General features: G+C 72.0%; 105 protein-coding genes and 2 pseudogenes (1 of these 107 cut by a window edge). 57 read left to right on the top strand and 50 right to left on the bottom strand.

Translation table 11 applies throughout. The annotated features are described in order from the left end of the window. The 3 genes in view from HJC40_RS33690 to HJC40_RS33680 are tightly spaced (at most 29 nt apart) and all read left to right on the top strand, a layout consistent with a single transcriptional unit that may run on beyond the window. Positions 1 to 235, top strand: partial view of a nitrate/nitrite transporter gene (locus HJC40_RS33690; RefSeq protein WP_250007428.1) — the end only. The gene continues 1115 nt to the left of window position 1, outside the view; the window shows 235 of its 1350 coding nt (coding positions 1116–1350); its start codon lies beyond the left edge, outside the window; its stop codon occupies positions 233 to 235. A 29-nt stretch (positions 236 to 264) separates the two neighbouring features. Beyond that, on the top strand, positions 265 to 1065 hold the full coding sequence (locus tag HJC40_RS33685) for a hypothetical protein (RefSeq protein ID WP_250007427.1): 801 nt from the start codon (positions 265 to 267) through the stop codon (positions 1063 to 1065). A 3-nt stretch (positions 1066 to 1068) separates the two neighbouring features. Beyond that, positions 1069 to 1566: a DinB family protein gene (locus HJC40_RS33680; RefSeq protein WP_250007426.1), complete on the top strand. Its 498-nt coding sequence runs from the start codon at positions 1069 to 1071 to the stop codon at positions 1564 to 1566. Positions 1567 to 1609: 43 nt separating this feature from the next. Here the strand turns inward: HJC40_RS33680 and HJC40_RS33675 are convergent, their stop codons facing one another. From HJC40_RS33675 to HJC40_RS33665, 3 genes are read right to left on the bottom strand one after another with little or no spacing between them, the layout of a single operon-like run. Next, on the bottom strand, positions 1610 to 3079 hold the full coding sequence (locus HJC40_RS33675; RefSeq protein WP_250007425.1) for an ATP-binding protein: 1470 nt from the start codon (positions 3077 to 3079) through the stop codon (positions 1610 to 1612). 3 nt (positions 3080 to 3082) lie between these two features. Then, positions 3083 to 4741: an FAD-dependent oxidoreductase gene (locus HJC40_RS33670; RefSeq protein WP_250007424.1), complete on the bottom strand. Its 1659-nt coding sequence runs from the start codon at positions 4739 to 4741 to the stop codon at positions 3083 to 3085. 10 nt (positions 4742 to 4751) lie between these two features. Further along, positions 4752 to 5915 (bottom strand): NAD(+)/NADH kinase, encoded by a 1164-nt coding sequence (locus HJC40_RS33665; RefSeq protein ID WP_250007422.1) that lies wholly within the window; start codon positions 5913 to 5915, stop codon positions 4752 to 4754. A gap of 273 nt (positions 5916 to 6188) precedes the next feature. Between HJC40_RS33665 and HJC40_RS33660 the strand changes: the two genes are divergently transcribed. The 3 genes from HJC40_RS33660 to HJC40_RS33650 all read left to right on the top strand — a co-directional run bounded on the left by HJC40_RS33660 (position 6189) and on the right by HJC40_RS33650 (position 8741). Next, entirely contained in the window at positions 6189 to 7697 is a 1509-nt protein-coding gene (locus HJC40_RS33660) for a ricin-type beta-trefoil lectin domain protein (protein WP_250007421.1), read from the top strand. 110 nt (positions 7698 to 7807) lie between these two features. Then, positions 7808 to 8251 carry a hypothetical protein gene (locus HJC40_RS33655; RefSeq protein ID WP_250007420.1) on the top strand — a complete coding sequence of 148 codons (444 nt, stop codon included), beginning with the start codon at positions 7808 to 7810 and terminating at the stop codon, positions 8249 to 8251. A 64-nt stretch (positions 8252 to 8315) separates the two neighbouring features. Beyond that, entirely contained in the window at positions 8316 to 8741 is a 426-nt protein-coding gene (locus HJC40_RS33650; protein WP_250007419.1) for a hypothetical protein, read from the top strand. Between the two features lie 62 nt (positions 8742 to 8803). Here HJC40_RS33650 and HJC40_RS33645 read toward each other — a convergent pair whose 3' ends face one another. Next, on the bottom strand, positions 8804 to 9586 hold the full coding sequence (locus HJC40_RS33645) for an isocitrate lyase/phosphoenolpyruvate mutase family protein (RefSeq protein ID WP_250007417.1): 783 nt from the start codon (positions 9584 to 9586) through the stop codon (positions 8804 to 8806). Between the two features lie 17 nt (positions 9587 to 9603). On the opposite strand from HJC40_RS33645, the gene HJC40_RS33640 reads away from it, so the two are divergent. The 4 genes from HJC40_RS33640 (at position 9604) to HJC40_RS33625 (ending at position 11724) form a co-directional block, all read left to right on the top strand. Next, a complete protein-coding gene (locus tag HJC40_RS33640) occupies positions 9604 to 9978 on the top strand; it encodes a helix-turn-helix transcriptional regulator (protein ID WP_250007416.1) in 375 nt (124 codons plus the stop codon). Further along, a complete protein-coding gene (locus HJC40_RS33635; protein ID WP_250007415.1) occupies positions 9975 to 10457 on the top strand; it encodes an SRPBCC family protein in 483 nt (160 codons plus the stop codon). The genes HJC40_RS33640 and HJC40_RS33635 overlap by 4 nt, the downstream gene beginning before the upstream one ends. A gap of 74 nt (positions 10458 to 10531) precedes the next feature. Beyond that, positions 10532 to 10783, top strand: a complete 252-nt coding sequence (locus HJC40_RS33630; protein WP_250007414.1) for a hypothetical protein — start codon at positions 10532 to 10534, stop codon at positions 10781 to 10783. A 35-nt stretch (positions 10784 to 10818) separates the two neighbouring features. Beyond that, a complete protein-coding gene (locus HJC40_RS33625) occupies positions 10819 to 11724 on the top strand; it encodes a sulfotransferase domain-containing protein (protein WP_250007412.1) in 906 nt (301 codons plus the stop codon). A 31-nt stretch (positions 11725 to 11755) separates the two neighbouring features. Here the strand turns inward: HJC40_RS33625 and HJC40_RS45680 are convergent, their stop codons facing one another. Next, positions 11756 to 11887: a hypothetical protein gene (locus tag HJC40_RS45680; protein ID WP_284044079.1), complete on the bottom strand. Its 132-nt coding sequence runs from the start codon at positions 11885 to 11887 to the stop codon at positions 11756 to 11758. Between HJC40_RS45680 and HJC40_RS33620 the strand changes: the two genes are divergently transcribed. Then, a complete protein-coding gene (locus HJC40_RS33620) occupies positions 11886 to 12053 on the top strand; it encodes a hypothetical protein (protein ID WP_250007411.1) in 168 nt (55 codons plus the stop codon). The genes HJC40_RS45680 and HJC40_RS33620 overlap by 2 nt on opposite strands. 26 nt (positions 12054 to 12079) lie before the next feature. On the opposite strand, the gene HJC40_RS33615 is transcribed toward HJC40_RS33620, so the two are convergent. Next, on the bottom strand, positions 12080 to 14530 hold the full coding sequence (locus tag HJC40_RS33615) for an excinuclease ABC subunit UvrA (RefSeq protein ID WP_250007410.1): 2451 nt from the start codon (positions 14528 to 14530) through the stop codon (positions 12080 to 12082). Between the two features lie 189 nt (positions 14531 to 14719). On the opposite strand from HJC40_RS33615, the gene HJC40_RS33610 reads away from it, so the two are divergent. Next, entirely contained in the window at positions 14720 to 16363 is a 1644-nt protein-coding gene (locus HJC40_RS33610; protein ID WP_250007409.1) for a beta-1,3-glucanase family protein, read from the top strand. Positions 16364 to 16577: 214 nt separating this feature from the next. Next, positions 16578 to 17186, top strand: coding sequence for a hypothetical protein (locus tag HJC40_RS33605; protein ID WP_250007408.1), 609 nt, complete (start codon positions 16578 to 16580; stop codon positions 17184 to 17186). On the opposite strand, the gene HJC40_RS33600 is transcribed toward HJC40_RS33605, so the two are convergent. Genes HJC40_RS33600 through HJC40_RS33590 form a run of 3 tightly spaced genes read right to left on the bottom strand, consistent with a single transcriptional unit; the run spans position 17173 to position 23388 of the window. Further along, entirely contained in the window at positions 17173 to 18960 is a 1788-nt protein-coding gene (locus HJC40_RS33600) for a S9 family peptidase (protein ID WP_250007406.1), read from the bottom strand. The genes HJC40_RS33605 and HJC40_RS33600 overlap by 14 nt on opposite strands. A gap of 20 nt (positions 18961 to 18980) precedes the next feature. After that, positions 18981 to 20753 carry an N-acetylglutaminylglutamine amidotransferase gene (locus HJC40_RS33595; protein ID WP_250007405.1) on the bottom strand — a complete coding sequence of 591 codons (1773 nt, stop codon included), beginning with the start codon at positions 20751 to 20753 and terminating at the stop codon, positions 18981 to 18983. A 58-nt stretch (positions 20754 to 20811) separates the two neighbouring features. Then, positions 20812 to 23388 carry a carboxylate--amine ligase/circularly permuted type 2 ATP-grasp protein gene (locus HJC40_RS33590; RefSeq protein WP_250007404.1) on the bottom strand — a complete coding sequence of 859 codons (2577 nt, stop codon included), beginning with the start codon at positions 23386 to 23388 and terminating at the stop codon, positions 20812 to 20814. Positions 23389 to 23570: 182 nt separating this feature from the next. On the opposite strand from HJC40_RS33590, the gene HJC40_RS33585 reads away from it, so the two are divergent. Continuing rightward, entirely contained in the window at positions 23571 to 24641 is a 1071-nt protein-coding gene (locus HJC40_RS33585) for an NAD-dependent epimerase/dehydratase family protein (protein WP_250007403.1), read from the top strand. A 166-nt stretch (positions 24642 to 24807) separates the two neighbouring features. Further along, positions 24808 to 26931: a bifunctional SulP family inorganic anion transporter/carbonic anhydrase gene (locus HJC40_RS33580; protein ID WP_250007402.1), complete on the top strand. Its 2124-nt coding sequence runs from the start codon at positions 24808 to 24810 to the stop codon at positions 26929 to 26931. Positions 26932 to 27014: 83 nt separating this feature from the next. On the opposite strand, the gene HJC40_RS33575 is transcribed toward HJC40_RS33580, so the two are convergent. Genes HJC40_RS33575 through HJC40_RS33565 form a run of 3 tightly spaced genes read right to left on the bottom strand, consistent with a single transcriptional unit; the run spans position 27015 to position 28972 of the window. Beyond that, positions 27015 to 27650, bottom strand: coding sequence for a maleylpyruvate isomerase family mycothiol-dependent enzyme (locus HJC40_RS33575; protein WP_250007400.1), 636 nt, complete (start codon positions 27648 to 27650; stop codon positions 27015 to 27017). Then, positions 27647 to 28102: a MarR family winged helix-turn-helix transcriptional regulator gene (locus HJC40_RS33570; RefSeq protein ID WP_250007399.1), complete on the bottom strand. Its 456-nt coding sequence runs from the start codon at positions 28100 to 28102 to the stop codon at positions 27647 to 27649. Before HJC40_RS33570 ends, HJC40_RS33575 begins: the two co-directional genes overlap by 4 nt. A 33-nt stretch (positions 28103 to 28135) precedes the next feature. Next, a complete protein-coding gene (locus HJC40_RS33565) occupies positions 28136 to 28972 on the bottom strand; it encodes an SDR family oxidoreductase (RefSeq protein WP_284044078.1) in 837 nt (278 codons plus the stop codon). Positions 28973 to 30365: 1393 nt separating this feature from the next. Here HJC40_RS33565 and HJC40_RS33560 point away from each other — a divergent pair. Continuing rightward, the gene (locus HJC40_RS33560; RefSeq protein ID WP_250007397.1) at positions 30366 to 30995 is read left to right on the top strand and encodes a hypothetical protein; all 630 of its coding nucleotides are present in this window, start codon (positions 30366 to 30368) and stop codon (positions 30993 to 30995) included. Positions 30996 to 31030: 35 nt separating this feature from the next. Here HJC40_RS33560 and HJC40_RS33555 read toward each other — a convergent pair whose 3' ends face one another. The 4 genes and pseudogenes from HJC40_RS33555 to HJC40_RS33540 all read right to left on the bottom strand — a co-directional run bounded on the left by HJC40_RS33555 (position 31031) and on the right by HJC40_RS33540 (position 34654). Continuing rightward, positions 31031 to 31675, bottom strand: a complete 645-nt coding sequence (locus HJC40_RS33555; RefSeq protein WP_250007395.1) for a response regulator transcription factor — start codon at positions 31673 to 31675, stop codon at positions 31031 to 31033. Then, positions 31666 to 32769 carry a sensor histidine kinase gene (locus HJC40_RS33550; RefSeq protein WP_250007394.1) on the bottom strand — a complete coding sequence of 368 codons (1104 nt, stop codon included), beginning with the start codon at positions 32767 to 32769 and terminating at the stop codon, positions 31666 to 31668. The genes HJC40_RS33555 and HJC40_RS33550 overlap by 10 nt, the downstream gene beginning before the upstream one ends. Positions 32770 to 32908: 139 nt before the next feature. After that, a pseudogene (locus HJC40_RS33545) lies at positions 32909 to 33523 on the bottom strand (DedA family protein); the annotation flags it as partial. A 219-nt stretch (positions 33524 to 33742) separates the two neighbouring features. Beyond that, on the bottom strand, positions 33743 to 34654 hold the full coding sequence (locus tag HJC40_RS33540; RefSeq protein ID WP_374273345.1) for an alpha/beta hydrolase family protein: 912 nt from the start codon (positions 34652 to 34654) through the stop codon (positions 33743 to 33745). Positions 34655 to 34917: 263 nt separating this feature from the next. Between HJC40_RS33540 and HJC40_RS33535 the strand changes: the two genes are divergently transcribed. Continuing rightward, positions 34918 to 35511 carry a QsdR family transcriptional regulator gene (locus tag HJC40_RS33535; protein ID WP_250007392.1) on the top strand — a complete coding sequence of 198 codons (594 nt, stop codon included), beginning with the start codon at positions 34918 to 34920 and terminating at the stop codon, positions 35509 to 35511. Here the strand turns inward: HJC40_RS33535 and HJC40_RS33530 are convergent. The 4 genes from HJC40_RS33530 to HJC40_RS33515 are packed head-to-tail and all read right to left on the bottom strand — an operon-like array spanning position 35491 to position 39013. Continuing rightward, positions 35491 to 36510 (bottom strand): amidohydrolase, encoded by a 1020-nt coding sequence (locus tag HJC40_RS33530; protein WP_250007390.1) that lies wholly within the window; start codon positions 36508 to 36510, stop codon positions 35491 to 35493. The two genes, HJC40_RS33535 and HJC40_RS33530, sit on opposite strands and share 21 nt — an antisense overlap. After that, positions 36507 to 37709 (bottom strand): kynureninase, encoded by a 1203-nt coding sequence (gene kynU, locus HJC40_RS33525; protein WP_250007389.1) that lies wholly within the window; start codon positions 37707 to 37709, stop codon positions 36507 to 36509. Before kynU ends, HJC40_RS33530 begins: the two co-directional genes overlap by 4 nt. Beyond that, positions 37706 to 38560 (bottom strand): tryptophan 2,3-dioxygenase family protein, encoded by an 855-nt coding sequence (locus HJC40_RS46345; RefSeq protein WP_250007388.1) that lies wholly within the window; start codon positions 38558 to 38560, stop codon positions 37706 to 37708. The genes kynU and HJC40_RS46345 overlap by 4 nt, the downstream gene beginning before the upstream one ends. A 45-nt stretch (positions 38561 to 38605) precedes the next feature. Then, positions 38606 to 39013 carry a YchJ family protein gene (locus HJC40_RS33515; RefSeq protein ID WP_250007387.1) on the bottom strand — a complete coding sequence of 136 codons (408 nt, stop codon included), beginning with the start codon at positions 39011 to 39013 and terminating at the stop codon, positions 38606 to 38608. Positions 39014 to 39292: 279 nt separating this feature from the next. Between HJC40_RS33515 and HJC40_RS33510 the strand changes: the two genes are divergently transcribed. From HJC40_RS33510 to HJC40_RS33475, 8 genes are all read left to right on the top strand, one after another. Then, positions 39293 to 40279 carry a LacI family DNA-binding transcriptional regulator gene (locus tag HJC40_RS33510; protein WP_250007385.1) on the top strand — a complete coding sequence of 329 codons (987 nt, stop codon included), beginning with the start codon at positions 39293 to 39295 and terminating at the stop codon, positions 40277 to 40279. A 220-nt stretch (positions 40280 to 40499) separates the two neighbouring features. Further along, a complete protein-coding gene (locus tag HJC40_RS33505; RefSeq protein WP_250007384.1) occupies positions 40500 to 41891 on the top strand; it encodes an ABC transporter substrate-binding protein in 1392 nt (463 codons plus the stop codon). 58 nt (positions 41892 to 41949) lie between these two features. Then, a complete protein-coding gene (locus HJC40_RS33500) occupies positions 41950 to 42897 on the top strand; it encodes a carbohydrate ABC transporter permease (protein ID WP_250007383.1) in 948 nt (315 codons plus the stop codon). A 4-nt stretch (positions 42898 to 42901) separates the two neighbouring features. After that, positions 42902 to 43786, top strand: a complete 885-nt coding sequence (locus HJC40_RS33495) for a carbohydrate ABC transporter permease (RefSeq protein WP_250007382.1) — start codon at positions 42902 to 42904, stop codon at positions 43784 to 43786. Between the two features lie 82 nt (positions 43787 to 43868). Beyond that, on the top strand, positions 43869 to 45455 hold the full coding sequence (locus tag HJC40_RS33490; RefSeq protein WP_250007380.1) for a glycoside hydrolase family 13 protein: 1587 nt from the start codon (positions 43869 to 43871) through the stop codon (positions 45453 to 45455). Positions 45456 to 45492: 37 nt separating this feature from the next. Continuing rightward, entirely contained in the window at positions 45493 to 48267 is a 2775-nt protein-coding gene (locus HJC40_RS33485) for a discoidin domain-containing protein (RefSeq protein WP_250007379.1), read from the top strand. Between the two features lie 60 nt (positions 48268 to 48327). Beyond that, positions 48328 to 51885, top strand: a complete 3558-nt coding sequence (locus HJC40_RS33480) for a discoidin domain-containing protein (protein ID WP_250007378.1) — start codon at positions 48328 to 48330, stop codon at positions 51883 to 51885. Positions 51886 to 51994: 109 nt separating this feature from the next. Then, positions 51995 to 52867 (top strand): alpha/beta fold hydrolase, encoded by an 873-nt coding sequence (locus HJC40_RS33475; protein ID WP_250007377.1) that lies wholly within the window; start codon positions 51995 to 51997, stop codon positions 52865 to 52867. Between the two features lie 116 nt (positions 52868 to 52983). Here the strand turns inward: HJC40_RS33475 and HJC40_RS33470 are convergent, their stop codons facing one another. Continuing rightward, positions 52984 to 54423, bottom strand: a complete 1440-nt coding sequence (locus HJC40_RS33470; protein ID WP_250007375.1) for an MFS transporter — start codon at positions 54421 to 54423, stop codon at positions 52984 to 52986. Between the two features lie 63 nt (positions 54424 to 54486). Here HJC40_RS33470 and HJC40_RS33465 point away from each other — a divergent pair, with 63 nt between their 5' ends. Beyond that, positions 54487 to 55047, top strand: a complete 561-nt coding sequence (locus tag HJC40_RS33465) for a helix-turn-helix domain-containing protein (RefSeq protein ID WP_308200977.1) — start codon at positions 54487 to 54489, stop codon at positions 55045 to 55047. A gap of 6 nt (positions 55048 to 55053) precedes the next feature. Here the strand turns inward: HJC40_RS33465 and HJC40_RS33460 are convergent, their stop codons facing one another. Together HJC40_RS33460 and HJC40_RS33455 are read right to left on the bottom strand one after the other, a co-directional pair. Next, positions 55054 to 56076: a Gfo/Idh/MocA family oxidoreductase gene (locus HJC40_RS33460; protein ID WP_250007374.1), complete on the bottom strand. Its 1023-nt coding sequence runs from the start codon at positions 56074 to 56076 to the stop codon at positions 55054 to 55056. Positions 56077 to 56174: 98 nt separating this feature from the next. Continuing rightward, positions 56175 to 56726: a Uma2 family endonuclease gene (locus HJC40_RS33455; RefSeq protein ID WP_250007373.1), complete on the bottom strand. Its 552-nt coding sequence runs from the start codon at positions 56724 to 56726 to the stop codon at positions 56175 to 56177. 121 nt (positions 56727 to 56847) lie between these two features. On the opposite strand from HJC40_RS33455, the gene HJC40_RS33450 reads away from it, so the two are divergent. Beyond that, a complete protein-coding gene (locus HJC40_RS33450) occupies positions 56848 to 57672 on the top strand; it encodes a methyltransferase domain-containing protein (RefSeq protein ID WP_250007371.1) in 825 nt (274 codons plus the stop codon). Positions 57673 to 57713: 41 nt separating this feature from the next. Here HJC40_RS33450 and HJC40_RS33445 read toward each other — a convergent pair whose 3' ends face one another. Beyond that, entirely contained in the window at positions 57714 to 58379 is a 666-nt protein-coding gene (locus HJC40_RS33445) for a hypothetical protein (protein ID WP_250007370.1), read from the bottom strand. 108 nt (positions 58380 to 58487) lie between these two features. On the opposite strand from HJC40_RS33445, the gene HJC40_RS33440 reads away from it, so the two are divergent. Both HJC40_RS33440 and HJC40_RS33435 read left to right on the top strand, forming a co-directional pair. Next, complete coding sequence (locus HJC40_RS33440; protein WP_250007369.1) at positions 58488 to 59591, top strand: sensor histidine kinase; 1104 nt, start codon at positions 58488 to 58490, stop codon at positions 59589 to 59591. Next, the gene (locus HJC40_RS33435) at positions 59579 to 60247 is read left to right on the top strand and encodes a response regulator transcription factor (RefSeq protein WP_308200974.1); all 669 of its coding nucleotides are present in this window, start codon (positions 59579 to 59581) and stop codon (positions 60245 to 60247) included. The genes HJC40_RS33440 and HJC40_RS33435 overlap by 13 nt, the downstream gene beginning before the upstream one ends. Here the strand turns inward: HJC40_RS33435 and HJC40_RS33430 are convergent. The 4 genes from HJC40_RS33430 to HJC40_RS33415 all read right to left on the bottom strand — a co-directional run bounded on the left by HJC40_RS33430 (position 60241) and on the right by HJC40_RS33415 (position 65123). Further along, a complete protein-coding gene (locus HJC40_RS33430) occupies positions 60241 to 61704 on the bottom strand; it encodes a glycoside hydrolase family 130 protein (RefSeq protein WP_250007368.1) in 1464 nt (487 codons plus the stop codon). The genes HJC40_RS33435 and HJC40_RS33430 overlap by 7 nt on opposite strands. Positions 61705 to 61727: 23 nt before the next feature. Continuing rightward, on the bottom strand, positions 61728 to 62819 hold the full coding sequence (locus HJC40_RS33425) for a glycosyltransferase (RefSeq protein WP_374273384.1): 1092 nt from the start codon (positions 62817 to 62819) through the stop codon (positions 61728 to 61730). Continuing rightward, the gene (locus tag HJC40_RS33420) at positions 62819 to 63967 is read right to left on the bottom strand and encodes a glycosyltransferase (protein ID WP_250007364.1); all 1149 of its coding nucleotides are present in this window, start codon (positions 63965 to 63967) and stop codon (positions 62819 to 62821) included. Before HJC40_RS33420 ends, HJC40_RS33425 begins: the two co-directional genes overlap by 1 nt. Positions 63968 to 64124: 157 nt before the next feature. Then, the gene (locus HJC40_RS33415; protein WP_250007362.1) at positions 64125 to 65123 is read right to left on the bottom strand and encodes a glycosyltransferase family 4 protein; all 999 of its coding nucleotides are present in this window, start codon (positions 65121 to 65123) and stop codon (positions 64125 to 64127) included. A gap of 82 nt (positions 65124 to 65205) precedes the next feature. Here HJC40_RS33415 and HJC40_RS33410 point away from each other — a divergent pair, with 82 nt between their 5' ends. Continuing rightward, complete coding sequence (locus HJC40_RS33410; protein ID WP_250007360.1) at positions 65206 to 66897, top strand: alpha-glucosidase; 1692 nt, start codon at positions 65206 to 65208, stop codon at positions 66895 to 66897. Positions 66898 to 67282: 385 nt separating this feature from the next. Here HJC40_RS33410 and HJC40_RS33405 read toward each other — a convergent pair whose 3' ends face one another. Next, positions 67283 to 67429 (bottom strand): hypothetical protein, encoded by a 147-nt coding sequence (locus HJC40_RS33405; protein ID WP_250007358.1) that lies wholly within the window; start codon positions 67427 to 67429, stop codon positions 67283 to 67285. Between the two features lie 57 nt (positions 67430 to 67486). Beyond that, entirely contained in the window at positions 67487 to 69037 is a 1551-nt protein-coding gene (locus HJC40_RS33400; protein WP_250007356.1) for a CocE/NonD family hydrolase, read from the bottom strand. A 56-nt stretch (positions 69038 to 69093) separates the two neighbouring features. Here HJC40_RS33400 and HJC40_RS33395 point away from each other — a divergent pair, with 56 nt between their 5' ends. After that, positions 69094 to 69738, top strand: a complete 645-nt coding sequence (locus HJC40_RS33395; protein WP_250007354.1) for a TetR/AcrR family transcriptional regulator — start codon at positions 69094 to 69096, stop codon at positions 69736 to 69738. Here the strand turns inward: HJC40_RS33395 and HJC40_RS33390 are convergent. The 3 genes from HJC40_RS33390 to HJC40_RS33380 all read right to left on the bottom strand — a co-directional run bounded on the left by HJC40_RS33390 (position 69728) and on the right by HJC40_RS33380 (position 73278). Further along, on the bottom strand, positions 69728 to 70093 hold the full coding sequence (locus tag HJC40_RS33390; RefSeq protein ID WP_250007352.1) for a VOC family protein: 366 nt from the start codon (positions 70091 to 70093) through the stop codon (positions 69728 to 69730). The genes HJC40_RS33395 and HJC40_RS33390 overlap by 11 nt on opposite strands. Positions 70094 to 70133: 40 nt before the next feature. Continuing rightward, a complete protein-coding gene (locus HJC40_RS33385; RefSeq protein WP_250007350.1) occupies positions 70134 to 72116 on the bottom strand; it encodes an N-acetylmuramoyl-L-alanine amidase in 1983 nt (660 codons plus the stop codon). Between the two features lie 256 nt (positions 72117 to 72372). After that, positions 72373 to 73278: an NADP-dependent oxidoreductase gene (locus HJC40_RS33380; RefSeq protein WP_250007348.1), complete on the bottom strand. Its 906-nt coding sequence runs from the start codon at positions 73276 to 73278 to the stop codon at positions 72373 to 72375. An 83-nt stretch (positions 73279 to 73361) separates the two neighbouring features. On the opposite strand from HJC40_RS33380, the gene HJC40_RS33375 reads away from it, so the two are divergent. The 4 genes from HJC40_RS33375 (at position 73362) to HJC40_RS33360 (ending at position 76424) form a co-directional block, all read left to right on the top strand. Continuing rightward, entirely contained in the window at positions 73362 to 74405 is a 1044-nt protein-coding gene (locus HJC40_RS33375; RefSeq protein WP_250007346.1) for a bifunctional 2-polyprenyl-6-hydroxyphenol methylase/3-demethylubiquinol 3-O-methyltransferase UbiG, read from the top strand. A gap of 140 nt (positions 74406 to 74545) precedes the next feature. Next, a complete protein-coding gene (locus HJC40_RS33370) occupies positions 74546 to 74887 on the top strand; it encodes a YciI family protein (RefSeq protein ID WP_250007344.1) in 342 nt (113 codons plus the stop codon). After that, on the top strand, positions 74884 to 76086 hold the full coding sequence (locus HJC40_RS33365) for an RNA polymerase sigma factor (protein ID WP_250007342.1): 1203 nt from the start codon (positions 74884 to 74886) through the stop codon (positions 76084 to 76086). The genes HJC40_RS33370 and HJC40_RS33365 overlap by 4 nt, the downstream gene beginning before the upstream one ends. 110 nt (positions 76087 to 76196) lie before the next feature. Beyond that, positions 76197 to 76424, top strand: coding sequence for a hypothetical protein (locus HJC40_RS33360; protein ID WP_250007340.1), 228 nt, complete (start codon positions 76197 to 76199; stop codon positions 76422 to 76424). 12 nt (positions 76425 to 76436) lie between these two features. Here HJC40_RS33360 and HJC40_RS33355 read toward each other — a convergent pair whose 3' ends face one another. The 6 genes from HJC40_RS33355 to HJC40_RS33330 form a co-directional block, all read right to left on the bottom strand. Then, positions 76437 to 77363, bottom strand: coding sequence for a sugar kinase (locus tag HJC40_RS33355; RefSeq protein ID WP_250007338.1), 927 nt, complete (start codon positions 77361 to 77363; stop codon positions 76437 to 76439). Next, positions 77360 to 78007, bottom strand: a complete 648-nt coding sequence (locus HJC40_RS33350; RefSeq protein WP_250007337.1) for a bifunctional 4-hydroxy-2-oxoglutarate aldolase/2-dehydro-3-deoxy-phosphogluconate aldolase — start codon at positions 78005 to 78007, stop codon at positions 77360 to 77362. The genes HJC40_RS33355 and HJC40_RS33350 overlap by 4 nt, the downstream gene beginning before the upstream one ends. Next, positions 78004 to 78609, bottom strand: coding sequence for a hypothetical protein (locus HJC40_RS33345; protein WP_250007336.1), 606 nt, complete (start codon positions 78607 to 78609; stop codon positions 78004 to 78006). Before HJC40_RS33345 ends, HJC40_RS33350 begins: the two co-directional genes overlap by 4 nt. Before the next feature lie 77 nt (positions 78610 to 78686). Beyond that, positions 78687 to 81374, bottom strand: coding sequence for a BTAD domain-containing putative transcriptional regulator (locus HJC40_RS33340; RefSeq protein ID WP_250007335.1), 2688 nt, complete (start codon positions 81372 to 81374; stop codon positions 78687 to 78689). Between the two features lie 68 nt (positions 81375 to 81442). Continuing rightward, on the bottom strand, positions 81443 to 82240 hold the full coding sequence (locus HJC40_RS33335; RefSeq protein WP_250007334.1) for a hypothetical protein: 798 nt from the start codon (positions 82238 to 82240) through the stop codon (positions 81443 to 81445). Positions 82241 to 82297: 57 nt separating this feature from the next. Beyond that, entirely contained in the window at positions 82298 to 83158 is an 861-nt protein-coding gene (locus HJC40_RS33330; RefSeq protein ID WP_250007333.1) for an LD-carboxypeptidase, read from the bottom strand. Between the two features lie 87 nt (positions 83159 to 83245). Between HJC40_RS33330 and HJC40_RS33325 the strand changes: the two genes are divergently transcribed. Next, a complete protein-coding gene (locus tag HJC40_RS33325; RefSeq protein ID WP_250007332.1) occupies positions 83246 to 83986 on the top strand; it encodes a dienelactone hydrolase family protein in 741 nt (246 codons plus the stop codon). On the opposite strand, the gene HJC40_RS33320 is transcribed toward HJC40_RS33325, so the two are convergent. After that, complete coding sequence (locus HJC40_RS33320; protein ID WP_250007331.1) at positions 83928 to 84572, bottom strand: peptide chain release factor-like protein; 645 nt, start codon at positions 84570 to 84572, stop codon at positions 83928 to 83930. The two genes, HJC40_RS33325 and HJC40_RS33320, sit on opposite strands and share 59 nt — an antisense overlap. Then, positions 84569 to 85642, bottom strand: a complete 1074-nt coding sequence (locus HJC40_RS33315; RefSeq protein ID WP_250007330.1) for an RNA ligase RtcB family protein — start codon at positions 85640 to 85642, stop codon at positions 84569 to 84571. Before HJC40_RS33315 ends, HJC40_RS33320 begins: the two co-directional genes overlap by 4 nt. Before the next feature lie 219 nt (positions 85643 to 85861). Here HJC40_RS33315 and HJC40_RS33310 point away from each other — a divergent pair, with 219 nt between their 5' ends. The 4 genes from HJC40_RS33310 to HJC40_RS33295 are packed head-to-tail and all read left to right on the top strand — an operon-like array spanning position 85862 to position 90218. Next, the gene (locus HJC40_RS33310; protein ID WP_250007329.1) at positions 85862 to 87928 is read left to right on the top strand and encodes a M14 family zinc carboxypeptidase; all 2067 of its coding nucleotides are present in this window, start codon (positions 85862 to 85864) and stop codon (positions 87926 to 87928) included. Positions 87929 to 87945: 17 nt separating this feature from the next. Next, on the top strand, positions 87946 to 88518 hold the full coding sequence (locus HJC40_RS33305) for a nucleotidyltransferase family protein (protein ID WP_308200973.1): 573 nt from the start codon (positions 87946 to 87948) through the stop codon (positions 88516 to 88518). Then, positions 88511 to 89608 (top strand): XdhC/CoxI family protein, encoded by a 1098-nt coding sequence (locus HJC40_RS33300; protein ID WP_250007327.1) that lies wholly within the window; start codon positions 88511 to 88513, stop codon positions 89606 to 89608. The genes HJC40_RS33305 and HJC40_RS33300 overlap by 8 nt, the downstream gene beginning before the upstream one ends. A gap of 40 nt (positions 89609 to 89648) precedes the next feature. Next, the gene (locus tag HJC40_RS33295; RefSeq protein ID WP_250007326.1) at positions 89649 to 90218 is read left to right on the top strand and encodes a DUF1349 domain-containing protein; all 570 of its coding nucleotides are present in this window, start codon (positions 89649 to 89651) and stop codon (positions 90216 to 90218) included. A gap of 8 nt (positions 90219 to 90226) precedes the next feature. On the opposite strand, the gene HJC40_RS33290 is transcribed toward HJC40_RS33295, so the two are convergent. From HJC40_RS33290 to HJC40_RS33280, 3 genes are read right to left on the bottom strand one after another with little or no spacing between them, the layout of a single operon-like run. Continuing rightward, positions 90227 to 90790 (bottom strand): dihydrofolate reductase family protein, encoded by a 564-nt coding sequence (locus tag HJC40_RS33290; RefSeq protein WP_250007324.1) that lies wholly within the window; start codon positions 90788 to 90790, stop codon positions 90227 to 90229. A 9-nt stretch (positions 90791 to 90799) separates the two neighbouring features. Continuing rightward, complete coding sequence (locus HJC40_RS33285) at positions 90800 to 91564, bottom strand: class I SAM-dependent methyltransferase (protein ID WP_250007322.1); 765 nt, start codon at positions 91562 to 91564, stop codon at positions 90800 to 90802. Next, positions 91561 to 92898: a hypothetical protein gene (locus HJC40_RS33280; RefSeq protein WP_250007321.1), complete on the bottom strand. Its 1338-nt coding sequence runs from the start codon at positions 92896 to 92898 to the stop codon at positions 91561 to 91563. Before HJC40_RS33280 ends, HJC40_RS33285 begins: the two co-directional genes overlap by 4 nt. A 114-nt stretch (positions 92899 to 93012) precedes the next feature. Between HJC40_RS33280 and HJC40_RS33275 the strand changes: the two genes are divergently transcribed. The 3 genes from HJC40_RS33275 to HJC40_RS33265 are packed head-to-tail and all read left to right on the top strand — an operon-like array spanning position 93013 to position 95704. Continuing rightward, positions 93013 to 93918 carry a hypothetical protein gene (locus tag HJC40_RS33275; protein ID WP_250007320.1) on the top strand — a complete coding sequence of 302 codons (906 nt, stop codon included), beginning with the start codon at positions 93013 to 93015 and terminating at the stop codon, positions 93916 to 93918. 5 nt (positions 93919 to 93923) lie between these two features. Next, on the top strand, positions 93924 to 95078 hold the full coding sequence (locus tag HJC40_RS33270; RefSeq protein ID WP_250007319.1) for a sensor histidine kinase: 1155 nt from the start codon (positions 93924 to 93926) through the stop codon (positions 95076 to 95078). Beyond that, positions 95075 to 95704, top strand: a complete 630-nt coding sequence (locus tag HJC40_RS33265; protein WP_250007318.1) for a response regulator transcription factor — start codon at positions 95075 to 95077, stop codon at positions 95702 to 95704. Before HJC40_RS33270 ends, HJC40_RS33265 begins: the two co-directional genes overlap by 4 nt. A 180-nt stretch (positions 95705 to 95884) precedes the next feature. On the opposite strand, the gene HJC40_RS33260 is transcribed toward HJC40_RS33265, so the two are convergent. Beyond that, positions 95885 to 96007, bottom strand: a complete 123-nt coding sequence (locus HJC40_RS33260; RefSeq protein ID WP_250007317.1) for a ribosomal protein bL36 — start codon at positions 96005 to 96007, stop codon at positions 95885 to 95887. Between the two features lie 129 nt (positions 96008 to 96136). Between HJC40_RS33260 and HJC40_RS33255 the strand changes: the two genes are divergently transcribed. Next, the gene (locus HJC40_RS33255) at positions 96137 to 97783 is read left to right on the top strand and encodes a S8 family serine peptidase (RefSeq protein ID WP_250007316.1); all 1647 of its coding nucleotides are present in this window, start codon (positions 96137 to 96139) and stop codon (positions 97781 to 97783) included. Here HJC40_RS33255 and HJC40_RS33250 read toward each other — a convergent pair. Both HJC40_RS33250 and HJC40_RS33245 read right to left on the bottom strand, forming a co-directional pair. Further along, a complete protein-coding gene (locus tag HJC40_RS33250) occupies positions 97776 to 98240 on the bottom strand; it encodes an NADPH-dependent FMN reductase (protein WP_250007314.1) in 465 nt (154 codons plus the stop codon). The two genes, HJC40_RS33255 and HJC40_RS33250, sit on opposite strands and share 8 nt — an antisense overlap. Before the next feature lie 12 nt (positions 98241 to 98252). Next, a complete protein-coding gene (locus HJC40_RS33245; protein ID WP_250007313.1) occupies positions 98253 to 98801 on the bottom strand; it encodes a flavin reductase family protein in 549 nt (182 codons plus the stop codon). 201 nt (positions 98802 to 99002) lie between these two features. Between HJC40_RS33245 and HJC40_RS33240 the strand changes: the two genes are divergently transcribed. The 7 genes from HJC40_RS33240 to HJC40_RS33215 all read left to right on the top strand — a co-directional run bounded on the left by HJC40_RS33240 (position 99003) and on the right by HJC40_RS33215 (position 104092). Next, positions 99003 to 99521: a winged helix-turn-helix domain-containing protein gene (locus HJC40_RS33240; protein WP_250007311.1), complete on the top strand. Its 519-nt coding sequence runs from the start codon at positions 99003 to 99005 to the stop codon at positions 99519 to 99521. Then, positions 99521 to 100801, top strand: a complete 1281-nt coding sequence (locus HJC40_RS33235; protein WP_250007309.1) for an FAD/NAD(P)-binding protein — start codon at positions 99521 to 99523, stop codon at positions 100799 to 100801. The genes HJC40_RS33240 and HJC40_RS33235 overlap by 1 nt, the downstream gene beginning before the upstream one ends. Before the next feature lie 160 nt (positions 100802 to 100961). Continuing rightward, complete coding sequence (locus HJC40_RS33230; RefSeq protein ID WP_250007308.1) at positions 100962 to 101993, top strand: S1 family peptidase; 1032 nt, start codon at positions 100962 to 100964, stop codon at positions 101991 to 101993. Beyond that, on the top strand, positions 101918 to 102427 hold the full coding sequence (locus HJC40_RS46725; RefSeq protein WP_374273381.1) for a sensor domain-containing protein: 510 nt from the start codon (positions 101918 to 101920) through the stop codon (positions 102425 to 102427). Before HJC40_RS33230 ends, HJC40_RS46725 begins: the two co-directional genes overlap by 76 nt. Then, positions 102424 to 103017, top strand: coding sequence for a hypothetical protein (locus HJC40_RS33225; RefSeq protein ID WP_250007306.1), 594 nt, complete (start codon positions 102424 to 102426; stop codon positions 103015 to 103017). Before HJC40_RS46725 ends, HJC40_RS33225 begins: the two co-directional genes overlap by 4 nt. After that, complete coding sequence (locus HJC40_RS33220) at positions 102987 to 103589, top strand: cytochrome P450 (RefSeq protein WP_250007304.1); 603 nt, start codon at positions 102987 to 102989, stop codon at positions 103587 to 103589. Before HJC40_RS33225 ends, HJC40_RS33220 begins: the two co-directional genes overlap by 31 nt. After that, a complete protein-coding gene (locus tag HJC40_RS33215) occupies positions 103589 to 104092 on the top strand; it encodes a DUF664 domain-containing protein (protein WP_250007302.1) in 504 nt (167 codons plus the stop codon). Before HJC40_RS33220 ends, HJC40_RS33215 begins: the two co-directional genes overlap by 1 nt. A 376-nt stretch (positions 104093 to 104468) precedes the next feature. Here the strand turns inward: HJC40_RS33215 and HJC40_RS33210 are convergent, their stop codons facing one another. Next, the gene (locus HJC40_RS33210; RefSeq protein ID WP_250007300.1) at positions 104469 to 105656 is read right to left on the bottom strand and encodes a methyl-accepting chemotaxis protein; all 1188 of its coding nucleotides are present in this window, start codon (positions 105654 to 105656) and stop codon (positions 104469 to 104471) included. A gap of 333 nt (positions 105657 to 105989) precedes the next feature. Here HJC40_RS33210 and HJC40_RS33205 point away from each other — a divergent pair, with 333 nt between their 5' ends. After that, positions 105990 to 106940: a serine hydrolase gene (locus HJC40_RS33205; protein ID WP_250007298.1), complete on the top strand. Its 951-nt coding sequence runs from the start codon at positions 105990 to 105992 to the stop codon at positions 106938 to 106940. Here HJC40_RS33205 and HJC40_RS33200 read toward each other — a convergent pair. Further along, positions 106915 to 107523 (bottom strand): VTT domain-containing protein, encoded by a 609-nt coding sequence (locus HJC40_RS33200; protein WP_250007296.1) that lies wholly within the window; start codon positions 107521 to 107523, stop codon positions 106915 to 106917. The genes HJC40_RS33205 and HJC40_RS33200 overlap by 26 nt on opposite strands. Then, a complete protein-coding gene (locus tag HJC40_RS33195; RefSeq protein ID WP_250007294.1) occupies positions 107520 to 108293 on the bottom strand; it encodes an MBL fold metallo-hydrolase in 774 nt (257 codons plus the stop codon). The genes HJC40_RS33200 and HJC40_RS33195 overlap by 4 nt, the downstream gene beginning before the upstream one ends. 59 nt (positions 108294 to 108352) lie before the next feature. Here HJC40_RS33195 and HJC40_RS33190 point away from each other — a divergent pair, with 59 nt between their 5' ends. The 5 genes and pseudogenes from HJC40_RS33190 to HJC40_RS33170 form a co-directional block, all read left to right on the top strand. Next, positions 108353 to 109318, top strand: coding sequence for a diacylglycerol kinase family protein (locus HJC40_RS33190; RefSeq protein ID WP_308200972.1), 966 nt, complete (start codon positions 108353 to 108355; stop codon positions 109316 to 109318). Between the two features lie 28 nt (positions 109319 to 109346). Next, on the top strand, positions 109347 to 110306 hold the full coding sequence (locus HJC40_RS33185; protein WP_250007290.1) for a YihY/virulence factor BrkB family protein: 960 nt from the start codon (positions 109347 to 109349) through the stop codon (positions 110304 to 110306). A 38-nt stretch (positions 110307 to 110344) separates the two neighbouring features. After that, positions 110345 to 111814 (top strand): phosphatase PAP2 family protein, encoded by a 1470-nt coding sequence (locus tag HJC40_RS33180; RefSeq protein ID WP_250007288.1) that lies wholly within the window; start codon positions 110345 to 110347, stop codon positions 111812 to 111814. A gap of 28 nt (positions 111815 to 111842) precedes the next feature. Then, positions 111843 to 112622: an endonuclease/exonuclease/phosphatase family protein gene (locus HJC40_RS33175; protein ID WP_250007286.1), complete on the top strand. Its 780-nt coding sequence runs from the start codon at positions 111843 to 111845 to the stop codon at positions 112620 to 112622. A gap of 223 nt (positions 112623 to 112845) precedes the next feature. Further along, positions 112846 to 113299 (top strand): annotated as a pseudogene (locus HJC40_RS33170) (IS607 family transposase); the annotation flags it as partial.

Genomic DNA, 113299 nt, shown 5'->3' with positions numbered 1-113299 from the left:
GCGCACCGGCGGTGCCGCTACCTATGACATCGCCGACTTCAAAGTGGCCATGTCGGTGCAATACGTCTTCCTCGTGATCGGCGTGGTCGGGATCCTGCGAACCCGCAGGCTGGCCCGGCAGCGCATGGCCGAGGAGGGCATCGTGGTCCGTCCACTCCGCGAGGTGTGGGCACAGCGGCGGGGTTTAGCGATCAGCCGTACGGAGAAGGCGAAGAGCTTCACCGGACAGAAGTAAGCACATCCGACGTAAGGGCAGAGGAGGACATGACCGAGCACGCACCGGCCAAACCCTGGTCCGGCATCGACATCACCAAGACCCTCGCGGGCACCCTCGCCGCGGTCTCCGCCGCGGTGATCGGCTCGTTTCTCGGCGTGGCCGGCACCCTGATCGGCGCCGCCGTGGCCAGCCTCATCGGCTCGGTCGGCACGGAGCTCTACCAGCGCTGGCTGCAGCGCGGGAGCCAGCGGATCAAGTCGACGTTCGTCACCGCGCCGGCCGCGGTCGGCACCCCGTCGGTGGAGGCCGCCCACGAGGTCCCGTCCGAGGAAACCGCGCCGGCGGCGCTGTCCGCACCGGTCAAGATGCACTGGGGCCGGATCGCCGCCGCGGCGGGCACGCTGTTCGTGCTCGCGATGGGTTCGCTCACCGCGTTCGAGTTGATCAGCGGGAAGAGCGTCCCGGCCGCCGTCGGCCACAAGACCAGCTCGAGCACGACGCTCGGCTCGGCCTTCAGCGGCGACAACGGCAGCCGCGACCGGCAGGAGGGCACGACCACGCCGTCGGAATCGCCGTCCACCGAGCCCGATGAGGGTTCCGAGAGCGCCGACCCGACCGCCACGCCGAGCACCGAGCCGACCGTGACGCCGACGACCTCGCCGACCCAGCCGGCCGAGCCGCAGCAGACCGATGGGGTCGACCCCGGCACGACGCCGACCGACGAGCCCACCGGCACCGGCGAGGACACCACTCAGCAGGACGGCACGACCGGTGACGGATCGGGCCAGGACGGGAGCCAGCTGAACGACCAGCAGATCCAGCCGGACGACCAGCAGGACGGGGAGTAGCGGGTGGACGCGAAAGACGTACTGACCGAAGCCTTCGGGCGTCTCCCCGAGCTGGTGAACACGGCCGTCCAGGGCCTCACGCCGGAGCAGCTGCGCTGGCAGCCGGCCGAGGGGGCCAACACCATCGGCTGGCTGGTCTGGCACCTGACCCGGGTGCAGGACGACCACGTCGCCGAGGTGATGGGCGCCGAGCAGATCTACGCGACCGGCGAGTGGGCGTCGCAGTTCGGGCTCAAGGACGCGACGGAGACCGGCTACGGCCACGACGCGTCCCAGGTCGCGGCGGTGGCCCCGCGCAGCGCGCAGGTGCTGACCGACTACTACCGGGCGGTCCACGACCGTACGGTGGGGTATCTGGCCGGTCTGACCGACCAGGACCTCGACCGGGTGGTGGACGACAACTGGGATCCGCCGGTCACCCTCGGGGCGCGGCTCGTCAGCGTCTACGACGACGACGCGCAGCACGCCGGACAGGCCGCTTACCTCCGCGGTCTGCTCTGAGTCGTACGCCGGCGGAGGCCCTCGGGTCTCCGCCGGCGGCCGTTCAGGCCGAGGACGGCTCGGTGAGCGGCAACCGCACCAGGAACCGCGTGTCACCCGGCTGGGACTCCAACCGGATGTCACCGCCGTGCCCGTTCACCACGATCCGGTACGAGATGTCGAGGCCCAGCCCCGTTCCCTCACCCACCGGCTTGGTCGTGAAGAAGGGCTCGAAGACCCGCTTCTTCAGCTGCTCGGGCACGCCCGGCCCGGTGTCCCCGATCGAGACGACGGCATGGTCGTCCTCGCGGTACGTCCGGACCGTCAGCGTGCCGACGCCGTTCATCGCCTGCACCGCGTTGTCGATCAGGTTGGTCCAGACCTGGTTGAGCTCGGCCGGGTGGGCCGGGATCTGCGGCAGCGACCGGTCGTAGTCCTTGACGACCTTGACCCCGTTGCCGATCTTGTGGGTGAGCATCACCAGCGTGCTGTCGACCCCGGTGTGCACGTCGATCCACTGGTGGGCCGCCCGGTCCATCTGCGAGTACTGCTTGGCCGCCGAGACCAGCGACGACACCCGCCCGGTGGCGTCCTCGATGTCGCTCATCAGCTGCTCGGTCTCGAGCGCGTAGCCGATCCAGTGGATCGCCTGGTCGAGCAGTTTCTGGGTGCCGACCCGCTCCTCGATCAGGGTGAGGCACTCGATGTCGATGCCGCCCTGGGCGAAGACCGGCGCGAGGTCCCAGCCGCTGGTGACGTTGCGCTCGTCCATCCAGTCGCCGAGCTCGTCCTCGCGGTCGGCCGTCTCCATCGCGGTCAGCGGCTTGGCCTTGGCCGCCCGCTCGATCACGTCCTCCTGCAGCTCGACCAGCGCCACCAGGCGTTCCGGGTCGACCTTGCCGGCGGCCAGCATGGCCAGCTTGTGACGCATGCCGGCGACCCGCTGCCGCAGCGCGCTGGTGGCCCGGCCGGCCGCGGCGGCGGGGTTGTTGAGCTCGTGCATGAGCCCGGCCGAGAGCGCGCCGAGGGCGGTGAGCCGCTGCCGCTCGCTGACCGCCGCCTGGGTGGTGCGCATGCCCAGGGTGAGACCTTCGAGCAGGTGGATCGCCATCGGGAACCACTCGCGCATCATGTGACCGAAGTCGGACGCGCTCATCACGAAGAAGTCGGAGTCGTCGAGCGCGCGCATGCTGGCCATGTACTTGCGCTCGACACCGTCGTCCCGCAGGTACGACTGGGTCGCGCCCATGTAGACGCCGCGCTGCTCGGTGCGGGTCGTCTCGACGTCGTCCTGACCGATCCGGCGGGTCAGCGCGATCGTGCCGCTGAGCAGCACGAAGAACTGATCGGCGGGGTCGCCCTCGCGGATCACGACGCCGCCGGCCGGCATGTGCATGGTGCAGCCGTGCTGCGAGAGCCAGGCCAGCTGGTCGTCGGTCAGCTTCTCGAACAGGAACAGGGTGCGCAGGGTGTCGGGCGTGAGCGCGCCGGGGTCGCAGGGAACGAGCCGGACCTCGTCGGTGATGTCAGCCATGGGTTACTGAGCCTCCAGGTAGCGGTGGACCAGCGTGACGGCCATCGCGCCCTCGCCGACCGCCGAAGCCACCCGTTTGACCGAGTTGGCCCGGACGTCGCCGGCGGCGAAAATGCCGGGAACACTGCACTCAAGGTAGAACGGATCCCGGTCCCGATCCCATCCCTTCGGACGGGTGCCATTTGAGAGCAGATCCGGCCCGGTGTAGACGAAGCCCTTCTCGTCCCGCGCGACCGACGTCCCGAGCCACTCGGTGCGGGGCTCGGCGCCGATGAAGACGAAGAGGTAACCGCACTCGACGGTCGTGCTCGCGCCCTCCTTGCTGTCACAGATCGTGATCGCCTGCAGGTGCCCGTCGCCTTGGGCGCCGATGACCTCGCAGCGGGTGCGCACCCGGATGTTCTCGATCTTGTTGAGCTGCTGGATCAGGTAGTACGACATCGACGCCTCGAGCGAGTCGCCGCGCACCAACAGGGTCACCGACCGGGCGTACCGGGAGAAGAACAACGCCGCCTGCCCGGCCGAGTTGGCGCCGCCGACGATGTAGACGTCGGTGCCCTCGCAGGAGGGCCCCTCGGTGGCGGCCGAGCCGTAGTAGACGCCCGAACCGGTCAGCTCGGCCACGCCGTCGGCGATCAGCGGCCGGTAGGAGACGCCGGTGGCCAGCACGATGGAGTGGGCCGAGATCTCGCCGCCGTCGGCGAACGTCAGCGTGCGGGCCGAGCCGTCCGGGCGCAGGCCGGTGACGTCGCGGGTGGTCAGCACCTCGGCCGAGAACTTGCCGGCCTGCCGGCGGGCGCGGTCGGTGAGCTGGGCGCCGGAGATGCCGTCGGGGAAGCCCAGGTAGTTCTCGATGCGGGAGCTCTGCCCGGCCTGCCCGCCGACCGCGCGCCGCTCGACCAGCAGCGTCCGCAGGCCCTCGGAGGCGCCGTAGACGGCCGCGCCCAGCCCGGCCGGACCGCCGCCCACGATGATCAGGTCGTAGAAGTCGCGGTCGGGCGCCGTGGAGAGCCCGACCGCCTCGGCCACCGCGGTGCTGCTGGGCTGGGCCATCGCCCGGCCGTCGGCCGTCACCACCAGCGGGACCGACTCGGGACCGACCCCGGCCGCCTCGAGCAACCGGCGGCCCTCGGGCTCGTCGGCGCCCAGCCACTTGTAGGGCACCAGGTTGCGGGCCAGGAAGTCCCGGATCTCGTAGGACGGCTCGCTCCACCGGTGACCGACGACCCGGATGTCCTCGGTCTCGCGGTCGCCCGTGGCCAGCCAGGCGTCGAGCAGCGCGTCGAGCACCGGGTAGAGCTTCTCCTCGGGCGGGTCCCAGGGCTTGAGCAGGTAGTGGTCGACGTCGACGACGTTGATCGCCTGGATGGCCGCGTCGGTGTCGGCGTACGCGGTCAGCAGCGCCCGCCGCGCGTTGGGGAACAGGTCCATCGCCTGCTCCAGGAACTCGATGCCGTTGACCTGTGGCATGCGGTAGTCGGCGAGGATGACGGCGACCCGGCCGCCGCGCAGCTTGAGCTCCTTGAGCGCGTCGAGCGCCTCGGAGGCCGACGAGGCGCGCAGGATGCGGTACTGGTCGCCGTAGCGGCGTCGCAGGTCGCGGGCGATCGCCCGGGAGACCGCGGGGTCGTCGTCGACGGTCAGGATCGCGGGGTGGCCCATGGCAGGTACCTCAGCTATCGGCAGGTGGGGTGACCAGCAGGTCGGTGAACTCGGGGTGGCGCTCCAGATATCCGATGACGAAGGGGCAGGTCGGCCGGACCGGGGTGGCCCGGCCGCGCGCGTCCTCGAGCGCGGCCGCGGCGAGCCGGCCGGCCAAACCCCGGCCGGAGAACCGCTGCTCGATCTCGGTGTGCATCAGCTCGATGCTGTCGCCGTGGCGGCGGTAGTGCAGCACACCCGCGACCTCGCCGCCGATCAGCAACTCGTAGCGCTGCTGCTCGAAGCTGTCGACCACCACGGCCTCGGACGCGTCGGCCACGCCGACCTGGGCGCTGCCCTCGACGCGCAGCTTGCGGCGGGCCCGCTCGTAGAAGCTCGTGCTGCCCAGGCGGATCACCTGGGCGGCCGACGGGATCGGTTCGATCGACAGCTTGTCGTCGGGCCCGGCGTACCCCTCGATGATGCCGTCCACCTCGATGGCCAGCCGGCCGCTGGTGGGCAGCACGTCGAGCCGGAGCTGCTCCTGCAGGGCCAGCATCAGCGGGCGGTTGAACGAGGAGTGCGCGGCCGAGGCGGTGACGATGAGGCCCTCGACGTTCGGTGAGACGATCGGGCCGCCGGCCGAGAAGCTGTACGCCGTCGAGCCGGTGGGGGTGGCGACGATGACCGCGTCGGCCGCGTAGTTCACGAAGTTCTTGCCCTCGACCGAGATGCCGATGGCGGCCAGACCGTCACCGGGCACGCGCACCATCGCGATGTCGTTGAACGCCGAGACCTCTTTGCCGTCGGGCAGCGTGGTGCGTACGGCCGTGCGGGCCTCGACGGTGAACCGGTGCTCGTCGATCGCCGACAGCGCGTCGGGCAGGTCGGGCAGGTCGACCTCGGCCAGGAAGCCCAGCCGGCCGACGTTGACGCCCAGCACCGGGGTCTTGCGCCCTTCGACCAGCCGCATGGTGCGCAGCATCGTGCCGTCGCCGCCCAGGCTGACCAGCAGGCCGGCCCGCTCGACCATCTCGTCGGGAGTCACCGCCACCGCGTCGCAGTCGATGCGATTGATCTCGTCGTGCAGTCCCAGCACGGTGACGTCGCGGCGCTCGGCCCACTTCACGATGGCGTCTATCGCCGACCCGCAGTCGCGCCTCGGGTGCAGCACCAGGCCGACGACCTTGACCATGCCCATCCTGCTGTTCCCGTCCCTCGTCCGCCGTCGCGCCCCGGCCCGGCTCGGCTCGCCCGGGCCGGCTCGGCACCCGGCTCGGCTCGGTGCCCCCGGCCCGGCTCAAGAACACAGCCTTGCACGTCCGGGCCCCGATCGGCGAGGGCAGGCGACGGAGCACACGTGGTTCGTTCGGGCAGGTTTCCTTCCTGTTTCTTGACAGCGTTGTCATACATAGACAACCTCCGATTAATCCCCGGTTCCCCCCGGCGCACTGAAAGGACCCCCGACATGCGCCTCCGCTGGTTGACGATCGCCGCAGCAGCGATCACCGTCGGCACCCTCAGTCCGATCCCCGCCCACGCCGCCACCCCCTCGATCGACATGGACCCCGGCATGCTCAGCGCCATGCGCCGGGACCTCGGGCTCGGCGACGATCAGATCGCCGCCCGGCTGCGCACCGAAGCCGCGGCGCCGGTCGTCGAGAAGCGCCTGAAGACCAAGCTCGGCGCCGCCTTCGCCGGGGCGTGGATCCCGCCCGGCGCGCGACGACTGACGGTCGCGGTCACCGACGCCTCGACCGCTTCCGCCGTACGGGCCGAGGGCGCCGAGCCTCGCGTCGTGGCCCGCAGCACCGCCGACCTGACCAAGTCGCGCACCGCGCTGGACAAGCACGCCACGTCGGCCCGGCCGTCGGTCGTCCGCGGCTGGTACGTCGACGTCCCGAACAACCGGGTCGTCGTGACGGCCGCCCCGGGCGCCGAACAGGCCGCGCGGGCCTTCGCCGCGGCCAGCGGGGCCGGCGCGGTGACCGTGGTCACCTCGGCCGAGCAACCCCGCCCGCTGTACGACCTCCGCGGCGGCGACCAGTACGTCATCAACGGGAACACGCTGTGCTCGGTCGGCTTTTCGGTGGCCGGCGGCTTCGTCACCGCGGGCCACTGCGGCGGCACCGGCAGCCCGACGCTCGGCTACAACAACGTCGCCCAGGGAACCTTCGCCGGGTCGTCGTTCCCGGGCAACGACTACGGCTGGGTGCGGACGAACGGCAACTGGGCCTCCCAGCCGTGGGTGAACAACTACGCCGGCGGCAACGTCACCGTCGCCGGGTCGCAGGACGCCGCGATCGGCAGCTCGATCTGCCGGTCGGGCCGCACCACGGGCTGGCGCTGCGGCACCCTGCTCGGTCGCAACGAGACCATCGTCTACGCCCAGGGCGCCGTCTCGGGCCTGTCCCGCAGCAACGCGTGCGCCGAGCCGGGCGACTCGGGCGGCTCGTGGATCTCGGGCAACCAGGCTCAGGGCGTCACCTCGGGCGGCAGCGGCAACTGCTCCGGCGGCGGCACGATGTGGTTCCAGCCGGTCAACGAGATCCTGTCGGTCTACGGGCTGTCGCTGACCACCAGCGGCGGCGGCTCCGCGTCGTCACTGATCAGCAACCTGAACGGCAAGTGCCTCGACGTGCCCAACGCCAACTTCGCGGACGGCGTACGGGTGCAGATGTGGACCTGTAACGGCACCGCGGCCCAGAGCTGGAACTTCGTGAACGGCAGCCTCCAGACGTCGAACAACAAGTGCCTCGACGTGGCCTGGGGCTCCACGGCCAACGGGGCCGCGCTCCAGATCGTCACCTGCAGCGGCCACCCGGCCCAGCAGTTCGTGCTCTCGGCGGCCGGCGACCTGGTCAACCCCCAGGCCAACAAGTGCGCCGACATCGACGCCTGGAACGCCAACGACGGCGCCCAACTGGTGCTGTGGGAGTGCACGGGCGGCGCCAACCAGAAGTGGCGCCGCGGGTAGCCATCCCTGACCGGCCTCTTCCTGGCCGGCGTGTCCCTGGCCGGCGTGGTGCCGTCGCGGCAACGGCACCACGCCTCAGGACCTCCCGCAGAACCACCACCCGGCCGACCTTGGGGGTAAGCGCGGCACTTGGTATCAGCGAAAGAGAGGTCATAGTCGTCAAGCCTTCCCAGTACTGGCGGCAGGAAATGCAGAAGGAGGCGGACGCCGTCGCGGCCGGTGCGATGGATCTTGGCGATGCGTCCTTCCTGGGCGTCTATTCCGAGAGTTTCCTGAGCTCCGTCGACCAGGCGCTGACCGCTTTCGAGTCCGATGTGCGGCAGCTGACGCCGACGTCGGGTCCTGAAGTCCTCGCTGCGGTCGAACGGGTTGTCGTGGCGCTCAACCGGGTGAACCAGGAGACGACGGGCGACAGCATCGACACCGACGAGCGGGAACAGCTCTGCCTATTCATCGACGAGGCGCTCACCGAACGTGGCGTCGCGATGGAGGAGCTGGCCGCCCGGCACGGCGTAAGTCGTTTCGCTGTCACGGACCGATGGCGCCGGTGGTGAGTCCCGGTGGACGCGCCGGTGGTCATCGTGGCCGCCGACCCGGCCGGGGTGGATGATGCGGCGCATGGGTAAGTCGGGCTGGGAGTACGTGACGCCGTACGACGAAGATCTGGCCGTTGTGCTGGGGCGGCTGCGTCAGGAGGTCTTCGAGCGGGGCCGTTACCACTGGCCCGCCGGGTTGGACCGCCCGGCCGATCTGGACCAGCTCGACGACGAATGGCCCGCGGCCGAGGGCACCCATTCCGTGCTGGACGTCGATTACGTGATCGATGCCGCCGACGAGGACAGTGGGGGCGCGCTTCGCCCCCTCGGCGACGCCGGGCTCGAGCGGTTCTTCGGAACGGTCCGGCCGAGCGTCGCCGACTTCGAACGGACCACGGACAGCCGGTTCAAGGGTGGCCTGCCCGCGGTCTGGTGCGGCTACGCCGCGACCCTGTTCGACGGCGGTCGCCCGAGCGCCGTGGGCATCTGGGGCTTCTCCGGCGATTGATGTGGGCGGGATTCTGCGGTGTCGCGATCAGCTCAGGACGTTCCTTCGTGGACGGACCGGCGTCACCCGAACACCTGCTTGATCTCGTCGGGGGTCAGGGCGGCCGTCCGGAACGTCGTGGTGCCGGCGTCCCGCAGCTCGCGGGCCGCGTCCCGCAGGGCCCCGTACGCGGCCCAGGCCAGCGAGCCGCCGGTGGACACCCGCCGCACGCCCAGCTGCGCCAGCTCGGCCACCGGTGGGGCGCCGGCGACCGCGAGCACGTTGACCGGGCACGTCACCGAGGCCACGAGCCGGCCGATGTCGTCGGGTGTGCGCAGGCCGGGCGCGTAGACCACGTCGGCGCCGGCGGCCCGGTAGGCGCGCAGCCGCTCGATCGTGTCGTCCAGATCGTCGTACCCGTAGAGGTGGTTCTCGGCCCGGGCGGTCAGCACCACGCCGTGCCGGGCGCAGGCCTCGGCCGCGGCGGCGACCCGCTCGATGCCCGCCTCCAGGGTCTCGATCCGCCCGGTCGCGGGGTCGTAGTCCTCGATCGAGATGCCGGCCGCGCCCGCTTCGGCCAGCTGATCGACGGTTTCGGCGATGCCTTCGGGGGTGTCCGCGAAGCAGCGCTCGGCGTCGACGTTCAGCGGGATCCGCACGGCGGCGGTGAGCGCGGCGACGTGGGCCACCAGCTCGTCCCGGGAGACCTGCTGGTCGGCCTGGCCGAGGCTCGCGGCCAGCCCGGACGACGTGGTGGCCAGCGCCTCGAAGCCGAGCGACTCCAGCAGCCGGGCCGAGCCGGCGTCCCACGGGTTCGGCAGCAGGAAGGTGCCGCTGTCGTGCAGCGCGCGGAAACGATCTCTCATGGCCAGAAGCGTAACTGATGAGTTACGCTTCCGGGGTGGACGAGGTGGCGGCGGCGATCGCCGACCCGGTACGCCGGGAGATCCTGACGATGCTGCGCGAGGGCCCGTTGCCCGCGCGCCGCATCGCCGCGCGGTTCCCGATCAGCCGCCCGGCCGTCAGCCGGCACCTGCGCGTGCTGCGCGAGTGCGGGCTCGTCCACGACACACTCACCGGCCGCGAGCGCCTCTACCGGCTCGACCCGTCCCCGCTGACATCGCTGAGCGACTGGATCGCCGGTCTCACGGCACCCGATGTGTGGAGCCGGCGACTGGACGCGCTCGAGACCGAGGTCTACCGCACTCGCCGGGACCGTCGTGTCCCGGCGTCCGACCGACAGGGGAAGACGGCATGACGAACGCACCGACCGGACGGCTCGAGGGCAGGGATCTGGTGCTGACCCGCACCTTCCCGGCCGGCATCGACGACGTCTGGGCCAGCGTCACCGAATCGGACCGCACCGCCCGGTGGTTCGGCCGGTGGACCGGCGAGGCCGGGCCCGGCCGCACTGTCAAGGTCCAGATGGCGTACGAGGAAGGAACCCCCTGGGTGGAGGCGCGGATCGACGCCTGTGAGCCCCCACGCCGCCTTGAGGTCTCCACTGTGGACGAGGTCGGCGCCTGGCATCTCGAACTGCGGCTGACCGCGGTCGAGGGCGGCACCGAGCTCCGGCTGGTGCATCACCTGGAGACCACCGAGGGCCTCGGCGAGGTCGGTCCCGGCTGGGAGTACTACCTCGACAACCTCGTCGCCGCCCGCGAGGACCGGCCGCTGCCCGACTTCAACGACTACTACCCGTCGATGAAGTCGCACTTCGAGGCGCTGGCCGTCTGAGGCCGGATCCGCGGTGGGGTGTCCTTCGTCGCTGAGGTGGTCGCTCACCGGTCATCGGCCCCTAGGATGCCGTCATGACCAGTGAGATCACAGCTGAGCAGCTCCGTCAGGAACTGAAGGACGTCGACGAGGAACTGGCCGAGATGCGCCGCCTGGCCGGCGACGTGAACGCCCGCCGCGGCGAGGACAGCGACAGCTCCATCGGCCTGCAGGAGCCGGAGGAGATCGCCACCGAGCTGACCGGCCTGGCCGAGACCGAGGCCGTCATCGACACGCTGGAGCAGCGCCGCGACTCCATCCAGGCAAAGCTCGACCACCTGAACTGACTCGGCCCGGCTCCCGACCGATCGGTGGACCGCCCGTGCCCGTGGTGTATCGCAGTGGCCTGACCGACAGCAGCAGGTGGGCGGCTGCCACGCTTCGGCCGGGCGACATCGTGATCTCCACGCCGTCCAAGTGCGGGACGACCTGGATGCAGATGATCTGCGCTCTGCTGATCTTTCAGAGCGTGGAACTGCCGGCTGCCCTGACCACACTGTCACCGTGGCTGGACATGCGCTTACGGCCCTTGCCCGAGGTCCTGGGTCTGCTGGAGGGCCAGAATCATCGGCGGTTCATCAAGACGCACACGCCACTTGACGGCCTGCCGCAGGTGGACGGCGTTCACTATGTGGTCGTGGGGCGTGATCCTCGCGATGTCGCAGTCTCCATGGATCGTCACCGCGCCAATCTGAACATCACCGTCATCGAGTCGTTGTCGGGGTCACCGGCCGGGCCGGGTCCGTCAGGCCGATCGGCATCCGCGGCCCGGCCGGCCGATCTCCGGGAGCGGGTGATGCGGTGGATCCGCGACGAGCGGCCTCCTGCGGCGAACCTCGACTCCCTGCGTGCCCTCGTGTGGCACCTTGCCGGAGCCTGGGCTCGGCGCCAGGAACCGATGGTCACCCTCGTGCACTTCGACGACCTGCGCCATGACCTGGAGGGCCGCATGCGGTACCTCGCCGCCCGCCTGGACATCGCGGTCGCGGAGGCTCTTTGGCCTGCCCTCGTCGAGGCGGCCTCGTTCGACCGGATGCGGGCCGGCGCGGCCGACCTCGCTCCGGACGAGCGGCTCGGTCTGTTCTCCGATCCGCAGGCCTTTTTCCGATCCGGGACGTCGGGTCAGTGGCGCGGGACCCTGACCGAGGGTGATCTGGGCGAATACCGCCGGCTGATCCGGTCGCTCGCGTCCCCAGATTTCATTGGCTGGATCGAGCGCGGGCGGTGATCCCCCTCGACGGTGGCCGGTCCTTGCTCGATCAGGGGGCGCCGGAGTCGGTCAGTGTGGTCCAGGCGTGGTGGGCCAGCCAGCGCTCGGCGGCTTCGTAGCTCCACTCGTTCTCCTCGATCAGTGAGCGCCATGAGTGGAGCCCGAAGTAGAACGACGTCATGCCCTTCCCGGAGGAGTCCGCCGCGGCCGACGCCGCGATCGACGCTGTTGCACCGGCTCCCCCGGCCTCCTGGTGGGGCCAGAGCTTCGTGAACGGCGCGCCGCCTGAGCTGATCGAGCAGACGGCGGGCATGCTGACCCGCCCGATCAGCTCGCGGAGGTGCTGATCGACGCCGCTACCTGACGCGACCGGTCAAGAGAGGCGGGACAGGTGGGCGGCCAGCCAGGGGCCGGTCACGCTGGCGGGGTCGGCGGCCACCTCGGCCGGGGTGCCCCGGGCGACGATGCGGCCGCCGCTCGGGCCGCCGGTCGGGCCCATGTCGATCACCTGGTCGGCCGCGGCCAGGACGTCGAGGTCGTGGTCGATGACGACGACGGTGGCGCCCGCGTCGAGCAGGCGGTCGAAGACGCCGGCCAAAGTGCCGATGTCGACCGGGTGCAGGCCGGTCGACGGCTCGTCCAGCACGTAGAGGACGTTGCGCTGGCTGCTGCGCAGGCGGGCCGCGATGCGCAGGCGCTGCGACTCGCCCCCGGACAGCGTGGGCGTGGGCTCGCCCAGGCGCAGGTAGTCCAGGCCCACGTCGAGGATGGGGCGCAACGGGCGGACGATCGCGGGCGTTTCGGCGTACCGGTCCAGCGCCTCGCGCACCGTCAGGTCGAGCACCTGGGCGATGGTGAGGTCGTCGACCCGTACGGACAGGGTCTTGTCGTTGAACCTCTTGCCGTGGCAGGTGGGGCATTCGACGTTGATGTCGGGCAGGTACTGCACGTCCAGGTCGATCGAGCCCAGACCCTTGCAGGTCGGGCACTGACCCTCCTTGGTGTTGAACGAGAAGTGCCCGGGTGCGCGGCCCGACGCCGCGGCGAAGTGGTTGCGGATGGCGTCGAAGGCGCCGGAGTACGTGCTCGGGGTGGAGCGCGCGTTCAGGCCGATCGGGGTCGCGTCGATCTCCACCACCTGCCGCACCGGGCCCAGGTCGAGCGCGGTCACGTGCGCGGGCAGGGTGGCGCCGGCGAGCCGTGCGCGGGCCGCCGGGACCAGGCTGTCGAGCACCAGCGCGGTCTTGCCGGCCCCGGACGGGCCGGCCACCCCGGTCAGCCGGTTGATCGGGAAGGCGGCCGTCACCTCCCGCAGGTTGTAGAGGCGCCGTACGGTGATCGCGATCTCCGGGCCGGCCGGCGGCCGGGGTGACCGGTCGACTGCCGGCTTTCCGGACAGGTACGGCCCGATGATCGATCCGGGGTTGTGCCGGACCTCGTCGACCGTGCCCGAGGCGAGGACCGTGCCGCCCAGCCGGCCGGCGCCGGGGCCCATCTCGATGATCCAGTCGGCGGTGCGGATCACGTCCAGATCGTGTTCGACGATGATCACCGAGTTGCCGTGCGCGGCCAGCGCGGCGATCGTCTTGCGCAGCCCCTCGACGTTGCTCGGGTGCAGGCCGACCGACGGCTCGTCGAGCACATAGAGCATGCCGGTGGTGGTCGAGCGGACCGTCGAGGTCAGCTCGATCCGCTGCCGCTCGCCGGTCGACAGGGTGGCGCCGGCCCGGTCCAGCCCCAGATAGCCCAGACCGAGGTCGAGCAGCGGGGCGACGGCACCGGTCAGCTCGCCGAGCAGCCCGCTGGTCAGGCGGCTCAGCTCCGGCGGCAGGAGCGGCGGCAGCTCACCCGCGAAGGCCACCAGGTGGTCGAGGTCGAGCGCGCTGATCTCGGCCAGGTTCCGGCCGTTCAGCCGGGACGTGAGCGCCTCGGGCCGCAAGCGGGTGCCCTGGCACACCGGGCAGGTGTGCGAGTTCAAATACTTGCTGTTCTCCGAGCGCTGGGCCGCGGTGACGGCGTTGTCGTAGGTGACGTTGAGCTGCACCGGCCGCCCGTTGCGGCCGGAGACGGTGACGATCTGCTTCACCGGCTCGCCGCGCATCACGAGCTCCTTCTCCCGGCGCGAGAGCTTCCCGTACGGGACGTCGAGCCGGACTCCGAGCTCGCCCGCCGCATACATGCTGAGCCGGCGGCCGCCCACATTCCACGGCAGCACGGCCCCGTCGCCGATCGTCCTGCTCTCGTCGGGCACCAGCGTCGCCGGGTCGACCTCGAACACCGTGCCGATGCCGTTGCAGCGCGGGCACGCCCCGATCGAGTTGAAGGCGAACGACTCGGCGCCGGGATGCTCGAACCGGGCGCCGCAGGTCGGGCACCGGATCTCCATGGCCTGGGTGGTGATCGACGGCGGCACGTCGTGGCCGTTCGGGCAGCGGTGGGTGCCGAGCCGCGACATGGTCAGCCGCAGCACGTTGAGCACCTCGCTCATCGTGCCGACCGTGCTGCGCGGCCCCGGCACGGGCGGGCGCTGCCGCAGCGCGAGCGCCGGCGGCAGGTTGTCGATGCGGTCGGCGTCGGGCCGCTGGGCCTGGGTGAGCCGTCGCCGGCTGTACGTGCTGAGCCCCTCGAGGAACCGGTGCAGGCCCTCGGCGTAGAGCGTCCCCATGGCCAGCGACGTCTTGCCCGACCCCGACACCCCGGCGATGACGACGGTTCGCCAGAGCGGCACGTCGACGTCGAGGTCGCGCAGGGTGTTGTGCCGGATGCCGCGCGCCTGGATGGCCCGCGGCAGCGAGTCCGGCGGGGGCGGGATGGAGGAGGCCATGCGTACGGTCTAGCCGTGATCAGCCGGGCCGCGCAGTAGCTTCCGTCACAAAGTCCGGGCGGGCAACCGGTTCGGCGCGCAGGGGCAATTCGACCTTAAAGCGACCTTAAAGATCAACACGGCTGCGGTGATCGGGCCCTCCGCTTCCCAAGATGGGCTGGTCCGGCTCACTACGGAGGCAAGTCGAAGATGCGTCGCAAGCGAAGTCTCGTTCTGTCCGGTGTCGTCGCGGCGGTGGTCGGCGTCACCACGTGGATCGCCCTGCCCGCGTCGGCGGCCGCTCCCACCGCCACGCTGCGGACGGTCTCCGACTGGGGCTCGGGCTGGCAGAGCGAGGTGACGATCAAGAACACCGGTACGGACGCGATGTCCTCGTGGAAGGTCGAGTTCGACCTCCCGGCCGGGGCCGCGGTCGGCAGCTTCTGGGACGCCGACATGGTCGCCGCGGGCAGCCACCGGACGTTCGGCAACCGGCCCTGGAACGGCCGCGTCGCGGTCGGCGACAGCGTCACCTTCGGCTTCGTGGGCTCGGGGGCCAAGCCGGCCAACTGCAAGCTCAACGGCGCGCCGTGCGCGGGTGGCGGCGCGGTGATCACGACGACGGCCCCGGCCCCGACCCCGCCGGCCAAGGCGACGACCGCCCCGGCGGCCACCCCGACGGCGGCGCCCACGAAGGCCCCGACGACCGCGCCGCCGGCGACCACCAAGGCCCCCGCCGCGCCGGTCAGCGTTCCCCCGGCCGGCAGCACGCTCCCGGTGGTCGTCAAGAACGACACCGGGCGGGCCGACAACGTCTTCCTCTACGTGCTCGGCACCAACCTCACCACCGGCAAGCTGGGCTACGTGAACGCGGCCGGCGGGTTCACCGCGTGGACCGGCGGCGGACCCGTTCCGGTGCCGGCGCCGGACGTGTCCATCGCCGGCCCCGGCAAGGGCGCGACCACCACGCTCAAGCTGCCGAAGAACCTCTCCGGCCGCCTGTACATGTCGTTCGGTGAGAAGCTCGACTTCCGGCTGACCGGCGACGGTCTGGTGCAGCCGGCGCCGTGGGCCGGCGGCGACCCCAACCGCGACGTCCTGTTCGACTGGAGCGAGTTCACCCTGAACGACTCCGGCCTGTGGCTCAACAGCTCCCAGGTCGACATGTTCGCCGTGCCCCACGTCGTCAGCGTGACCGGCGGGAACGGCGCCACCGCCAGCACCGGCGAGCTCAAGGCCGGTGGCCGTCAGCGGGTCATCGACGCGGTCAAGGCGTCGCCGGACTTCGCCAGGAGCGTGGTCACCCGGGCCGACGGCACGGTGCTGCGGGTGCTGGCGCCGGGCAAGGCGGCCGATGCCGGCCTGATGAGCCCGACCTACCTGGACTCGTACATCACCGGGGCCTGGAACGCGTACGCCTCGAAGACCCTCACCGTCGTGCCGTTCACCGACCGGCCGGACACCAAGTTCCTCGGCCGCACGACCGGCAACGTCATGAACTTCACCGACAGCACGGGCAAGACGGTCGCCTCCTTCACCAAGCCGTCGACCGCGAACGTGTGGGGCTGCGACGGCGCCCTCGGCGCCCCGAACGACCTGATCGTGGGGCCGATCGCCCGGACGCTGTGCGCGGCGATGACCCGGACCACGCTGGGCCGGCTCGACACCCAGCCGAGCGGCACGGCGGCCGACTTCTATCGCGGCAACCCGGCCAACCTGTACGCCAAGGTGATCCACGACAGCATGGTGGACGGCAAGGCCTACGCGTTCGCCTTCGACGACGTGCAGAACCAGGAGTCGCTGGTGCACAGCGGCGACCCCCGGACGGCCGGCATCACGCTGACGGCCTTCTGACGCCGCCGAGTTCCCGGCCGGGCGAACTGGCCGGTAACAAAGACGTCTGCGATTCGATACAGTCGCCGTCCTGAGCGTGGGGTTCCGGACGACGACGGGAACGCAGATGAACGAGACGGGAGCGCCGGCACCACCGCCGCGGGAGGGGACCGCGTGGTGGCCGGCGCTCCCTTCATGGGTTCGCGATCCGAAGGGAATCCTGGCGGTCGTACTCGTGGCCTGCCTCGGCGCCGCGGCCCTGCGGTTGGTCGGAGGTGAGCCGACGTCCTCGTCGTCCGGGCCGGTCGGGGCCTTCGTGTCCGGCGGGCCCAGCGTGCCCGTCGCGGCGGCCGGGCCGCGCGCGAGCACCACGCCCGTCCGCGCGAACGACGACCTGAGCCGGGTGTGCGAGGGCTGGTACTACCCGGCCGCGCCGCGCTATGCGGGCCGGGCGCCGCACCCGATCAGCGTCGGCGTCCGCGACCAGCCGTCGGAGACGAGCCACCGGATCAAGGCGGCGGTCGAGGTGCCGTACACGGTCGAGGAGAAGGTCCGGTCGGCCTGGACGCCCGCGCCGGCGAAGGCGCAGCTGGTCGCCTGCGTGACGCTTATCCGGACCGGCGCCGCCGTGAAGAAGTGCCCGGGCGTCTCGGTCGTGCGGGCCGTCCACTCGCTCGCCGTCCACGAGGTCGCCACCGGCCGCAAACTGCTGGACAAGCAGCTCGACGGCGACGTGCTCCGGTGTCCCAACGCTGTTCCGCTGGGCACCGGCGGCACCGTCCCGGCGGCCGTCTCCGACCGCCGGCTCTACGCGCAGCTCAGCCGGCTGGTCATGAAGAAGTGATCAGCGGGCTCAGGTAGGTGGTCAGCCAGTCCACCGTCTCGCGCAGGTAGTCGGATCGCGACGAGCGGTTCAGCAGCTCGTGCCCCTCGCCGGGGAAGAGCAGGTAGCGGTGCGGGACGCCGCGCGCGGCCAGGGCGGCGACGACCTGCTCGGCCTCGATCACCGGGACGTTGCTGTCGTTCTCGCCGTGCACGATCATCAGCGGGGTCCGCAGGCGGTCGATGCGGGTGATCGGGGACAGGTCCTCGAGCAGGTCGCGGTCGGCCACCGGGTCGCCGTACTTGGAGACCGCGGCCGCCGCGATCCACGGCTCGGTGTGCTCGTAGAAGGTCGCGAAGTTGGACATGCCGCAGACGTCGATGCCCACCGCGAACAGGTCGGGGAACGTCGTCAGCGCGGCCAGCGTGAGGTACCCGCCGTACGAGCGGCCCATGATCCCCAGCGTGGAGGAGATGCCCGACCCGGTGAGGTAGGTGGCGCACGAGCGCACGTCCTCGATCGCCGCGTAGCGCAGCCCCAGGTTGTCGGCGTTGACGAAGCTGCGCCCGAAGCCCGAGGACCCGCGGACGTTGGGGGCGAACACGGCGATGCCGCGGTCGGTCAGCGACTGGAAGAGCGGCCCGTGCCCGGGTCGTTCCTGCGCCTCGGGGCCGCCGTGGAACCACAGCACCGTCGGGTGCGGCCCCGGGGTGGCCGGCCGGAACAGCCAGCCGGTCAGCGTCAGCCCGTCGTGCGCGGCGAACGTCTCGAGGGTGGGCCGTACCGCGTTCGGCGCCGCCGGGTCGGCCGAGATCGCCTGGACGCCGATCGCCGACGACACCCACACGCCGTGCGGCTGCCCCGGCCCCTCGGCCGTGAAGGCCAGCGTGGAGCCGTCGAAGGACCAGGCCGGACCGCTGACCACGAGCCCCGGCAGCGGGGTCACGGGTCGCCCGGCGCCCGAGTCGAGGTCGAGCAGGGTGAGCTCCGAGAGCCCGCCGCGCACGTTCCACAACACCGCTGCCGTACGCCCGTCGGCCGTGATCGTGAACGACTCGATCTCATCGGTCTCGGACGCGGCCAGCACCTCCACGCTGCCCTTGACCACCCGGATCAGCACCGGCAGCTCGCCCGACTCGCTGCGGGCGTACACCGTCGTGCCGTCCGGGCCGAAGACCGCCTGCTCGCCCGTGGTGACGAACTCGTCGACGCCGGTGAGCAGGTCGCGCACGACGATGTGGCGGTCGCCCCGCGGCCCGACCCGCAGCAGCGCGCGGTCGCGGCCGGGCGAGACGTCGAGCAGCGAGATCAGCTCCCCGCGGGCCACCACCGACCGCTCACCCGAGACCGGGTCGACGAGCAGGGCCGTGGTGAGGTTCTCGGTGAAGGCCAGCAGCGACCGGCCGGGCAGCCAGCGCATGTTGTCGGCCGTGCCGTCGCCGAAGCCCGCGACCTGGTGCAGCTCGGAGCCGTCCGGGCGCACCAGCCACAGCTCGTGGCGGGGCGCCCCGCCCGGCGCGACCAGGCAGGCCAGCCAGCCCCCGCCGGTCGACCACCGCACCTCGGCGACCGGCGCCTCACCCGTGTCGACCAGGAAGGTCAGGTCGCTGCCGACCGGCTGCACCCAGACCTGCGGGCGGCCGCTGCGGTCGGAGACGTACGCGGCGTGCCGGCCGTCCGGCGAGAGCGCCGGCGACCAGCTGCCCGACACTTCCGAGGGGAAGGATCCCGTCTCACGATTCGTCCAGCCCATCGGCAGCACGGTGACGTCGACACGGTTGAACTGACCGGTCATACGGGTCCTCCCTCGTTTGTCTAGATTCCCTTGTCCTGCAACCACATCTCCAGCAGGGCGAGCTGCCACAACTGGTTGGCGCCGAGCGTGGTGCGCGGCGTGTTCGGGTCGGCCAGCAGGGAGTCCACGTACTCCTGCCGGAACAGACCCCGTTCCCGGGCGGCCTGCGCCGAGAGCGCGTCGCGGACCTTGTCGAGCATCGCGCCTTCGAGGTGCCGGATGCCCGGAACCGGGAAGTATCCCTTGGTCCGGTCGATCACCTCGTCGGGCACGACCCCGCGGGCCGCGTCCTTGAGAACCCCCTTGCCGCCGTGCGCCAATTTCAGAGCGGGAGGGCAGGCCGCGGCCAGTTCCACCAACTCGTGATCGAGGAACGGTACGCGAGCTTCCAGGCCCCACGCCATAGTCATGTTGTCGACTCGTTTGACCGGGTCGTCGACGAGCATGACCTGGGAGTCGAGCCGCAGTGCCGCGTCCACCGCCGTCTCGGCGCCGGGCCGGCCGAAGCTCGCGGCGACGAAGGCCCGGCTGACGTCCTCGCCGATCAGCCACTCGGGGCTGAGCTGCTGCGCGAGGCGGCTGTGCGGGCGGTCGAAGAACTCCTTCGCGTACGCGTCGACGGCCTGGTCCAAGGGGACGTTCGCGAGTGGCGGATACCAGCTGTAGCCGGCCAGGATCTCGTCGGCGCCCTGGCCCGATTGTACGACTTTAACGTGCTTTGAAACGTCCTCACTCAAGAGGTTGAACGCGATGCAGTCATGCGAGACCATCGGCTCGCTCATCGCCGCGACGGTGCGGTCGACGGCCGGCAGGAAGCGGTCTTTCCCGATTCTGATCTGATGATGCACAGTGTCGAACTGCTTGGCCACGATGTCGGAGTACGCGAACTCGTCGCCGGTCTCGCCGCCGGCCGCCTCGAAGCCGATGCTGAACGTCGTGAGCCCACGCTGTCCCTGCTCGGCCAGCAGCGCCACGATGTAGCTGGAGTCGATGCCGCCGGACAGCAGCACGCCCACCGGCACGTCGGCGACCATGCGCCGCTCGACGGCCACCTTGAGCTTCTCGTGGATCAGCTCGGGCCACTCGGCGTCCGCGATGTCCGTCCGCCGGACGTGCGACGCCTCCCAGTAGACGCGCTCGGTCGACGTGCCGTCGGTCCGGATGATCCGGACGGTGGCCGGCGGGAGCTTCCGGACGCCGTTGACGATGGTGCGCGGCGCCGGCACGACCGAGTGGAACGTCATGTAGTGCTGCAGCGCGACCTTGTCGATCGACTTGTCGACGTCGCCGGCCGCGAGCAGCGCGGGCAGGGTCGACGCGAACCGCAGCCGGCCCCGGGTCTCGGCCAGGTAGAGCGGCTTGATGCCGAGGCGGTCGCGGGCGAGCACGACCGTCCCGCTGTCGTGCTCGACGATCGCGAACGCGAACATGCCGAGGAAGTGCTGCACGCAGTCGGCGCCCCAGCGGTGGTACGCCTTGATGATCACCTCGGTGTCCGAGGTGGAGAAGAACTTGTAGCCGTACCCCTGGAGCTCGTCCCGCAGCTGCTTGTAGTTGTAGATGCAGCCGTTGAAGACCAGCGAGAGGCCCAGCTCGTCGTCGATCATGGGCTGACCGCCGGCCTCGGACAGGTCGATGATCTTGAGTCGGCGGTGGCCGAGCACGACCGGTCCGCGCGCCCAGAGTCCCTCGCCGTCCGGTCCGCGCGATTCCAGGCACGGCAGCATCCGGTGGACCGCCTCGGCGTCCGCGAGGTGTCCGTCGTACCGCAGCTCGCCCGCGATTCCGCACATGATTAAAGAACCTCCCTGTCGTCGGTTTCGATCAGGTCACCACGCTGTAACGCGGCTGTCACCCCAGCAACCAGGTGTCCTTCGAACCGCCGCCGCGCGAAGAGTTGACGATCATCGAGCCGGCCGGCGCGACCCGGGTCAGCGCGGCCGGGGCGACCACCGACTCGGTGCCGGTGAAGACGAACGCCCGCAGATCGACGTGCCGGGGCGCGAGCTGGTGGCCGTCGAACACCGGGTGGGTCGACAGCTGGACGACCTCCTGGGCGACCCACCGGTGCGGCGCGGTGCGGATCTGCCGCCGTACGGCCGCGAGGTCCTCCGGGGTCGCGTGCGGGCCGATCACGATGCGGTCGCCGCCGTAGCCGTCGACCGGCTTGCAGACCAGCTGGTCCAGGCGGTCGAGCACCTCGGCCCGCTGCTCGGGGATGCCGCACAGATAGGTGGGCACGTCGGCCAGCAACGGCTTCTCGCCCAGGTAGTACTCGATCAGCTGGGGCACGTAGGCGTACACGGCCTTGTCGTCGCCGATGCCGTTGCCCAGCGCGTTGGCCAGCACCACGGTGTCGGCGTGCAGAGCCGTGATCAGGCTCGGGCCGAGCGGCATCCCGTCGGCGCCGGGGGAGTGGACCAGGCTGTCCTCGCCCATCCGCAGATAGATCACGTCGACCGGGTGACGCTTGCCGTCGCGCAGCCGGAACACCCGGCTGTCGTCGACGAACAGCTCGGTGCTGCGCACGACCGGGACGCCCATGTCCTCGGCCAGCATCCGGTGCTCGAACCAGGCCGAGTCGTCCGGCCCCTGGCTGAGCACCACGATCCTCGGGTCGTCGCCGGCGGCCGGGCGGGCCGACTCGAGCAGCGCCCGGCGCAGCATCTCGGGGGTGCGCTCGACCGAGATCAGGCCGTCCGGCTGGGGCAGCTCGGGCAGCACGGCCTCGGTGAGACGGCGGTTCTGCATGGCGTAGGCGATGCCGGAGGGCACCCGCAGGTTGTCCTCGAGCACACACCAGCGGCCGTCCGCGTCGCGCACCAGGTCGACGCCGGCCACCTGGGCCCGGACCCCCTCGTGGGTCACCAGGGCGCCGCTCGGCCGCAGCTCGGGCGACCCGTCGAGCACCCACTCGGGCACGATGCCGTCCCGGACGGCGTTCCGGTCGCCGTAGACGTCCTGGATGAACAGGTCGAGCGCGCGGACCCGCTGCACCAGCCCGACCCGCAGCGCCGCCCAGTCGGCCGCCGGCACGATCCGCGGCACCAGGTCGAAGGGGAACAGGCGGGTGGCGGCCTCGCCGGCCACGCTGAAGGTGATGCCCCGCGAGCGCTGCTCGTCGTCCCGGGCGTCCTCCCGGCGGCGCAGGCCCCCCGAGCCGAGCGCCGACAGGACCGTGACGATCCCCTCGTACGCCGGGTTGGTCTCACCGTCGGCGAAGGCCTCGTCGCCGGTCCCGACATAGGGGAACAGCCCGGCCGGGACGGTCTGGCCCTCGGGGCCGATGCCGGTCGCGCCGCCCCTCGTGTCGGCCACCATGAGGTCGACCACGTCGGAGATGCGGCCACGGCGGGCCAGGGCCCGGCGCTGGCGGGCGGCCGAACTGCCCCGGCTCAGCGCGTGCACCGACAGGTCGAAGACGTGTTCCCAGTCGCCCAGCTCCTCGAGCTGCGGGCGCAGGTCGCCGATCAGCCGCTCGACCGCGATGGCGGCCGGCACCGGCTGCGTCGAGCGCGGCAGGTCGAGCAGATCACCCTCGAGACCCGAGCGGGCGGCCCGCCACATCGCGGCGCGGTGCAGGGGCGGCCGGGTCGGGGTGAACGGCCGGCCCGCCCGGTAGTCCTGCTGGGCGCGCAGCACCAGGCCGCGGAACAGGCCGGCGATCAGCACGACCGTGTCGACGTCCGGGCTGGAGTCGGTGACCCGCAGCTCGACCGTGGGCACGTGGGCCGACGGGCGGACGTCGAAATAGACCATCTTGGGGTCGGTGATGGTGCCCGAGGCGATCAGGTCGGCGACCAGCTCGTCGAACTCGGCCGCGCTGTTGAGCAGGCCGGGGTCGCCCGCGGTCGGCCAGCGCAGCCAGACCAGCGATCGCACGCTGGCATAGCCGGAGTCCTCACCCATCCAGTACGGCGAGCTCGTGCTCAGCGACAGCAGGACCGGCAGGGAGGAGGCGACCCGCTGGGTCACCGCGACCGCTTCGTCCCGGTCGGGGACGCCGACGTGCACCTGGGCGCCGCAGATCAACTGCTCCCGGGCGAGCATCTGGTAGTCGTCCAGCATCCGCCGGTACCGCGAGGTGGGCGTCACCGGGAGTGACTCCAGGTCGACCAGCGGGACCGTGCCCGCGGCGACCAGGCCGAGCCCGAGCGACTCGGCGACCGTGATCGCCGTCCGGCGCCGCTCCACGATGGCGTCGCGCAGCCCGTCCAGGGTGGTGGCCACCGGGGTGTTCGTCTCGACCACCGACCGGTGCAGCTCGGCCGAGAAATGCGTCGGGTCGAGCTGGTCGAGCACCTCCTGCGCACGCGGCACGAGCTCCCTGGTGACCAGGTCGACGACGTGCAACTCCTCCTCGACACCGAGGTCGAGGCCGTGGCTCGCCGTAGCGCCGCCGGAAGCGACGCTCAGAGACTCCGTCATGGGACCGCCCCTCTCCTGGCCCAACACTGCCTTGTCGGAGCCTTGCCATCACATGTGCCGAATCTGTCACGTGCCCGTTTCCGTCCTGCGCCATGCATGACTGTGACGACACGGCAGGCGGTGGACTCCACGCTCGCACACACCCTGTAACGTCGGGCCGAACTCTCACCGGAGGTTGTTTGATGAGCAGTGTCGTCGTGGTGACCGGATCCGCCGGATTGATCGGCTCCGAGTCGGTGAGGCACTTCGCCGGGCTCGGCATGGACGTCGTCGGCATCGACAACGACATGCGCAGCTACTTCTTCGGCAAGGACGGCTCCACCAAGTGGAACCTGGACCGCCTGACCAAGGAGGTCGGCGACCGGTACACCCACCACGAGATCGACATCCGCGACCGGGCCGGGATCGCGGCGCTCTTCGCCAAGCTCGGCAGCAACGTCGGCCTGATCATCCACGCCGCGGCGCAGCCCTCGCACGACTGGGCCGCGAAGGAGCCGTTCACCGACTTCGACGTCAACGCGGTCGGCACGCTCAACATGCTCGAGGCCGCGCGGCAGCACAGCCCGTCGGCGCCGTTCATCTTCACCTCGACCAACAAGGTCTACGGCGACACCCCCAACCGGCTCCCGCTGATCGAGCACGAGACGCGGTACGAGCTGCCTGCAGATCACCAGTGGTACGCCGGCATCGACGAAGAGATGTCGATCGACCAGACCATGCACTCGGTCTTCGGCGCGTCCAAGGTCGCGGCCGACGTTCTGGTGCAGGAGTACGGCCGGTACTTCGACATGCCGACCGCGGTGTTCCGTGGGGGCACGCTGACCGGGCCGGGTCACTCCGCGGCCGAGCTGCACGGCTTCCTGGCGTACGTGATGCGGTGTGTCATGGAGCAGCGGCAGTACCACATTTACGGCTACAAGGGCAAAATGGTCCGCGACGCCATCCACTCGCACGACCTGGTCTCCGCGTTCGAGGCCTTCCACCGGGCGCCGCGCGTCGCCGAGGTCTACAACATGGGTGGCGGCCGCTTCTCCAACTGCAGCCACATCGAGGCGTTCAAGATCGCCGAGGAGATCACCGGCCTCGAGGCGCGCACCGACTATGTCGACCAGGCCCGCACCGGCGACCACCAGTGGTGGATCAGCAGTACGGCCCGCTTCGAGCAGCACTACCCGGAGTGGAAGCTCACCTACGACGTCCCGGCGATCCTCCGCGAGATGTACGAGGCCAACCAGGACGTCTGGAAGCCCTGACCCTCCGCTCGACCGGCCGGCTGACCTCCCGGCCGGCTCGCCGTCTCGCGCGTCGCTGCCTTGCGCGTCGCTGCCTTTGCGCGCGCTCGCTGGCAGTTGGCTGTGCCTTGCCTGAGGGCGGTCGTGCCGTAACGGTGAGTTAACGGCGAATCGGTACATTGCCGGAATGTCCGTCTTGAAGGCCCTCCGGCACGATGTCCCGGCGTCGATCGTCGTCTTCCTGATCGCCATCCCGCTCTCCCTGGGCATCGCCGCCGCCTCGGGCGCGCCGCTGCTCGCCGGGCTCATAGCGGCGGTGGTCGGCGGCGTGGTCGTGGGCCTGCTCGGTGGGGCGCCCCTGCAGGTCAGCGGTCCGGCGGCCGGGCTCACCGTGATCGTCGCCGGCACCATCGCGAGTTACGGCTTCGCCGCCACCGCGGCCATCGTGGCGCTGGCCGGCGGCGTCCAGATCCTGCTCGGGGTGGCCCGCCTCGGTCGCGCCGCCCTGGCGCTCTCGCCCGCCGTCGTCCACGGCATGCTCGCCGGCATCGGCCTGGTCATCGCGCTCAGCCAGGTCCACGTGCTGCTCGGCGGCGACGCCCAGAGCGAAGCCTGGAGGAACCTGCGCGACCTGCCCGCGCAGGTGATCGGCAACCACGGCGTGTCGATGCTGCTCGGCGTGCTCACCATCGCCGTCCTGCTGCTCTGGCCCCGCCTGGTCAAGACCTCGCTGCTGCCGGCCGCCCTCGCCGCGGTCGTCCTCACCACCGCCGTGGCCGCCGCGATCGGCGCCGACGTCAAACGCGTCGACCTTCCCGGCCGGCCGCTCGACGAGATGGTCTTCCCGCGCTGGCCGGACGCCGGGCTCGGCGAGATCGCCGTCGCGGTGCTCACCATCGCCCTGGTCGCCAGCGTCGAATCCCTGCTGTCGGCGGTCGCCGTCGACCGCCTGCACGACGGCCCCCGCGCCGACCTCAACCGTGAACTCGTCGCCCAGGGCGCCGGCAACGCCGCCTCCGGCCTGCTCGGCGGCCTGCCGATCACCGGCGTGATCGTGCGCAGCTCGACCAACGTGGCCGCGGGCGCGCGCACCCGGGCCTCGGCGATCCTGCACGGCCTGTGGATCGCGGTCTTCGTGCTGCTGTGCGCGCCGCTGCTCGAGACGATCCCGATGGCGGCGCTCGCGGCTGTGCTGGTCGTCGTCGGCCTGCGGCTGATCAGCCTGGCCCAGATCCGCACCTACATCCGCCACCGCGAACTGCCCACCTACCTGATCACCGCGGTCGGAGTGGTCGCGACCGACCTGCTGACCGGGGTCGCGCTCGGGCTCGGCACGGCGGTGCTGGTCATGCTCTGGCGGCTCGCCCGGTGCGAGACGCGGGTCGTCGCGGGCGGGCCGGGGGAGTGGACGGTCACGATCAGCGGCACGCTGGCCTTCGTGGGCTCCGGCCGGGTGGCTCGCGCGCTGGCCACGATCCCCGGCGGTGAGCGCGTCGCGATCGAGCTGCACCTCGACTACCTCGACCACGGCGCCTTCCAGGTGATCGACGACTGGCGGGAGACGTACGAGAAAGGCGGCGGGACCGTCACGGTGCGGGAAACCCACGACGGGTGGTTCTCGCGGGCGACGAGCGGGCGGCTCGGTGACGGCAAGACAGCGCCACCCCGGCGATTCGGCTCGTGGTCGCAGTGGCAGGACCGGGACCGCCAGCGCCGGGACGCGATGGGCGCCGGCATCCGCGAGTTCGAGCGCAGCGTCGCGCCGCTGGTCCGCCCGCACCTGGCCGGCCTGGCCCGCGACGGCCAGCAGCCCGAGCAGCTGTTCATCACGTGCGCCGACTCCCGCGTGGTGCCCAACCTGATCACGACGAGCGGCCCCGGCGACCTGTTCTGCCTCCGCAACGTGGGCAACATCGTCCCGCCCCACGACACCGGCGACGCCTCGGTCGGAGCGGCCATCGAGTTCGCCGTCGAGGTGCTGGGGGTCCGCACGATCACGGTCTGCGGCCACTCCGGCTGCGGCGCCGTCCGGGCGCTGATGACCGGCGGGTTCCGGGCCGACCGGGCGCTGGGCCGCTGGCTGACCCGCTCCGGCGTGGACTTCTCGGGCTGCGGGGACGAGGAGCACTGCGTCACCGCCAACGTCGCCCAGCAACTGGTCAACCTGCGGACGTACCCGGTCGTGCGCGAAGCCGAGGCGGCCGGCCGGCTGACGCTGAGCGGGCTGTATTTCGACCTGGCCGAGGCCCACATGTACACCGTCGACCCGGCCCGCGGCGTCCGCGAGCCTCTGCCGATCAACGCCGCCTGACGGGCCGCCCGGTCGTGCCTGGTCAGGCGCTCGGCGGTCGCTTCGCTGGGGCCGCGGGGTTCGCTCGGCTGTTCTTGACGGTTTCAGACGGTTGGCCGGATCTGCCGGGCCAGCCGCTCGACGCCCGGGCCGGTCAGGTCGGCGAGCGCGGCGCTGCGCCCGGTGACGGCCATGCCGAGCGCCTCGGCCGGGCCGGTCAGTGGGGCGCCGGCGCCGCCGCTCCAGCCGGTGTCGGTGGCGACCAGGTGGAGTCCGTCGAGCCGGCCGGGTGGCACCAGCGCCGGGGCCACGCCGGGCGACGTGAGGTAGTCGAGCAGGATCCGCCAATGCTCGACCGGCACGTCGGCGGCCAGCCCCAGCGGGCGGGCGATGTCGCGCAGATGGACGCACGTCTCGGCGAACGGTCCCATCGGCCCGACGCGGGGCGGATTCACCCGGTCGCCGGCGTGGGCTCGCAACAGGGCGATCAGGTCGGGCCGGGGACGCCGGGCCAGTCGGCGGGCGACATGGTCGACGGTGCGGTCGGTGTCCCCGCGGAAGCGGATCGACGTGAGCAGGAACCGGCCGAACCCGACCAGCATCGGCTGCACGAAGTGGGCGGCCACGTGCCGTACCGTCCACCCGTCACACAGCGTCGGCCGTTCCCACTGCTCGTCGTCGAGCGATTCCAGCAGGTCGGCGATCCTCAGGCGGTTCTCGCTGGTGAGCCGGTAGATCACTGGTCGCCCCCGGCCCGGCGCCGCACGTCCCGGCCGAGACTCCGCAGCACCTTGACGGCGGTGGCGATCTCGTCGGTCGTACACCCGGCGGCCATCCGGTCGAGGCGGCCGAGCTCGTCGTCCCGGATCCGCGCGAATCGCGCCGTGCCCGCGGCCGTCAGCCCGATGAGCACGGAGCGACGATGGGCCGGGTTGGCGCGAGCCTCGACGAGCCCGAGGTGAGCCAGGTCGTTGACGTGCCGCTGAATTCCCTGCCGGGCCAGGTCGAGCCGCTCCCCGATCGCCGGCACGGTGGCCGGCCCAAGCTCGGCGAGGACCTCCAGTACGGCCCGCATGCCCACCGTCAGCCCGTCGGCCGCCAGGTCCTTCTCGACCACCCGGACCGAGTTGAGCACCAGCGGCCGCACGGTGCGCAGAATCTCGTACAGCAGGGCCCCGCGTTCCGCCAACATGACAACAATGATGTCATATTCGGTGGGTGGAAGTCAGCCGGCAGCGCCCCGGCTCAGCAGCTCGGCAAGCGTGGTCGCGGGATGGCCGGTGAGCTCCGGGACGGCCGTGCTCACCGCGGCCAGCTCACCCTTCGCCATCGCCGTGTAGGTGCTCACCCACGCATCGAGCTGCCACTGGGGCGCGCCGTAGGAGGCCCTCGACGCGTACGCCTCGGAAAGCGACTCGGCCTGATAGCGGACCTCCCGCCCGGTGACCGAGCTGATCGTCGCGGCCACCTCGGCCAGGCTCAGCGCGACCGGCCCGGTCAGGTCATAGGTACGCCCGTCGTGCGCCGCCGGATCCCGCAGCACGGCCACCGCCGCGTCCACGATGTCGTCCTGAGCCACGACCGCCGCCCGCCCGTCCCCCGCCGGCCCGCGAATCACCCCGTCCGCCCCGACCATGGACGGCAGGAAGTCGGCGTACAGGTTGTCCCGCAGAAACGTGAAGCCCAGCCCGCTGCGCCGGATGTGCTCCTCGGTGGCCCAGTGATCGCGAGCCAGCGTGAAAGCGGCCTCCGGCGCCGCCCCCGCGAACGACGTGTAGACCAGCCGCCGCACCCCCGCCCGCGCCGCCGCATCCACGAAGCTCCGATGCTCGGCGACCCGATCGGGCGTCTCAGCCGCCGACACCATGAAGACCGTCTCGGCCCCCTCCAGCGCCCGCCACACCGCCTCCCCGTCCCGGTACTCCGCCACGGCCACCTCGGCCCCCGCGACGTCCGGCGCCCGAGCCCGGTCCCGCACCAGCAGCCGCTTCGGCCCGTCCAGCTTCCGAGCCACCCGTCCACCCAGGCGCCCACTGGCACCCGTGATCACGATCAAACCCATCCCCCTGTTGTACGCCGCCCAGGCCTCAACCGCTGCGGTCTCCCCATCCCGGCGATCCCGCCGCCCCGGCCGGCGAAGCGACCAGCGTCAGCCGCGCCGCTGGTTGAGTCGATCAACGTGAGGCGGGCCGGTTGGCTCAGCGACCGGCGTCAGCCGCGCCGGCTGGTTGAGTTGATCAGCGTGAGGCGGGCCGGTTGGCTCAGCGACCGGCGTCAGCCGCGCCGGCTGGTTGAGTTGATCAGCGTGAGGCGGGTCGGTTGGCTGAGGCGACCGGCGTCAGCCGCGCCGGCTGGCTGAGGCGACCGGCGTGAGGCGGACCGGCTGGCTGAGGCGACCAGCCAGCCAGCCAGCCAGCCAGCCAGCCGGCTGGCTGGCCCGGCCGACGAAGGCTATAGCCGGCTGACTGCGTCGTTGCGTGTCCCGCCGGAGCTCGACGCCGACCAGCTCCTCGGCTTCGCTGTGCGGTCAGTCGTAGGACTCGGCGCGTCCAGGCCAGACGTCAATACAACGGAAGCCCTGCGGCGGCGGGAGGTCCGGAGGCAGCCCGGTTCGAATGGACGCCCGCCGCGAACCTCTCACCAACAACTCACCGGGGTCGCGCCGATGGCGATCGCGGTTGGTGCGGTCATGACGCCCGGTGGAGCGCTGCAGATCCGATGAGGCTCTTAGCGTTGACGGTCGCCTTTCAGCGGTGCCCGGTATAGGGACCTTGCCCGGGCGATCTGGTCGACGGCAGCATCGTGGCCGGCGGCTATCCAGCCCAGGCGGCTTTAACCGTGCATGCTGCCTGGATTGCCTTCATTGCTCCACCAGGCGTCGCGCCGATACGCACTGGGTGGCAGGCCGCCGGACACCAACCGGTTGAGCTCGCCGAACGACACTGGCACTCGCGATGCTCCCGAGGCGCGCAGCCGATCACCAAGCGCCGTCCGGGCGACGGTGCTCTTGCCGCCGCCGCTGCCCCCGCCGATCCAGTAGACCACCGGGTTGTCGAACAGCAGCCCGGACCAGCCAAGTATCTGGTCATCTCTGCAACCTGTCGGAGTCCGCGGGCGGTGCAAGGCTTGCGGGACTGATTCACGGTCTGAGAAGCCGACAACTTAGGGCTTGCTCCCGGACAACCAGTCGTGGGGGCCGCTGTCTTCTTGGGTCGTGACGCGCTGGAGTTGACGCTCGGCCCGGCGAGACGTGCGCCCTGCTGCGTTCTGGGTGCCGCATTCGAACGGCGTTCGTTCGCCGATCTCCTGCTCGAAGGGTCTAAGGCGAGCCGTTTGTCAGGTGGCGCGGTGCCGGTTCCGGTTTGTTGTGACTGATCGGGGCCGGAATGGGGCTGTCGACCGCGACCGTGTGCGGTTCGGCCCGGGCCGGCCAACTGCGAAGCGAAAGGAGCAAGATGAGCGCGTTTCTCATGCGTGGGCGGGGTGCGAGGCGGGCGGCCGGCGCGGTGATGTCCGTGATCTGGGGCCTGGCTGCGTGGCCGGTGGCGGCGGGCGCGTCACCGGTGGTCGAGGGGCCTGCGGTTGTGGTACCCAAGACGACGATTCCCGGGAGCGGCACCTATGTCGTGAACAAGGATTTTCAGGCGGGGGTCTACCGGTCCGTCGGCAACAGCTCGTGTTACTGGCAGCGGGCGACCGATGCGACCGGGGCCACCAGCAGCATCATCGCCAACGACATCGGCGGCGGGCAGCGGCTGGTCTATGTGAAGCCCACCGACAAGGTGTTCAAGAGCAGCAGCTGCAAGGCGTGGACCAAGGTGACCGCCGCGGCGATGAGCGTCAAGTCGACCAGGACCGCCATCGCCGGCAACGGCGTCTACTTCGTCGGGTCGGACTTCGTCCCGGGCACCTATCGGTCGTCGGCCAACAAGGCGTACTGCTACTGGGAACGGTCCCGTTCGGCCGACGGCGCCTCCAGCAACATCATCGCCAACGAGATCGCCCAGGGACAGCTGGTCGTCACCATCACGCCCGGCGGTGTCTTCAAGAGCAGCGGCTGTACCACCTGGACGAAAATCGGGTAGCTCAGATGCTCGGGTAGCTCAGATGCCCAGGTAACTCAGATGCCCAAGTAGCGCAGGACGGCCAGGATGCGGCGGCTGTATCCGGCGGCGTCGGCCAGGCCGAGCTTGTCGAAGATGGCGTTGATGTGTTTCTCGACGGCGCTCTGCGAGACGTGGAGGCGATCGGCGATGGCGGCGTTCGTGTAGCCCTCGGCCATGTGGCGCAGGACGTCGCCCTCGCGGAGGGTGAGCCGGCTCAAGGGGTCGGTGTGGGCGGTGGCCGACATCAGTTGCCGGACGACTTCGGGGTCGAGCGCGGTGGACCCGGCGGCCACCCGGTCGAGGGCGTCGAGGAAGTCCTCGACCTGGGCCACCCGGTCCTTGAGGACGTAGCCGACCCCCTCCGACCGGTCGGCCAGCAACTGGGCGGCGTAGCGCTTCTCGACGTACTGCGACAGCACCAGCACGGCCAGGCCGGGCCACCGGCGGCGGATCTCGAGGGCCGCCCGCAGGCCGTCGTCGGTGTTGGTGGGAGGCATGCGCACATCGGTGACCACCACGTCCGGTCGGTGCTCGCCGACCGCGACGACCAGCTGATCGGCGTCGGCGACGGCCGCGACGACGTCGTGCCCCTCGTCGCCCAGCAGCCGCACCAGTCCTTCGCGCAGCAGGGTCGAGTCCTCGGCCAGGACTATGCGCACGGCAGGCTCACCCGGATCGTGGTGCCGGCGCCGCCCGGACTGTCGAGCGTGAAGCGGCCGTCGAGGGCAGCCACGCGGCGGGCCAGGCCCTGCAGCCCGCTGCCGCCCGGGTCGGCGCCGCCCTTGCCGTCGTCGCGGAGTCGCATGTCCACCTCGGAGGCGTTGCCGGTGATGTCGATGTGGATGACCGTAGCGCCGGAGTGCTTGGCCGCGTTGGTGATGCCCTCGCACGCGACGAAGTACAGCGCCGTCTCGATCGGCGGGGGCGGGCGGTCGGCCAGGCGGTAGTCGATGCGGACCGGCACGGCGGAACGCTGGGCGACCATGGTGAGGGCGTCGTCGAGGGTGCCGTCGTCGAGCGCCGAGGGGTAGACCCGCCAGGCGACCTCGCGCAACTCGGCGAGCGCGCGCGTCGCGTCGTCGTGCGCCTGGATGAGCAACTGGGAAGCCTGCTCGGGGTCGCGGCTGCGGCGGGCCCGGCCCAGCGTCATGCCGAGCGCGACGAGCCTTTGCTGCAGGCCGTCGTGCAGGTCGCGTTCGATGCGACGGCGTTCCGTGTCGATGGCCGCCATCACGCCGGCGCGGGTCGTGGTGAGCTCGGTGATGCGCTGCTCGAGTTCCTCGCGGCTGCCCGGCTCGAGCAGGCTGCGGGCGAGCCACCGATCGAGCTGCAGCACGCTGCCGATGGCCTGGACGTTCAGCGCCAGCAGCAGGCCCCCGATCAAGACCTGGACGCCGACCTCGAACGCGCTCATCCGCCCGGCGGCGAAGGCCCGGGTCACGATGCCGGCGAGCACCAGACCGACCACGAGCAACCCGGACGTGACCGCCCCGAGGAGCCCCGGGGCGAGTCGTGCGCCGAGGTAGGCCAGCACCCGCGGCCCGTCGATGGGCACCGGCGGGAGCGACAGCCGCCGCCGTTCCCACGCGACGAGGCGCCGGGCGCCCCGGAGCACGCCGTCCCGGGCCCGCGTCGGCCACACCAGCCCGGCGATGACCAGGAACAGGATCCCGGCGACCCCGCTCAGCGCCCCGAGAGCCACCACCGAGAGCGGTTGCCCGGCCCGGCCTATCAGCCGAAGCGCCCGGCTCATCGCGGAGCGGCCCGGCCGACCCGCGAGGAGCGGGTCGCGGCGGTGGGGGCGGGAGAGGTGCGGGTCCGGCAGGTGCCGGCAGCAGGTGGCGAGGGCGGCGCGTCCCGAGCAAGCATCGTGGTCACCGTACGCGGTGGCGGCGAGTCAGGCGGAGGGCGACGAACGTGGCGACGGCCGCGGCACAGACCACGATCACCAGTTTCTGGAAGGTGGACGCGTAGGCCTCGACCTCGTGCCAGTTGGCGCCGAGAAAGTAGCCGGCCAGGACGAAGACGGTGTTCCAGATGAGGCTGCCGACGGTGGTGCAGAGCAGGAAGACGGGCAGGGACATGCGCTCCACGCCGGCCGGGATGGAGATCAGGCTGCGGAAGATCGGGATCATGCGGCCCAGCAGCACGGTCTTGGGCCCGTGGCGATGGAACCAGGCCTCGGTGCGATCGATGTCGCTGAGTTTGATCAGCGGGAGGCGGGCGGCGATCGCGCGTAGCCGGTCGCGACCGAGCAGCACGCCCGCGTAATAGAGGGCGACGGCCCCGACGACCGAGCCGAGCGTGGTCCAGGCGATCGCCCCGATCAGGCTCATCCGGCCCTGCCCGGCCGCGAAGCCGGCCAGCGGCAGGATCACCTCGCTCGGGATGGGCGGGAACAGATTTTCCAGGGCCACTGCCAGACCGGCTCCGGGCCCGCCGAGGCGTTCCACCAGATCGGTGACGAAGCCTGTCAGCCCGCCGTCGGTCGCATAGGTCGAGGTCATGCAGAAGACGCTAGGGATCGGCGGCCGCCCGGAGAATGAAGCTGACCGCCGAATTCACCTGGGGAAAACCACACCTTCGACCCGGGAACGAGGCGTCAAGCCGCGCGGGCGGGGGCAGGCGAGGGCGTCAAGCCGCCCGACCCAGGCAAGGGTGGGGGCAGACGAGCGCGTCAAGCCGCCCCCGGCTCGGGCCGGGGGCGGCCAGCTGCACTGCGAAAGTCAGGAGGAGTGCGGGCAGGTGTCGCGGTACTCGGAGATCGTGGTGCTGACCCGCGGGGCGGGGCAGAGGAACTGGTCGTACCGGACGTCGTTGTCGACGAAGCGCTTCAGCCACGAGATGCTGTACTGCGCGATCGTCGTGTTGCTGCTGTTGGGCGCGAAGTGCGAAGCGTTGTTCAGCTCCAGGTACGCCTTGTCCAGCGACGACGGCATGTTGTTGTAGAACGGGATCGCGTGCGACGAGACCGACGCGACCGAGTCGTTCTCGGCCCCGATCACCAGGGTCGGGGTCTGGATCTCGGGCCAGCTCTTGTCGGTGTTCCACGGGGTCAGCGGGACGGCCGCCTGCAGGCTGGGACGGCTCTTGGCCGCCTCCAGCGTGCCGCCGCCGCCCATCGAGTGACCGACGACCGCCAGGCGGGTGGCGTCGATGCGGGTGCGGATCGTGCTGCGCTGGGTCAGGTAGTCCAGCGCGGCCAGCAGCTGGCGGCCCCGGCTGGCCGGCTGGTCCGAGCGGGTCAGTGTGTCGATGTTGAAGACGACGAAGCCCTGGGACGCGAGCCGCGGCGCCAGCCAGGCCATGCTCGACTTGGAAGCCGTGTAGCCGGGCGCGATCGCCACCGCGCCGAAGGTGCCGGCGCTGGTGCTGGTCGGGTAATAGATGTCGCCGCCGCCGAAGCCGCTGGCGGTGAGCGACGAGACGCTCGTCTGCGAGACCGCGAACGACCCGCGGGTGGCCTGGATGCTGGAGAGGGTGGGCGCGGGTCCGCGCTCGAAGGGGTTCGTCGCCGCCTGGGCCGAGGGCACCAGGGTGATTCCGCCGACGGCCATCGTCACCGCGGCGGCCGCGCCGACCAGGTTGCGCGCGCGGAGCAGGCGGCGGGGGCGCCGGTCGGTCTGCGTGTGGGGCATGGGTTCTCCTCGTCAGCCCGCGCGGATGGCGGGATCGGATGGTGGCGAACCGATCCTGGACGCCGGTCAATCCGTATTACAAGACGAGGGGGAAATTGTGAGACGGCGGTCGCAGGAAAGCTCTTAGATGTCCTTCGATGTCGCGACCCCAATCCGGACAAAGGAGTTGACATGGACGGGAAGCGGCCAAAGATAACTGCACGCCGGGTCGAAAGATTGCTACAGTGAGCCCCGGTTCGAGTACACGGTGATGGCGGCTGCGGATGGTTGACGGAAAAGCGCCCGCGGAAGGCGGCGCGACGAGCCGTCGTGTCGTCAGTCATGATCAGGTCGTCCGGGCCGGGGTCGAACACTTTCTGTTTCGCTCGACATTGGACATGGAAGCGCTGGCCGGTGAGATGGCCATCAGCCGGGCCACGCTCTATCGGGTCGCGGGCAGCCGGGACGCCCTGCTCGAGGACATTTTGAGGGCCCTCACCGAGGCGATGTTCGCCGATGCCCGCGCGGCTCGCACGGCCGGCGGATTCGACGGCGTGATCGAGGTCTCGCGGCATTTCGGCGAGCTGTTGCGGTCGCCTGTTCTCGACGCTTTTCTGAAGCGCGAAGCCGAAGCCGCATCGCGAATATTGTTCACGCCGGCCGGTGGGGTCCACGAGACCGCCGTCAGCAATCAGATCGAGGTTTTCCGGGAGACCGGCTTGACCGGAGAGTTGCCGCCCGGCGCCGACGTGAGCCATCTTGCCTTTCTCTACGTCCGTATGGTCGGCACTTTCCTCTACGCGGAGTTCTTCACCGGCCGGAAAGCCGATTTCGACGAACTCGTCCCCGCGCTGCGATCACTGTTGCGACCCGCGTAATGGAGTGCGGTGATCCGGTCCGGGTGACAGGACGCGCGCGGTCGCGAGCACGTCGGCGAAACGGTCCGGGTCGAGATCGAGGCCGCCGGGAACCCATGAGACGCCGGTGTGCTCGGTCATGGCGGCCAGGACGTCGTCCGGCGTGAGACCGGCCGCCTGCAGTCCCCGGATCTCGCGCGGGTTGATCGCCGGGGGGAGCGGACCGTTGCCCAGATCGGTGCCGTAGCGGACCCGCCCGCCGAAGGAGCGGAAGAGCCGCAGGTTGGCGACGGCGGTGCCGAGCTCGGCTGTCGGGGTGCCCCAGCCGTGGATGTCCAGCGTGCTGATCCATCCGGTCCGGGCGGCGCACTCCCGGGCCAGCCCGGCGTCCAGTGGTTCGGTCCACGGGGTGTGCGCCAGCCAGTCGGCGCCGGCCTCGACGGCCGCGGCGACCGTGCCCGGTCCTTCGGCGTGCACGACCACGGGCAGCCCGGCGTCGTGCGCGGCGGCGACCACGGCGGCCAGGGTCGGCTGTGGCAGCAGCGGGCCACCGGCGTGCGCGGTGACCTTCACCAGCGTCGCCCCGCCGGCCCGTACCTCCTCGACCGCCTCGGCACCGTCGGCCGCCGAGCGGATCTCGCGCCAGCTGCCGCGCGGCGCCCAGGCCCGGTCGCTGGGGTAACCGCCCGGCGGGATCAGGAACGGTCCCGCGTACCGCAGCCGCGGCATCCCGGGACGGCCCCGCAGGCCGGCGAGCTGCGCCGGTACGCCGCCCAGGTCCCACACCCCGGCCAGCCCGCCGGCCCGCAGCGTGGGCAGGTCGACCAGCGCCGCGTGCACGTGCGCGTCCACCAGGCCGGGGAGCAGCGTGCCGGGCAGCCGCCGGACGAGATCGCCGGACCCGGCCGGCTCGGACGACGACGCCACAGCGACGCCGCCGTCCCCGGAGACACGCAACGTCCCGCCGCTCCGGAACCCGCCGTCCCACCAGAGGGAGTCCGCGCTGTAGGACGCCGTCACAGCAGGTCGCGCAGCGCCGACAACCCCCGGTGGACCTCGGCGAAGCTGGTACTCAACGGGGCCGGCCCGATCCGCAGCCCGTCCGGCTGCCGGAAGTCCGGGATCACCCCGTCGGTCCACAGTTTGCCGATCAACTCGGCCGACCCGGCCTTGCGCAGGGTCAGGTGGCCGCCGCGCCGCTCCGGGTCACGCGGGCTCCCGGCGGTCATGCCGAGCGGGGCCAGCCATTCGTCGGCGAGCTCCAGGGCGTACTCGGTCAGCCGCATCGATTTGGCCCGCACCGCCTCGATCCCGGCCGATTCGAGCATGTCCAGGTTGGCGTGCAGCGGCACCATGGCCAGGATCGGCGGCGTGCCGCTCAGCAGGGCCCGCGATCCGGCGGCCGGTTCGTAGCCGGGGCCCATCTCGAAGGACGACCGGTGCCCCATCCACCCGTGGATCGGCTGGCGCAGCTCTTCCTGCAACCCTTGGCGCAGGTAGGCGAAGGCGGGCGCTCCGGGCCCGCCGTTGAGGTACTTGTAGGTGCAGCCCACGGCCAGGTCGGCGCCCCAGGCGTCGAGCTCGATCGGCACCGAGCCGACCGAGTGGCTGAGGTCCCACATCGCCAGCGCGCCGGCGTCGTGCGCGATCCGGCTGATCGCGGCCGCGTCGGCCAGCCAGCCCGACCGGTACGCGACGTGGCTGAACAGCACCAGGGCGGTGTCCTCGTCGATCACGTCGGCGACCTGGGACGGGTGGATGCCCTCCTCGGGCGACGTGGAGATCCACTCGAGGGTGAGGCCCCGCTCGGCCGCGATGCCCTCCAGGACGTACCGGTCGGTCGGGAAGTTGTCGGTGTCGAGCAGCACCTTGCGGCGGCCGGGACGCGCGTCGACCGCGGCCCGCGCCAGCTTGTAGATCAGCACTGTCGTCGAGTCGGCGACGACGGTCTGGCCGGGCGCCGCGCCGAGGGCGATCGCGCCGAGCCGGTCGCCCAGCGTCAGCGGCCACTCGAGCCAGCCCTCGCTCCAGCCGCGGATGAGCCGGCCGGCCCACTGCCGGCCGATGAACTCGGCCATCAGCTCGGCCGTGGCCTTGAGCGGGCGGCCGAGCGAGTTGCCGTCCAGATAGGAGATGACGTCCCAGTCGTCCGGCGTGAGGAACTCCTCCCGGTACGAGGCCAGCGGGTCAGCCGCGTCCAGGGCAGCGGGGTCGGTCAACTGGGAACTCCCATCTCGGTGCGGACGGCGTAGAGCTCGGGGAAGAACGTCAGGTCGAGGGCCTTGCGCAGGAAGTCGACGCCGCTGGAGCCGCCGGTGCCGCGCTTGAAGCCGATGGTGCGCTCGACCGTCTTGAGGTGCCGGAACCGCCAGAGCTGGAAGTTCTCCTCGATGTCGACGAGCTCCTCGCAGGCCTCGTACGCCTCCCAGTTCTTCTCCGGGTCGCTGTAGATGCCGACGAAGACGGGGACCAGATCCTCGTGGTAGCGCCACGGCAGCCGGACGTCCCGCTGGAGCAGCTCGACCGGCACGTCGTGGCCGTGGCGGTGCAGGTAGCGCAGGAACTCGTCGTAGACGCTGGGCGCCTCCAGGGCCTCCACCAGCAGCGACTGCGCGGCCGCGTCGTCGTCGAAGAGCGACAGCATCCGCTTGTCCTTGTTGCCGAGGATGAACTCGACCGCGCGGTACTGGTACGACTGGAAGCCCGACGACGTGCCGAGGAAGCTGCGGAACTCGGCGTACTCGCTCGGGGTGAGGGTGGCCAGCACCGACCACTGCTCGGTCAGCGTGCGCTGGATGTGCTTGACCCGGGCCAGACCCTTGAGCGCCGGCCGCAGGTCGTCCTGGGCGATCCGGCGGGTCACCTCGCGCAGCTCGTGCAGCACGAGCTTGAGCCAGAGCTCGGAGGTCTGGTGCTGAAGGATGAACAGCAGCTCGTCGTGGTGCTCGGGCACACTCACCGGGTGCTGCGCGCCGAGCAGCTCGTCCAGGTGCAGATAGCGACCGTACGACAGGTTGACCTTGAAATCGCGGACGACGGAGTCCTCGATCGGCCGTTCGTCGGAGTTCACGCCGCATCCCTCCTCGGTTCTTCACCTGAAGGGAATCACACCAGCTCAGATGTTGGCCAACGAGCCTTCGGTAAGGATCGGACCCCAGTACGCCCACTGACCGTCATGCCGGACGAAACGGCTGCGCTCGATCAGGTCGCCGGCCTTGCCGTGATCCTTGTAGTGGGCCCGGAACTCGACGACCCCCTCGGTGTCGAACAGGCCGCCGCCGCTGGTCTCGACGATCTCGAGGCCCACCCAGCGCAGGCGCGAGTCGGGCTCGATGCGGGCGGGCCGGGTCTTCGGGTGCCAGGACTTCAGCACGTACGCGTCGTCGTCGAGCGCGAAGGCGGTGTAGCGCGACCGCATCAGCGCCTCGGCGGTGGCCGGCGGCTCGCCCCGGTGGGCCGGCTCGCAGCACTCGGCGTACGGCAGCCCGCGCCCGCAGGGACAAAGTTTGGTTTTCTGCGCCATGGAGCCATTTTGTCAGCGCCGGGCGAGCGGCACGACACGTTCGGACGGCACCGGGCGTTATGGAACCGTGGCGTAAGTCGATGTCCGCAGCTTCATCGCGCTCTGCGACGACTTAATCGCTTCAGTTCGGGTCGGCCGACACGGCGCGCGACATTCCGGCAACACTGGATCAACACGCCGGCGCCGGCGCTGACGGGACTTGCAGCGCCCGCCACGGCGGATTCCGTCGGCTGCAAGTTCCGGTTCGAAAATTGCGTTGATCTGACGTAAGGTTGCCGCGTGACCAAACGTCTGGCCGAGGTGGCCAAGAAGGCGGGCGTCAGCGAGGCGACCGTCAGCCGGGTGCTCAACGGTCGCAACGGCGTGAGCGAGGCGACCCGCGCGTCGGTGCTGACCGCGCTCGACGTGCTGGGCTACGAGCGCCCCACCAAGCTTCGCGGCGAGCGCGGCCGTCTGGTCGGCCTCGTCCTGCCCGAGCTGCAAAATCCGATCTTTCCGGCGCTGGCCGAGGTGGTGACCGCCTCCCTGGCCCAGCGCGGCTTCACCCCGCTGCTGGCCGCCCGCACGATCGGCGGCGTGCCCGAGCGCGACTACATCGAGATGCTGCTCGATCACCAGGTCTCCGGGGTGGTCTTCGCCGGCGGCTCCTACGCGCTGGCCGACGCCGAGCACGGGCACTACCGCGCGCTGACCGACCGCCGCATGCCGGTCGTCATGGTCAACGCGGGCGTCGCCGACCTGGGCTTCCCGCACATCTCGACCGACGACGCGGTGGCGGTCGAGCAGGCGTACGGGCACCTGCGATCGCTGGGTCACGAGCGCATCGGCATGGTCATGGGCCCGGCCGACCACGTGCCGTCGCGGCGCAAGCTGGCCGCCCTGGACGGCAAGGACGTCCAGGTCGAGCGGACGAGCTTCTCGATGGAGAGCGCCCGGCTGGCCGCGGCCAAGCTGATCGAGCGGGGCGTGACCGGCATGATCTGCGCCTCCGACGTGCTGGCGCTCGGGTCGATCCGGGCCGCACGCCGGCTCGGCCTCGACGTGCCCGGTGACATCTCGGTGGTCGGGTTCGACGACTCGGCGCTGATGACCTGCACCGACCCGCCGCTGACGACCGTGCGGCAGCCGATCGAGATGATGGGCCAGTCGGCCGTCGATCTGCTCGTCAACCAGATCGAGGGCAGCGGCGTCGAGCCGGACGAGCTTCTCTTCGAACCGGAGCTGGTGGTGCGCGGTTCGACCGCGCCCGCGCGAAGGCGCGGCTGACCAGCACGTTTCTTTTCTTCCAGGGCGGGCCGATGGCCCGCCCTTCGTCGTCTGCGCCCTCATGCGCGGCAGTCGAGTTTTTTCTTTCTCTAGTCGGCTTCTTGCGGCGACCCGTTGGACTTTGTATCGTCACCTCCACGAAACATGCGAGACCCAGGTCACAAAGATCACGCATATCAGCGATACCCGTGGATACACCCGTTCCCGAAGGGATGGACAGATGTCCGTACCGCAGCACCAGCGATACAGGAGGGCCGCGGCGCTGGCGCTCGTGGCCGGCCTGGGGCTCAGCCTCACGGCGTGCTCCACCAAGAGCGACGACGACGGCGGCACCGAGGCCGGCGGCAAGGTCACCATCACCGTCGACTGCCAGCCCGTCGGCGCGCAGAAGGAGCTGCTGGCGAACTGGAACGCGGACGTCGCGGAGTTCCAGAAGCAGAACCCCGACATCACGATCAAGAGCGTCAGCGTCGGCGAGCAGTGCAACAACCCGCCGGACTTCACCGCCCGCCTGGCCGGTGGCACGATGACCGACGTCTTCTACGGCTACATGACCGACCTGCAGCAGGTGCTCGACTCGGGTCAGGCCATGGACATCACCCAGTACGCCACCAAGGACACCGTCCCGACCTGGGACAGCGTCGACCCCGCGCTCAAGAACGTCTTCACCGAGGACGGCAAGCTCTACGCCGTACCGGTGAAGAACTACTCGATGGGCCTGGTCTACAACAAGGCGCTGTTCAAGAAGGCCGGCCTCGACCCGGAGACCCCGCCCAAGACGTGGGCCGAGGTGCGCGCCGCGGCCAAGAAGATCGCCGGGCTCGGCGGCGGCGTCGCGGGCTACTCGGAGTACAGCGCCGGCAACACCGGCGGCTGGCACTTCACCGCGATGACGTACTCGCAGGGCGGCAAGGTCCTCAGCGACGACGGCAAGAAGGCCGAGTTCAACAGCGCTCAGGGCAAGCAGGTCCTGCAGAACCTCAAGGACATGCGGTACGGCGACAACAGCATGGGCACCCGCCAGCTCCTGCAGTGGGGTGACCTGCTAACCAATGCCGGCGCCGGCAAGGTGGGCATGTTCATCGGCGCGCCCGACGCGACCCAGGCGATCGTCAGCCAGTTCCAGGGCAAGTACGAGGACTGGGCGATGGGCCCGATGCCCGGGCAGGACGGTCCGGCCAAGGGCACGCTGGGCGGCGGCGAGGGGTACTTCTTCAAGAAGGACCTCACTCCCGAGCAGGTCAAGGCCGGTCTCAAGTGGATCGCCTACCAGAAGCTCACACCGGGCAAGGGCCAGCTCGACTACGTGCGGGCCAAGCCGCAGAACTACCCGGTCGGCCTGCCCCAGCCGCTGCTGTTCACCAACGGCAGCGAGGCCCAGAAGCAGGAGCTCGAGCTGCGCAAGGCCAACGCGAACGTCGACACGGCCAACTTCAAGGCCTTCGAGGAGAACCCGGTGCCGATCGTGGGGGAGCCCCGCAACGCCCAGGCGATCTACGCGGTCCTCGACTCCGCGATGTCCGGGGTGCTGACCAACCCCAACGCGAACATCGACTCGCTGCTCAAGACGGCCGAGACGAAGACGAACCAGCTGCAGGCCGCCGGCAGCTGACCACTGAGTGCGGGAGCCGGATGGCCGGCTCCCGCACCCGCACCCCTGGAGCTTTCCCTTGGCGATCATGACCGCCCCAGGCGTCACCACCCCGACCCCGCCGGACCCCTCGACCGCACGAGCCCGCGGTGGCTTCGCCCGCAAGCTGCGCGACAACCTCACCGGGCACGCGTTCCTGATCGGGGCGGTCGTCTGCTTCGCCCTCTTCATGTGGTACCCGATGATCCGCGGCGTCGTGATGAGCTTCCAGCGCACCCGGCGCGGCGAGACCACCTGGGTGGGCTGGGACAACTACACCCGGATCGTCGCCGATCCCAGCTTCTGGATCGCCTGGAAGAACACCTTCATCTTCACGATCCTGGCCCTCGCGCTCGGCTACGTGCTGCCGTTCTTCGTGGCGATCCTGCTCAACGAGTTCCGGCACGCCAAGGGCTACCTGCGCGTCCTGGTCTACCTGCCGGTGATGCTGCCGCCGGCCTCGGCGCTGTTCCTCTTCAAGTACTACGCGTACGACCCCAGCGAGGCCGGGCTGTTCAACGCGATCCTCAAGGGGCTGCACCTGCCGACCTCGGAGTGGATGCAGTCACCGACCATGACGATCCCCGCGATGGTGATCGCCTCGACCTGGATGAACATGGGCAGCGCCGTGCTCATCTACCTGGCCTCCCTGCAGAACATCCCGGGCGAGCTGTACGAGGCGGCCGAGCTCGACGGCGCCGGCGTCTGGCGGCGCATCTGGAACGTCACGATCCCGCAGACCCGGCTGATCCTCGCGCTGCTGGCCATGCTGCAGATCGTCGCGACCATGCAGCTGTTCATCGAGCCGCTGATCCTGGCCAACGGCGCCGGCACGCAGGACTCCGCGACCTCGGTGGCCTACCTCATCTACCAGCACGGCTTCTTCCAGAACGACCTCAACGGCGCCGCCGCGCTCGGAGTGATCATGTTGCTGGTGCTGGCCGCCTTCTCCGCCGTCTACGTGCGACTGACGACGAAACAGGACTGACACCATGGCTGACTCCGGCTCCCGGACCCTCATCTCGCAGGCGCAGCTCCGGCGCGGGCGCGGCAAGTACCTCTACTGGACGCTGCTGGCCGTCGTCGTCGCCGGCTTCACCCTGGTCTTCCTCGGGCCGCTCTACTGGATGGTCACGGGCGCGCTCAAGTCGGGCCAGGAGATCGCGCAGACGCCGCCCACGCTGTGGCCGCAGAACCCGCAGCTGCAGAACTACACCGACGCGTGGAACAACCTGGACCTGGCCAAGCTGATGTTCAACACGTTCTACTACGCGGCCGGCGCGGTCTTCTTCCAGCTCGTCTTCGATACCGCCGCGGCCTACGCCCTGTCCAAGCTGCGGCCGGTGTTCGGCAACGTCATCCTCGGGCTGATGCTGGCGACGCTGATGATCCCGGCGATGGTGCTGATCGTCCCGCAGTACGTCACGGCGATCGACCTGCCGATCATCCACGTCAACCTGCTGGACTCCCCGTGGGCGATCTGGCTTCCGCTGATCGCCAACGCGTTCAACATCTTCCTGCTCAAGCGGTTCTTCGACTCGATCCCGGAGGACCTGATCGCGGCCGCGCAGGTGGACGGCGCGTCGCCGCTGCGCACGCTGTGGTCGATCATCCTGCCGATGTCGCGGCCGATCCTCGGGGTGGTGGCGATCTTCGCGGTCACGGCGGTCTGGAAGGACTTCCTCTGGCCCAAGCTGGTGATGCCGTCGCCCGAGACCCGGACGCTCAGTGTCGGCATCTACGCCTTCAGCGGGGGCACGCCCCAGAACGTGGTCATCGCCGCCTCGGTCATCGCCGCCATCCCCACGGTGATCATCTTCCTGCTCTTCCAGCGAAACATCATGTCCGGTCTGACCACGGGCAGCCTCAAGGGCTGATCCCCGGCAGCACAGGCCAGACGTACGAAATGGGCGGTCATCGTCGACCGTCGGACCCAGCGTGCACAGAAAGCGGGTAAAAGTGTCTTCCTCCGACTCCCAGTGGTGGCGCGACGCGGTGATCTATCAGGTCTATCCGCGCAGCTACGCCGACTCGGACGGCGACGGCGTCGGCGACATCCCGGGCATCCGGGCCCGGCTGGCCCACCTGAGCGCGCTCGGCGTCGACGCCATCTGGATGAGCCCGTGGTATCCGTCGCCGATGGCCGACGCCGGCTACGACGTCGCCGATTTCCGGGACATCGACCCGGTGTTCGGCTCGCTGGCCGAGGCGGAGGCGCTGATCGAGGAGGCGCACGCGGCCGGCATCCGCATGATCGTCGACATCGTGCCCAACCACATCTCCAGCGAGCACCCGTGGTTCAAGGCCGCGCTGGCCGACCCGGAGGCCAAGGAGCGCGACTACTTCTGGTTCCGGCCGGGCCGGGGCGACGACGGCGAGCGGATGCCGACGGACTGGCGAGGGGAGTTCGGCGGCACCACCTGGACCCGTACGCCGGACGGCTCCTGGTATCTGCACCTGTTCACGCCCGAGCAGCCCGACCTGAACTGGGACCACCCGGATGTGCGGGCCGAGTTCGAGAGCATCCTGCGGTTCTGGTTCGACCGGGGCGTCGACGGCATCCGGATCGACTCGGCCGCGCTGCTGCTCAAGGACCCGGAGCTGCCCGAGGTCCTCGAGGACAGCCCGCACCCGTTCCACGACCTCGACGGCGTGCACGACGTGTACCGCTCGTGGCGGCGCATCGCCGACTCGTACGGCGGGGACCGCGCGCTGATCGGCGAGGTGTGGATGCCCGAGGTCGAGCGGTTCGCCAACTACCTGCGCCCGGACGAGCTGCACGCGGCCTTCAACTTCGACTTCCTCGGCTGTGCCTGGGATCCCCGTTTGATGCGCGATTGCGTCGACCGCACCCTGCACGCGCACGCCGCGGTCGGCGCCCCGGCCACCTGGGTGCTGTCCAATCACGACGTCACGCGCCACGTCACCCGGTACGGCCGCGAGGACACCACCTTCAGCTTCGACAACAACCTCGACGGCACCCCGGTCGACCTCGAGCTCGGCACCCGCCGCGCCCGGGCCGCCGCGCTGCTGTCGCTGTCCCTGCCCGGCGCCACCTACATCTACCAGGGCGAGGAGCTCGGTCTCTGGGAGAACGAGAACATCCCGCCCGAGGAGTATCAGGACCCGATGTGGGGCCGCCGCGGCCACAGCCGCGACGGTTGCCGGGTGCCGCTGCCGTGGACCGGCGACGAGGCGCCGTTCGGCTTCACCACCGCCACTCCCTGGCTTCCCCAGCCGGCCGAGTGGAAGGACCGCACGGCCCAGGCCCAGACCGGCGACCCCAGTTCGATGCTCGAGCTCTACCGCTCGGCCATCGCCCTGCGCCGGGCCGAACCCGGGCTGCACCGCGGCGAGATGGCCTGGCTCGACCTGACCCCGTCGGTTCTCGCCTTCTGCCGCGGCCAGGACTTCGCCTGTGTCGTCAACATGTCGGGCGCCCCCGTCGCCCTGCCCGCCCATCAATCGACCCTGCTCGCCAGCAGCCCTCTCGACGGTGACCGCCTCCCCCCGGACACCGCCGTGTGGCTGCGCATGCGTACCTGAACCACCGGGGGCTGGCCACCTAGGAAAGGGAATCCCCATGGCCAACCGCAAACTCCGGCGCGCGCTCGTCGCCTTGGCGACGGGCGCCACCGTCGCCGCCTCGGCCGTCGCCGTCACCTGGACAGCAACCCCGGCGCAGGCGGCCGGACTCTCCCCCTTCGACATCGCCGGCCGCGGCGCGACGGTCCCCTTCGTCGAGCAGGAGGCCGAGAAGGCCGCGCACAACGGCACCTCCACCGGCACCAGCCGCACCTACGGCACCCTCTCGTCGGAGGCGTCCGGCCGTGAGGCCGTCACCCTCGACGCGGCCGGCGAGTACGTCGAGTTCACCCTGACCAAGCCGGCCAACGCGGTGACCTTCCGCTACAGCATCCCGGACAACGCCGCCGGCACCGGCCGGGACGCCACGATCGACGTGCGCAGCGGCTCCACGCTCGTCAAGACCGTCCCGGTCACCTCGAAATACAGCTGGTACTACGGCTACTACCCGTTCTCGAACAACCCCGGCGACCCGCTGCCGCACCACTTCTACGACGAGGCCCGGACGCTGTTCGGCGCCACCTACCCGGCCGGTACGAAGATCCGGCTGCAGGTCTCCTCGACCGCGCAGTCACCGACCTTCACCATCGACCTGGCCGACTTCGAGAACGTGCCCGAGCCGCTCGCCAAGCCGTCCGGCGCCATCGACGTGGTGGCCGACTACGGCGCCGACCCGACCGGCGCCACCGACTCGACGGCGAAGTTCCAGGCCGCGGTCAACGCGGGCGCGGCGGCCGGCCGCACGGTCTACGTCCCGCGGGGCAATTTCACCCTCTACAGCCACGTGATCGTCGACCGCGTCACGCTGGCCGGGGCCGGACCCTGGTACAGCGTCCTCGGCGGGCGGCACCCCACCCAGCGCAACCTCGCGGCCGGGCTCTACGGCAAGTACACCAACGAGGGCGGCCCGAGCCAGAACGTCGTGGTCCGCGACCTCGCGGTGATCGGCGACATCCGTGAGCGGGTCGACAACGACCAGGTCAACGCGTTCGGCGGAGCCATGTCCAACTCCACCATCGACAACGTCTGGATGCAGCACACCAAGGTCGGGGCCTGGATGGACGGGCCGATGGACCGGTTCACCATCAAGAACAGCCGCATCCTCGACCAGACCGCGGACGGCGTGAACTTCCACATCGGCGTGACCAACTCGACCGTCACCAACACGTTCGTCCGCAACACCGGTGACGACGCGCTGGCCATGTGGGCCGAGAACGTGCCCAACGTCGGCAACTCGTTCACCCGCAACACGATCGTCGCCCCGATCCTGGCCAACCACCTGGTCAGCTATGGCGGCCGGGACATCGTGATGACCGACAACGTGGTCAGCGAGTCGGTCTCCAACGGCGGCGGCATCCACGTCGGCAACCGGTATCCGGGCGTGACCGGGCCGACCGCGGTCGCCGGCACCTGGACGCTGGCCCGCAACACCCTGATCCGGGCCGGCAATTCCGACTACAACTGGAACTTCGGGATCGGCGCCCTGTGGTTCTGGGGCGACCAGGGACCGATCACCGGCGCCACCATCAACGTCACCGACACCGACATCCTGGACAGCTCGTACGCCGGGATCCAGTGGATCGGCAGCCAGACCACCGGGCTGAACCTGACCAACGTGACCATCGCCGGCGCCGGCACGTTCGCGCTGCAGGCGCAGGCCCCGGCCACGGCCCGGTTCACCAACGTGCGGGCGTCCGGCATCGCGCAGAGCCAGACGGTGTACAACTGCGCCGGCGCGGGTCTGCAGATCACCGACGGCGGTGGCAACTCGGGCTGGTCGACCGCCAACTCGTACTGCGGACCGTGGCCGGCGCCGCAGTACGGCAACGGCCCGACCACCCCGCCGACGACCCCGCCGACGACTCCGCCGACGACTCCGCCGACCACGACTCCTCCCACGACGGGGAACCTCGCTCAGGGGCGGCCCGTCACGGTGTCCTCGACCAACGGACAGTACGCCGGGGCCAACGCGGTCGACGGCAACGCGTCGACCTACTGGGAGAGCAGCGGCGCGCTGCCGCAGACGTACACGGTCGATCTCGGCTCCTCGCAGGCGGTCGGCCGGCTCGTGCTCAAGCTGCCCACCGGCTGGGAGAGCCGCAACCAGACCGTCGCGGTCGCCGGCTCCGGCGACGGATCGTCCTGGACGTCGCTGACCCCGGCCACCGCGTACACCCTCAACCCGAGCGCGACCATCACGCTGCCCTCCGGCAACCGTCGCTACCTCAGGCTCACCTTCTCGGCCAACACCGGCTGGCCGGCGGCCCAACTGTCCGAACTGGAGGCGTACGCCGCCGGTGGCACCACGACCAACCCGCCCACGACCACGCCGCCTGTGACGACCCCGCCGGCCATCGGCAACCTGGCCGCCGGCCGGCCCGTGACCGCGACCAGCCAGGCCGACGTCTACGCCCCGGCCAACGTGACCGACGGCAACGCCGGCACTTACTGGGAGAGCCGGAGCAGCGCCTTCCCCCAGTCGGTCACCGTCGACCTGGGGCAGAACCGGTCGGTCGGCCGGGTGGTCCTCAAGCTCCCGCCGGCCACGGCGTGGGCGACCCGCACCCAGACGCTCTCGGTGCTCGGCAGCACCGATGGCTCCGCCTTCGGCACCCTGCGGAGCAGCGCCGGTTACACGTTCGACCCGGCGTCGGGCAACACCGCCACCGTCACCCTCACCGCGTCCACCGCGCGCTACGTGCGGGTGACCTTCACCGGCAACACCGGCTGGCCGGCCGGCCAGCTCGCCGAGTTCGAGGTCCATTCCTCCTGAGCCCGTCCGCTCCGTCCCCCACTGCCCGTCCAGCAGTGTCTCCGAAAGGTGCGCTCCCGCATGTCCAGATTGAGAAGAAAGTTCCTAGCGGCGGCGGTCGCCGCCGGGGTCGTCGCCACCCTGGTGAACGCCCCGGCCGCCCACGCCGCCGGCCCCAACCTCGCCGCCGGCAAGACCTTCAGCGCCAGCAGCGTCAGCGACGTCTACGGCGCCGGCAACGCCGGTGACGGCAACGCCAGCACCTACTGGGAGAGCAGCAACAACGCCTTCCCGCAGTGGCTGCAGGTCGACCTCGGCACCGCCACCCAGGTCAACCAGGTCGTCCTCAAGCTGCCGCCGGCCACCGCCTGGGCCACCCGCACCCAGACGCTGACCGTGCAGGGCAGCACCACCGGATCGTCGTTCTCGACGCTCAAGGCGAGCGCCGGCTACACCTTCAACCCGGCCGGCGGCAACGCGGTCACCGTGGACTTCACCGCCGCGAGCGCCCGCTTCGTCCGCCTGAGCTTCACCGGCAACACCGGCTGGCCGGCCGGTCAGCTCTCCGAGCTCGAGGTCTACGGCCCCGTCTCGGGTGGCGGCGACACGCAGGCCCCGGGCGCGCCCGGAAACCTGGCCTTCACCCAGCCGGCCACCGACCAGATCCGGCTGACCTGGTCGGCGTCGACCGACAACGTAGGCGTCACCGGATACGACGTCCTGGCCAACGGTGTGCTCCGCACCAGCCTGGCCGGCAACGTGCTGAGCTACACCGACACACAGCCGGCCGGTGCGACCGTCTCGTACCAGGTGCGGGCCAAGGACGCGGCGGGCAACGTCTCGGCGCCGAGCAACACGGTCACCCGCAACGGCACCACGGCGCCCGGCAGCAACCTGGCTCAGGGCAAGCCGATCGAGGCGTCGTCCACGGTGCACACGTTCGTGGCGGCCAATGCCAACGACAACAACACCGCCACGTACTGGGAGGGCAACGGCTTCCCGGCGACGCTGACGGTCAAGCTGGGCTCGAACGCGTCGGTGTCGTCGGTCGTCGTCAAGCTCAACCCGGACAGCTCGTGGGGCTCGCGCCAGCAGACCTTCGCGATCCTCGGCCGTGAGCAGAGCTCGAGCACCTTCACGACGATCGTCGGCGCGGCGTCGTACAGCTTCAACCCGGCCTCGGGCAACACGGTGACCGTTCCGGTCAGCGCCACCGCCGCCGACCTGCGTCTGTCGTTCACCGCGAACAGCGGCTCGCCGAGCGGCCAGGTCGCCGAGCTCCAGGTCAACGGCGTGGCGGCGCCCAACCCGGACCTGACGGTCACCTCCACCTCGGTCTCGCCGGCCGCCCCGGTCGAGACCGACGCGGTCACGCTGTCGGCCACCGTCCGCAACGCGGGCGGCGTGGGCAGCGCGGCTTCCAACGTCAACTTCTACCTGGGTACGACGAAGGTCGGCACCGCCACCGTCGGCGCTCTGGCGGCCGGCGCACAGACGACCGTCTCGGCGAACATCGGCGCCCGGAACGCCGGTTCGTACCAGGTGGTCGCCAAGGTGGACGAGTCGAACACGATCATCGAGTCGAACGAGGCCAACAACTCGTACACCAGCCCCTCGAACCTGGTCGTGACCCCGGTCAGCAGCTCCGACCTGGTCGCCTCGGTGGTCAGCTGGTCGCCCGGCACCCCGGCGGCGGGTCAGACGGTCACCTTCTCGGTCACCCTGAAGAACCAGGGCTCGGCGGCCTCGGCCGGCGGAGCCCACGGCGTCACGCTGACCGTGCTCAACGGCTCGTCGGTGGTGCGGACGCTGACCGGTTCCTGGACCGGGACGCTAGCCGCGGGCGCGTCCTCGCCGGCAATCAACCTGGGCACCTGGACGGCGGCCAACGGTCGCTACACGGTCCGCACGGTGATCGCCAACGACGCCAACGAGCTGCCGGTCAAGCAGACCAACAACACCAGCGACAAGTCCTTCTTCGTGGGTCGCGGCGCCAACATGCCGTACGACATGTACGAGGCCGAGGACGGGCAGACCGGCGGTGGCGCGGCGGTCGTCGGCCCCAACCGGACCGTCGGCGACCTGGCCGGCGAGGCCTCCGGGCGCAGGGCCGTCACGCTCAACCAGACCGGAGCGTACGTGCAGTGGACCACCCGGGCGGCGACCAACACGGTGGTCGCGCGGTTCTCCATCCCCGACGGCACCAGCAGCTCGATCAACGTCTACGTCAACGGCACGCTGAACAAGACCCTGCCGCTCACCTCGAAGTACGCCTGGCTCTACGGCAACGAGACCGCGCCGCAGAACTCGGGCACCGGACCGCGGCACATCTACGACGAGGCGAACATCCTGCTGAACGGCTCGTTCCCGGCCGGCAGCACGATCAAGCTGCAGAAGGACGGCGCCAACCCGGGCAGCATCGCGATCGACTTCATCAACCTGGAGCAGGTCGCGCCCAAGGCCAACCCGGACGCGGCCCGGTACGTCGTACCGAACGGCTTCGACCAGCAGGCGGTGCAGAACGCGCTCGACACCGCCCGCCAGGACACCACGAAGCTCGGTGTCTACCTGCCCGCCGGTGACTACCAGACGTCCAACAAGTTCCAGGTGTACGGCAAGTCGATCCGCGTGGTCGGGGCCGGCCCCTGGTACACGCGCTTCTACACCCCCAGCACGCAGAGCGAGACGGACGCCGGATTCCGGGCCGACAGCACCGCCAACGGCTCGACGTTCGCCGACTTCGCGTTCTTCGGCAACTACACCATCCGCATCGACGGCCCGGGCAAGGTGTTCGACTTCGCCAACACGGCCGGCATCACCATCGACAACATCTGGACCGAGCACGTGGTCTGCCTCTACTGGGGCGCCAACACCGACAACATGGTCATCAAGAACAGCCGGATCCGGAACACGTTCGCCGACGGCGTGAACATGACCAACGGCAGCACCGGCAACCTGGTCGACAACAACGAGGCCCGGGCCACCGGCGACGACAGCTTCGCGCTGTTCTCGGCGATCGACGCGGGTGGGTCGGACGAGATCAACAACGTCTACTCCAACCTGACCAGCATCCTGACCTGGCGGGCGGCCGGCCTCGCGGTCTACGGCGGCTACGCCAACACGTTCAAGAACATCTACATCGCGGACACCCTGGTCTACTCGGGCATCACGATCAGCTCGCTGGACTTCGGCTACCCGATGAACGGGTTCGGCGCCAACCCGCCGACGGTGTTCGACAACATCTCGATCGTCCGGGCCGGCGGCCACTTCTGGGGCAACCAGGTCTTCCCGGCGATCTGGGTGTTCAGCGCGTCGAAGGTCTTCCAGGGCATCCGGGTCTCGAACGTCGACATCGTCGACCCGACCTACTCCGGGATCATGTTCCAGACCAACTACGTGGGCGGGCAGCCGCAGAACATCGTCAAGGACACCGTCTTCACCAACGTCACGATCACCGGTGCGCAGCGCAGCGGTGACGCGTACGACGCCAAGTCCGGCTACGCCATCTGGGCCAACCCGATGCCGGAGACCGGTCAGGGCCCCGCGGTGGGCTCGGCGACCTTCACCAACCTGCAGCTGAGCAACAACTACCGCGACATCGAGAACCCGACCTCCACCTTCACCATCATCCGGAACTGATCCGCTCCCGCAGTGAAGAAGGGGCCCGCGTCGTCCGCGCGGGCCCCTTCGGGTCGGCTCGTCCTGATCGGCGAGCGGCGACCCGGTCGCTTGCCCTAGATTCGTCCTCGTGGAACGCATCGTCCTGCCTGACGGCCGCACGCTCGAATATCTGGTGGAGGGCCCGCCCGGCGGCCTCCCGCTGGTGCTGCATCACGGCACCCCCTCCGGCGCCGTCCGCTACGCGCCCGTGTTCGAGTCCGCCCTGCGGCACGGCCTGCGGATCGTCCTGCCCAGCCGTCCCGGTTACGGCGGCTCGACCCCGCACCCCGGCCGTCGCGTGGCCGACGTGGCCGCCGACACCGCGGCCCTGCTCGACGGCCTGGAGGCCGCCCACTTCGTCACGATCGGCTGGTCCGGCGGCGGACCGCACGCGCTGGCCTGCGCCGCCCTGCTGCCCGGCCGCTGCGTCGGCGCCTCGACCATCGCCGGGGTCGCCCCCTACGAGGCGAAGGGCCTGGACTGGCCGGCCGGCATGGGCGAGGAGAACATCGCCGAGTTCCAGGCCGCGGCCGAGGGCGTGCAGGCGCTCGACACGATGCTCACGTCGATGGCCGGGGACCTGGCCCGGGTGACCGCCGACGACGTGGTCGAGGCCTTCGGCGACCTGCTGTCCGAGGTGGACAAGCGCGCCCTGACCGGCGGTTTCGCCGAATACCTGGCCGAGTCGACCCGCTACGCGGTGTCCGCCGGCATCGCCGGCTGGCGCGAGGACGATCTGGCCTTCCTGGCCGCGTGGGGCTTCGCGCTGTCCGACATCCGCGTACCGGTGGCGGTCTGGCAGGGCGACGAGGACCGCATGGTCCCACCCACCCACGGCCAGTGGCTGGCCGCCCACGTCCCCGGCGTCGAGGTCCACCTGCTGCCCGACGAGGGCCACCTGTCCCTGCTGGCCGGCATCGACCGGGTCGTCGACAACCTGCTGGCCCACATCGCTGTATAAGGGCCCGGCCGATGTAATGTCGCCTCGTACGCCCCGGGATCCGCCTCTGCTCGCACGCGGCCCGGGGCAAAGTCTTTTCCGCGCACGCGAAGCCTCCCGTGCCCGTGTCGGGCCGGTCAGGCCTCGACCGGGGAGAGCTCCGGCAGCGTCTCGGGGCGGCGCTCCGGTTCCGCGGCGGCCTTGCGGGCGGCCGGCACCAGCATGGCGACCAGGAAGGCGGCCGCGGCGATGACGGTGAGCACCAGGAACGCCTGCGTGTAGCCGGACTCGGCCGGCAGGCCGCGCGGGCCGGGGTGGCTGGTGATGATCGAGCTGACCACCGCGGTGCCGATGGAGGCGCCGATCGTCCGGATGTTGGTGTTCATGCCGCTGGCCGCGCCGGTCTGGTGACGGGGGACGCTCTGGACGATGAGGTTGACCAGCGACGAGTAGACCAGGCCGAGACCGATGCCGAAGACGCCGCCGGCCACTGCCACCTCCCACCGCTCGCCGTGCCGCAGGGCCAGCGACAACGTGGCGACGGTGCTCAGCCCGGCGCCCCACAGCAGCTGGGCCTTGCTGCCCGCCCACCGGGTCAGCGGGCCGCTCAGCGAGCCGAAGAGGGCCATCGTGACCAGCATCGGCAGCATCAGCAGGCCGGCCCCGGTGACGGTCGCGCCGAAGCCGTAGCCGGACTCGCGCGGGATCTGCATGAGCTGGGGGAGGAACGCGAAGACGCCGAACATCGCGGCGCCGAAGAGCAGGGCGACCAGGTTGGCCGTCCAGACCGCGGGCAGCCGCATCATCCGCATGTCGATCAGCGGTTCGGTCGAGCGGTACTCCGCGTACAGCCAGGCGGTCAGCAGCACGACGGCGGTGGCGAGGAAGCCGATCGTCCGGCCCGAGGCCCAGCCCCAGGCCGTGGCCTTGCTCAGCGGCAGCAGCAGGGCGACCAGCCAGCCCGAGAGCAGCGCGGCCGAGAGCCAGTTGACCCGGCCCGGCGTACGGACGGGGGAGGCGGGCACCAGGCGCCAGGCCAGCAGCCCGACGAGCACGACGACGGCCAGCGGCAGCCAGAACAGCCAGCGCCAGTTCAGCGCGCCGACGATCGGGCCGGCCAGCACGATGCCGAGGCCGCCGCCGGTGGCGATGACCGCCGCCAGCACGCCGATCGCCGAGGTGACCCGCGCGGGCGGGAACTCGTCGCGCAGGATGCCGAACGAGACGGGGAAGATGGCGCCGCCCAGGCCCTGGATGACGCGGGCGATGATCAGCACGGTGATGTTCGGGGCCACCGCGGCGAGCAGGCAGCCGAGGGCGATCGCGGCCAGCGCGACCAGCAGCGCGCGGTCCTTGCCGGTCATGTCGGCGATGCGGCCCATCAGCGGGGTGGCGACCGAGGCGGAGAGCAGCCAGGCGGTGAGCACCCAGGTGACCGTGCCGGTGGAGGTGTGCAGGTCCTGCTGGATCGTCGGGAGGACCGGCGTGACCAGCGACTGCATGAGCGAGAAGGCCGCCGCCGCGGCGGCCAGGACCGCGAAGGTCGTCCGCGGTGAGCGCTGGTAAAGTCGAGGCATGCCTCCACATTAGTGGAGGGGTGCCTCCGGTTCGCAAGTCATTTTCCGGTGAGGTGCCGATCTGTGAGGAGGGTCTCCATGGCGGTCGCCGTACGCCGTCCGCAACGTGCGGACGCGCGACGCAACTTCGACGCCCTGCTGGCCGCGGCGCGCGAGGCGTTCGCCGAGAACGGCACCGGGGCCTCCCTCGAAGACATCGCCCGCCGCGCCGGCGTGGGCATCGGGACGCTCTACCGCAACTTCCCGACCCGGCAGGATCTCTTCGAGGCCGTGTACGTCGAGGAGGTCGAGCAGCTGGGCCGGGTCGCCGAGGAGGTCGCCGGCCTGCCGCCGTGGGAGGCGCTCACCACCTGGCTCGACCAGTTCGTCTCGTACGTGGCGACCAAGCGCGCGGTCATCGAGGCGCTCAACCGCGAGTCCGAGATGTTCCGGGCCTGCCGCGCCACCATGTACGAGGCCGGCGAGCCGCTGCTCCAGCGCGCACAGGCCGCCGGCGAGGTCCGCGCCGACGCCGGCTTCGACGACCTGCTGCGCATGGTCTCGGGCCTGGCCTCGGCCACCTACGTCGACGACGCCCAGCGCGACCGGGTGCTCGGCATCGCCCTGAGCGGCCTCAAAGCCTGAGCAGCCTCAGAGCCTGATCGCCTGGCCGCTGCGGGCGCTCTCGCGGGCCGCATCCAGGACGGTCATGGTGCGGACGACGTCGGCCGGGTCGACCGGCAACGGTCCGTCGCCGCGCACCGCCGCCGCGAAGGCCGGGTAGTAGAGATCCCACCGGCCGCGCTCGCTGCGTACCGGCGTGCCCTCGTCGCCTCGGTGGATGCGGCCCCAGCTCGCCTCGGGCTCGACGCCCCACTCGTCGCCCAGGCCGGCGGGGGAGCGGCCCGCCTTGAGCGCGGCCTCCTGCCCGTCGACGTCCTCGACCACGAACGTGCCGGTGGTGCCCCCGACCCGGAAGCGCGGACCGGGCGCGCCCTGGCGCCAGCTGCCCCACAGATGCGACTCGACACCGTTGACGTGGTGCAGCGCCAGGAAGAAGTCGTCGTCGAGCTCGCCGCTGCCGCGAACCTCGGCGTAGGCCCGGACGGCCGGACCGTTGAGCACCAGCGCCTGGTCGACCAGGTGGGACCCGAAGTCGAGCAGGGTGCCGCCACCGGCCGCGCCGGGCTTGCGCTCGGGCGCCCACCGCTCGAAGCGCGACTCGAAGCGGCGCACCGTGCCGAACTGGCCGTCGTCGATCAGCCGGCGCAGGGTGCGGAAGTCGGAGTCGTAGCGCCGGTTCTGATAGACGCTGAGCAGCACGCCCTTGGCCTCGGCGGCGGCGACGACCTCGCGGGCCCGCTCGGCGGTCAGGGTGAACGGCTTGTCGCAGACCACGTGCAGCCCGTGGGCGATCGCCTCGAGCGCGAGCTCGGCGTGGGTGGTGACGGGCGTGGAGATCGACACCGCCTCGGCGCCGGCGTCGGCCAGGGCGGCGATCGAGTCGAACGCCGCGGCGCCGGGGTGCTGCTCGGCGAGCTGCCCGCGGCGCCCCTCGTCGGTGGTGACGACGCCGAGAAACTCCACGTTCGGAGCCGAGGAGATCAGGGGGGCGTGGAAGATCCGCCCACCGGAGCCATAGCCGACCAGCCCGAACCGCACCGCGTCACTCATGTCTCGAAAGCCTGCCACATCGGCGCCCCGAACTCGCGCGCTGCCCCGAGCCTGTGGACAACCGCCGGATGATGCTCCGGCGACACGCCTGCCGTGGGTCAGACGAGATGGTCGCTCGGACTGGTCTGCAGCAACCAGGCCAGGGGCATCTTCGCACGTTCGGTGTAGGACTCCGAGGAGAGCTGATACAAGGTCACTGTCTGGGCGGCGTCGCGGTCGACGACCCAGTACTGGGAGATGCCGGCCGACGCGTACTCGTGCCGTTTGGTGACCTCGTCCATCGCTTCCGAGCCGGGCGACACGATCTCCACCACGAGAAGGAGCTCGGCCACCGACAACCAGACCTCGCGTGGCGGCACCTTGCTCCAGACGCTCAGGTCGGGGATCCGGCCGCCGTCTCGCCCAGGCCCCGGAATGCGGATGCCCGCGACCTGCAACACCTGCTCGGCCGGCCAGCCTGCCATGATCAACCAGGCGAAGAGGCGGCTGGCGATCCGAGCGTGTTCCGAGTCCGCGGGCGGCATGACGGACAGGACTCCCTGGGGGCTGGTCTCGTATCGGTGACCGTTCGGATCGGCGGCGTTCATCGTCGCCAGGTCGTCGAGCGTCACCATGGCGGGCATGTGCATGCCGACGGCCTCCGCGCTCATGGGGTCATCGTACGAGACGAGGTTGTCCATCCGCGTACCCGATGAGCGGACTGTGAGGTTGCCTGTCGGATGAGTGACCGGTGCCGTACCCGGGGGCTTCTGATGCGTCAACATTTCTGGCATGAAGCCCGTACAGATGGAACGCACCCCGTTCGCCGACCTCGATCGGCAGCCCCGCGAGATGACCGCGATGCTGCTGGCCGCCCTCGACGAGATGGGCCGCCATCCCGAGATCCGGCGGGTCCGCCGGACGGCGATGGACGCGTTCCGCCCGGCCCCGGGCTGGCACGTGCTCGACGCGGGCTCGGGCGCCGGTGAGGTGGCCCGCTCGATCGCCGCCGAGGTGGGGCCGGCCGGCCGGGTGACCGCGCTGGACTACTCGGCCGCCACCATCGCCGCCGCCGTCGAGCGGCACGACGGCAGCAACGTGCGCTACACGACCGGCGACGTGTCGGCGATCGACCTGCCGGCCGACAGCGTCGACGGCGTCTGGTGCGAGCGGGTGCTCCAGCACGTCGACGACGCCGACCTGGCCGTCTCCGAGCTGGTGCGGGTGACCCGTCCGGGCGGGCGCCTCTGCCTCGTCGACACCGACTGGAGCTCGCTGGCCTTCGACGGTGTGCCGCCGGCGATGGCCCGCACCGTGGTCGCCGCCATGCACGGGCGGCTGACCCCCAAGCAGATCGACATGGGCCGGACACTGCGCCGCCGGCTGGTCGGCAAGGGCCTGCGCGACGTCCGGGCCCTCCCGGTGACCTGCGTGTTCGGCGACCCGGCGTCGGCCGGCGTGGTGCTTCCGATGGTCAATCCGATGGTTCCCGAGGACGTCTGGCCGACCGGCCCCGGCGTACGGGACAAGTGGTTCTCCCATGTCGACGAGGCCGGCGCCCGCGGCGACTTCCTGGCCATCCTGACCATCTGGGCCGTGGTCGGAACCGTCGCCTGAAAGCCCGTCGCCTGAAAGCCCGTCGCCTGAAAGCCCGTCGCCTAGAGGCCGTCGGCGCGGCGCCAGTACTGCTTCTTGCGGTCGTCGCGGACCACGAAGCCCAGCCGCCCCAGCTCCTCGCGCAGCTCGCGGACGTCCTCGTCGTCGCCGGCGGTCAGCGCCTTCTGCCGGGCGGTGAAGACCGCGTCGGCGGCCGGCGGGACCTCCGGCAGCCCGGGCACCCAGCGGCGGTACGCGTCGCCGTACGGATCCTGGTCGGCCCAGGGCACGCCGCGGGAGCCGAACGCGGCGCTCAGCCTCTGCTTCGACAGGTGGGACGGCTCGCGGGCCAGTTCCCGCCCGGTGCGGCCGAGCAGCACGAGCTGGTCACGGTCGGGGAAGGCCACGGCGATCTCGCCCTTCGGCACGGCCCGCCGGTGACCGGGCCGGGTCAGCACCACCTCGAGCGGCGTGACCCGCACGGTGAGGGACTCGGCGTCGACCAGCGCCGCGAAGATCAGCCCGACGACCAGGCCGATGCCGAGCCCGGCCACCAGATCCCAGGGCTCGGGCAGCCTGCGGATCAGCTCGAACGGCCCGCCGAACGGCACCCGGTCGATCAGCCACAGGATTCCCCACAGCAGCGCGGCGCCCGCGGCGGGCAGGCAGAGCCACACGAGCACCCGGCTCCACCACGGCGTGGGCACGATCGTTTCCTGTTCCAGCACAGCGCCGAGTCTTCCGCCGCGGCCGGCCCGCCGATAGCGACTCGGGTCGACCCGGCGTAGACCAAAGTCGACTGCCGCTCCGGCCGCCCCGCCGGTAGCGTCACCGCCATGCGGAGATGGCTCCTCGAGATCTCGCTGGCTCTGGTGGCCACGGCGCTCGGCGTCTTCTTCGTCGTGACGTCGCTCTCGGAGGGCGACGGCGCTCCGGTCCCGGTCGAGGTGGCCGCCGGATTGCTGGCCGCGACCGGGCTGATCCTGTTCCGGCGTACCCGTCCGGTCACCCTCGCCCTCGTGCTGATCCCGCTGGGCATCCTGTTCGCGATGCCGATGGGCGCCGTCCCGGTCGCGCTCTTCGCGGTCGGATTGCATCGCCGGGTCTGGGTGGCGCCCGCTCTGGTGGCGTTGCACGCGGTGCTCGTCGCCTCGATCTACTACCTCGCGCTGGGCGCCACCCGCCTCTACTTCGAGAGCGTCACCTTCCTCGTGCTGCTGCACGTCAGCGTGGTCGCGATCGCGCTGCTGATCCGCTCGCAGCGCCAGCTGGTCGCGTCCTGGGCCGAGCGGGCCCGCCAGGCCGAGGAGGGGCAGCGGCTGCGGGTCGAGCAGGCCGCGCTGGCCGAGCGGGAGCGCCTGGCCCGCGAGATGCACGACGTGCTGGCCCACCGGTTGTCACTGCTCGCCGTTCACGCGGGGGCCCTGGAGGTACGCCGGGACGCCTCGGCGGCCGAGCAGGGCGCGGCCGGGCTGATCCGCGAGACCGCGCACGACGCGCTGGAGGACCTCCGCTCGGTGATCCACATGCTGCGCGCGCCGGCCGAGGACCGTCCGCAGCCGACCCTGGGCGACGTGCCCGCGCTGGTCGAGCAGTCCCGGTCGGCCGGCGCCGAGGTGGGGCTGGAGCTCGACGGCGGCGCCGGTGTGCCCGACCCGGTGGGCCGGCACGCCTACCGCATCGTGCAGGAGGCGCTGACCAACGCCCGTAAGCACGCGCCCGGCGCCCCGGTCCGGGTGGCGATCAGCGGGTGCCCCGAGCGGGGCCTCGACGTCGCCGTGCGCAACCGGCTCACCGCGGACGGCCCGCTCCTGCCGGGCGCCGGGTCCGGGCTGGCCGGTCTGCGCGAGCGGGTGGCGCTGGTCGGCGGGCGCCTCGAACACGGCCCGACACCCGGCGGCGAGTTCCATCTGAGAGCCTGGCTCCCGTGGACCACGTAGCGGAACCGGCCGACGCGATCAGGGTGCTGCTGGTCGACGACGACGCGCTGGTGCGGGCCGGGCTGACCATGATGCTCGAGGCGTTCGACGACCTGCGGGTGGTCGGCGCGGTCACCGACGGCACCGAGGTGGCCTCGGCGGTCAACACCCACCGGCCCGACGTCGTGCTGATGGACATCCGCATGCCCGGCCTCGACGGGCTCAGCGCGACCGAGTCGCTGCGCCGGCGCAAGGACGCGCCCGAGGTGATCGTGCTGACCACGTTCGACACCGACGAGCACGTGCTGCGGGCGCTGCGCGCCGGGGCGGGTGGCTTCCTGCTCAAGCACACGCCGCCGCGCGAGATCGCCGACGCCGTGCGGCGGGTGGCCGGCGGTGAGCCGATGATGTCGCCCGAGGTGCTGCGCAAGATGATCGGCATGGTGTCGGGCGCCGACCCCGGCCGCGAGCGGGCCCGCGCGGCCCTCGACCGGCTCAGCCCCGGCGAGCGCGAGGTCGCCCGGTTGATCGCCGGTGGCCGCACCAATCAGGAGATCGCCGGCGAGCTCCTGATGAGTACGGCCACCGTCAAGGCGTACGTGTCCCGGATCTTCACGAAGTTGTCGCTGACCAACCGGGTGCAGATAGCCCTGCTGGTCCACGACGCTCGTCAGTAGCCGGTGGGCGCCATCCGGGACAGCAGTTCGTCGAGCGGCAGGCTGGCGAAGCCGACCCGCACGTCGCTCGCGCCGTAGGGCAGCCAGAACCGTCCCTCGTGCACGAGCCCGCCGCAGGAGTAGACGACGTTGGGTACGTAGCCCTCGCGCTCGACCTCGTCGGGGTCGATCAGGCCCTCGGGCAGGTCGGCGATGACGCGCGAGGGGTCGTCGAGGTCGAGCAGCATCGCGCCGATCGCGTAGCGCCGCATCGGGCCGACGCCGTGGGTGACCACCAGCCAGCCGGCCTCGGTCTCGATCGGCGAGCCACAGTTGCCGACCTGGATCAGATCCCAGCCGCGGTGCGGCGACAGCAGCGGCACGGACGGCTGCCACCGGTGCTGCTCGTCGCGGACGGCCAAGCCCAGCGTCTCGCCGTCCGAGCGGCACAGCGCCATCTTCACGCCGTTCACATAGCGCGGGAACAGGGCCACGCCCTTGTTGGCGGCGGCCGGCCCGCTCAGCCGGGTCACCTCGAAGTGCCGCAGGTCGCGCGAGAAGATCACCCGCCCGGAGATCTGCCGGCCGTCGTAGGCGGTGTAGGTCGCCTGGTAGACGTGCCGCCCGTCGGGGTCGGTGACCCGCACGAACCGGGCGTCCTCCATGCCGTTGCTCTCGGCCGGGGTGGCCGGCCACATCACCCGCTGGTGCAGCGGCACCGCGCAGGGGAACTCGACCGCGTAGTCCTCGGAGACGATGTGCCGGATCTGGTCGACCGTCTCCTGGGCCTGCGGCCGGGCCAGCAGCTCACCCGGGATGTGGGCGATGACGTCCTCGAACTCGCCGTCGGTGAACCGCTCGGGCAGGGTGGACACCACGTAGGCCGACGCCTCGTTGTCGATCTGGGCGTCGATCAGCGCCGCGGCCAGCTGGTTCTTCCAGTGAGTGGCGCCGACCCGCTGGCCCACCATGAGCGGGCCGTCGCGGTCCTCCATGCGCAGCCGGTCGCCCGGGCCGAGCACCGCCGAGCAGAACCCGATCGACGAGATGTGCCCCTCGCCGATCTGCCGCAGGCTGATCGCCACGCGCAGCTCGCCCGGCTCGAGGCCGGCCTGGTCGGGATGTTCGACCATCGACGGGTTGCACAGCGCCGCCGCCTCGACGGCGAACTCGTGGCTGAAGTACGCGCCGATCAGCGTCCGCGCGGTCGGCGACAGCTCGATCTCGGGCGGCACCCGGTGCTGCACGAGCTCGTAGTGGTGCTGGAACGTGCCGAGCAGGTCGTGGTGCCGACCGCCGAAGCGGGTCAGCACGTCGTCCAGCAGCCGGGCGATCTCCGCGTCGTCGAGCTGCAGGATGCGCTCGATCAGCCGGCCCGCCCTGTTCTTGACGGTCTGCGAGTCCTCGCCGGGCACGAACAGTTTGATGACGACGCGCCGCCCGTCGGGCTGCATCACGACGTCGTGCCTTGTGGTCATGGTCTGAGTATTCAACGTTGCGGTCACGCCAGGCCGCCTGAGGGTCGGGTCGCGCTCCGGGTCGCCAGCGTGCGGGCATGCTGCAGCGTGGAGACGAGCGCGAGGGTGGATTCGGCTCCTTGGTTCACATTAGGACCAGTTGCCGTCAGTCCGTCATAACATCCACCGGTTAGCGGGTCGTACATCGCCGTGCGACCGTCGTTGTCGCCCAGGAACCAGGCGACCGCCCGGAACAGCTGGTCGTCCCAGCGATCGTCGCCGGTGACGGCGGCCGCGGTGGCGCACGCGTCGGCGGTGGCGGCGGCCTCGATGGGCTGCTGGTCGAAGCGGTGCTTGGGCACCCCCGGGCGCCACCCGCCGACCGGCACCACCGACAGGTGCCCGTGGTGGTCCTGCTCGCGGCAGAGCCAGGCGAGCATCTTGAGCCCGGCCCGCAGCAGCGGCTCGTCGCCGAGCAGGTCACCGGCCGCGATCAGCACCTCGGGCAGTGCCGGGTTGGCGTACGTGAGCTCGGGCTCGGGCCAGACCCAGTCCGGCGTCGAGGTGCCGGGCAGGCCGATCACCGTGGCGGCGTCGGCGAGCAGCTCGGCGGCGTCCCGGGCCCGCGGGTCGGCCCGCAGCACCTCGGCCGCGCCCAGCCCGGCGAACGCCATCGCCCGCGACCACGGCGAGCGCTGCCGGCAGCCGATGAGGAACGCGTTGAGGGCCTCACGCCGGATCCACGGCACCGTCGAGCGGGCCGCGGCCGTGCCCAGGCCCCAGAGCGCCCGGCCCCACCAGTCGCCCACCGACGGCTCGTCCTCCCATCGGCGCTCGTACGAGAACCGGTTGCGGAAGCCGCCGTCCGGCCCCTGCGCGTGGGTCAGGAAGGCCAGGTAGCGCTCGGCCAGACCGACGAGCGGGGCCGTCGGCCGCGGCTCCCGGCTGATCAGCAGGAGCCCGCGGGACACGTCGTCGACGCAGTAGCCGTGCTCGCGCCGGACGATGGCGTTGCGGGCGTGCTCGAGCAGGCCGGTGTCGTCGGAGAGACGGGCGACGTGGCTCCAGTCGGGCAGCGGGGCGTCGGCCGGCTCGATGGGCGGCGGCACCAGCCGCAGCCCGCCGGAAGCGGTGATCACGCGGGAACCGACGCGGCGAGCGGCGAGCGGGTGGCGACCAGCCGGGTGGCCAGGGCCTGGTAGCGGGCGGCCACGGCGGGCCAGCGCAGCGTCGGGCCGCCGGTCAGGCCGGTGAGGCGCCCGGGTAGGCCGGGCTCGGCCAGCACGTGCCGGACGGCCGCGGCCATCGCCTCCGGGTCCTGGTGGGGCACGAGCAGGCCGGGCCCGTCGGCGAGCAGCTCCACGGCATGCGGGAACTCGGTCGCCACGACCGGGATGCCGGCGCCGACCGCCTCGATCAGCACGCCCGACGTGACCTGCTCGGTGGAGTCGTACGGGAGGACCACGACGTCGGCCGAGCGGATCAGCCGGGTGAGGTCGTCCTCTTCGAGGTACGCGTCGTCCCAGCGCACCGCGTCGGTCACCCCGAGCTCGTCCGCGAGGGCTTTCAGGGAGTCCCGGTACGCGTCCCCGAACTGCTCCAGCACCTTCGGATGGGTCCGCCCGGCGACCGTGTAGGCCGGCCCCGGGTCGAGGTCGCCGAGCAGCGCCAGCGCGCGCAGGGCCCACTCGATGCCCTTGCCGGGGCCGAGCAGCCCCCAGGTCAGCAGGTGCGGCCGGTCGTGGTCGCGGCTCGGGCCGGTGCCGCGGCTGCCCGCGCCGTGCGGGATCACCGAGATCTTGCGCGGGTCGACGTCGTACCCGCCGGTCAGCCGTTGCCGGGCCGTGTCGGTCATGGTGACCACCGCGTCGGCCGTGGCGGCGATCCGCTCCAGCACCTGGCGCTGCAGCGGGTCGGGGGTGCTGAGCACGGTGTGCAGCACGACGATCGAGGGCACCTGCAGTGCGCGCAGCAGCGGCAGCACCTCGTTGCCGGCGTCGCCCGGATAGATGCCGTACTCGTGCTGGAGGATCGCCACGTCGAAGCGGTTGAGCGTGTTGGCCGCCGCCACCCAGCCGCCCGGCTCGTCGGTGTGCCAGGTGTGCACGGTTCTCGGGGCGGCGCGGTCCAACTCGATTCCGCCGCTGACGCTGTCTCCGGCGAGCAACCGGACAACTCCTGAGCCGCCGTTCGTGTTCAGATGCGTCGCCAGTGCCGCATTGAACGTGGCCAAACCGCATTGGGTCGGCGGATACGTGCTCAGAAAACCGTACGTCGCGGGCATGACATGGCCTTTCTCGCTCAGCGGCGGCATCCCCGCGGCACGGCTCAGCGCACCCGGACAGGGCTGTGCCGGGCGCGCGCATACGCCATTGCGGAGATCCGGGAAATTGCCCGGATTAACGCGCAATTCACATTACGACGTTAACAAGAAGGGCCATTCAGCCGACGATCTTCCGATAAATCGCCAGGTAGTCGTCGACCATGCGGTCACGGGAGAACCGTTCCCGGGCGCGGCGCGCGCAGGCTGCCCGGTCGAGCCGGCCGGCCCGCTCGACGGCGGCGACGGCCTCGTCCACGTCCGCGACGAGATACCCGGTGACGCCCTCGTCGACCACTTCCGGCATGGAACCCTTCCGGTACGCGATGACGGGCGTGCCGCAGGCCATCGCCTCGACCACCGAGAGGCCGAACGGCTCGGCGAACCGGATGGGGTGCAGCAGGGCGAGCCCGGCCCCGAGAACCGCGGCGCGCTCCTCCGGCCCGACCGAGCCGAGGTAGACCACCCGGTCGCCGTCGATCCGGGGCTCGATCAGCTCCTCGAAGTACGCGCGGTCCTGCACGATGCCGCACATCACCAGCCGCCGGCCGGCCCGCCGGGCGATCTCGATGGCCAGGTCGGTGCCCTTGTCGGGGTGGATGCGGCCGAACAGGACGAGATCCTCGGCCGGCTCCAGGCGGGCCGGCAGACCGGCCAGGTCGATGCCGTGGTGCACCGTGCCGAGGTAGTCGAGGTCGGGGGAGCGGTCGCTGTCGGAGATCGAGACGAACGCCGAGCGAGCCCGCCGGTACGCGGGCAGGATCGCCGGCCCGGAGAAGCCGTGGATGGTCGTCACCATGGGCGCCCCGGAGTGCTCCGAGAAGGCCAGCGGCAGCCAGTCCAGATGGTTGTGCACGAGGTCGAACTCGCCCGAGCGGGCCAGGGCGTGCGAGACGTGCAGGGCCTCCCAGATCCGGCCGTCCAGCTCGCTCTCCTCGTACCCGCTCGGGGCGACGCCGTCGAGGGTGGCCTTGGTGATCGAGTCGAGGGTGGCAAACAGCGTCACTTCCACGCCCCGCTCCACCAGTCCCTCGGTGATCAGGCTGGTCACGAGCTCCCACGGCCCGTAGTGCAGGGGCGGCGTACGCCAGGCGATCGGGCCCAGCATGGCGACCTTCATGACAAATGCCGCGTTCCGGTAGTTAACACGTGCTTAGTATGCCCAGCCGTTGGAACCGGCGTTCTCGTGTTAGAGAAGACCCATGACGGATTCCTGGTGGAAGAGTGCGGTCGTTTACCAGATCTACCCGCGCAGCTTCGCGGACGCCGACGGCGACGGCATGGGTGATCTGCGCGGCATCATCGACCACCTGGACCACCTGGCCGGCCTCGGCGTCGACGTCATCTGGCTGTCGCCCATCTATCCTTCGCCACAGGACGACAACGGGTACGACATCAGCGACTACCGGAACATCGAGCCGGTCTTCGGGACCCTGGAGATCTTCGACGAGCTGCTCGCCGGGGTGCACGCCCGCGGCATGAAGCTGATCATGGACCTCGTCGTCAACCACTCCTCCGACGAGCACCCGTGGTTCGTCGAGAGCCGCTCCGGCAAGGACAACCCGAAGCGCGACTGGTACTGGTGGCAGCCCGCCCGCGAGGGCATGGAGGCCGGCACGCCCGGCGCCGAGCCGACCAACTGGGGCTCGGTGTTCGGCGGGTCGGCCTGGGAGCTCGACGAGAAGACCGGCGAGTACTACCTGCACCTGTTCTCGAAGAAGCAGCCCGACCTCAACTGGGAGAACCCGGAGGTGCGCCGGGCCGTGTACGAGATGATGAACTGGTGGCTCGACCGGGGCATCGACGGGTTCCGGATGGACGTCATCAACATGATCTCCAAGGTCATCCCGCTGCCCGACGGCCGCCTCACCGCCGGTTCCCTCTACGGGGACGGCTCGGCCGGCTTCATCAACGGCCCGCGCCTGCACGAGTACCTGCAGGAGATGCACCGTGAGGTGTTCGCCGGCCGGGACGCGAAGCTGACGGTCGGGGAGATGCCCGGCGTCACGGTCGACGAGGCCAAGCTGTTCACCGACCCCGAACGGCACGAGGTCGACATGGTCTTCCAGTTCGACCACGTCTGGGCCGACCGCGGCGACGACCCGTGGCTGCTGATGCCCCTGCGGCTGACCAACCTCAAGGCGATCTTCCACCGGTGGCAGGCCGGGCTGGCCGAGGTCGGCTGGAACAGCCTCTACTGGAACAACCACGACCAGCCGCGCGCCGTCTCCCGGTACGGCGACGACAGCCCCGCCCATCGCGTGACGTCGGCCAAGATGCTCGGCACGGTGCTGCACCTGCACCGCGGTACGCCGTACGTCTACCAGGGCGAAGAGCTGGGCATGACCAACTTCCCGTTCCGGTCGATCGACGAGTTCCGCGACATCGAGGCGCTCGGCCAGTGGGCCCAGGCCATCGACCAGGAGGGGCGGTCGCCCGAGGAGGTGCTGACCGTGCTCCGGGCGCGGGGCCGGGACAACGCCCGTACGCCCATGCAGTGGAACTCCTCGGCTCACGCCGGCTTCACCAGCGGGACGCCGTGGCTCGCGGTCAACCCGAACTACCCGGAGATCAACGCCGAGGCGGCGCAGGCCGACCCCGACTCGGTCTACCACTACTACCGCCGGCTGATCGAGCTGCGCCACAACGAACCGGCAGTGGTGGACGGCGACTTCACGATGCTGCTGCCCAACCATGAGCAGTTGTACGCGTACACCCGGCGCCTGGGCGGCACCGAGCTGCTGGTCATCGGCAACTTCTCGGGCGACGCCGTCCGGGCCGACCTCGACGACGACTGGTCCGGCGCCGAGTTGCTGCTGACCAACCTGCCCACGCCGCCCGAGGACTGGACCCTGGCGCCGTGGCAGGCCGTCATCTACAAGCGAGCCGTCTGACTACTCGGACAGCGGAGTCCCGAAAGACAGGCGCCGTAGTTGTCGTCGATGACGAACGTCTTCCCCACCGGATAGACGGCGATGTCGAACCAGCGCAGCATCGGCTAGGGGCGGCGCTGGAACTCCCGGTAACCGTCCCAGCGGGCGGAGCTTCCGCGGATCCAGGCCACTTCCTTGTCGAGCATTGCTTCGGTCCGGTTCGGCGTTTGCTGTTGTGTCACGGCGGTCTCTCCATTGCGGGGAGCTTGCGCCCTCATGCTTTCCGCGGGCCGGAGGCCTGCCCACGCCGAACTCATACGGGGTATGGCGGATACCTCAGCTCGAGCGGGCGCCTGATCGCCCGCACAGCAGGGCCGGGTCGCCGTGGCGGCCCGGCCCGGTGGGGTCAGCTGGTGATCGTGTCCCAGGAGTAGCCGAGCAGCGCGAACGCCGCGCCCAGCAGGGCCAGGCTGACGCCGCGCGACGAGATCGGCAGCGCGGCCAGCACGAGCAGGATGATCGCGATCAAATAGAAGACGCCCTGGACGGACATGCAAGCTCCTCGATAGTGGGGGTGGCGGCGCTGCCAGTACCCCCACCACGACGAGTGCTAAACCAAGGTCAACATGAGCTCGGAGCCGGGACCGACCGTGGTCTCGGTGGGCACCAGCTCGGTGGCCGCGCCGGGCGGCTCGCCGGTGCCGTAGTTGCGCAGGAACCGGGGGTGCGCGCCCCCGCTGACCTGCACGCGCAGACGGTGGCCGGGGCGGAAGACGTGCGCCGTGTGTCCCATCTCGACGACGGTGCGGCCGTCGCCGGTCATCCGGGTCAGGCCGTCGCAGATGTTGAGCGAGCGCCCGGCCGGGTCCACGTCGCAGAGGCGGACGAACAGATCCCCGCTCGCGGCCGTCGTCGAGGCGTCCACTTCGGCCCGCACCGGGCCCATCAGGGTGAGCGGCCGCTCGACCGGCTCGCTGGTGAACAGCAGCACGTCGCCGCGGCGTTCCAGCTCGGTGTTGTCGACCTGCCCCTGGGTCGGCGACTGCAGGGCGCCGCCGATCGACGGTGTCGGGTCGGCCGGGTCGTACCGGAAGCTCCACCCGCGGGTCGCGTCGAACGAGTCGAGCCGCAGGTGCTCGGCGCGGGCGCCCGGCGGCGGCCAGTCGGGCAGGTCACGCCACTCGTCCACGCCGCCCACGTGGACCCGTACGCGATAGGCCGGAGGCTCGCCGCGCAGCCGGCGCAGGGTCTGGGCGAACACCTCGGTCCAGCCCTGCTCGAGGGCGGACGTGTGGGTCCACGGGCCGATCAGCAGGTCGACGTCGCGGCCGGCCGCACGCAGGCGGGCGTACTGCTCGAGCACCTGGCCGGGGGAGAGGTCCCACCAGCCGAGCGTCAGGCTCACCGGCACCGGCAGGGTGCCGGCCGTCTCGACCATGTTCGCGTCTTTCCAGTAGGCCTCTTCGGGGTGGGCCAGCCACTCCTCGAGCGCCGGCCGCCGGCCCCCGATTGCCGACGGATAGGCGTCGAGGAGCGGCAGCCCGGTGACGGCGCGCCGCAGGCGGAGCTTCATCCGCAGCGCCCCGCGCAGCAGTTGGCCGGACGTGACGTCGCCCTGCCTCAGCCCGAGTCCGCCGACGAGGGCTCGCTCCAGGCCGAACGCGCCGCCGGCCCAGAAGAAGTCGTGCGGGTCGGTGTGGCCGAGCTGCATGACCGCGCCGCGCCACTCCGGCGGCGGCTCGGCGGCCAGCGCGGCCTGGGTGTAGGCCATGTAGCTGGCGCCCAGCGTGTACAGCTCGCCGGTGAACCAGCTCTGCTTGCGCAGCCACTCCACCGCGGCCACGCCGTCGGCGGTCTCGTTGCGCCAGGGGTGGAACTCGCCGCCCGACCCGCCGGTGCCGCGGGAGCTCTGCAGCAGCACGTGGAAGCCCTGCTCGGCGACGCGGACACCGTAGAGGAGATTCCACGGGAACCCGCTTCTGATGTACGGGGCCCGGATCAGCACCGTCGGGCAGGGAGCGCCGGTGTCCGGCGCGTAGTGGTCGGTGAGCAGCTCGCTGCCGTCCGCGGCGGGCACGGGCAGGGCCGCTTCCCGCCGGACGGCGTAGGGGCCCGGGGCCCGGCGGCTGAGGAGTCTGAGGGACAGTGGCAGGCGTCGCATCGGTCCACCCCCGCAATTATCGTACGTCGTACTGGAAATAGTAGCAGGAGGTATCGATGGCTCGCGGACGCCCGCCCGCGCACACCCGGGAGCAGGTCGTGGACGCCGCGATCGGCATCGCCGACGTCGAGGGACTGGCGGCGGTCACGATGCGCCGGATCGCCCAGGACATCGGCGCCGGCGCGATGTCGCTCTACACGTACGTTCCCGACAAGGACCATCTGGTCGACCTGATGGTCGACCGGGTCGGCGGGACGGTCACGCCGGTTCCGATCACCGGCGACTGGCGTACGGATCTGCTGGCGCTGGCCGGTTCCCAGCGCGCGCTGATGCGGGCGCACCCGTGGCTGCCGGCGGCCCTGCCCAACCGGCGGCTGATCGGCCGCAACATGCTCACGTACCTCGAACAGGGCCTCGCCGCGCTCGATCCGACCGGCCTGCCGGCCCCGGTCAAACTCGAGATCATCGCGCTGATCACCGGTCTCGTGGCCACCTTCGTCACGGCCGAGCTGGCCGGATCGGCGCCCGCGCCGGAACAGGTCGCGCTGATCGGCGAGGCGGTGGCCGGCGGCGGCCTCCCGCACCTGGCCGCCGCCCTGGCCGAAGGGGCCCAGGGCAGCGGCCCGCCCGGCGAGCCCGACTTCGACCGTCTCGCCGGGTGGACCATCACGGGTCTGGTGACCCAGGCCCTCAGCTCTTGAGGCAGAGGTCGAACGGGTGGCCCTCGGGGTCGAGCAGCACCCGCCAGCGGTCCGGCTGGGGCTGCTCGTCCGGCTTGGTCGCGCCGAGCGCCAGCGCCTGCTGCTCGCCCTTGTCGAGGTCGTCGACATAGAAGTCGAGGTGATAGCGCTTGGGCGCGCTCTCCTTGGGCCAGCCCGGGGCCGAGTAGCCGGGCACCTGCCCGAAGCCGACGCTCGTCGAGCCGTCGCCGATCATCGCGTACTCGGCCTGGCTGTGCTGGACCTCCCAGCCCAGCACGCCGGCGTAGAAGCGGGCCTGCTCCGCGGGGTCGGACGCGTCCAGGTTGATCATTGCCAGGGTTGCGAATCCACTCATGGGCACGATCCTTCCCGCAGAGACTGACACCTTCTGTCAGTTACTTCAGATAGACCAGACCGTCGAGAGCGACTCCCGGCCGCCCCGGCGTGCCCTCGACCACGACCCGTACGGTGTGCTCGCCGCCCTGCGGCCACCAGCGTGACCACACCACCTGCCGGGGCATCGGGGTCGCCGATCGCAGGTCGACCAGGCCCTGCGGCTGCCCGTCGAGGAACACCCCGATCCGGCCCGCCCGGGGGCCCCGGCTGAGCACGAGCGCCGCCGAGCTCCCGCTGAACCGCCACGACGCGCTCGTCCCGCGCACGCTGCCGCCCACCGCCGTGCCGCCGAGGTAGGACGGGTTGCGCAGCGGGCGCCACGCTCCGGTGCGCTGGGCCGAGGATTCCGAGACGACCATGGGCGTACGGGTGACCGACGCGCTCACGGCGTTGAAGGCCCGGTCGGTCGCGCGCACCGTGAAGGTGGCGGGGCGGTTGGCCGGCGCGCCGACGTTGCGGGTGCGCGTGGTGACGCCGAGGTTGACGACCGCGGGCCGGGTCAGCCGCACCGAGCCCAGGCTGGCGTTGTCGCGCACGGTCCAGTCGAGGTGCATCGGCACCGCGGCGCCGTTCACCGTGCCCGGCCGCAGCGCCAGGTCGGGCTCCCGCGTGAAGACCGGCGCGCTCGTATCCGCGAAGACCCGGCTGCTCACGGTCGTCGACCGGCCCGACAGGTGCAGCGCCCGCACGGTGACGGTGTGACCGCCCGGCGTCAGCCGGATCGGCGCGGTGGGGCGCCCGCCCGGCGTGGCGACCCGCAACACGCCGTCGACCCAGACCTCGAAGCGGTTGATCAGCGCGACCGGCGTGCTGACCGACCAGGCCGGCTGGATGACGCCCCGGGTGAAGTACCAGGCGCCGGCGCGGGCGGCGCCCCCCATCGCGGTCAGCCGCAGGTTGCCCGGCGCGGCCCCGGCGATCGCGCGGATCGACGGCAGCTGGGCGTAGAGCGCGTTGCCCGGGCAGGCGGTCTGGCCGGCGTCCCGGTGACCGGCGATCCGGAAGAACGGGACCCGCCGGCCCCGGGGGAAGCGGTCGGCCCCGGTCGAGGTGACCACGACCCGGCCGTTCGGCGGGTTCCCGTACGCCCCGAGCTTGTAGGCGGCCACCGCGGCGATCATCACCCGGACCCGCGGGGTGACGCTCCGGCCGCCGTACGAGCCGATCACCGCGATGGAGCTGGCGTCGGCGTTGAAGCCGAGGGTGTGAGCGCCGAGCACGGTGCGGCCCACGCCGCCGCCCCGGCCCTCGAAGACCGTGCCGCACTTGTCGATCAGGAAGTTGTAGCCGATGTCGTCCCAGCCCCGGCTGCGCACCTGATAGGCCTGGATGCCGCGGACGATGCCGGCCGACTGCGCGCAGCTGTAGCCGTTGCCGGTGGCCGTGTGGTGCACGAAGAAGACCTGCGTCGGACCGGTGTACTCCGGCGGCGCCTTGACGATGGCCTCGTCGGCCCGCCAGCCCGCCCGGGTGACCATGCGCGGCACCGGCCGCGCCGGCAGCGGAACAGTGGCCTTCTCCAGCCGGGGGCCGCCCGCGGCTCGCCGTTGAGGCGCCGCGGTCCCGGCTCGCCGTGCCGGGACCGCGCCTTCGGCCTCCGGGTTGATCAGGTCCATCCGCAGCCCGGCCGGGAGCGGGCCGCGGGCGCCGGTCACCCGGGCCTGGACGCCGTCCGACGGGCCGACCCAGAGCGGGTCCGACGCGCCGCGGACGTCGGCGGGCGCCCGACCGTCGGTCTCGAGCGTCTGCCACGGCGACCAGCGCCGGGTGTCCGTGGCGCGGGTGCGCACCTGGACGATGCCGTGGACCTCGGCGGCCGGATTCGACCAGGTCACGCCGATCAGGCTGAACGGCCGGAGCGCCGCAGGCCCCCGGCTCATGGCCCCGGTGAGCGCGACGGTCTGCAACGCCGGCTCGGCCGCGGATCCGGCCGGTTGCCGCTCCGCGGCCGTCGCCGGGCTGCTGCCGGTGCTCGCGACCACGGCCAGAAGCGCGGCGGCAGCGCGAGATAACGTCCGATTCCGGTGCACGTGTCCCCCCGTGGGTTGATCGGCCACGTGCCACCTTGCCGCCCGGGTATCCGGACGTCCCGGGAATGCCGAATCAAGCCCGACATATCCGACGAACAGCGCTGAAAGATGAGCCGAACGTCCGGCGTGTTCTGCTTCCCCCAGCGATCACCGCGGACAGTGCAGTCGTGGCGTGCACGCCCCCGGAGGGCGCAGCCGGCCGGGTGACTCAGGGGTGGACGAGGAGCACGACCTTGCCGTCGCTGTGCCGGGACTCGACGGCCCGGTGCGCCTCGACGACCTCGTCCAGCGGGAACGGCTGCACCGGCAGGACGACCCGGCCCCGCGCGGCCAGGTCGACGACGTGAGCCAGGCGCTTCGGGTCGCGGCCGGCCCGGACGACCCGGGTGCCGTGCTCGGCCGCCACCTTGTCGTCGACGATCGTGCCGACGCGGTCGGGGGCGATGCCGAGCTCGACCGACCGGGTGATCGCCTCGCCTCCGGCGGCGTCGAGCGCGACGGTGGGCCGCAGGTCGAGCCCGCGCACGTCGCGGAGCAGGTCGGGACCGTACGCGACCGGGATCGCACCCTGGCGGCGCAGCCGCTCGTGATTGCGGGGACCGGCCGTGCCGATGACGGTGGCCCCGGCCAGGCGGGCCAGCTGGGTGGCCACGGTGCCCACGCTGCCGGCGGCCGCGTGGATCAGCAGCACGTCGCCCTCGCCGACGCCCAACTCGAGCAGGGCACCGCTCGCGGTCTGGGCCGCCGCCACCAGCCCGGCCGCGATCGGGAAGTCGAGGGCGTCCGGCTTGCGCACGACGTTCGCGGCGGCGACGCACAGCAGCTCGGCCGCGCCGTTGAGCATGGTGGAGCCGAGCACGGGATCGCCGGGCGCGAAGTCGTCCACGCCCTCGCCGACGGCGTCGACCACCCCGGCGTACTCCTGCCCGAGGGTCTGCGGGAACGCGATCGGGGCCCACGGCATCTGCCCCAGCCGGACGGCGACGTCGAAGGGCTGCACACCGGCGGCCAGCACCCGCACGCGCACCTCGCCCGGACCGGGGCGCGGATCGGGCACGTGGACGACGTGCAGCACCTCGGGCGGACCGAACCGGTCGAACACGGCAGCTCTCATCGGCCGAGTCTGCAAGCTGAACCGGAGTTGAGGTCAAGGGTTCTGCACGCGTTCTGCACGCGCGGCGGCTCAGGGTGGCGGGCATGACTGATGACGCACAAGTTCTGAGCGAGCGGTTGCTGACCGCGCTGGTCGGGGCGGCCGAGCTGTTCACCGTGGAGCTGGGCCGCGAGCTGGGGCTCTACGCGGCGCTGCGGGACCGGCCGCTGGACGCCGCCGAACTGGCCAAGACCGCGGGCATCGACGAGCGGTACGCCCGGGAATGGCTGGAACAACAGGCGGCGGCGGGCTTCCTCACCGTCGACGGCTCCGCCTTCACCCTCGCGTCCGGCGCGGCCGAGGTCCTGCTCGACGAGGGCGGCCCCTGTTTCCTCGGTACGGCGGGAGAGTTCGCGGTCGGGCTGGGCCTGGCCGCGCCGCGAGTGGCCGAGGCGTTCCGCACCGGTGCGGGCATCCCGTACGCGGACTACGGGCGGCACATCCGGCACGGCATCGCGTCGTTCAACCGGCCGATGTTCGACCTCCTGCTGACCACGGAATGGCTGCCCGCCGTGCCCGAGGTGGAGGCCCGGCTGCGGGCCACGCCGGGCGCGCGGGTCCTCGATCTGGGCTGCGGGACCGGCCGGTCGTCGGTGGCGCTGGCGCTGGCCCATCCGGCGATCACCGTACGCGGCATCGACCTCGACGAGGACTCGGTCACCGAGGCCCGCGCGGCCGCGGCCACGGCCGGGGTGGCCGACCGGGTGAGCTTCACGCTGGGTGACGCGGCCGACCTCGACGGCGAGTACGACCTGGTGACCGTCTTCGAAGCGCTCCACGACATGGGCGACCCCGTCGGCGTCCTCCGGGCGGTGCGGCCCCGGCTGGCGCCCGGCGGCAGCGTCCTCATCGGCGACGAAAGGGTGGCCGACGAGTTCACCGCGCCCGCCGGCGAGCTCGAGCGGCTCCAGTACGCCTTCAGCGTGCTGCACTGCCTGCCGGCCACCCGCGCGGAGCAACCGGTGATCGCCAACGGCACCATCCTGCGCGCGCCGACGCTGCTCGCCTGGGCGCGCGACGCCGGCTACGAGAGGCCCGAGGTCCTCGACATCCCGAACGACTTCTGGCGCTTCTACCGGCTTCGCTGAGATTCCGGCCCGGCCTGTCGATTTCGCGTTCACGCCGTTCGTCGGTGCAATGGAAGCGACGAGTTCGCCGGTGCGACGAACTTCGTCGTGGATCGCGGCGGACCCCGTCGTGGATGACGACGGCGAACAGGAGAACCGACATGGCGAAGTACACCCTGCTGATCTACGGCGACCCGGCGCAGTGGGAGGCGATGTCCGACGAGGAGCGCAAGGCCCACGAGGCCACCCACCTCGAATTCATGGCCGCGGCCGGCGACCGCATCCTCGGCGGGGAGGAGCTGGAGCCGGTCATGACCGCCACGACACTGCGCGGTTCCGTCACCTCCGACGGCCCGTTCCTCGAGACCAAGGAGGCCCTGGGCGGCTTCTATCTGCTCGAGGCGGCCGATCTCGACGAGGTGCTGGCGCTGGCCCGGCTGCTGCCCGAGGTCCGAGCCGGCCACAGCGGCGTCGAGATCCGGCCGGTCATCGACCACGGATGACGTCCGAGATCGTCGCGGCGGTGGCCGACGCCCACCGCCGCGACTGGGCCCAGGTGCTGGCCACGACGGCGCGGGTCACCCGCGACCTGGACCTGGCCGAGGAGTGCACGCAGGACGCGTACGCCCAGGCCATGGTGGTGTGGGCCCGCGACGGGGTGCCGGCCCGCCCCGGCGCGTGGCTCACCCGGGTGGCCCGCAACCGGGCGCTGGACGAGATCCGGCGCGAGGCGGCCTTCCGGCGGCGCCTGCCGCTGCTGGTCACCACGCCCGAGAGCCCCGGCGACGACCGCCTCCGCCTGATCTTCACGTGCTGCCACCCGGCGCTGTCCCGCGAGAGCCAGGTCGCCCTCACCGCCCGGCTGGTCTGCGGCCTGTCGACGTACGAGGTGGCCCGCGCGTTCCTGGTGTCCGAGTCCACGATGGCCGCCCGCCTCACCCGGGCCAAGAAGAAGATCGCCACGGCCCGCATCCCGTACCGGACGCCCGACCCCGACGAGATGGAGTCCCGCCTCGACCCGGTCCTCGAGGTCGTGCACCTGCTCTTCACCACCGGCCACACCGCCCCCACCGGCCCGGCGCTGATCCGCGCCGACCTCACCGCGGGCGCGCTGCACCTGGCCCGGACGCTGCACCTGCTCATGCCCCGCTCGGCCGCCGTCACGGCCCTGCTGGCGCTGCTGCTCGTGACCGACGCGCGGTCGGCCGCCCGCGTCGCCCCCTCCGGCCGGCTGGTGCTGCTGGCCGACCAGGACCGCACGCTCTGGGACCGGGCGCGGATAGCCGAGGGCCAGGCCCTGCTGACCGACGCGCTCCGTCGTCACCCGCCGACGCGTTTCGCCGTGGAGGCCGCGATCGCCGCGGTCCACGCCGAAGCGCCCTCCTGGGAGGAGACCGACTGGGCCGAGATCGTCGGGCTGTACGCGGTGCTGCTGCGCCTGACCGGCTCACCGGTCGTGGCCCTCAACCGTGCCGTGGCCATCGGCTTCCGCGACGGCCCGCAAGCCGGCCTGGACGCCCTCGAGCCGCTGACGGCCGAGCCCGCGCTGGCCACGTACACGTACCTCTCCGCCGCCCGCGCCGACTTCCTGCGCCGCCTGGGCCGCCGCGCCGAGGCCGCCGCCGCCTACGAGGAGGCGCTGACGCTCACCGACAACGAGGTCGAACGAGCCTTCCTGACCGCCCGGCTGGAAAGTCTGTAGCGCTGCCCGCGCCCTCGCGCGGCGAGGCGATCCTTCTCACGCTCGGTGGTGTGGAGCCGATAGTTGGGGTACAAATGATTGGTGTGGCAACGACTGCTGGGAGGGTGACCATGACGAAGGACGCCGAGGGGCGCGGCCGGTTCCGGCAGTGGGTTCACGAGACGTTCGACGACATGTGGTTCCGGTCGATGATCGGACCGGCTCAGACCAAGGGCGCTGTGCAGGGTTGTGACGAGGGCGCCCGCGAGCAGTGGAAGCGCGACCTCGAGAACCGCAAGCGCTACACCCGCGAGCAGCGCGAACGCAAGCGTCTGGCCCGCGAGACCAACCGCGCCTGACCGGCCGGACGGTCAGCGGCGGACGTCGTCGCCGGTCAGGGCGGCCAGTTCGGCCCGGGTCGGGGCGCCCTCACAGTCGCCCGGCACGGTCACCGCGAAGGCGCCGGCCGCGATGGCTGTCGTCAGGCGATCGGCCACGGCGGCCCCCGCGAGGCGGTCGGCCAGGTAGCCGGCGACAAAGGCGTCCCCGGCCCCGACCGGGTCGACCACGGTGACGGGCAGGGCCGGCACGGTGTGGCGCTCGCCGTCGATCAGGGCCACGCAGCCGCGGCCGCCGTCCTTGACGATCACCTCGGCCGGGCCCAGCTCGGCCAGGGCGGCCGGCACGTCGTCGGTCCGGACGAACAGCGCCGCCTCCTCGGGTGACGCGAAGACGATGTCGGCCCGGGACACCAGATCGCGCAGGACGGGAGCGGCGTCGTAGCGGCTCCACAGCTTGGCCCGGTAATTCACGTCGATCGACACCGGCACCCCGGCCGCCCGGGCTGTCTCGATCGACTGGAAGACCGCCGCCCGGGCCGTCTCGCTCAGGGCCGGCGTGATGCCGGTGACGTGCACGATCGAGGCGCTCGTGATCTCGGCCGGGGGGACGTCGGCCGGGGACAGGCGGGAGCCCGCACTGCCCGCGCGGTGATAGTCGACCTGGGTGAACTCGCCCGACCGCCGGTGCCGCACCATCAGGCCGGTGAACGACTCGTCGGTGATCGCCAGCGTGCGGACGCCGGCGGCGGCTATCCGGGCGGCGATCAGGGCGCCGGTGGCGTCGGGGCCGACCCGTCCCAGCCAGGTGGCCTCGCCGCCCAGCCGCGCGACCCCCATCGCCACGTTGCTCTCGGCGCCGCCGATGCCGAAGGAGAAGCTCTTCGCGTACGCCAGCGGGCCGATGCCGTCGGCGGCGACCAGGCCCATCGTCTCGCCGAAGGTGAGCAGGCCGGTCATGAGCGAGCGAACGCGACCGCGCTCACCGCGTGGCGGGCCCGGGCGGCGAGGGCGGGAAGGCTGCCCCCGACCACCGCGTCGCCGACGAGCGGACCGCCGAGCCCGACCGACCGGGCGCCGGCGAACAGCCAGTCGGCGATGTCCTCGATCTTGATGCCGCCGGTGGGCATGATGTTGATCTGCGGGAGCGGCCCGCGCACGTTGCGCAGGAACCCGGGACCGAGGCCGGCCGCCGGGAACAGCTTGACCAGCGGGGCGCCGGCCAGCTGGGCCCGGTACATCTCGGTCGGCGTCGAGGTGCCGGGATAGAACGGGACGGTGGCCGACGCCATCAGGTCGACGTCGAGCACCGGCGAGACCAGGAACTCGGCGCCCGCGTCGACCGCGGCCTTGGCGTCGTCGGCGGTGAGCACCGTGCCCGCGCCGACCGCCACCGACGACGGCAGCTGACGGCGCAGGCCGGCCAGCGCCTCGAGGGCGCCCCGGGAGGTGAGCGTCACCTCGAGCGCGGTGACGCCGTTCTCCGCCAGCACATCGGCGACGGCGGCGAAGTAGTCGGCCGTGGGGGCCCGCAGGATCGCGACGATCCCGCTTTCGACCACGGCGGCGGACACAGCGTCGAGGGGAACGCTCTCATCGGTCACGCCTTCAGATCCTGCCCCACTTCGGCGTGACCATCCAGGGGGGCGGTGCGTGCGGGACGTCTCAGCCGTGGCCAGGAGCGGCCGCGCTCGTCGGCGTCGGCCGCCGTGGGCTGGGCCGGGGGCGTCGTATCGATCCGCAACTCTTCGCGGATGGCCGCCTCGAACTGCTGCATGACCAGCGGGACCTGGGCGACCAGCTCGCGGAAGTGGATCTGCGGCTCGACGCCGACCACCGCGGCCGGGTTCATCTCGCCGTGCAGTTTCTGCAGCAGGAGGTGGACCGCCAGGGCGGCGCTGCGCACCGAGCCGGAGGCGAGCAGCCGCACCTGCATCAGGGCCGGGCCGACCTCGTCCATGTACGTGAGCACCGGCACCGGCTTCTCGCCGGCGTCGTAGGCGGCGCGCAGACGATAGGTCTCCCGCTCGAACACCGAGAGCAGGGTCACGTACGCCTCCTTGCGCTCCTCGTACCACCTCCGGGTGCGCCGCCGGCGGCTGCGCAGGTAGTCGTTGCGGGCGGTCAGGAACTGGACCGCTGCGGCTCCGGCCAGGGCAAACAGGGCGGCGATGAGGGGCAGCCCCCACCACGGGATGTCAGACACGGGCTAACGGTAGCGACGCCGGGCCCGATGATCCGCGCCCGCCCGCCGATCGTGACCGGGCGGCGACCGAAGCTCGCCTATCCGGCCATCCGGGACAACACAGTGTCGATGGCCCGTGACGCTTCGTCGTGGACTTGAGCCGGGGAGAGGAGCGAGCCGTGTCGCCGCAGAACGGCCACCCGTCCGGCGCCGAGCCGTTCGGCGGCGGCCGCCCGGGCGCGGTCGAGGCGGGCCCGTTCGGCCGGGTAGACACCGGCGTCGACCAGTGCGGCGTCGACCAGCACGGCCGTCTCGTCGGCCCCGACCCGGACGAGCAGGACGACCAGGTTGCGCAGCGCGGCGGCCCGCAGCGTGTCGTTGCCGACCCGCCGCCACATCGTCAGCACCTCGCGGAACGCGGACAGCGCGGCCGCCGGATCGCCGTGCCGGCTGCGGATCGCCACCGCCGCCCCCTCGGCCGCGCCGAGGAACAGCCGTTCGTCGACCGTGGCGGCCAGCTCCGCGGCCTCGGTGAGCACGTCGAGGGCCTGGGCCGGATCGCTGTCGCCGAGCGCCTCGCCCAGGCTGTAGAGCGCCTCGGCCCGGGCCCCCGGGTTGCCGACGGCCGAGGCCAGCTCGACGGCCGACCGCGCCGCCGCGATCGCCTCGGGGACGCGGTCCGACCAGGCCAGCACCAGGGCCTCGCCGACCAGGCCGGACACCCGGTGCATCGGCTCGGAGCCCATCGCCCGGTAGTGGGCCAGCGCTTCCTCGGCGTCGCACGACACCAGCGCGACATCGCCGAGCACTTCGTGGATCGCGTCGCTCGCCCGGCCGGCCCGCGCGGCCAGCGAGCGGGCCTCGGCCAGGTCGCCCCGGCCCCAGGCGTGGGTGGCGGCCGCGGCGAGCGCGTCCGGCTGGTCGGTCGCCTCCCGGCCCCAGGCCAGCACCTCGTACTGCTGGCAGCGATAGCCGTAGCGATACAGCGCGGCGGCCAGCTCGGCCTTGATCGCGGGATCCCGGGCGACCGCCAGGCGCAGATCGGGCAGGAGGCCGTCGATCTCGCGCACCGCGGCCGCCTGCCCCGGTCCGCGCATCTCGCGGTCGAGCCGGCGGGCGGCGCCCAGCATCGCCTGCCCGTGCCGCCGGAACAGCGCCTCGTCGGCCGGCCGCGAGGCGGCGTACGCCCGGATCGTCTCGAGGAGGCGGAACCGGCCCGGACCGTGGCGCACGACGAGCGACCGGTCGACCAGGGCCGCCAGCACGGCCGCCACCTCCCGCCGCGGCACCGTGCCGTCGGCCACGACCGCCTCGGCCTGGGCGACCGTGAAGGCGCCGGCGAACGCCGACAGCCGCTCCAGTACGGTCCGTCCGCGCGGGTCGAGCAGGCCGAACGACCACTCCACGACCGCGCGCAGCGTCCGGTGCCGCGCCGCCCCCGTCCGCCGCCCCCGGACGAGCAGGTCGAGCCGGTCGTCGAGGCGGTCCCGCAGTTCGTCCACCCCGAGCGCCGCCGCCTGGGTGGCCGCCAGCTCGATGGCCAGCGGCAGCCGGTCCAGCCGCCGCACGATCTCGTCGACCGCCCCGCCCCCGGCGGGCAGCCCGGCTCGCTCCCGGAACAGCCGCGCCGCCGCGAGGTGGTCGAGCGGCCCCAGCTCGAGCACCCGCTCACCGTCCACGCGCAGCCGCTCCTGGCTGGTGACCACCACCCGGACGCCGCGCATCGCCTCCGCGGCGTCGGCGGCCGGCCCGACCACGTGCTCGCAGTTGTCGAGCACCACCACCGTGTGCCGCGCCGCCCGCCCGATCGCCGCGAGCGGGTCGTCGAGCGGCCCCACCCGGGCCCCGACGCCGACCGCGACCGCCGCGAGGAAGTCCGCCGCGGACACGTCGGCCGCGTCCACCCAGGCGACCCGTGACGCCGCCCGCACGGTCTCGGCCACCAGCCGGGTCTTGCCGACCCCGCCCGCTCCCGTGACGGTGACCAGTCCGGGCTGGGCCAGCAGGTCGGCCAGCCGGCGCTGCTCAGCCTCGCGGCCGAGGAAGCTGGAGAAGCGCAGGGGCACCCGTTGGCGTACGGGCGCGGCCGGGCTCAGCGGAGCTCGTGGACCGGGCTCGCCGCGCAGCAGAGCGACCTGCAGCAGGCGCACGGACTCCGACGGGTCGATCCCCAGCCGGTCGACCATCGCGTCCGCGTGCCGCCGGAGGACCTCGAGAGCCTCCCCGCGGCGTCCGGCCTGCGCCATCGCGGTGGCCAGCACCAGCGAGCCGCGCTCCCAGCAGGGCTCGTCGTCGGTGGCCCCGCGCAGGTGATCCACGGCTTCCGGCCCGCCGCCGGCCTCGGCCACCCGGGCCAGGGCCTCGCGGCGCAGGCCCATCAGCCGTTCGGCCACGCCCGGGAAGGGCTCGCGCCCGAACTCCGGCAGCGGCGTCCCCCGCCACAGACCGAGCGCCTCGCCGGCCGAGTCGCCACGCAGCAGGTCCTCGAACCGCAGCACGTCCACGTGGTCCCGGGCCAGAGCCAGGCAGTACCCGGCCGGGCTGAGCGTGATCAGTCCGGGCGCGCCGAGGGCCGCCCGCAGCCGGGCCACGTGCGACTGCAGGCTGTTGCGGGCCGACGTCGGCGGATCGTCCGGCCAGAGCGCGTCGATCAGGGCGGACACCGCGACCGGCCGGCCCGCGTGCAGCGCGAGGAGAGCCAGCACCGTGCGCTGGCTTCCGCCGGCCACGACGACCGGCCCGTCGTCGCCGCTCACCTCGAACGGCCCGAGCATCCGGACGAGCACGGGCCGACCCTACGGCGAGGTCCGGCCCGGTCAACCACCCCGCAGCAAAGCCGACAGAGCCGACGGGATCAGCCCGGACGGACCGGGCGCAACAGGGCGCTCAGGCTCTTCCGTACGGCCTCGGGGTCGGAGCCGTCGGCGAGGTGCACGTCCGGGTGGTCGGCTAGCCGGTCGACCCGTTCGTCGCCGCGCTCGCCGCCGCGCGCCGCGCTGATCCGGTCGGCCGTCCGCCCGCTGCCGGCCAGCACCAGCACCGGCCGCCCGGCCCGCAGGCTCTCGGCCGCGTCGTCGACGGCGATGGCTCCGCCGTTGATCAGCAGCGTCACCGACGGGGCGGCGCCGGCCACGACGGTGGCCGTGTCGGCCAGCCAGGGGACCTCCTGCCCCCACCGCGTGCCCGGCACGAGCAGGAAGTGCGAGTGGTGCGGCTCCAGCGGGGCCCGATCGCCCGGCCCGGCCGCCTGCCCGGGCAGAATCACGGTCCGCTCGGCCGCCACGCCGATCAGGGGAAACCCGGCCGCCACGCCGCTCAGGGGGAATCCGGCCGCCACGCCGCTCAGGGGGAAGTCGTCACGGGCGCGGCCCATCAGCCGCATCACGCCGGCGTCGGTGCCGCCGTCCACCACCACCGCGCCGGTCGCGGCAAGCACGGGGAGCACCGCCCGCGCGACGACAGAGCCCAGCCGGTCGAGGTCGGCGCCGGTCATCCCGCCCGCTCCGCCGACCACCGCGACGACCGGCCGCGGCCCGCTCAGCCCGAACGCGCGGACGGCGGCCTCGAGGCCGTTGCGGTCGGCCACCCGGGCGGCCGGCGCTCGGCGGCCGTCGCCGAAGTCGAGGGTGAACACCGGCCGGCTGTCTCCCATGCGTGCCTCCGTCGGTGATCGGCGCCCTCTGCCGCACGCTACGCGAGCCGGCGGTCCTCAGGAGACGGCCGGCTCGATCGTGAGGGTGCCGGCGTCCGCGTCCACGGTGGCCGGGGTGCCGATCGGGACGGCGTCGCGGCCGAACGGCAGGCCACCGAGGACGGGTACGCCCAGCGCGGTCAGGCGGTCCCGCAGCACGTCCAGGACCGGGCCCGGCCCGCACTCGGTGTACCGCCCGACGGCCACGCCGCGCAGGCCGGTGAGGCGGCCGGCGCGTTCCAGCATGGTGAGCTGGCGGTCGATCTGGGTGGCGGTCAGGCCGCGCGCCTCCAGCAGCAGGATCGCGCCGTGCAGGCTGGGCAGCACCCATCCGGCGGCGGTGGTGATCTGTTCCTGGTCGCCGCCGAGCAGGATGCCGGACGCCCGGCCGGTGGTGGTGAGCCCGGCCGTGGGCGTATCGGGTTCGCTGCGTACCCGGATCGGCTCGGCGCCGAAGGCCGCGGCCACGAACGAGCGGCCGGGATCGCCGTAGACGCCGGCCAGCCCGGCCCGCTCCCAGAACGCCAGATGCAGGATCGTGCCCTCCCGGCTGACCAGCAGGGTGGGCAGGTGGGCCGCGGTCGCGAAGTCCAGATCGCCGGCGATCCGGTGGGCCGAGCCGCCACCGACGTCGATGATCGCCTTGATCGACCGGTCGCGCAGGGCCTCGTCGATGTCGGCGATCCGGTTCTCGTCGCCGCCGGTCCCCAGCGTGTGCGCGCCCACCGAGACCGTCAGGCCCAGGCTCTGCAACCGGCGGGTGACGCGCTCCACTTCCGCCCGCTGCGGTGAGCCCGCCGGCGACACCAGCCGCACCTGGTCGCCGGCCCGCAGCCGCGGTGGGCGGATGACATCGACGTACTCGTATGCGTTGGGCACGTCCGCATTATCGCGTCGCCGGCCGCCACTCCGCCCTCGGGCGAAGGTCCGGGCCGGAACGGGCGCCGGCCAGTAGGGTGCGTCGGCATGAAGGTGCATGAGGAAGACGTACGGATCCCCGGGGCCGGCCACGAGATCCGGGCCAAGGTCCTGCAGCCGGTCGGTGGCGGCGATCGGCCCGGCGTGCTGCTCTACTCCGACATCTTCCAGCTCACCGAGTCGACGCTGCGCACCTGCCGCCGTCTGGCCGCCGCCGGGTTGCTGGTGTGCGTGCCCGAGATCTATCCGCGCGGCGAGCTCGCCGGGGTGGCGCTGGAGTTCGACGACGCGGGCAAGCAGGCCGGGCTGGCCGGCGCGGCCTCGATGACGACGGCGGAGTTCGACGAGGACCGGGCGTCCGTGCTCGACTACCTGGCCGGTCGCGACGACGTCACGACGCTGCACGCGGCCGGCTTCTGCCTGGGCGGGCACCTGGCGTTCCGGGCCGCCTTCGACGAGCGGGTCGCCTCGACCGTGTGCTTCTATCCGACCGGCCTGCACAACGGCGCGCTCGGCGCCGACCAGGCCGACTCGCTGTCCCGGGCGGCCGGCATCCGCGGCGACCTGATGATCATTTTCGGGTCGCGGGACCCGCACGTGCCCGCCGGCGCCCGGGTCCAGATCCTCTCCGCGCTCTACGAGGCGGGGCTGGAGGATCTCGAACTGCACGTGTACGCCGGCGGGGAGCACGCCTTCATGCGGGATGTCGGTCCTCGCTACGACCCGGCGCTCACCGACGCCGGGCTGGCCGAGGCGGTTTCCTTCTTCGAGGGTCGTTCACTGCGCTGACCGGTCGTTCGATCCGGGCCGGGTTCCCGCGGACGAGATGGTCGTGCACCCGCCACCGCTCGGTGATCGCGGCCCGCTCGGCGGCGGTGTCGCCCGCTTCCAGCCGTTCGCGCAGCCGCCGCAGGGCGATCCGCCGGTTCAGCCCGAACTGCCGCTCGGTGTCGACCACGACGACGAGCCCGGACGGCCGGTGGGTGGCCCGCGCGGCCGTGCTGGCCTTGTCACGGTGCTGGCCACCCGGCCCGCCGGTGCGCGTGGGGACCACCTCGACGTCGTTCTCGGAGAACACGGTGTGCGCGATGTCGAGGCTTACGCGCTCGGCGATGACATACCAGTTCTTGCGCCCGATGCCCGTACGCAACGGGCTCGACGCCTGCCAGCAGAGCGTGCCCGTCCAGCCGTCGGCGAACCGCCCGGGGTCGTCACCCTCGATGGTGACGAGAGCCGAGCGGGTCGTCCCGGACGAGATCTCGGTGCGCAGGCCGCGGGTCGCCGCCTCGGCCGTGAGGCGGCGCAGCAGTTCGGCCAGCGCCCACTCGCACTCCTGCGGTCCGCGTCCGGCCGAGAGCAGCAGATGCACCTTCATCGGTTCCCCCGCGTCTTGTAGGTGACCAGCGGAACGGTGACGGCGACCGGGGTGGCCAGCTCGTGCGCGACCAGGTCGCCGATCACCTGCTCGATCCTTTTGTAGGCGGTCGGCGCCTCCTCGAACAGCAGTTGCCGATCGCCGCAGACCACCAGCGACCCCACCGGCGTACGCCGGAGCTCGGCCACGGTGTGCTTGGCCTTCCCGCGGCGCAGCGCGTCCGAGCGCGACATCTTGCGACCCGCGCCGTGCGCCACGGAGAAGTTGGCCTCGGCCCCGGCGTGCGCGGCGACCAGGTACGACGGGGTGCCCCGGGTGCCGGCGACCAGCACCTCCCGGCCGTCGCCGCGCGCCGCGCCCTTGCGGTGCAGGTAGAGCCCGTCGCGGACCTCGACCAGGTTGTGGCACTCGTCGACGATCGGCTCGGTGACCGCGGCGCCGAGCGCGTGCGCGACCCGGGCGGCCAGCAGCCGCCGGTTGAGCGATCCCCAGCGGACGGCGTCGTCGTGCGCCGCCAGATACGCGGCCGGGTCGGCGGCCGGGCCCGCGCCGTGCACCTCGGTGTGCGCCCGCAGGATGCTCTCGCCGAGCCCCCGCGATCCGCTGTGGACGATCAGGACAAGGTCGCCCCGTTGCAGCGAGGTGTCGTGGAGAACTCGGTCGACCCGGGCGAGCTCGACGAAGTGGTTGCCCCGGCCGACGGTGGCCAGGCCGGCGGTGTGCCCGGCCGGGATCGCCTCCGGCCACTGGTCGTCCTCCGGCGTCAGCGCCCGGTCGAGGTCGGGGAAGCGAGCGGCGATCTTTTCGGCGTCGGGCCGCTTGAGCCGGATCGGGAAGACGGCGATGCCGCAGCCGATGTCGGACCCGACGAGGAACGGATAGAGCACCGACGACGCCATGGCCGCGCCGATCGGTGCGCCCTTGCCGGGGTGCAGGTCGGGCATCCCGGCGACGTGGATCATCCCGTCGAGCGCGGCGACCTGGTCGCACTGGGCGAGGGCCCCGGATTCGATCCAGCTGCCGGGGGAGGCGAAGACACGAACGGTGGCACGAGCGGACTGCTGAGACAAAACAAGGACTCCGCGAAAAGAGAATGACGAATGACGGCAGCGCGCGTCAGGGCGCGCGGCCACGGCAGGCCGAGAACAGTCCGTCAGTACGTCATGCCCCGACTTTCCCAGCGCGGGCCCGGGCCGGCAACCGAATTACCGGACGCCCCCAGTGATTGACATGCACCTATGTGAGGAGTGAGGTGAGGAGCGACATCCTTCAATGAAGCAGGGGGTTCGATGTCACTTCGTCCTCGGTGGGTGGCCGCTGCTGCCGCTCTCACTCTGATCACCGCCTCGGTGTCCGTACCGGCGCAGGCGGCGCCGGCCGCGGCGCCGTCCATCACGCTCGCCGCCGGTGAATCGGCGCTCATCCGGTTCCGGCTCCCCGGCGAGGACCTGCTCCGCCGGCTGGTCGCCGAGGGGGCCGACCTGGCCGCGCGGCCGCACACCGAGCAGGGCACGGTGCTGGCCGACGTCGTCGTGGACGACCGGCAGCTCGCGACCCTGACCGGGCAGGGGGCGGTGCCCGTGCAGGTCATCCAGCGGGCGGCCGCCGTCGCCCCGCGGGCGGCGCAGTCCCGGCTCGCGGTCCAGGCCGACACGCTGCACTTCCTGCAGGCGTACTGGTGGACCACCGGCGGCCGGACGTTCCTGCAGACCCAGGTGGCCACGACGGCGAGCGACGACCCCGACCTGGAGATCACGGTCACCTGGCGGACGGCCGACGGCGCGACCGGGTCGTTCCCGCTCGTGCGGTTCGAGGACGCGGGCGAATACCAGTACCACTACACGCTGCCCCGCCCGCTGCCGGCCAAGCCGGTGCAGGTGACGGCCACGTCCAGCCTCGGCGGCACCGCGCGGGCCGTCACTCCGGCGGCCTGGCCGGGCGCGACACCCCCGGCCGCGCCCAGCGGCTATCAGAAGGACTTCGTCGACGCGTACATGACGCCGGTCGACGTGCGGGCCCGGATCAAGCGGCTCGGGCGGCAGTACCCGGCGCTGGTCGACGTCCTCGACCTGCCCACCAAGACCCAGGGCTACCGGCGTACGGCTTCGGCCTACCTCGGCGATCCGGCCGCCGTGGCCGTCGTGGTCGAGTCGGTCAAGTTCGGCGACCAGGGGATGAACGGCGTGCAGGTGCGCACGGTCGACCCGGGCGCGGCGAACCGGCCGCTCTCGGCCGCCTATCGGGACCGCGTTCTCACCGTACGGCTGGCGACCGACGCCGGCGGCAAGGTGATCAGCACGACCGACGACGTGGCCGCCTTCATCACGGCCCGCTACCCGCAACGGTTCCGCGCCTTCGTCGAGGAGGGCTCGGCCGGGGTCCCGATGCCGGTGACCGGACCGGCGCGCCTCGACGACGGCCTCCAGGGCACCGAGGTGCCGCGCGGGCCGTGGACCGTGCAGGCGCTCCGCATCGGCAAGGTGCGCGACGGCTCGAAGCCGGGCGTGCTGGCCTACTCGCAGGAGCACGCCCGGGAGTGGGCCACCCCGCTGGTGACCCTGGAGTTCGCCGAGCGGCTGCTGGCCAACTACGCGACCGACCCGGCCACCCGCGAGCTGGTCGACTCGGTGGACGTCTTCGTCGTCCCGACGGTCAACCCGGACGGCGCCAACTACTCGTTCAACGACTTCAACTTCCAGCGCAAGAACCTGGTCAACCACTGCACCGGCCCGGCCCGGGACCCCCGCAACCGCGACTCGTGGGGCGTCGACGTCAACCGCAACTACACCGTCGGGTCCTACTTCGACGGCTACGTCGGCGGCAGCCCCAACTGCCTGTCCGGCACGTACGCGGGCACCGCCGAACTGTCCGAGGCCGAGAGCAGCAACGTGATCGCGCTGGCCAAGGCCCACCCGAACATCGGGCTGGCGATGAACGTGCACAGCTACGGCGGTTACTTCATGTGGCCGCCCGGCGCCTACAAGGCCGACGGCCGGGTCACGCTGCCGCGGCCGTCGATCGACGAGTCCAAGTTCTTCCTGGACAGCGCGCGGCGGATCGTCGGCGCGATCGCGGCCGAGCGCGGCACGGTGACCTGGCCGTCCTACACCGGGCCGGTGGCCGACGTGCTCTACTCGGCGGCCGGCAACTCGGCCGACCAGCTCTACTACGAGCTCGGCATCGACGCCTGGGACTTCGAGGTCGGCAACGACCGGTGGAACGAGGCGACGCAGCAGTGGGAGGGCGTCGGTTTCCAGCCGCCGTTCGACGAGGCCCACGCCGAGGCCCAGGAGTACGCGGGCGGTCTCGTCGAGCTGGTCAGAGTGGCCCGCGATGACAAGGCGGGCGATCGATGACCGGCTAGGGTCGACGTGTGGTCCATGACACTGCCGGGTTGGTGCTCGCCGCCGGGGCGGGGAGTCGCTACGGCATGCCCAAGGCGCTGATCCCGTACCCCGACCGGCTCCTGGTCCAGCGGGCGGTGGACACCCTGCGCGAGGCCGGTCTGTCCCAGATCGTCGTGGTGCTGGGGGCGGCGGCCGAGCAGGTGCTCGCCGCCGCCCCCGGCCTGCCCACGACCGTGATCAATCAGGACTGGCGCTCGGGGATGGGGTCGTCGCTGCGGGCGGGCCTGCGGGCGCTGGGCGATACGCCGGCCACGTCGGCGGTGGTGCTGCTGGTCGACATGCCCGGCATCACCGCCGAGGCGGTCCGCCGGGTGACCGCCCGCGCCGGCGAGGACTCGCTGGTGATGGGCGGCTACGGCGAACGCCGCGGTCACCCCGTGCTGCTGGGCCGCGCGCACTGGGCCGGCGTCGGCGCGAGTGCGACCGGTGACGCCGGGGCACGTTCGTACCTCAAGAGCCATGCCGTCCGTGTCGTGCCCGTCGACGACGTGGCCGACGACCTCGACCTCGACGTTCCGGAGCTGAATCCTCATGCGTGACGTGCTCGAGAGCCTGCTCCGATGGTGGGAGGCCGGCGAAGCGGTCGGCCTGGCCACAGTGACGGCGACCTGGTCCAGCGCGCCCCGGCAGCCCGGGGCGGCCATGGTCGTCGGCCCCGGCGGCGAGGTCGTCGGCAGCGTCTCCGGCGGGTGCGTCGAGGGGGCCGTCTACGAGCTGTGCCGCGAGGTCATCGACACCGGCGCGGCCCGGACGGCCAAGTTCGGCGTCAGCGACGACGACGCGTTCGAGGTCGGGCTGACCTGCGGCGGCACCATCGAGCTGCTGATCGAGCGGGTCGACCGCGAGTCGTTCCCGCAGCTGCCCGAGCTGGCCCGGGCGATCGCCGGCAGCCGGCCGGTCGCGTTGCTGACCCGGCTCGACGACGGCCGGCATCTGGTCGTCACCCCCGACGGCCGCGACGGCACGCTCGGCGGCGACCGCATCGACGACGCCGTCACCGACGACGGGCGCGGCCTGCTGGCGGCCGGCCGCACCGGCGTGCTGCACTACGGACGGTCCGGCGAGCGCCGCGGCGAGGGCCTCCCGGTGCTGGTCGCGTCGTTCGCGCCGCCCGCCCGGATGCTCGTCTTCGGAGCCACCGACCACGCCGCGGCCACCGCGCGGATCGGCTCGTTCCTCGGCTACCACGTCACCGTCTGCGACGCCCGCCCGGTGTTCGCCACCCGTCGCCGCTTCCCGTCGGCCGACGAGGTCGTGGTCGACTGGCCCCACCGCTACCTGAACGCCGAGGTCGAGGCCGGCCGCGTCGACGAACGCACGGTGCTGTGCGTGCTCACCCACGACCCGAAATTCGACGTGCCGGTCCTCGAGATGGCCCTGCGCCTGCCGGTGGCCTACGTCGGCGCGATGGGCTCCCGTCGCACCCACGACGACCGCAACAAGCGCCTGCAGGAGGCCGGGCTGACCGACGCCGAGCTCCACCGGCTGGCCTCCCCGGTCGGCCTCGACCTGGGCGCCCGCACCCCGGAGGAGACCGCGGTCAGCATCGCCGCCGAGATCGTCGCCCTCCGCTGGGGCGGCACCGGCGCCCGCCTGACCGCCACCGCCGGCCCCATCCACGGCGGCTGACGGGACCACAGAAGAGCATCGATGTCGATATGGTCGGCGCATGGCGAACACGATGTCCTGGCTCAACGAGCCGCCGGAGTGGTCCGACGAGCCCGACGGGATCCGCGTCGTCACGGGCCTCAAGACCGACTTCTGGCGCCGGACGTTCTACGGCTACATCACCGACAACGGGCACTTCTACCACCGCCCGGTGACCGGTGACTTCACCGCCGAGGTGGTGGTCGCGGCCGGGCACTCGGCCCTGTTCGACCAGGCCGGCCTGATGGTGCGGGCCGACGAGCGGACGTGGCTGAAGACCGGTCTCGAGGTCACCTCCGGCGCCGTACAGCTGAGCACCGTGCTCACCCGCGACGACTCCGACCTGTCGGTGGCCCCGATCCCCGCCGGCCGCGACGAGGTGGCGATCCGGCTCACCCGCTTCGGGTCGGCCGTCGCCGTGCACCGTGGCGACGGCGGCGACTCCTGGCAGCTGGTCCGGCTGGGCCACCTCGACCTGCCCGAGACGGTGGAGGTCGGGGTCATGTGCTGCTCACCGGAACGCGCCGGGCTCGAGGTCACGTTCCGCGGCTTCCGCGTCGGTGACCCGATCTCGCGGGAAGGCCTGGAGTAACCGCCGGCTCAGCGCGGGGCGTATTCGAGGCGCGGGGCGTGTTCGAGGCGTGGGGCGTATTCGAGCAGGACCACGCCCGACGGGAAGCCGGTGACCGTCGGCTTGGACAGCGGCAACGCCACCTCGTCGAAGAGCCGGACGCCGTGCCCCTGCACGACCGGGTGGACGAACAGGCGGAAGAGGTCGACGAGGCCGGTCGGGATCAGCGAACGGACGAGCGTCGTGCTGCCGGTGACGGTGATGTCCCGGCCGGGCTGCCGCTTGAGGGCGGCGATGCCGTCGAGGTCGCGCAGGATGGTCGTGTTCTGCCAGTCCGCCTGTTCGAGGCCGGTCGACACCACGTACTTGCTGACCTGGTCGAGGTAGGCCGAGATCTCGCCCTCCTGGTGGGGCCAGAAGCCGGCGAACTCCTCGTACGTCACCCGGCCCAGCACCAGCGCGTCGGCGTCCGCACCGTTCCGGGCGTTGACCGCGGCCAGTTCCTCGTCGTCGGCCCCCGGATCGAACCAGTCACCCAGGGGCGAGATGATCCCGTCGACGGTGATGTTCTCGGTGACGATGAGTCTGCGCATGACCAGCACTTACCCGGCGTGCCCGATCCACAACGTCGCCGAGCGGCGCAGGACGAAACCCGGCCGCTCGACCATGTGCTCCAGCAGCCGGGCGTGCATCTCGGCCCGGCGATAGGGCGTCAGCCCGTCGATGAAGCGGCCCGAGCCGTGCGACCGGCTCCACTTCCAGTACGTCTCCCCGTCGGGCACCGGGATCGCGATCTCCAGCGTCTCGGCGGTCACGTCCCGCAGCCCGAACCGGCCGAAGTCGTCGTCGAAGTCATTGCCGTGCCGCCCGGACCCGTCCTCCTGATACCGCCGGTACTCCGCGTAGAGCTCGACCAGGGGGTCGTCCCACCGGTCGGGGCTGTCGTCGGCCCGCCCGGGCGTGGTGAAGGCCAGCCGGGCGCCGGGCCGGGCGACCCGGACCGCCTCCCGCAGCGTCGCGTCGGGGTCGGCCACGATGTGGATCGCGAACCCGCACACCACCAGGTCGAAGGCATCGGCGGGCAGATCCAGGGCGGCACTGTCCCCGACCGTGGCCGGGACCGACGGGTACGTGCTCCGCACCAGGGAGACCATCCGCGGCGCGGCGTCGACAGCGGTCACGGAGGCCCCCCGGGCGAGGAGTGCCCCGGTCAGCGCGCCCCGGCCACAAGCCAGATCCAGCGCCCGTACGCCGGCCGGCGGCGCCAGCCGGTCGACGGTGAGCGACGCGAAGCCGGAGAAGAACGGGAGCACCTCGTCGTAGCTGTCCGCCACCCGATCGAAGTGCGAGACCACCGGATCGGTCACCGCAGGACACCTCGGACGGCGGCCAGGGGCAGGGCCGTGCGGGGGCGGTAGGCGGTCCGCCACAGGCCGCCGTGGGCCGCCCCCACCGCCTCGTCCTGCCAGGCCAGCGGGGCGGCCGGGCGGGGCTTGCGGATCTGGTGCACGAGCAGCAGCGCCATCAGGCGGTTGGCCGTCTCGGGCGGGAAGATCTCGACGTCGAAGAGGTGCGCGCCGGCGTAGACCTTGGCCAGGACCCGGTTGCTGGTGACCGAGCGGGTCCAGCTCGGCGGGGCCACCGCGAAGCTGACCACGCCGTCGCGTCGCGCGACCGCCGCCCGCCACCGCTGCAGGCGCTTGGCCAGCGCGTAGTTGGGCCCCTGCTGCGGCACCAGGCTGTCGTTGACGGCGTCGTCGGAGTAGTTCGGCTGGAGCAACCGGCCGCCGGACAGCGCCCCGGCCACCCGGGCGCGACGGGACCGCTGCTCGAACCGCGAGCGGGACTGGGCCACGGCGGCCGGCGGCACGGCGAAGACGTCGGTCGGGGTGGCCAGGAAGGCCAGGGCGACATCGTCACGGCCGGCCCGCAACCGGGTGGCCAGCGCGTCGAACGCCATCGACAGGCGGACGTACGCGGCCCCGGGCGCGTACAGGTAGTTGCCGACGATCAGCCGGCCCTCGAGCCCGTCCAGCCAGTGCGCGACCGCACCGAGCTCGCTGAGCAGGTCGGCCCCGGGGGAGCGGCCGGGGAGCACGGGCGCGATCAGCGTCCCGGCCGAGGGAACGGCCGAGACGCGCTCCCACACGGCCGGCAGATCGACCGCCACGACCGTTCCGCCCCAGCCCAGCACCGCCGGCACCGGTCCCATCTCGGCGCCCGCCCCGAGCACGACCAGGCGCTGATCGGAGAGGTCGAGCCAGTCCGGGTTGTCCATCACCTCGCGCACCGCTTCGGCGCACGACTCCTCGATCACCCCGGCCGCCACCCACGCGTCCAGCCGCCGGCGCAACCCGTCCCCGCGCAGCCGCTCACCGCGGTACGGCAGCACGACTTCGGTCTCTCGGTCCGCGCCGCCGGTCACGGTGACCGTCTCGAACGGCTCCGCGGGCGGCGCGATCTCGACGGGCATCCGCGCGTGGGCCGACGTCAGGCCGGCCGCCGCGACGTCGTACCCGTCGGTCAGCCCGGCCACCACCAGCGCCCGGAAATGCCGCAGGTAGCCGCGCCGCCAGTCGGTCTCGGCGGCGGCGGCCTCCGCGGCGGCGGGGTCGGCGGCGCGCAGGGCGTCGGCGACCACGTGGCGGCCGAAAGCAGCGCTGCTGCGCCGGCCCGTCTCATCGGCGGGAAACTCGATCACGCGCGACAGTATCGCTGGTCCTCCTCCCCAGGGAGGAGACGCTCTCGGCCTGTGGGCCGCGGGAGGGGCCCGCGGGCGGACGACCCGGCCACCGCGCACGCCGACGCTGTGGTCATGACTACCGTCGTTCTCCGTACCGTTCGATGGCACCGGCCGTTGCTGGTGCTGACCGCGGCCATGGCCGGGCTCGCGCTCGTGGCCGCGGCCGGTCTGGTCATCGACGACCGCGTCCTGGTCGGCGCGCCGATCTGGGCCAAGCCGTTCAAGTTCGCCGTCTCGTTCGCGGCCTACGCCCTCACGCTGGCCTGGATGCTGACCGTGCTGCCGCGGCGCAGCCGGCTCGGGGAGTGGGCCGGCACGGTGATCGTCGCCGTCTCGTTCGTCGAGATCGCCATCATCACGGCCCAGACCGTGCGCGGTCATCGCAGCCACTTCAACGACACGAACGCGCTGGACAGCCGACTCTGGGCGATCATGGGCGCGTCCATTATGGCGCTGTTCGTCGCGCACCTGGTCATCGCCGTCGTGGTGCTGCGCCAGCGCATCACCGACCGGGTCGCCGCGTACGCGATCCGAGCGGGTCTGCTGCTCTCGCTGCTCGGGCTCGTCGTCGCCTGGCCGATGGTGATGCCGGGTCAGGCCACGCCGGCCGAGGCCATCTCGGGCGCCCACGCGGTCGGCGTGCCCGACGGCGGGCCCGGCCTGCCGCTGCTGGGCTGGAGCACCACGGGCGGCGACCTGCGCATCGGTCACTTCGTGGGGATGCACGGCCTTCAGGCCATGCCGCTGCTCGCGCTGCTGCTCGCCCGGCGCACCCGGCCGGACGCCGCGGCGAACGCCCGGTTGATCGTCGTCGCCGGGTTCGCCTACGCGGGTCTGACGCTGCTGGTCACCGGGCAGGCGCTGCGCGGCCAGCCGCTGCTGAGCCCCGATCTGCTCACCCTCGCGGCGCTGGCCGTGCTGGTGGCTGCCACGGTCCTGGGCGTGCGCGTCGCCCTCCGCGCCCAGCGCCTAGGCTGAGCGCCATGAGCTGGCTGGGTCGTCTCTTCGACAGGCGGGACACCTGGGCCCGGCTGCTGCTGCTCGACCTCAGCGGCCTGAGTTACCTGGTCTTCTACGGCGGCGTGGATCGCGGGCCGACCGCCACGCAGTGGGTTCTGGCGATCGCCGCGTTCGTCCTGATGCTCGCTCTCTCGCGTCTGCCGGTGGCCGGCTTCCTGACGCAGACGGCGCTGCTGGTCGTCGCGTTCGTCCTGATCGACGACACCACGATCAACCAGGTCGGCAGCAGCTGGGCCCTGGGCGAGCTGGTCGTGTGGGCGAGCCGGCCGCGGGTCTTCGTGCTGGCCGCCGCCCTGCTCGTCGCTGTCCACGCCGGCTTCGACGTGCCGCCGTTCGAGGGCCGGATCGTCCGCGAGATCTTCGGCCTGGTCGTGCCGGTCGGACTCCCGCTGCTGCTGGGCCTGGTCGTGCGCACCTCGCGTGAGCTCAGCCGGCAGGCCGAGCAGCGGGCCGCCTCCGAGAGCCGCGCCGCCCGGGCCGACGAGCGCAGCGCGATCGCCCGCGAGCTGCACGACGTGGTGGCGCATCACGTCGCGTCGATGGTGCTGCGCGTGGGTGTGGCCCGGCACGTGCTGCCCGGCCTCGATCCACGGGCCGGCGAGGTGCTCGACGACGTGCACCGCACCGGGACGGCCGCCCTGGCCGATCTGCGGCGGCTTGTCGCGGTGCTGCGCGACGCGAGCGCGGGCAGTGCCGCCGCGCTCACCGCGATCGAACCGGGCGCGCTGCCCGACGCCTTGGGCGCGGCCGTCGACACGGCCCGCCGGGCCGGGCTGGGCGTCGAGGCCGACATCGACGAGGCGGTGGGGGCGATCGATGCCGTACGCGGTCTCGCCGTGCTCCGCCTGACCCAGGAGGCGCTGACCAACGTGGCCAAGCACGCCGGCGCCGGCGCCCGGGCCCGGCTCCGGGTGGCGGTCGAGGACGGCGACGTGGCCTGGGAGGTCAGCGACGACGGCGGCGCCGGACCGGTCCGGCCGGCGCCGGGCGGTGGGCACGGCCTGACCGGCATGCGCGAACGGGTCGAGGTGCTGGGCGGCACGCTCGCGGCCGGGCCCGAGGGCGCGGGCTGGCGGGTCGCCACCGTGCTGCCGGCGCACAGCGGGGCCACCGCGTGATCCGCGTCCTGCTCGTGGACGACCAGCAACTGATCCGGGCCGGGCTGCGCATGCTGTGCGACGCCGAGCCCGACCTCGAGGTGGTCGGCGAGGCCGGCAACGGGCGCGAGGCGATCACGCTGGCCGCGCGGCTGACGCCCGACGTGATCGTCATGGACATCCGGATGCCCGGCGTGGACGGGATCAGCGCGACCAGCCGGGTCCTGGCCGAGCGGCCGGCCACCCGGGTGCTCGTGCTGACCACGTTCGGCGACGACGACCACCTCTACCCGGCGTTGAACGCGGGGGCCTGCGGCTTCCTGCTCAAGGACGCGCCGCCCGAGGAGCTGCTGGAGGGCATCCGGCGGGCGGCGGAGGGGGACAGCCCGTTCAGCCGGGACGTGCTGCGGCGGCTGGTCCGGCGGGCGACCACCGCCGGGGCCGAGCAGCGGCGGCCGGTCGAGGGTCTGACCCCGCGCGAGCAGGATGTGCTCGACCTGGTGGGGGAGGGGCTCTCGAACACCGAGATCGGCGAGCGGCTGCACATCGGCGTGACCACGGTCAAGACGCACATCGCCGCGCTCATGACCAAGACGGGCAGTCCCAACCGCGTACGCCTGGCGCTCGTGGCCCATCGGCAGCGCTGAGCCGGCCGAGGCAGGCCGCCGCCGGAGGCAGCCCATCGAAGGAGCCGGAGGTGTCCCATCGAAGGAGCCGGAGGCGGTTCAGAGAAAGAAGAAAGCCGGAGACCCATGGCGGTGGGTCTCCGGCTTCGTCTGTTCCACGGTATCGCGGCCGGTCCAGCGGCGTCCCGTGAACGTGTCAGGTCAGCCCTGGCGGCCGCTCCAGCGCGGGTTCTTCTTGTTGACCACGACCTGGCGGCCGCGACGACGAGTGACCACGCTTCCGGGCTTGCTCTTCAGCGACCGCAGCGAGTTTCGGACCTTCATGTCGGTACCTCTCTCCGCGCCGGCGATGGCGTCCGCCGGTCGCGAGTGTGGTAACGCCGGTGGCCGGGCCGGTATTTCCCGGCGGGGTTTTGCCTCAGGTCGGCGCGAGCCGGGACCGATCACAGGGCCATGCGAATGCGCACCCTGGCCACTGCGGCCGCCACCGCCGCCGTTGTGATCGCCGGCTCCGCCGTCCCGGCTCAGGCCGCCGTTCCCGAGGGCACGGTCTTCGGCGCCGGCGCCCCGGGTGCGATCCCCGGCCGTTACATCGTGACGCTCGACCAGCCGATCGGCGGGCAGGCCTCGGCGATGTCGGCCGACGGCGGCGCCACCTATGTCGCCGACCTGAGCGCGACCCAGGCCCGCCGCCTGGCCGCCCACCCGGGCGTGCGGTTCGTCGAGCAGGACCGGATGCTGACCATCCAAGGCACCCAGAAGAACCCGGCCTGGGGGCTGGACCGCATCGACCAGCGCGCCACCAAGGCGTCCAGGTCGTTCACGCCGACCGACGACGGCAGCGCGGTGCACGCCTACGTGCTGGACACCGGCATCCGGATCACGCACGCCGACTTCGGCGGCCGGGCCTCGTACGGCTACAACGCGCTCACAGCCGGCGCCGCCGCGAACGACTGCAACGGCCACGGCACCCACGTGGCCGGCACGATCGGCGGCTCGCTCTACGGGGTGGCCAAGAAGGTGAAGCTGGTCGCCGTCCGGGTGCTCGACTGCAACGGCAGCGGCACGCTGTCCCAGGTGATCAGCGGCGTGAACTGGGTGACCGCGCACGCGGTCAAGCCGGCCGTCGCGAACATGAGCATGGGCGGGTCGACCAGCAAGTCGCTCAACGCCGCCGTCCAGCGGTCGATCAATTCCGGGGTCACGTACGTGGTGGCGGCCGGCAACGAGAACGTCAGCGCGGGCCGCATGAGCCCCGCGAACCTCCCGGCCGCGATCACCGTGGGCGCCACCGACAGCGCCGACCGCCGGGCCACGTTCTCCAACTACGGTCCGGCGCTCGACCTGTTCGCGCCCGGCGTGAACATCCGGTCCGACTACTACGGCGACGACTACCTGACCGCGGTGGCCAGCGGCACGTCGATGGCCTCCCCGCACGTGGCCGGGGCGGCCGCGCTGGCCCTGGACGCCTCGCCCGGCCTGACCCCGGCCCAGGTGCGCAACTACCTGGTCAAGAACGCCACCACGAGCAAGGTCAAGAACCGTAAGGGCTCGCCCGACAAGCTGCTGTTCGTGCCCGGGCCGCCGGCCAAGCCGGTGATCAGGACCGCCGCGCTCGCGGTGACGGCCGGTCAGGCGTACTCGGGCAAGCTGTCCCTCACGGCGGGCCGTCAAGGCACCTGGAGCATCACGGCCGGCAAGCTGCCCGCCGGTCTCACCCTCCGGCCGAGCGGCTCGATCACGGGCACGCCGACGGGTCCGGGCACGGCCACGGTCACGGTCCGCTTCACCGACTACGTGCCGCAGGCGGTCACCCGGGTGCTCAAGGTCACGGTGGCCACGACGACTCCGGTGATCTCCACGACCTCGCTGCCGGACGGCGTGATCGGTGACCACTACGAGCAGACGCTGACGGTGGCGGGCGGTCGCGCGGGCACCTGGTCGCTCGCCGCGGGCGCGTTGCCCGACGGCCTGGCGCTGTCGGCCGACGGCACCCTCGAGGGCTGGCCGGCCACCGCGGGCAGTGCCGCCTTCACCGTGGCCTTCACCGACGCCTTCGGGGCCCGGGGCACCCGCGACCTGACGATCGAGGTCAGCTGAAGGTAGCGGCGTACTTCTCCGCGATCGCGACGGAGTCCGGAAGGTCTGCCTCGACGACGGGCAGGCCTTCCGCCACGTCGGCGCCCAGCTCGGTGAGCAACTGCCGCAGCAGGGCCTCGGCCGCGGCCGCCTGGGGCGTGACGCCGGCGGTTACGACGGGCACGGCCCGCTTGCCGGCCAGCGCCCGCGCGGGCAACTGATCGAGCAGCACCTTGAGGACGCCGGTGTAACTGCCCTTGTAGGTCGGCGTGGCCACCACCAGGAGGTCGGCCGCCAGCACCGCCGCCACCGCGGCGGCCGTCGGCTCGTCGCCGGGCGTGAGCAGTCCCGCGCCCAGCTCGCCGACCTCGATGACCTTTGCGGGCGGGCCGGCCAGCGCCTCGCCCACGGCGACGGCCAGGATCGACGTACGGGAACCGGGACGGGGGTTGCCGGAGACGACGACTAGGTGGGTCATGACTCTCCCGGATCAGGCGGCGTGCCGCAGGTGGGCGTAGTGCCCGTCGTGGTAGACGAGGGGCGTCACGGAACTGTCCTCGTGGTGCCAGCCGGTCTCGGGGGCGGCCAGCACGATCGTGTGGTCGCCGGCTTCGACGCGCTGAACGACGCGGCAGACGATGCGGGCCAGCACGCCGTCGAGCAGCGGCACGCCGCCCGGGCCGGGCCGCCAGGTCCCGTGCGTGGCGAAGCGGTCGATGTTCTTGGTCGAGAACGTGCGCGCCACCTGCTCCTGCTCCTGGGTCAGCACGTGCACCGCGACCACGCCGGCGGCCTCGACGGCGGGCCAGGCCGAGGCGGTGTGGGCCAGGCAGAACGAGACCAGCGGCGGGTCGAGGGAGACCGAGGTGAACGACGTGGCGGTGAAGCCGGCGGGCGGCTCGCCGGGAGCGGTGATGACGACGACGGCCGCGGCGTGCCGGCGCAGGAGCGCCCGGAAGAGATCGGTGTCCACGACGTCCACGTAGTGAGAAATCTCGGGTTCGGACGAACTGGCGGTGCTCGTTGCGGCTGCTTGCATGACCATCACCGTGCGCTCTCTCCAGCATCGATGTCAATGACCGTCTCATATCCTAGTTAACCTAGAGAGTATGGGCAACATAGAGGGGTGATGATTGCCCAGGTCGCATCGGTTTTCGCCCGGCGACCCGCCGGGCCGGGGTTAACCTATATCCCAGATAGGAGATATATTAATGCGGCCGTCACCCGGAGGGAGAACCCCATGTCCGCGCTCGCCATCGCCCACCCGGCCGTCCCGCGCCGCCGGCTCCACCCCGTCCCCGCTCTGCCCGAGCCGCCGGTCGCCGTCCGGCCCGAGCCGCCGGTCACCGTCACCATCAGCATCTCGGGAACCGGCGCCGGGCGCGACCGGGTCGTCGCGGCCCTGCGGGACTTCGTGGACGCGGCCGGGCAGGGTGTCTCGCTCGCCGAGCCGGAGGGGGCCGGTGGGCTCCGGCTCGACCCCGGGGCCCGTACGGCGTTCCGCGACGGGCAACCGCTCGACCTCAGCCGCCTCGAGTACGACCTGCTGCTGTTCCTCGCCCGGCACCCGCGTCAGGTGTTCAGCCGCAGTCAGCTGCTGGCCCAGGTGTGGGGGCACACGCACACGACCAACCGCACGGTCGACGTGCACGTGAGCCGCCTGCGCACCAAGCTGTCCGACCCCGAGGTGGTCACGACCGTCTACGGCCTCGGCTACCGCCTGGCCGACGAGGCCGCCGTGACAGTGGTCGAACGGTAATGGCGTCCGCTCCCCGTACGGTCGCCGTGGTCGGCGGCGGCTGTGCCGGTGTCCTGGCCACCCGCGAGTTGCTGCGCGGCACCGACGACCGGATCGTGCTGATCGAGCCCGGCGAGCCGGGCGGCGGCCTGGCCTACGGGTCGGCACGGCCGTGGCACCTGCTCAACTCGCGGGCCGGCGCGATGAGCGCCGACCCGGACGACGCCGGTCACTTCGCCCGGTGGGCGGGGTGCTCGCCCGGCGAGTTCCGGCCGCGGACCGAGTACGGGCAGTATCTGCGCGCGGTCTTCGCGGACGTCGCCGAGACATTCGCCGATCGGTTGGAGCTGCGCCGGTCCCGTGCGGCCGGTCTGTCCGCGACCGGGGTGCGCCTCGCCGACGGCTCGGAGGTACGCGCCGACGGGGTCGTGGTCGCGACCGGCAACCCGGCGCCCGCGCAGCCCGCGGCCCGGCCCGACCACCCCGACTACGTCGCCGACCCGTGGGCCAAGGGCGCGCTCGAGGCCATCCCCTCCGACGCGCCGGTGCTGCTGGTCGGGGCCGGGCTGACCGCGATCGACGTGGCCCTCACGCTCACCGCCACGCGGGACCGGGACGCGCCGATCACCGCGGTCAGCCGCCGGGGTCAGTTGCCGCTGACTCACACCGAGGTGGCCGCGCCGCCGGTCGGGCTGGCGCTCGACGACTGCGCCACCCTGCGCGACATCGTGCGGGCCGTGCGGGCCGAGGCGGCCCGGGCCGGGGACTGGCGGGCCGTGGTGGACGGGCTGCGCCCGTACCTGGACGAGCTGTGGACCGCCTTCACGCCCGACGAGCAGGACGCGTTCCTGCGCCACCTGGCCCGCCCGTGGGAGTGTCACCGGCACCGGATGGCGCCCACAGTCGGCGCGCGGGTGGCCGAACTGCGCGGCGAGGGCCGGCTCGAGGTGCGGGCCGGGGGCATCCGCTCGATGACCGCGCCGGCCGCCGGGGGCCTGCTGGTCGAGCTCGAGGCCGGGGTGCAGTGGTTCGGCGCGGTCGTCAACTGTGCCGGGCCCGGTCGTCTGCCGGCCGCCGCGGGCTCGTTCGTGGGCAGCCTGCTCGACGCCGGTCAGGCCCGGGTCGGGCCGCACGGCCTGGGTCTCGACATCGACGCCGACGGGCGGCTGATCGGCGCCGACGGACGGGTCCAGCCGGACCGGCGGCTGATCGGGCCGCTGCGCCGGGGGGCGAAGTGGGAGACGACCGCGGTGCCCGAGATCCGGGCCCAGGCGCGTCATCTAGCCATCCCGGTTGGATAATACGATTCGCGGTATGTGGGCCGTTTGGGCAGCTCACGGCCGTTGTTAACAGTTATGCCAACTTCGGCGGACTCTTGAACACGGATCGAGAAGTCTCAATACTCCCAGGGCAGAGCGGTACGCCGGATCCGGTGTACCCCCACCCCCCTGGGAGGACTTCGTGCTCAACCGGAAGCTGCGCCGGCCGATCGTCGGCCTAGCCGCCTGCATGCTCGTCGGCACCGGACTCGCCGCCTCACCCGCCTCGGCGGCCGTCGCCGGAGACCCCTCGTTCGCCCCGTCCGCCCTGGCCACCAAGCTCGACGCCCAGTTCGGCGTCAACAGCGCGGGCTCGTACATCGACTCGGCCGGCAAGGTCGTCGTCAACGTCACCGACGCCGCCACCGCCCGTACGGTCAAGGCGTCCGGCGCCACCGCGCGCTTCGTCAGCCGCTCCGGCGCTCACCTCGCGGCGGCCGACAACACCCTCAAGTCGTCGCTGAAGACCCCCGGCACCGCCTTCGCCATCGACCCGGTCAGCAACCAGGTCGTCGTCGAGGTCGACAGCACGGTCACCGGCGCCAAGCTCGCCGCGGTCGAGGCCACGGTGGCCAAGCTCGGCGACAGCGCCCGCATCGAGAAGACCTCCGGCGCCCTCACCACCCGGATCAGCGGTGGCGACGCCATCTACGGCGGCGGCGGCCGTTGCTCGCTCGGCTTCAACGTGCGCTCGGGCACCACCTACTACTTCCTGACCGCCGGCCACTGCACCAACGGCGCGACCACCTGGACGAACGGCTCGGCGACCCTCGGCACCCGCGCCGGCACCAGCTTCCCGGGCAACGACTACGGCATCGTCCGCTACACCAACACGACGATCACCAAGAGCGGCACCGTCGGCTCCCAGGAGATCACCTCGGCCGGCACCCCGGCCGTCGGCGCCACGGTCACCCGCCGCGGCTCCACCACCGGCATCCGTTCCGGCCGGGTCACCGCCCTCAACAGCACCGTGAACTACGCCGAGGGCTCGGTCTCCGGCCTCATCCGCACCACCGTCTGCGCCCAGCCGGGCGACAGCGGCGGCTCGCTCTACGCCGGCACGACGGCCCTGGGCCTGACCTCGGGCGGCAGCGGCAACTGCACCTCCGGCGGCACCACGTACTTCCAGCCCGTGACCGAGGCCCTGAACGCGTACGGCGTCAGCGTCTTCTGATCCACCCGGTTCGATGCGAACGGCCCCGCCGACCACGGCGGGGCCGTTCCCTGTCCGGGGCAGGCGCCGCCGGGCTCAGCCTGGCCGTCGTCTGGATCGGCGTACCGCTGCTGGTCCTGGCCCTGAACCGGTCACGCACGATGGCCGCCGCGGAACGGGAACGCGCGGCGGCGGTGCTCGGAGCGCCGATGCCGGCGCCGGTGTATCGGACCGGGCGGCTGACGGCGCTGATCACCCGGCCCGCTCTTCGCGGTCACGCTGCCGGCCGTCGTCCGCGGCGCGGCGCACCTCGAGGCCCGCTTCGCCCGCAGCCTCCTCACCCCGCCGTCCTCGTCGGCCCGGTGATCCGCTCGCCCTTGGCGGCGGGGGGTTATCCACAGTTCCTGGATGGACGGTTCCGGCGGGCCGTCCGCCTCGGCAGAATCGGGGCATGACAAGCGTCGGGTCACAACGCAAGGTCGATCGCGGGGAGCTCACGCCCGGCTGTCCCGTGCACGTGGGCAGCGACGGCACCTGGCACGTGCGCGACTACGCGACCGCCCGCGAGTTCCTGCGGCGCGCCGACACGCTGCAGGCCGGGTTCGGCGTCGAGGGCGTCAAGCGGTACACGAAAGGCATGCGGCTCGCCGTGCTCTACCGCGACGGCCCCGAGCATCGCGAGCACCGGCGGCAGACGGCGAAATACTTCACCCCCAAGCGGGTCGATACGGCCTATCGCGGGCTGATGGAACGTCTGGCCGACGAGCAGTGCGCGGTGCTGCGGGCGAAGGGGCGGGCCGACCTGTCCGATCTGTCGTTCCAGCTCGCCGTCGCGGTGGCCGCCGAGGTCGTCGGCCTCACCGAGAGCCGCGGCGGCATGGCCCGGCGGCTCGACCGGTTCTTCGCGCATGTGCCCGAGGGCGACGCCAAGGGGCTGCGGGGGTTCTGGCCGGGGGTCAATCAGATGCTCACGACGGCCGGTTCTATTGGGCTGACGTCCGGCCGGCTGTCAGCGTGCGACGTGCGCGACGCCGCGACGACCTGATCTCGCACCTCATCGACGAGGGGTGCAACGACCGCGAGATCCTCGGCGAGTGCGTCACCTTCGCGGCGGCCGGGATGGTCACGACCCGCGAGTTCATCACCGTGGCGGCGTGGCACCTGTTCACCGACGACGAGCTGCGTCAGCGCTACCGCACCGGCGACGAGCGGGAGCGTTTCGCCCTGCTGCACGAGATCCTGCGGCTCGAGCCGGTCGTGGGCGACCTCTTCCGGCGCACCACGGCCGACGTCCGCGTGGGCGGCACGACCATCCCGTCGGGCGCGCTGGTCGACATCGGCGTCACGGCGGCCAACTCGGACGCCACAGCCGTGGGCCCCGAGCCGCAGTCGGTGTGTCCGGGCCGTCCGCTGGCCGATGGCGTGGGCGACGCGGTGCTGTCCTTCGGCGACGGCGCGCACCGCTGCCCGGGCGCCTACATCGCGATCCAGGAGTCCGACATCTTCCTGAGCCGGCTCTTCGCGCAGCCCGGCCTGCGGATGACCCGGCCGCCCGAGGTGCGCCTGCGGCCCGAGATCGCCGCGTACGAGGTGGTGAGGCTTATCGTCGAGGTCTGATGGACTTCCCCCGATTGCATCCGCCCGAGCGCGAGACGCTGAGCCAGTTCCTCGACCGGCACCGTGCGATGGTGCTGGCCGCCCTCGACGGCGTCGACGACGAGGCGGCGGGCGCGCGCCTGCTGCCGGCCACCGACATGACCATCGGCGGGGTGGTGAAGCACCTGGCCCAGATGGAGGACCTCTGGTTCACCCACACCCTGCTGGGCGCGGCCATGCCCGATCCGTGGACGGCCGTCGGCACGGACGAGACCTGGGCCTGGAGGTCGGCCGGCGACGACCCGGTCGAGTCGCTGCGTCAGCTGTACGAGGACGCCTGCGCCCGCAGCCGGGCGGCCGTCGCCGGGTTCGGCGACCTCGACGGGCGCGCGGCCCGGTCGTCCTTCGGTCAGGCGCCGGTCAGCCTCCGCTGGATGCTCACACAGATGATCAGCGAGACCGCCCAGCACCGCGGCCACCTCGACCTGATGCGCGACGCCCTGCGCCGTGATCCGCCCACCTGAGCTCAGCCCCCGGCCGCCCGCCTGAGCTCAGCCGCCCGGCCGGCCACCTGCTCAGGCGCTCAGCCGCCCATCTGAGCTCAGCCGTCCGGCCGGCCACCTGCTCAGCCGTCCGGCTGGACACTTGCTCAGCCGCCCGGCTGGCCAACTTGCCCAGCCGCCCGGCCGGCCACCTGCTCAGCCGCTCGGCTGGCCAATTGCCCAGCCGCCCGGCCGGCCACCTGCTCAGCCGCCCGGCCGGCCACCTGCTCAGCCGCTCGGCTGGCCGCCTGCTCAGCCCTGGCCCGATCCGCTCGTGCCCGGCGTCGGCAGCGTCGTGGGCCGACGACGGCGGTAGGCGCGTTCTCGCCGGCGATGCGGCTCAGCCCGCCCCGGCGGCTCACCGGGTCTCTTCGACGCGCTCCTCGCCCCGGCGGCGCAGCAACTTCAGGCCGGGGAGGCCGGCGATAGCCAGGTGCAGGTCTTCCGTTACCTCGAGCAGTTTGTGCAGGTCGGGCCCGACCTGGTCGAGCTTGCCGAGCAGCGGCATCACGTCGTCGACCAGGTGCGCCCGCAGTGTCGGTAGCTGGTCGATCATCCGGATCGCGGCCGTCACCTCCTCGGACGACAGCTCGTCGACGAACCGGCGGGCCAGCGGCGCGCCCTTGAGCAGCGCCTCCGAGTAGGCCGCCAGCAGCAGGGCGGCCTCCTTGGCGGTGCCGTCGGCCTGGCCGACCACCAGAGCGGCCTGGGCGCTGACCGCGGTGGCCCGCTCGACCACGCCCGCGGCGGCGTCCGAGACCCCGACCGCCCGCAGAACGACCCCCTCGGCCCGTTCGCTGACCTCTTCGGCCCGGCCCACGACGGTGCCCGCGCGCCCGCTGATGTCCTCGGCGCTGCCCACGACGTCCCCGGCGCGCCCGCTGATGTCCTCGGCCCGCTCGACGACGGCCCCGGCGCGCGAGCTGATCTGCTCCGCGCTGCCGACCACGTCCCCGGCCCGCCCGCTGATGTCCTCGGCCCGCTCGACGACCGCCCCGGCGCGCGAGCTGATCTGCTCGGCCGTGCCGACCACGCTCCCGGCGCGCGAGCTGATCTGCTCGGCACTCTCGACGACGTTCCCGGCCCGCCCGCTGATGTCCTCGGCCCGGCCGACGACGGCCCCGGCGCGGGAGCTGATCTGCTCGGCCGTGCCGACGACGGTGCCGGCGCGGGAGCTGATCTGCTCGGCCGTGCCGACGACGGTGCCGGCGCGGGAGCTGATCTGCTCGGCCGTGCCGACGACGGTGCCGGCCCGGGAGCTGATCTCGACGGCTTGGCCGACCACGCCGGATGCCGTGGCGGCGATCGTCCGGGCCTCGGTCACCGTCGACTCGGCCGCCTCGACGACCCGGGTGACCCGCTGGATCAGGCTGTCGGCCTCGTCGGCGAGCATGGTGACCCGGCTGACCAGGAGCTCCGTCTGCCCGAGCAGACCGATCACCCGGACGGGGACGGTGGCCACGGCCGCCGCTGTCTCGACCACCTGACCGACGGCGTAACGGGCTAGTTCGCCGATCGCGGCGGGCGACACCAACGGGAAGCGCATGACCCCATCATGCGCCAAGTCGTCACGCCCGGCCCATGATCACTCCTCGTGAGCGCGTCGTCAGCCGACTTCGAGCCCGAGTCGAGCCGACTTCAAGCCCGAGTCGAGCCGACTTCAAGCCCGAGTCGAGCCGACTTCAAGCCCGAGTCGCGCCGGGAGCCGCGCCCGAGTCGAGCTGGAGTTGAGCCGGAGTCAAGCCCGAGTAGAGCCGGAATCGAGCTGGAGTTGAGCTGGAGTCGAGCCCGAGTCGAGCCCGAGTCGAGCCGGAGTCAATCTGGGGGTAAGGCACCCGGGGGCGCCCATAGTTGCGAGGAACACGGCACTATGGCAGGCGTGCGACGTACGCGAAACTGGATTCTGGCCATCGCGACGGTGGGAGTCCTCGGGGGTGCGGGTTTGGTCGGCGCCGGCATGATGCGCGATTCCGGCGGCGGCGGGGTCCCGCTGGCCGGGACGTTCAGCGGCACCGGGGCCCGCGCGGCCCCCGGGCCCAGTGCCCCGGCCCCGCCACCGCCGGCGACGACGGCCGCCCCGACTCCCACCGGCCCCAGCGCGCCCGAGATCCGGGCCGCCCGGGTCAAGGCGCTCGACGCGGCGCTGAAGAAGTACGCCGCGTCGGCTCCCGAGTTCTCCGTCGCCGTGCTCGACCGCCGCACCGGCCAGCGCTACTCGTTCCGGGGCGCCGCGGCGTACGAGACCGCCAGCGTGGTCAAGGTGCAGGTGCTCGCCTGTCTGCTGCTCAAGGCCCAGGACTCCCGCCGCGACCTCACCGCCACCGAGTTGGCGCTGGCCAAGCGCATGATCCGGCTCAGCGACAACGACGCCACCACGTCGCTGTTCTCGAGGCTCGGCCGGGCCTCCGGGGTGGGTGCCTGCAACAAGCGGCTCGGCCTGACCGCGACCAGGGTCAACAGCGCCTGGGGTCTGACCCGCACTACCGTGAACGACCAGGTCAAGCTGCTGTCCGAGCTGGTCGACACGTCGGGCCCGCTGGACGCCGGCTCCCGCAAGCTGGCCTACACGCTGATGAGCACGGTCGACGGCAGCCAGGACTGGGGCGTTCCGGCGGTGGCCCGCGGCGGCGAGAAGTTCACCGTGAAGAACGGCTGGCTGTCCCGCTCGACCGAGAACTACCGCTGGATCATCAACTCGGTCGGGCGCGTCACCGGGCCGGGCACCGACGTCTCGATCGCCGTCCTGTCGCACGACAACGCGGGCATGTCAGGCGGCATCGCCATGGTTCAGAAGGTCGCGAAGCTCACGCGCCAGCATTTGAAGTATTAGCGGCTGCGGCCGCGGCGGCGGCGCGGGCCTCGCGGCGCTTGGTGATCCACGAGACGGTCTGGTTGATGATCAGGATCAGCAGGACGGCCGCGACCACGCCCTCCCACGGCTCGGGGAAGATCGAGCCGCCGGCCACGCCGATGCCGGCGTAGACGACCGACCACAGCGCGCAGGCCGGGGCGTTGGCCACCACGAACGTACGCCAGGGCATGCCCAGGAAGGCCGCGGCCAGCAGCACCGGCACCCGGCCACCGGGGATCAGGCGGGAGACCAGCAGCACCGGGATCTCCCGCTGCCGCAGCTTCTCCTTGACCGACACCAGGTGTTCCTCGTCGCGCAGCCAGCGCAGGCGCTTGGCCAGCTTCTCGCCGCCGACCCGGCACATCGCGTACATGACCAGGTCGCCCACGTACGCCCCGGCGGCCCCGGCCGCGATCACGAACACGATGAGAACCGGGTGCTGCTCGTGGAAGGCCAGCGCGGCGGCCCCGCTGACCGCGGCGCCGGTCGGGACGATCGGGATGATCGCGCCGAACGCCACCACCGCGAAGAGCCAGGCCAGGGTGCCCAGGGTGGCGGTCACGCGGGTTCGACCGTCAAGGTCTCACCCTGCGCGAGCACGCGCACCCGCGAGTCGGGGGCGGTGCGCTGCGCGACACGGGCGAACTCCTCGCCGGGGTCGCGGAACATGTGGGAGCGGACCCGGCCCAGGCCGACCGGCCACAGCGTGCCGTAGTGGACCGGCACCGCCCAGGCCGCCTTGGCCCGGCGCAGGGCCTCGGCGCCGTCCGCCGCGTCGAGGTGGTGCTCCGAGCCGAGCGTGGGACCCCAGCCGCCGACCGGGATCAGGGCCAGGTCGAGCGGGGCCAGTTCGTTCATCTCGTCGAACAGCCCGGTGTCACCCGCGAACCACGTGCGGGCCTCGCCCTCGACGACGAACCCGATGGCCATCGCGCGCTCGCGGGACCACGGACCGCGCCCACCGTCGTGGGCCGCCCGCACCGCGCGAACCCGTACGGAACCCACGGCCGTCTCGTCGCCGGGCCCCAGCTCGACCGTGCGGGCGGCCGCCTCGGCGCCCAGGCACTTGGCCACGAACCCGGCGGCGCCGCGCGGCACGATCAGCCGGGGGGTGCCGCCCAGCTTGCGCAGGGACGCGGCGTGGAAGTGGTCGGCGTGCAGGTGGGACAGCAGCACCGCGTCGGGGACGCCGGGCAGCGCGGGCGTCGGACCGGCCATCCGCCGCAGGTGAGCCACCCGGCCGGTGAGCACCGGGTCGGTCAGCAGGGTGGTGCCGGAGTCGGAAAGCCACACGGTGCTGTGACCCCACCAGGTGACCGAAGTCGTACTCACGCTTTTCACGGTACAGAAGGAGAGTTTCGATCCCCACCGGACCCGGGCACACTGTCGCCGTGACTGGACCCCGCAGTGCCGTAGTCGTGAACCCCACCAAGGTGCCCGACATGGACCATCTCCACCGGATCATCGAGGAGGGCGTGGCGAACGCCGGATGGCCCGAGCCCACCTGGTACGAGACCACCCCCGAGGACCCGGGCGAAGGACAGACCCACCAGGCCGTACGGGACGGGGCCGAGCTCGTCTTCGCCTGTGGCGGCGACGGCACCGTGATGGCGGTCGTGACCGCGCTCGCCGGTTCCGACGTGACCATGGCCGTGCTCCCGGCCGGCACCGGCAATTTGCTGGCGGCCAACCTGGGTCTCGGCACCGACCCGGCCACGGGCGTGGAGGTGGCGCTCGAGGGCGGCCGCCGGCGGATCGACGTGGGCGTCGTCGAGAACCGGTGCTTCGCGGTGATGGCCGGCATGGGCTTCGACGCGCAGATGCTGGAGAAGACCTCCGACGAGGCCAAGAAGCGGATCGGCTGGCTGGCCTACATCGGCGGCGGGGTCAAGGCGCTGCGGGAACGGCCGATGCGGGTACGGATCGTGCTCGACGGCGGCAAGGTGATGCCCCGGCGCCCGCGATCGGTGATCGTCGGCAATGTCGGGCGGCTGCAGGGCGGCGTGACGCTGCTGACCGAGGCCGACCCGGCCGACGGCAAGCTCGACGTCGCCATCCTGAGCCCGAGCAACCTGGGTCACTGGGTGTCGCTGGCGTGGGGCGTGGTCCGTCGCCGCAAGCGGGTGCCGCTGATGGAGACCTACACCGCCGAGCACGTCGAGATCCAGGCCCGCTCGGCCCAGCCCCGGCAGCTCGACGGCGACCTCATCGAGCCGGGCCGCACCCTCAAGATCTCGATCAAGCCCCGGGCCCTGCTGCTCAGTGTTCCCCGCCCGGCGGGCGACCCCGACCTGGCGTACGACGCGAGCAACGCCGCGGAGGCGGCCGAGGAAATCCGCGAGGCCGCCCGTGAGTAGTACGGAGCCCGTTCCGCAGACCCGCGACATGAGCGGGGACGAGCTCTCGGCGGACGACGCCGTCCACGCCTTGTGGCGTTACGGTCGCTGGCCGCTGCTGCGCGACGCGTTCGTCCGGTTCCGCTACGGCGACGGCTTCAGCCACGCGCGGGCGTTCGCGTTCCAGCTCTGCCTGGCGATCGTGCCGTTCCTCATCGCGCTCTCCGGGCTGGCGGCCGACCTCGGCGCCGAGGACGGTGGCCGGGTCGTGGCCGAGACGATCCTGGGACTGACCCCGGGGGCCAGCGACCCGCTGGTGAGCGAGCTGCTGGAGGACACCGAGGGCAGCAGCGACGCCGGCGAGGTCGCGCTGACGCTCGGTCTGATCACCGGCCTGCTCGCGCTGACCACGGCGGTCTCGCAGATCGAGCGGGGCGCGAACCGGATCTACGGCGTCGAGCGCGACCGGCCGGCGCTGTTCAAGTACATCCGGGCCACCGTCCTGGCCGCGGTCGCCGGGCTTCCCGCGCTGTTCGGCTTCCTGCTGCTGGTCGCCGGCCGGCCGTTCGGCGACGCGGCCGCCCGGCACTGGGCGTGGGCCGAGGACGCGCGGGTGGCCTGGGACTTCATACGCTGGCCGTTGAGCCTGGTGCTGATCGTCTTCGCGGTCGCCGTGCTCTTCAAGTACTCCCCGCGCCGGCACCAGCCCGGCCTGTCCTGGCTGCTGTTCGGCGCCGGTCTGGCGACCGTCCTGTGGTGGCTGGCCAGCCTGTTGCTGGCCGGGTACGTGCGTTTCGGCGAGGGCTTCGGCGCCACCTACGGTCCGCTGACCGCGATCATGGCGCTGCTGCTGTGGGCCAACCTGACCGGGATAGCGCTGTTCCTGGGCCTCTCCTTCGCGGCGCAGCTCGAGGCGGCCCGGGTCGGCGCCCCCCGCCCGGCCAAGCGCGACCGCTGGGAGCCCGAGGCCGATCCGGCCCGCGGTGTACGCGCGAAGCGGTCCGGGTAAAGCGGGGCCACATCCCCAACCCCGACAAGGAGTCCGACGTGACCGACGACAACCGGGTGGTCGAACGCACCGGCTGGGCGCCAGTCCGGCACTTCGCCGAGCGCAGCGTCGCCGGCCTGGCCGCGGTCGTGGTCGCCGGCCTCGCCTTCGGCTTGTTGCTGCTGCTCGTGCGGGCCAACTGGAGCCCGCTGCGCCGCCTCGACCAGTCGATCGCCTCCGGTCTCAACGACCTGGTCGCGCCGCACCCCGCGGTGGTCAAGGTGCTGACCACGATCACCTCGGCCGGCGGCCGGGGCGTGCTGGTGCCCCTGGTCGTCATGGCGGTCCTGCTGCTGCTGATCCGCCGTCTGCCGCGCCTGGCGCTCTACCTGGCGGTCACCGGTCTCGGCGCGGTGGTGCTCGACCCGTCGCTCAAGGCGCTCGTCGGCCGGGTGCGCCCGGTCGTGACCGACCCGATCGCCTACGGCGGTGGCAACAGCTTCCCGAGCGGTCACACCCTCGGGGCGACCATTGTGTACGGGATGCTGGCGCTCGTCCTGCTCTCGGCCACCCGCGGCCGTCACAAGGGCTGGATCCTGTCGGTGGCGGCGATCGTGGTCGTGGCCGTCGGCCTGACCCGCATCGCGCTCGGCGTGCACTTCCTCTCCGACGTCCTGGCCGGCTGGATGCTCGGCCTGGCCTGGATCAGCATCACCGCGTACGCGTTCCGGGTCTGGCGCCGCGAGGCCGGTCACCCGGTGCCGCCGGTGACCGACGGCCTCGACCCCGACGCCGCCGACGACCTCGTGCCCGCGCCCGCCGAGGGCGCGGTGCTGCCGCACCCGTGGGCCAAGGGCGCCGAGATCCTGGTCGGCTGGGTGTTCACGTTCGGGGTCCTCTACTTCGTCGGGTACGCCGTGACGCGCTGGGAGCCCTCGTTCGACGACGGGGTGCCCCGCTGGCTCCAGACGTTCCGCACCGAGCAGCTCGACCACCTCAGCTGGCTGGCCTCCAAGGCCGGTGACACGCACGCCGTCCTCATCGTCTGCCTGGTCTTCTGCCCGCTCGCGCTGGCGCTGTGGCGGCAGTGGCGCCCGGTCGTCTTCATCGTGCTGACCATGATCGGCGAGCTCACGCTCTTCCTCTGCGCCGCCGCCGCGACCGGCCGCGCCCGCCCGTCGGTCGACCAGCTGGACGGCCAGATGCCGACCTCGTCGTTCCCGTCCGGTCACATCGCCGCCACCATGTGCCTGTGGGTGGCGATCGCGGTCGTCTGCATGCCCCGCATCCACCAGTGGTGGCGCTGGGTGTTCCCGGTGCTGGCTTTCCTGATGCCGGCGCTGGTGGCGCTGTCCCGCATGTACCGCGGCATGCACCACCCGACCGACGTCCTGGGGGCGACGCTGCTCACGGCCTGCTGGATCGGCGCCCTCTACCTGATCATCCGCCCGAACGCCCGCGCCGAGACGGTCACCGAGGCCGCCGACGAGGCCCACGAGGTCCGCGACCACCGTCCGGTGCCGGCGTGACCGCCCCTCTCACTCCCGGAGCCGAGTCGTGACGCTGCGCTTCCTCACCTGGAACATCAAGACCGGCGGCAAGGGCCGGCTCGACGCGATCACCGCCGTGCTCCGGCGCGAGCAACCGGACCTGCTGGCCCTGCAGGAGCTGCGCGACTTCGACCGCGACAGCGGCCGCGTGCTGCACCAGGTCGCCGACGCGACCGGCCTGGTGCCGCACCTGGCCCGCTCGTTCCTCGGCCAGCCGGTCGCCGTGCTCGTGCGCCCACCGCTCGAGATCCTCGAACGAACCGAGGTCCGCTGGCGCCTGCACCACGCCGCCGCGGTCGTCACGGTCGCCACCTCCACCGGCCCGTTGCGCATCGTGAGCACCCACCTCAACCCGTTCTCCCCGTACCGCCGCATGCGGGAGGCGATCTGGCTGGCCGCGCGCTACCGCCCCGACAAGGTCCCCACGGTGGTCGCCGGCGACCTCAACGGCCTCGACCCGGGCACCGACCACACCGCCACCCTGGCCCCGCAGCCCGGCTTCCTGCGGGCCCGCCACCTGGCCGCCGACGGCTCGGCCGACACCCGCGCGGTCGGCGCCTTCCTCGACGCCGGCTTCGTCGACCTGTGGCCCGTGGCCGGCTCCGGCTCCCCGCTCACGGTCCCCACCACCGAGGGCGGCGGCCGCGAGTTCTCCCGCATGCGCCTCGACTACGTGCTGACCAGCCCTTCCCTGGCCGGCAGGGCCACCGACATGACCGTCGTCCGCGGCGACGAGACCGAGTTCGCCTCCGACCACTACCCCGTCCGCGTGACCCTGCCCGGCTGACCACTTCGCTGCTTCGCCTCGATCGCACCTCGCTACTAGTCATGCATCAACTAGTCGTGGAACAATGGGTGCATGTTTCGGAAGAACTTCGTTGATCCGGTGGCGAGTCGACATGGCGTCATAGCAGAGCCGAATAGCTCAACAGCGCTCGTTCGTCCAAGGGGCGGCTAGCTGTTGGCGCTTCGTGCATCTTTGGCGCTCTTAAGGCGGCTATGATGCTCGCGTGAACCTCAAGGAATGGGCGGCGTCGACCGGCATCGCGTACATCACCGCTCGGCGGCAGTACGCGGCCGGGACGCTGCCCGTTCCCACCTACCGGATCGGCCGCCTCATCATGGTCGGCGAGCCGGTTACCGGAACGTCGGCCGTAGCCCGGCAGACCGTGGTGTACGCCCGGGTGTCGTCGGCCGATTAGAAGCCGGATCTGGAACGGCAGGTCGCCCGGGTGACCGTGTGGGCCACTAGTCAGAAGCTCGGCGTTGACCGGGTGGTCACCGAAGTCGGTTCCGCGTTGAACGGGCACCGGAAGAAGTTCCTCGCCTTGCTGCGTGACCCGGCCGTGTCGACGATCGTGGTCGAGCGCCGGGACCGGTTCGCCCGCTTCGGCGCCGAGTACGTCGAAGCGGCGCTGACCGCGCAGGGCCGCCGCCTGCTGGTGGTCGACCCGGCCGAGGTCG

Source organism: Actinoplanes sp. M2I2, assembly GCF_023544445.1.
Classification (GTDB): Bacteria; Actinomycetota; Actinomycetes; order Mycobacteriales; family Micromonosporaceae; genus Actinoplanes.
Note: the sequence above shows the minus strand (reverse complement) of the source record. Positions and strands in the feature narration are given on the sequence as shown.

Excerpts from the sequence above, each read along its gene's own strand:
- HJC40_RS33620 (WP_250007411.1), top strand. The coding sequence starts at position 11,886 with ATGCCCTTCCCGGAGGAGTCCGCCGCGGCCGACGCCGCGATCGACGCT.
- HJC40_RS33325 (WP_250007332.1), top strand. The coding sequence starts at position 83,246 with ATGAAGGTGCATGAGGAAGACGTACGGATCCCCGGGGCCGGCCACGAG.
- HJC40_RS33685 (WP_250007427.1), top strand. The coding sequence starts at position 265 with ATGACCGAGCACGCACCGGCCAAACCCTGGTCCGGCATCGACATCACC.
- HJC40_RS33400 (WP_250007356.1), bottom strand. The coding sequence starts at position 69,037 with ATGCGACGCCTGCCACTGTCCCTCAGACTCCTCAGCCGCCGGGCCCCG.
- HJC40_RS33415 (WP_250007362.1), bottom strand. The coding sequence starts at position 65,123 with ATGAAGGTCGCCATGCTGGGCCCGATCGCCTGGCGTACGCCGCCCCTG.
- HJC40_RS45680 (WP_284044079.1), bottom strand. The coding sequence starts at position 11,887 with ATGACGTCGTTCTACTTCGGGCTCCACTCATGGCGCTCACTGATCGAG.
- HJC40_RS33420 (WP_250007364.1), bottom strand. The coding sequence starts at position 63,967 with ATGCCCGCGACGTACGGTTTTCTGAGCACGTATCCGCCGACCCAATGC.
- HJC40_RS33405 (WP_250007358.1), bottom strand. The coding sequence starts at position 67,429 with ATGTCCGTCCAGGGCGTCTTCTATTTGATCGCGATCATCCTGCTCGTG.
- HJC40_RS33550 (WP_250007394.1), bottom strand. The coding sequence starts at position 32,769 with ATGAGCCGGGCGCTTCGGCTGATAGGCCGGGCCGGGCAACCGCTCTCG.
- HJC40_RS33245 (WP_250007313.1), bottom strand. The coding sequence starts at position 98,801 with ATGCAAGCAGCCGCAACGAGCACCGCCAGTTCGTCCGAACCCGAGATT.
- HJC40_RS33640 (WP_250007416.1), top strand. The coding sequence starts at position 9,604 with ATGAGTTACGCTTCCGGGGTGGACGAGGTGGCGGCGGCGATCGCCGAC.
- HJC40_RS33460 (WP_250007374.1), bottom strand. The coding sequence starts at position 56,076 with ATGAGTGACGCGGTGCGGTTCGGGCTGGTCGGCTATGGCTCCGGTGGG.
- HJC40_RS33375 (WP_250007346.1), top strand. The coding sequence starts at position 73,362 with ATGACTGATGACGCACAAGTTCTGAGCGAGCGGTTGCTGACCGCGCTG.
- HJC40_RS33600 (WP_250007406.1), bottom strand. The coding sequence starts at position 18,960 with ATGACCGGTCAGTTCAACCGTGTCGACGTCACCGTGCTGCCGATGGGC.
- HJC40_RS33320 (WP_250007331.1), bottom strand. The coding sequence starts at position 84,572 with ATGAAGGTGCATCTGCTGCTCTCGGCCGGACGCGGACCGCAGGAGTGC.
- HJC40_RS33210 (WP_250007300.1), bottom strand. The coding sequence starts at position 105,656 with ATGCGCTTCCCGTTGGTGTCGCCCGCCGCGATCGGCGAACTAGCCCGT.
- HJC40_RS33295 (WP_250007326.1), top strand. The coding sequence starts at position 89,649 with ATGGCGAACACGATGTCCTGGCTCAACGAGCCGCCGGAGTGGTCCGAC.
- HJC40_RS33590 (WP_250007404.1), bottom strand. The coding sequence starts at position 23,388 with ATGACGGAGTCTCTGAGCGTCGCTTCCGGCGGCGCTACGGCGAGCCAC.
- HJC40_RS33665 (WP_250007422.1), bottom strand. The coding sequence starts at position 5,915 with ATGGTCAAGGTCGTCGGCCTGGTGCTGCACCCGAGGCGCGACTGCGGG.
- HJC40_RS33290 (WP_250007324.1), bottom strand. The coding sequence starts at position 90,790 with ATGCGCAGACTCATCGTCACCGAGAACATCACCGTCGACGGGATCATC.
- HJC40_RS33225 (WP_250007306.1), top strand. The coding sequence starts at position 102,424 with ATGACAAGCGTCGGGTCACAACGCAAGGTCGATCGCGGGGAGCTCACG.
- HJC40_RS33660 (WP_250007421.1), top strand. The coding sequence starts at position 6,189 with ATGCGCCTCCGCTGGTTGACGATCGCCGCAGCAGCGATCACCGTCGGC.
- HJC40_RS33260 (WP_250007317.1), bottom strand. The coding sequence starts at position 96,007 with ATGAAGGTCCGAAACTCGCTGCGGTCGCTGAAGAGCAAGCCCGGAAGC.
- HJC40_RS33630 (WP_250007414.1), top strand. The coding sequence starts at position 10,532 with ATGACCAGTGAGATCACAGCTGAGCAGCTCCGTCAGGAACTGAAGGAC.
- HJC40_RS33430 (WP_250007368.1), bottom strand. The coding sequence starts at position 61,704 with ATGACCACAAGGCACGACGTCGTGATGCAGCCCGACGGGCGGCGCGTC.
- HJC40_RS33370 (WP_250007344.1), top strand. The coding sequence starts at position 74,546 with ATGGCGAAGTACACCCTGCTGATCTACGGCGACCCGGCGCAGTGGGAG.
- HJC40_RS33395 (WP_250007354.1), top strand. The coding sequence starts at position 69,094 with ATGGCTCGCGGACGCCCGCCCGCGCACACCCGGGAGCAGGTCGTGGAC.
- HJC40_RS33440 (WP_250007369.1), top strand. The coding sequence starts at position 58,488 with ATGCGGAGATGGCTCCTCGAGATCTCGCTGGCTCTGGTGGCCACGGCG.
- HJC40_RS33380 (WP_250007348.1), bottom strand. The coding sequence starts at position 73,278 with ATGAGAGCTGCCGTGTTCGACCGGTTCGGTCCGCCCGAGGTGCTGCAC.
- HJC40_RS33355 (WP_250007338.1), bottom strand. The coding sequence starts at position 77,363 with ATGACCGGCCTGCTCACCTTCGGCGAGACGATGGGCCTGGTCGCCGCC.
- HJC40_RS33495 (WP_250007382.1), top strand. The coding sequence starts at position 42,902 with ATGGCTGACTCCGGCTCCCGGACCCTCATCTCGCAGGCGCAGCTCCGG.
- HJC40_RS33310 (WP_250007329.1), top strand. The coding sequence starts at position 85,862 with ATGTCACTTCGTCCTCGGTGGGTGGCCGCTGCTGCCGCTCTCACTCTG.
- HJC40_RS33255 (WP_250007316.1), top strand. The coding sequence starts at position 96,137 with ATGCGAATGCGCACCCTGGCCACTGCGGCCGCCACCGCCGCCGTTGTG.
- HJC40_RS33250 (WP_250007314.1), bottom strand. The coding sequence starts at position 98,240 with ATGACCCACCTAGTCGTCGTCTCCGGCAACCCCCGTCCCGGTTCCCGT.
- HJC40_RS33675 (WP_250007425.1), bottom strand. The coding sequence starts at position 3,079 with ATGGCTGACATCACCGACGAGGTCCGGCTCGTTCCCTGCGACCCCGGC.
- HJC40_RS33235 (WP_250007309.1), top strand. The coding sequence starts at position 99,521 with ATGGCGTCCGCTCCCCGTACGGTCGCCGTGGTCGGCGGCGGCTGTGCC.
- HJC40_RS33275 (WP_250007320.1), top strand. The coding sequence starts at position 93,013 with ATGACTACCGTCGTTCTCCGTACCGTTCGATGGCACCGGCCGTTGCTG.
- HJC40_RS33390 (WP_250007352.1), bottom strand. The coding sequence starts at position 70,093 with ATGAGTGGATTCGCAACCCTGGCAATGATCAACCTGGACGCGTCCGAC.
- HJC40_RS33335 (WP_250007334.1), bottom strand. The coding sequence starts at position 82,240 with ATGGGAGACAGCCGGCCGGTGTTCACCCTCGACTTCGGCGACGGCCGC.
- HJC40_RS33185 (WP_250007290.1), top strand. The coding sequence starts at position 109,347 with ATGAGCGGGGACGAGCTCTCGGCGGACGACGCCGTCCACGCCTTGTGG.
- HJC40_RS33410 (WP_250007360.1), top strand. The coding sequence starts at position 65,206 with ATGACGGATTCCTGGTGGAAGAGTGCGGTCGTTTACCAGATCTACCCG.
- HJC40_RS33580 (WP_250007402.1), top strand. The coding sequence starts at position 24,808 with ATGTCCGTCTTGAAGGCCCTCCGGCACGATGTCCCGGCGTCGATCGTC.
- HJC40_RS33515 (WP_250007387.1), bottom strand. The coding sequence starts at position 39,013 with ATGGCGCAGAAAACCAAACTTTGTCCCTGCGGGCGCGGGCTGCCGTAC.
- HJC40_RS33565 (WP_284044078.1), bottom strand. The coding sequence starts at position 28,972 with ATGGGTTTGATCGTGATCACGGGTGCCAGTGGGCGCCTGGGTGGACGG.
- HJC40_RS33450 (WP_250007371.1), top strand. The coding sequence starts at position 56,848 with ATGAAGCCCGTACAGATGGAACGCACCCCGTTCGCCGACCTCGATCGG.
- HJC40_RS33470 (WP_250007375.1), bottom strand. The coding sequence starts at position 54,423 with ATGCCTCGACTTTACCAGCGCTCACCGCGGACGACCTTCGCGGTCCTG.
- HJC40_RS33540 (WP_374273345.1), bottom strand. The coding sequence starts at position 34,654 with ATGCCCCACACGCAGACCGACCGGCGCCCCCGCCGCCTGCTCCGCGCG.
- HJC40_RS33560 (WP_250007397.1), top strand. The coding sequence starts at position 30,366 with ATGAGCGCGTTTCTCATGCGTGGGCGGGGTGCGAGGCGGGCGGCCGGC.
- HJC40_RS33365 (WP_250007342.1), top strand. The coding sequence starts at position 74,884 with ATGACGTCCGAGATCGTCGCGGCGGTGGCCGACGCCCACCGCCGCGAC.
- HJC40_RS33635 (WP_250007415.1), top strand. The coding sequence starts at position 9,975 with ATGACGAACGCACCGACCGGACGGCTCGAGGGCAGGGATCTGGTGCTG.
- HJC40_RS33455 (WP_250007373.1), bottom strand. The coding sequence starts at position 56,726 with ATGAGCGCGGAGGCCGTCGGCATGCACATGCCCGCCATGGTGACGCTC.
- HJC40_RS33505 (WP_250007384.1), top strand. The coding sequence starts at position 40,500 with ATGTCCGTACCGCAGCACCAGCGATACAGGAGGGCCGCGGCGCTGGCG.
- HJC40_RS33670 (WP_250007424.1), bottom strand. The coding sequence starts at position 4,741 with ATGGGCCACCCCGCGATCCTGACCGTCGACGACGACCCCGCGGTCTCC.
- HJC40_RS33535 (WP_250007392.1), top strand. The coding sequence starts at position 34,918 with ATGGTTGACGGAAAAGCGCCCGCGGAAGGCGGCGCGACGAGCCGTCGT.
- HJC40_RS33360 (WP_250007340.1), top strand. The coding sequence starts at position 76,197 with ATGACGAAGGACGCCGAGGGGCGCGGCCGGTTCCGGCAGTGGGTTCAC.
- HJC40_RS33570 (WP_250007399.1), bottom strand. The coding sequence starts at position 28,102 with ATGTTGGCGGAACGCGGGGCCCTGCTGTACGAGATTCTGCGCACCGTG.
- HJC40_RS33595 (WP_250007405.1), bottom strand. The coding sequence starts at position 20,753 with ATGTGCGGAATCGCGGGCGAGCTGCGGTACGACGGACACCTCGCGGAC.
- HJC40_RS33650 (WP_250007419.1), top strand. The coding sequence starts at position 8,316 with ATGGGTAAGTCGGGCTGGGAGTACGTGACGCCGTACGACGAAGATCTG.
- HJC40_RS33485 (WP_250007379.1), top strand. The coding sequence starts at position 45,493 with ATGGCCAACCGCAAACTCCGGCGCGCGCTCGTCGCCTTGGCGACGGGC.
- HJC40_RS33585 (WP_250007403.1), top strand. The coding sequence starts at position 23,571 with ATGAGCAGTGTCGTCGTGGTGACCGGATCCGCCGGATTGATCGGCTCC.
- HJC40_RS33300 (WP_250007327.1), top strand. The coding sequence starts at position 88,511 with ATGCGTGACGTGCTCGAGAGCCTGCTCCGATGGTGGGAGGCCGGCGAA.
- HJC40_RS33645 (WP_250007417.1), bottom strand. The coding sequence starts at position 9,586 with ATGAGAGATCGTTTCCGCGCGCTGCACGACAGCGGCACCTTCCTGCTG.
- HJC40_RS33270 (WP_250007319.1), top strand. The coding sequence starts at position 93,924 with ATGAGCTGGCTGGGTCGTCTCTTCGACAGGCGGGACACCTGGGCCCGG.
- HJC40_RS33615 (WP_250007410.1), bottom strand. The coding sequence starts at position 14,530 with ATGGCCTCCTCCATCCCGCCCCCGCCGGACTCGCTGCCGCGGGCCATC.
- HJC40_RS33610 (WP_250007409.1), top strand. The coding sequence starts at position 14,720 with ATGCGTCGCAAGCGAAGTCTCGTTCTGTCCGGTGTCGTCGCGGCGGTG.
- HJC40_RS33215 (WP_250007302.1), top strand. The coding sequence starts at position 103,589 with ATGGACTTCCCCCGATTGCATCCGCCCGAGCGCGAGACGCTGAGCCAG.
- HJC40_RS33480 (WP_250007378.1), top strand. The coding sequence starts at position 48,328 with ATGTCCAGATTGAGAAGAAAGTTCCTAGCGGCGGCGGTCGCCGCCGGG.
- HJC40_RS33240 (WP_250007311.1), top strand. The coding sequence starts at position 99,003 with ATGTCCGCGCTCGCCATCGCCCACCCGGCCGTCCCGCGCCGCCGGCTC.